The sequence below is a fragment of the Paenibacillus ehimensis NBRC 15659 genome (genome assembly GCF_004000785.1).
GTDB classification, from domain to species: domain Bacteria; phylum Bacillota; class Bacilli; order Paenibacillales; family NBRC-103111; genus Paenibacillus_G; species Paenibacillus_G ehimensis.
Genome location: NZ_BILX01000030.1, coordinates 1 through 81,842 on the forward strand (window position 1 = coordinate 1; position 81,842 = coordinate 81,842).

Sequence of the window (81,842 nt, forward strand, 5' to 3'; positions counted from 1 at the left end):
ATAGTTTGCTGCAAACCGATTGGAATTTTTTAAACTTCTTGGGGGCGCTTATCATGGAACCGGTAGTGAAGCATGCATGGAATTTATCTGAAATGGATGCAGTCAAACTGCAACAAGAGTTATCTTTAAAAATGATAAGGGAAGATCAACTTGCTGAAGTTAATTATATTGCTGGAGTGGACGTAGCGTATAGTGAACACAGCGACAAATTAATCGCTGCGATCGTTATTTTAGAAGCAAGTTCATTACATATCATAGAATCGGTTGTGGTGGAAGACACGGTTCATTTTCCTTATATCCCCGGGTTGTTTTCGTTCAGGGAGATTCCTCCGCTGCTTAAGGCGTTCAAGCAAATAAAGAGCGCTCCACAGCTCATTGTCTGCGATGGACAGGGAATGGCCCACCCCAGACGATTCGGACTAGCGAGTCATTTGGGCGTTCTCTTCGACATTCCTGCCATTGGATGTGGAAAAACGAAGTTATTAGGAGAGTTCCAAGACCCCGGACGAACAAGAGGATCTTCTTCACCATTGGTTGATCATGGCGAGGTGATCGGGGCCGTGTTAAGAACTCAGGATCATATTAAACCTATTTTCGTGTCCATCGGTCATCGTATTTCTTTAGCAACGGCTTGCGAATGGATCTTAAAGCTCTCGCCGAAGTATCGTTTGCCGGAAACAACGCGGCAAGCCGATCAGCTTGTGAATAAAGTTTTAGGCGGTCTTCCAAGAGGTCAAGAATAAAATGAAGGGCGGATTTCCGCCCTATAAAAGAGTTTAGTGCGTTCTGCGGATCTTCAGACCGTTTGAAAGTTTCATATTAGGTGTATGCTTGAACCTTTCTTTATCCTCTCGATGTCTACCCTTTCTCTAATATTTAACGCAATAAGAGGAAAGTTGGCAATTGAAAAAGATATACTGACATCCTTAACCTCAAATTCAAAGCATGTCCCGTCTACATTGCTTACTGCTATTTTTGAACCAGCCAAGTTCTTTAATTTTGTAAGTTGATAAGGATTCGTTTCATCTACACTAATCTTCAGTACCAAACCACGGTCTGGCAGATCAATAACATCTTCTAACCTCATAATTTCCAAAGATCCGCTTCCTCTCAGAACGGCTTCACCAGCATCAAGTACAGTACGATCAGCGGAATGATAATGACCAGCGTGCCAAACACATCCCACGTGCGGGAAGCTTTCCGGTATGCTGCGGTAAGCGCGCCTTCCGCCTCGGCGATGACGCTTTCCTTCATCATTGTCCGTTGGGCGGGAATGAGGAGAGCCCCCCAGATCAAGCCGCTGAGCACAAACAAGGCTTCCGAAGCCGTCATCCAGTTCAGCTCCGCGAGCGAATATCCGTTCAAGGCGGCCATGATGTGGCCTGTTGCGAGCAGCAGAATGACGCCGGGCAGCGTAAACCAGTAATCGGCGTGCATGACATTGCGCGCCACCCGCCGGATGTGGGTCAGATCTTGACCGCGCTCCGCCGACAGCTTCCAGAACGCCGCCGTAATAATGTTGCCGAGAAACAGCACGGCTCCAAGCACATGCAGAAAAATCAACGCTCCCATGTTCACTTCTCCTCCTTGTGGTGATTGTCCAGCATTGCCGCGCATTCCAGCAGGGCATCGATTTTGGCTTGATGATAACGGATGCCGATCGTAAGGGAGAGCAGCTGATGCTTGGGCATCTGCAGATGATACTGGTCATACATCCCTTGGAGGATGCTCAGCTTCGCTTCGTGCTGTTTGCGGCTTTGTTCGATCCAATCCAGCATCTCGCCCTCATCCATTTTTCCGCCAAAAAACAGCCTCATGCACACATCGGAGCGCACGTTATCTTCCTCGACCGGCTGCTCGTAATATTGGGCCAGAACGGCTCGGCCGGCTTCCGTAATGGAATATTCGTTTTTGTTCGGACGGTCCTCCTGTATAATCGTGCGTTTCTCGATGCAGCCTTCCTTCTCCAAATTTTTGAGCGTCGGATAGACGCTGCCGTAGCTCCCCTCGAAGAAAAAGGAGATCGGCCCTTCAAAATTTTTTTTGATTTCGTATCCGGTCATCGGACGCTTGCTTAATAGGGCAAGAGCGACATATTTGGCCTGCAGCTGCATCGGCGCAGCCTCCTTTATCGATATAATCATTATTTATATTAATAATATTAATATAAATCGTCTGTGGGGGTTTTGTCCAGTTTTTTCTTTCTTGCTGCATAACAAAGCATCCCATTTGACTGTGACATTAATGATATGGTTTATAATGCAGATACCGAATGGAAAAAGGGTGAATGAAATGGAACAACGAAGTCTGGTAATCCTGGGGATATCCGGAAGTCTGCGCAAGCAATCGTCTAATACACGGTTGCTCTCGTTCGTCGGAGGAATGATGCCAGCCGGTATGGAGTTTCGCATGTATCAAGGGCTCGCGGATTTGCCGCATTTCAGTCCGGACTTAGACGGTGACGAAGGCCAATTGCATGGGGCGGTGCGCGAATGGCGGGAGGAGCTGCGAGCGGCGAACGCGATCGTGATCTGTACGCCGGAATATGCGCGAGGAGTGCCGGGCTCGCTCAAGAATGCGCTGGACTGGGTCGTATCCTCGAGCGAGTTCATGAACATGCCGACGGCGGTCATAAGCGCGTCTCCGCATCCGGATGGCGGCGCTGCAGTGCTGCAATCGCTGACACTGACTCTAAAGATGATGAGCGCGGTTATCCCGGACGAAGCATCACTGGCCGTTCCGTTCGTTAGTAAGATGATTGGGCCGGATGGTAACGTGACGGACACGAATACCTTGTCATCGCTTCTCAATCTGGTTCAGGCGCTCTCGCAGGCCATAAAGGGCCATTAATCAATATGCAGCTCTGGCCGGTCACTGAGGCAGCACGAAACGCATCGCATGACGTTGATCTCCGCGGTGAAAAGGGCTGGGCGGGCTTGACGCCGGAACGCGGACAGAAAACGGCGCTGACGGCGAAACAATCGAATAGAGGAAGGAACGTAACTCCTTCGACAGGCGGCATCCGTTTGACCTTTGGGTCGGGCGGATGTTTTTTTGACGATAGGGAGCAGGTGGATGCGATGAGCGTTTTAGGCAAAAAGTGATCTCTTTTGTTCAATCCAGGCAAACGGGGATCGGGCTATACTTTGGGTACGGTTCCCGGGAGCTTATCATTTGAGAACTAAAGTTTTGCAGGAAAGGAGCGTATGGCTGTGACGGATACGTACCAAGACCGTATCGAAATTTTCGAATTGTTCAACGTTATTGACGGCGACACGGCCGAAGCGTCCGCGCGAGTGCGCGCTTATCATGTGGGGGCGGGAGACAAAGCGCATTTGTTCGAGGAATCGCTGGCCGCTTTTGAGGCGAAGCTGATACGGACGCGTGAAGGCTGGCGCTTCAGTCACTTTGCCAAGCCGCTCTATGTGATGCTGGGCACGCAGGAAGTATTCGGGCTCGCAAACCCGCACGAAACCGAAAAAATAACCGAGAACTAAAGGAAAAAGAGGAAAAAACGATGAGCGGACAAGAGATGATCAGACATTTTTTTGAATCGGAAGCCAAGCGGGATATCCAGGCTATGGCGGCCGTAATGGCGGACGATATCGTGTACGAGACGCCGTTTGGCCCGGAGGGAGTTACGGACCGCGTTCAGGGAAAAGAAACGTTGGCGCAAATGCTGGATCAGTTTATCGGCAAGGAGAACGGGATGTACGCTTCCTGAGACATTTACAATATCCGGGTATATTCCGCCAGTGAGTCGGACTTGTTTTTCGTCGAGATGGATGGCAAGGGCGTCGTGGCGAAGAGCGGGCATCCCTATGAGCAATCCTATATCAGCTTGCTGCGGGTAGAGGGCGGACGAATTACGCTTTGGCGGGAGTACTTCAATCCCATCCGTCTGCAGGCTGCGCTTGCTTCTCTTCAAGCCTGACCTTTGCAAGGGCGGACGGCTCCGACAAGTCCTCTTTCATCATGGGTGCAACGATCCCGATCGACGGCGGCAACGTAATAGCGTAACGTAAACAAGCTTCATCTAACGATGCCGGACATCGTCAGATGAAGCTTTCTTGCTTGCGGCGCTATTCCTCTTCCTCCGTCACCTCGTCCATCCCGACCGCCGCATCGAAGACAGATTCCCCGGGGACGTTGGTTAGGTCTTCCTTTGCCCGAACCTGCCGCTTGATGTTCTCATAAAAGCTCTGAAACGACTGGTCCAGCAGAGCTTCGCGGTTCGGATCGTCGTTGACGTCGGAATCGACTTCCATGCTTTGGTTATCCTCTGCGCTTCCGTCTGCCGTTTTGTTGTGATCGGGGGTCATGGCGCCATTCCTTTCGTTCCAGCGGTTACTTGTTGTTCAAGTTTCTCAACACTTGGGCCGGCATTTCTTTGCGGTCTTCCTCGGCTTTCTTCCCTTTGGCTTTATCGTCCGGGTTCGCCGAATTGAACCGGGCTGCGTCCATCCCGTCCATAATATTCATGGGAAATCCCTCCTTTACCGATATCATGGCTTTCGCCGGCCGATTTTATTCCGTGGGCTCGCTCGCGGAGCTTCATATAAACTTAACCTCGTTCCAAGCGGATTTATATTATAATGGTTCAACGAGAAGCAGGCATATTCTTCTAAACTACGAGGTGGAGCATGAACAAGACGGTACGTTCGTTAGGCATCGCGCTGCTGGCGGTTGGCTTGGCCATTCCGGCATGGAGCGGCAGCATCTCTAGTGTCCGGGCGGAGGCTTCCGGCGGTCCTTCGGTCTCCTTGCTGTATTTCAACGACGGACACGAAATCAGCCCCGTGACCGACAAGCTCGGCACCCGCGGCGGCGTGGCCCGGGTGAAGACGCTGGTGGACAGCGTAGCGGGAGAGAAAATCGTCGCTTTCGGCGGCGATCTGGGGGGCGGGACGTTATTCGGCGGCGTCTTCAAAGGGCACCCGATGGTGGAAGCCTTGGGCCGAATTCCGGTCGATGTCGCGAATTTCGGACAGCACGATTTCGACGCAGGCGTCCCCAATACGCTGGAGCTGATCAAACATTCGCGCTTTCGGTGGATTTCCACCAATTTGGCCGGGAGCGACGGGAAGCCGTTCGGTCAAGTGCCGGAATATGTTGTCATAGAAAAACAAGGCATCCGCATCGGTATCCTCGGCTTGACAAGCGCCATGGAAACGACAATGCGTGACGAGCGGGTCAAGAGCCTGAATGTGATCGAATCCGCGCAAAAAGCGGTAGACAAGCTCAAACAAGCAAAAGTGGATATGATCGTAGCGCTGACGCAGGAGCCGGTAGCGGACGATAAAGCGCTGCTGGCGGCCGTCCCCGACATCCGGGCGGTCTTTACTGAAGAAGAAGCGGAAGAGAAATCGTTCGTCCATGAGGTCGATGGCGGCAGCCGGCTGATCTTCTCGCCTCAAGGCAACATGGGATCGATCATCCGGCTAATCGTGAACAAAGAAACCGACGGGACGATCCGCTTGTCCCATGAAATTTTGAAAGTCGACGAAACCGTCCAAGAGGACAAGCCGCTTGCCGAGATGGCGGCTGATTACCAGGCCAAGCTGGACGCGGAGCTGGGCAAGAAGGTTACTACTTTGGGAGGCGATTTGCCGTACGGGGATCATCACGAATCCCGTTTCCGGGAAACGGCCATCGGCAATTGGATTGCCGACGCGTACCGCGATTATTACGGGACCGACATCGCTTTTGCGAACGGCGGAGGCATTCGGGCGAGCGCCAAAAAAGGCGATTTCACCTTAAAGGACGCCAAGTCGATCTTGCCGTTCGGCAACAAAATTGTAAAGGCGGAAGCGACCGGAGAGATGGTGCTCAAGGCACTCGAAAACGGAGTTTCCGGAGTGGAGAAGCTGGCGGGCGGCTTTCTGCAGGTTTCCGGCATCGCCTATGAATACGACGCGGACAAGCCGTCCGGTCAGCGGGTGCGGAACGTTCGAATCGGCGGAAAACCGATCAATAATGACGCCGTCTATACGCTGGCCTTGTCCAACTATATGTTCACCGGCGGCGACAATTACACGATGTTTGCCGAAGCGAAGCCTCTCGTAGGCGCGGGAGAGGCGCTGACGGATTTTGAATTGCTGGCGGCGTATGCTTCCAAGCTAAAGCAGGTTCATATCGAGCCGGAGGGGCGGATCGTCGTCAGAGGCTTCGCCGACGTGCCGTCCGGTCATTGGGCGTATGCGGCGGTCAAAGGGTTGACCGATGCGGGCGTCATGAGCGGCGCGGGCGAAGGGCGTTTCGCCCCCAACACGGGCTTGTCCCGCAAGGAGGCAGGCGAGATGGTGTCCAAGGCGTTGGCCGGGGAAGCGCAAGTTCCGGTGTGGAGCGAGCTGGGGCTGGGCGGCGAAGACATGGCAGCCCCGATTGTGCGGCAGGAGCTGGCGCTCATCGCCAAATGGCTGTACGGGAAAAAAACAGGCAAAACGCTCCCCGCCGCAGCGAAGTCGCCGTTTGCGGATGATGCGGCGATGCCGGACGGAATGAAAGAAGCGGCCGCCGGGCTGGCCCAGCTCGGGCTTGTCGAGGGGCGGCAGCCGAACCAATACGCCCCGAAGGAACAGGCGACGCGTGCGGAATTCGCCCACTTGGTCTGGAACATCCTCAGCAAATAAGTACCTCTATTCAAAAACAAGTCAGTGCTCGCCCAGTAAGGCGGCATACGGCTTGTTTTTTCCATTTTCAGCATTTATTCAGCTTTCGCTCAACCAACGCTCAGCCCAAACTAAGGTTCCATTAATGTACGGCTCCTATACTTCAAAGTGTAAGTGAAATCAAAAAAAAATTCGAACTCAAAGGAGACATGAATCATGAAAACATTCGGTAAAAAATTGATGGCAGGAACGATTGCGGCAGGCTTTCTTCTCGGAGGAGCCGGATTGTATTACTCTCAGGCATACGCTGCAACGACGGCTACCACGGAAAGCGGAACAACCGCAGACAGCGCGCAGCCGGGGCAAGGACACGGGAAGTTCGGCAAGGGCGGCTTCGGCCGGGAAGGACACGGCTTCCGCGGCGTCAACATCCTGAAAGAAACGGCCACGCTGCTGAACTTGGATGAGCAGACGCTGATGGACGAGTTGAAGCAGAACAAGACGCTGGCGCAAGTCGCGCAGGAAAAAGCGGGCCTGACGGAAGACGTCCTCATCCAAAAGCTGACCGAAGCCGAGACGAAGGCGATCGACGAAGCGGTGAGCGCGGGCACGATCACGCAGGAGCAGGCAGACAAGCGTAAAGCTGATCTGGCGGACCGCCTGAAGCAAGCCGTGACCGATACGAAGCTGCCAGGGCATCGCGGCGGCAAGGGCGGTTTCGGAATGCTGGGTAACCCGGAGAATCTGACGAAGATTCTGGGTATTACCCAGCAAGAGCTCACCGACGCGATGAAAGCAGGCAAGTCGCTGACCGAAATCGCGCAGGAGAAAGGCATTAGCCGCGACCAGCTGATCAGCCAGATCAAAGCGAACCTGGACGAAGCGATCGGCAACTTCGTAGACCGCAAGCCGGGACAACGTCCGGCTGCGCCTGCCGCGGATTCCGCTAACAGCGAAGGGTAAGAAGAAAAGGATGATATGGAAAAGATCTTGTCTCATTAGTTGAGGCAAGATCTTTTTTTATACCAATACGCAACTCTCTTTGGGATATTGAATCATAAGATGGTAGAATGTGTATTGGATTAATTTTGAAAAATAGGCTTATATTTTAATAGGGAACAGGAGTAGATGAATTGAAAAAGGTTATGCTGCTTGGCATCGTCGCCGGACTTGCGTGCACTGCAACAGGATGCACTTGGGTGTCTGACACGAAAGAACAACCCAAGCTCTCAGGCTCCATCAAAGTCGTATATTGGAACAAAAACAGCTTTATGCAAAATTACGGCAACCTTTTTAGCGTCAAATATCCCGATCTGACGGTTGAGGTTCTTCCTTTGGAAGGACTTTACAAGCCCCAGCAGGATAATAAAAAAGCGTTTGACGACTACGTTCAGCTCCACAATCCGGATGTATTATTGCTGGATTCGGAGCAATTCGAACGATACGCGGGCTCAGGCAAGCTGAAAGCATTGGACGCCGATATGAAAAAGGATGCCTTTGATACGAAAGGCTATTATTCGGGCGTTCTGGAGTATCTGAGACGAGCAGGGGACGGCAAAATTTACGGGTTCGCTCCCTTTTTTAATTGCGAAGCCGTTTTTTACAATAAAAAGCTGTTTGCGGAGCATGGCGTCCCGTTCCCGGGAAATAAAATGAGCTGGAACGAGCTTATATTGTTATCTCAACGATTTTCGACTCAAAACGAAGATCCCCCGGTCTACGGCTTGGAAGGCCGTACGCTGACGAACCCTTTTATATTCGCAACAACAGTTGGCGCGAGCTACGGGCTGAAATATTTAGACCCCGAATCGAAGAAAATGACCTTGAACACTCCCGAATGGGCGAAAGTTTTTAAGCTGGTCGCGGAGGCGTTCCAAAAAGGAAATTTTTATAAGGCTGACCCTGCCTCAGGCCCCAAGCCGTCTCCGGGAAGCAAAAGAGAAGAGGTGCTCAAGCAGCAGTATCCGTTTTTGAACGGACATATCGCAATGACGATTCAAGGTGTTGATTTCGTCGATGTACTAAGTACGACGCCGGGGCTCCCTTTTGAGTGGGATCTGGTCACCGTACCCGTTGATCAGAGCAACCCCAATAGCGGCAATTCCATGTCGGTGAATGAAATTTTTTCGGTCAACGTAAACTCTCAAAATCCTGCGGCCTCTTGGAAGTTCATCGAATACATAAATAGCGATGCCTTCGCACGTATTATGACCAAATCGACCATAAAAGCTTTGCCTGCCCGTGTGAACGCTGCGCCTAAAGAGGAAAGAAACGTGAAAGCCTTCTACGAACTGACTCCGCCGAACGAATCGATGTATAAAAACTTCGACAAGCTGCCCGACAGCTTTTTGATGACCTTCGATTCGATTATCAACCAGGAGATGGAGCCGTTGTTGCAGGGTAAGAGCACGGCGGAAACGGCCTTGCAACGGATCGAGGCCCGCTCGCAAGCCGAGCTGGATAAGCCAAAGGATGAAAATCCGGGTTCCGAAAAGCTAGTTTTGGAAATATCGTGTGAATCGGGAGAGGGGGATTTACATGAAGTATCCGGTTTTCAAAGAAGGGGCAACGCTGGGAGTAACCGCTCCGTCCTCCGGGGTGCCTACGGCATTGCATGATGTGGTCAAGCTTTCGTGCAGCCGCATGCAGAGCAGAGGCTTTAACGTCGTTTGCGGAGAAACGGTGTGGACGCAGGAGAAGGCCAAGTCCTCGGCGGCTCAAGTCCGCGCGAATGAATTCAACGCCATGATGAGGAACGATGCGATCGATATGATCATTCCGCCCTGGGGCGGGGAGCTGCTGATCGAGATCCTCGAATACATTGATTTTGAAGGGGTGCCGGGCAAGTGGATTCTGGGTTATTCGGATGTTAGCGGATTGCTGTTGGCGTTCACTTTAAAAACCGGTCTGGCGACGGCGCACGGAACGAATCTGGTCGATTTGCGAGGCGAGTATTCCGACGAGACGACGGCCATGTGGCAAGCGGTCTTATCGACGAAAACGGGCGAATCCGTCCTCCAGTATTCCTCGCCGAAGTATCAAAAGGAATGGAGACACGCCGATCCTTCGCCGTGCATCTACCATTTAACGGAGCCAACTTATTGGAAAACCGCGTCGGGGACAAAGACGAGCATGCAAGGCCGTTTGCTTGGCGGATGTATTGACATCATCCGGCATTTGATTGGCACCCCGTTCGGCGATGTGCGGCATTTCCGGAAGCATTTTATCCATGAGGACCCTATCGTATGGTATCTGGAAAACTGCGAGCTGTCCACGACGGATTTACGCAGGTCGCTGGTGCAAATGAAGCTGGCCGGCTGGTTTGAGCACTGTTTCGGCATCCTGTTTGGGCGCAGCAGCGCCAATCGTCCGGTTGAAGGCTACACGGCCGAAGAGGTTTATCAAGAGCTGGCCCAGGAGCTGCAGCTTCCGATTGTTTACGATATCGATTGTGGCCATGTCCCGCCGCAGATGACATTCATCAACGGAGCGTACGCCGAAATCGAAGTCGAAGCTGGCAAAGGGACAATTAAGCAATTTTTTAAGCCATAATCCAATAGACGAGAAAAAGGTCAGAAGGACAGCGTGAACGTATCTGGAGCTTGCTGGGAAACCCTCGAAGAGAAATCTCAGCCAAATTGAGGTGGGGTATATCCCGTAACAGTTTACGTCCGCCTTTGAAACCCGTGAAAATACCGCAAATTCTAATCAAAGTTCACGGGTTTCAAGAGCGGCTGAAGGGATATACCCCATCGGCATATGCAGAGAATTTCTAGGCGCAGCGGGTTTCCCAACAAGCTCGGAACAGGGTAAACGCGTCTTTTTAACCTTTTTTCACCTACAACGAAATCAGATCCCGCGACAGCTTGTTCAGCCGCTCGCAGCCGTTGTCCGTCACCAGCACCATGTCCTCGATCATGATCGAGCCGACACCGTAGCCATAGTACGGCGTCTCCAGACAGATGACCATACCCGGGCGGAAGACGGTTTTCTCCGACGGGCTCAGGAACGGGGCTTCCTCAGCCGCGAGGCTCAGCCCCGCGCTGTGCCCCAGATGGCCCCGGTTGTAATTCGGGAGACCCGAGCGGCGGATCAGCGGCATCACTTCATCAAAAGCTTGTTTCATCGGCATGCCGGGCTCGATCAGCTCCAGCAGCCGGTCGTGTCCGGCCCGCAGCGCGCCATAGATGCGCTTCACCGTGTCCGACGGGGCGCCGAGCACGAACGTGCGCGCAATGTCCGAGCCGTAGCCGGCCACGTCGACGCCGACATCGAATTTGATCAGATCGCCCGGCTGTCCCGGACGCGTGTCGAAAATATGCGCAGGTGCAAAATGCGCTCCGACCGAAATCATATGGAAGCGGGAGGACGAGCCGTCGGCATGGGTCAGCAAGGCGAGCCGGAAGGCATCGGCGATCTCGGCGGCCGAGCTGCCGGCCCGGATTCCCTTGATCGTTTCGGCGATCCCGATCTCGGCGTATTCGCAGCTCTTGCGCAGGTGCTCGATTTCCCAAGGCGTCTTAAGCGCGCGCAGCTCGGTCAGGATGGCTCCGGCTTCCGTTAATTCCAAGCCCGGGACGGCTTCACGCAGCGCATTCACGGCAGGATACCGCATGGAGCTCAGCTCCACGGCGATCCTGCCGCTGTGTATTCCATGCCCGGCCAGCACCTGCCCGAGCAGCCCGAACATCTCCTGCACTTGATGGTTCACGGGCCGCCGCCCTTCGTACTTGGCGCCGCGTAGCCCGAGCGGATCGTCTACGTCCACCCAGGTCGGGTATGTGCGCAGCTCGCACTCGGGTAAATCCGCCGGTACACCCGCGGCCTCAAACTCGTTCATGATGATGACCGTACGGCGGCTTGGGTCGCGGAACATCACGGCCAGCGCAACTTCGCTCATGCGCAGCGTATACATGAACGTGCTGGGGTGGCCGGACAGATAGTAGAAATTTTCACAGCTTGACGCCACGAGCGCTTCCACGTTTTCCTTCTCCATGATCGCCCGCGCCCGCTCCGCGACGTTCTTCAAATGCTCTGCTTTGCTGGGAACCACAATGTCCACTCCTTCGAATCTTACTCGTTACTCCGTCTCCGGCGCACCTTCGATCTGCCGCAAAAACTTGCGGGCCCGCTCCGTCTGCGGCTCGACGAAAAATTGCTCCGGCGAGCCTTCTTCCTGAATTTTTCCGTCGCTCATAAAAATAACCCGGTTCGCCGCTTCCCGCGCAAACTTCATCTCGTGGGTGACGACGATCATCGTCATGCCTTCCGCGGCAAGCTGCTTCATGACGGACAGCACCTCTCCCGTCAATTCGGGGTCGAGCGCGGACGTCGGCTCGTCGAACAGCATCATCTGCGGCTGCATGGCAAGAGCCCGGGCAATTGCGACCCGCTGCTGCTGGCCGCCGGACAGCCGGGAAGGGTATTCGTTCTTCTTGCTCGACAGCCCCACCTTGGCGAGCAGCGCTTCTCCGATTTCGACGGCCTGCATTCGGCTCATCTTTTTGACAATCGTAGGAGCCATAATGACATTCTCCAAGGCGGTCATATGGGGGAACAAATTGAACGACTGGAACACCATGCCGGTTAACGTACGGATGTGCCGGATCGCCTGCTTCTTGCTTGCAGCGTCCATGGAAGCGTCCCATGCCGCATCGCCCACCCGGATCGATCCCGCGTCGGGCTCCTCCAGCCCGTTCAGGCAGCGCAACAGCGTGCTTTTGCCGGAGCCGCTCGGACCGACCAGGACCACGATTTCCCGGGAGCGAATATGTAGATTGATGTCGCGGAACACGACCAGATCGCCGAAGCTTTTGCCGAGTTGGTTTACCTCGATCATGCAGATCACACGCCCTTAATAAGCTTTTGACAAACGAGATTCGATGCGGTCGAGAATATAGGAAAAGAACATGCTCATGACCCAATACATGAGAGCAATGGCGATATAAAAAGGCATCGCGACATAATACTGCGCAATGAGCAGTTGGGCGGAGCGCAGCAGCTCGGTCACGGTAACGACGGACACGAGCGACGTCTCCTTCAGCATCCCGACAAACGTATTGCCCATCGGCGGAATCGCCACACGGGCCGCCTGCGGCAGCACGACCCGCCGCATCGTCTGCCAGGGCGTCAAGCCCAGCGACACAGCGGCTTCCGTCTGCCCTTTGGGCACGGACAGAATCGCGCCGCGGAACGTCTCGGACAAGTAGGCGCCGATGTTGATGCTAAGTGAAATAAAGGCCGCTGTGAGCGGCCCGAGCGTAATCCCGTAGTCGGGTAATCCGTAATAGATGATGAAGATCTGTACCAGAATCGGGGTTCCGCGAATGATGGACACGTAACCTTTGGCCAGATTACTTATAAGCCAATTTCCTTTGAGACGGGCGATGGCGACGACCATCCCGATGATGAGTCCGAAGAACATCGAGACGATTGTGATCAGCAGTGTATAATACGCGCCCGTCATTAGAAATTGGAAGTTCTGTAAAACCAGTTCCATGCCGTGCATCCTCCCGGTCCGCGCTGATTAGAAGTTCGGGTCTACGCCAAACCATTTTTGGAAAATCTCTTTGAACGTGCCGTCGGCTTTCATCTCGGCCAGCGCTTTATTGATTGCGTCGAGCAGCTCCGGGTTGTTTTTGCGGATGGCGACGCCGGCAAAATCCTCTTTAATCGGCTCTCCGACCGCTTTGACCTTGAACTGGTTTTTCTCGACCAGCGGCTTGATGGCGAATACGTTATTGATCGTTGCGTCGATGCGGCCGACGTTCAGGTCCTTCAGCGACGTGATGACATCGTTATACGTGGCGATTTCGAACGTGCCGACCTTCGGCATCGCGACGTCGCGCAAATATTTCTCGTCGTTCGTGCCGAGCCCGACGCCGATCTTTTTGCCTTTGAAGTCTTCGAGCTTTTGGATCGTTGTGTTGTCGCTTTTGACGACCACGTTCACGGCGTTTTTCACGTACGGCGTGGAGAAGTCCATCGTTTTTTTGCGGTCCTCGGTGATCGTGACCTGGCTTACGAGCGCGTCATACTTGTCCTTTTGCAGCCCTTCGATCAGCCCGGAAAATTCGCCGGTGATGAATTCGACTTGAACGCCCAGACGCTTCGCTACCGCTTTGGCAACGTCCGCGTCGAAGCCGTCGATCTCGTGCTTCTCGTTCAGGAAGTTGTACGGGGCATAAGTGCCCATAAGCCCGACTCTGATTTTGCCGGCTTTCTTGATTTGCTCCAGCGAATTAGCGGCGGTTGTCGTCTCGGCCGGTTTCTTGCCGGCGTTCGCATCCGGGGCCGGCGCCGGGGCGGGCTTGGTTCCGCATCCCGCGAGCGCGATGGCAAGAACGCTCAGCAGCGAAGCGGATTTGAACAATTTGCTTAGTTTGATAGACATAACAGGTGCCTCCTCATGGGTCTTCGTAGATGTAATATGGGTTATCCGAGCAAGCCCCGGAATTCGAACTTGGCGGTTTCTTCGGCGATCTCCGACGGCGAATACGTGGATTGGAAATCGACATCGTGCATGGGTCCGAACAGCCATTTGGACAGCACGCCGGTAATTAAACAGACGAGAATGTTGGCCCGCAGCGACAAATCGTTCGTTCCGGGCAGCATCCCGAGCTCGATCGCGCGCTGAATGTTGCTTTTGAACGCTTCTTCGAACGCAATCCAGGTCTGCGAGACGGCTTCCCGCACCGGCGGATCGGCGCCTTGGCCTTTCATGAGCAGCAGAGCCATCAGATTCCGGTTCCGGTCGGCAAATGCGAACAGATCCGTAAGCAGCCGAGCGGACGAGCTCACCATGTCATCTACCGTGCCCGCATGCTTGCGGTAGCCTTGCCCGATGACTTGGATCAGCTTCTCTTTGCCGCCTTCGATTAACTCCAGCGCGAGCTGTTCCTTGCTTTGAAAATGCCAGTAGAACGTGCCTTGCGACACCCCTGCGGCCTTGACCACGTCGGAAATTTTGGTGCCGTGATATCCCTTGCGGGCAAATAAGTCCAGAGCAGCGCCCATCAACTGCTGACGGCGGTCCTGATCTTGTTCCGGTAAAGCAGGCAGCTTCCATCGCCCCTCTCCACTTAACTGACGAGTCAGTTAAGGTTAATTCCGATGGGTTTACTATATTTTAAAGACGCCCCCGTGTCAAGTCCCAATATGCGAATCTTGTCGAAAATTGGAGGGAATCCTTTGTAGGATATCCCAAGGAAAGAGAAGTTATCCAGATGTTGGGGATAGATTGTGGACATTTTTTTACAGGATAGAAGGGAACCGGATAATAAATTTTACATTATTTTTGGTAAAAATAGGCGATTCGTAGCATTTGGGATTTCAACACGGATGTTAATATAATACTGACCGCCTATAAATTTCTTATTTATGCAGGTATAGTTTCTAAAGGTTTTTTCGACTAATTTATGATGACGGATGGAAGGCGGTACGCTGGCACGAGGGGGAGAAGGGGCCATGTGTGCACAGACAAGACACGGACCGGGGAATCGTTCTTGGGATTGATTTTAAGGTTCTGATCAGAAGGAGGACTTGGCTGTGAATGGTAAAATATGGGCAGTTTTATAAAATGTAGTCTTTAATGAAATTTATTCAAATAGGCCTACTCGGAGATATTTCAATAGGCCTAGAAAGAAATGTTATAGAAGAAATATTAGGAGAACCTCAAGATATTTCTGTTTCCACAAAACCAAGGATTGCAAAACATGGTTCGATTCAGTTTTCATTTCCCGGAGATAATCCTCATGATACACTTCAATCAATACATCTATACTTTGATGAAGTAATTGAATTCCCACAGGGATTACAATTTGAGGGATGGTTGCCGCATAAGAGATCGGTGTAAAAGAGTTTCTTGATTGTGCCAAGCAATTAAATGTTGTATTGGAAGAAGATTCCCTACACACGTTTTAAAAATCTTCAATTAGGGTTTAAGTCTAAAGCGGAAGTTATAGTGATATTTTATATTGAAGAAGGGGTGGAGAAGCTTTATAGTATACATTTAAGTAAGAAATAGTTTTGCATAAAAAACATAAGTGTATATGGGAATGATTGTTAAGCCTCGGAGGACGTGGTCCATCGAGGCTTTATTTTTATACAGGGTTAATTCATTAAGGTCTGAGAATGGCCATGCCTAGCGTGCATGGCCTTCTATATTTAAGTATATCAACTAAAAGGAGATCTTTATGGAGGATAAAGTTCAAAAAATAAACTCGTTATTTAAATATTTGACTCATGGTAATGAAGGTTCTCCGGAATTTGAAACATTTATGGCTTTCTTACGCGGCTTGAAGGATTATTCAACCTTATTAGACTTTTATGATGTTGAATTTATCAGGCACCTCTTAGAAGATGTGTTGCCGAAAATAAATGAAAAGTATAATAAGGCGTTAGTGATTGAGACCATTGTGGAAGCGACTTACGGTAATGCTGAGAAGAGCATGATAGAAAAGCTTTTTAGTGAGTACATTCCTCTATTGGCACAGTATGCTACTACGCTGGAAAATGCGGCCAGATGTTTGAGAGGATTTATTGAATCGGGGATCAGCAGTAATGAAATCTTCGTCGAGATCGCTATGTTTAAAGACAAACAACACGCTATTTCATTGTTGACGTATATAAACATTCATTCATGGGGAGATTTGCCCCCTCAATCATCCACGCTTCAAGCCCAAGTTAAGGATGCGCAAAAGGTCAGGGAGCGTACTTATATATTTGCGCAATTTTTGGTTATTCTGCATCCTCTCGTAAGTAAATACCAAAGGGTAAGCTCCATTGATTTTGTATTTGATTATGAAGGAGCGCATGTCGATTGGCCGTTTAGTCGAGAGGGCAGTTCTCTTAGGCTGGTTAAACAAAATATCATCGATGAGAGAGAAGGAGCTATATTTGAAGAACTGGGTAAACTCATCCATGATGAAGCCGTAGATCTGCAATCATCAAGAGTCCTAAACCTGTATCAAACACTTTTTAACGGGAGAGATCCGCTGGATGTTATTTTTACACTGCCTGATGGGCGGTAGGAAAGTAGATATATGCCGCGATGGTTACAGTGTGATAGCACCTGGCGATGACCATATACAGGTAAGAGAACGTGAAGGCTACCCACCTTGCCAAATAGCCGCCGCGCGGCGGAATACATTACGAAGGAAGGTAATGCAGATGAAAGACTTTATGGTTGAAAAATAGTCAATACGTACATGGATGAAGCAAGTCGGGCGAATCAATTCACGTTTCACCACAACGGCTATATCAAAGTGCCGATAAAGATTCTACGGTGTATTGGCTTGAGTGCTTGCGAGAAGTTGATTCTGATGGACTTAATCGCTTATATGAGCGACGACAGGACGTTGTGCTAACCCGCCATCGAAATGATTGCCCGTGATGTCGGGTGTAGTTCCAAGTCGATAGAGCGGCATATAAAGGAACTTGCTGACAAGAAGATGGTTCTAGTCGGTCAAGACCGAAAGAACAACACATATCATCTGCCAAACTACCTGCACTACCACCCGTATTTGCTGATGAGCGAGAAGACATATGAGTTTATCAGCGGTGTGCGGAAGCAAGTCAACGAGCGAGAGTTGACGCTGTGGGTGATGGTGCAAGGGATTATAAAGCGTGATGAGTACTAGGCGTTCACCGCTCGGCTTCAAAAGCTACATGAGTTCCGCTTCTCTTGCGGAGAAGGAGATACTGGATACTATGCTCAATTCCTAAGAACGGAATTAGCGAAGCGATTTCCGCCCGATATGAACGGTCAATAGAAGAAGCTTCGGGCGAATACCGGACGTACCATTATGACCGCCGCGGCAGTACGATCGCGTTGACCGACGCCAAGGGACAAGTGACGGATCGTTACACGTATGGGCCGTATGGGGAAACGTTGAAGCACGAAGGGAGCACGGACAACCCGTTCCAATACAACGGACGCGACGGGGTTATGACGGACCCGAATGGCTTGTATTACATGAGGGCCCGATATTACCAGCCGGAGATCAAGCGTTTCGTCAACCGCGACGTATTGACCGGAACGATCTCCGAAGCTTCGACGTTAAACCGGTACGCTTATGTGAACGGTAACCCGGTCTCGTATGTGGCTCCATTCGGCCTGAGCCGGGATGGACATTCGTCGTTCCTGCTGCAGGGAGGCAACTTCCTCGTCGATACGATGCCGTGGGTGGGCACGATCAAAGGCTTCCAGCAAGCATTCTTGGGCACCAACTTCGTAACCGGCGAACGCTTGTCTACAGGGGACCGCTGGGCGGAAGGTATCGGAAGTGCGCTAAGCCTGATCCCGATTCCGGGGTTGAAGCACGCGGGCAAATATGCGACCAAAGGCGTCATCGCCGCGGAGAAGCAGCTTGAGCGCTTGTTTATGGGACCATGGATGAAAAAAGCGGAAAATACCGCTAAGAAGCTGATCAACGAGTGCAACTGCTTTACCGCCGGGACGAAGGTTCTCACAGACGAAGGGGAGAAGAATATCGAAGACATTGAGGTCGGAGATAAGGTTCTCGCTAAATCTGACGAAACTGGAGAAGTGGCGTATAAAGAGGTCGTTGGGCTGTTCCAAAAACAGGCTGACGAAATCTACTATGTTCGCATCGGGGATGAAATCATCGAGGTAACGGGTGAGCATCCGTTTTGGTTGGACGGCAAGGGATGGACGCTTGTTAAAGACCTGAAAGTTGGCGACTTGCTTGTTTCGAGTAACGGCACTAAACTGGCAATAGATAGGATTGAGAAAGAGCCGCGACAAGCAACGGTTTATAACTTTGAGGTTAGAGACTTTAATTCGTATTTTGTATCCAACCTAGGGATCTGGGTGCATAACTGCGCGTTGATTAATCTGCCTAGTGCTCGTTGGATTAATCATGATATCTATAATGAATTAAAGAGGCTGCAACTAGATAAAAAGTTTGTCAAGGCAAAAGATATGGGTTACGCTAAAGCGCGCGAAGGGGCAGACGGGATAATAAGTCTAACGAGCAACGAAATTATTAAGCACAAAGGTTATACCTACACTCACAAAATAAAAGTTGTAGGTGCGCCAAATCATGTAAGAATATATGGAAGAATTGATGAAAATGGTGCTATGGTTTTTGACCATATGACGGATGGAAAACGATGAGAAAAGTGGTGATAGGCCTTGAATTTGAAATCTATTGAGCAGATTTTCAATGATAATTATGATTTCGAGAAATTAAAAAAAAATACAGTGCACCTTCTTGAAAACTTAATACAAAATAGCGACAATAATTTCCTCAAAGATGTGGAGGGAGAATTACCAAAAGGGCTAAAATATTCAGACTTGAAAATAAAATACAACTGCACAAATATTTTTGTGAATAACAATGACAGAGAGTATCCGTATTTTAGAATATCCCTTCATTTGGTTCATCCGAAGACAGGGATTCGACTTTTCTACTATGATGTGGATTATAATATTGACGGCGAGTTCTCTGATGAATACTTTAGTAGAGATTAATAGTTAGTTATATTTCCAAACCTTGAGGTTAGTAGTCCTCAAGGTTTTTCTTTTCCATACCCGGTTCCGAATGAATATTGTACTCAGCGTAGAACGAATAGGGCGGAAAAAAAGATCTTCGTCGCATAGCGAAGGAGTATTCGTGGGTGTCCAAAAGATAATGCAGCGGCAAGAATATCTGTTTCCTTTCCGGCCCTACACTACCCCGAACAACGGAAAAAAAGGTCAAATAATCGGACGCTTTGGCTATTCGGTATTGTCCGCGAACGTTCTAAGATAAAGGGAGAATACCGAATGAAGAAAGGGTGCTCTTATGGCGACGTTCGATGTGCAAAACGGGCAATTTTGTCTGGACGGGGAACCGATCCGTCTTGTTTCCGGGGCGATTCATTATTTCCGGGTGGTCCCCGAGTATTGGCGGGATCGCCTGCTTAAGCTGAAAGCCTGCGGCTTCAATACCGTAGAAACGTATATTCCTTGGAATCTTCACGAGCCGAAGCCGGGCGAGTTCCGTTTTGACGGGCTGGCGGACGTGGTTCGTTTTGTTGAGATCGCTGGTGAGATCGGTCTGCATGTGATCGTACGGCCGAGCCCGTACATTTGCGCGGAGTGGGAGTTCGGCGGGCTGCCGGCTTGGCTGCTTGCCGATCCGGGCATGCGGGTGCGCTGCATGCACCGGCCGTATCTTGACCGCGTCGACGCGTACTATGACGTGCTGCTTCCGCTGCTGAAGCCGCTGCTGTGCACGAACGGCGGGCCGATTATCGCGATGCAGATCGAGAACGAGTACGGCAGCTACGGGAACGACCGGGCATATCTGGTTTATTTGAAGGATGCGATGCTGCAGCGGGGCATGGACGTGCTGCTCTTTACCTCCGACGGTCCGGAGCATTTCATGCTGCAGGGCGGCATGATTCCCGGCGTGCTGGAGACGGTGAACTTCGGGTCCCGGGCGGAGGAAGCGTTCGAGATGCTGCGGAGATACCAGCCGGACGGACCAATCATGTGCATGGAATATTGGAACGGCTGGTTCGACCATTGGGGCGAGCATCACCATACGCGGGACGCGAAGGACGTGGCGGACGTATTCGACGATATGCTCCGTCTCGGCGCATCGGTCAATTTCTACATGTTCCACGGCGGAACGAACTTCGGTTATATGAGCGGGGCGAATTGTCCGCAGCGCGACCATTACGAGCCGACGATCACCAGCTACGATTACGACGTTCCGTTGAACGAATCCGGCGAGCCGACGGACAAGTTTTACGCGGTGCGGGAAACGCTGTCCCGCTACATGGAGCTGCCGCCGCTGGAGCTGCCGCAGCCGATTCCGAAGGCCGCCTACGGCAGCGTACCGGTTCGCGAAGCGGCCTCGCTGTTCGGGCAGCTGGACAGCCTGTCGGAGCCGGTCCGCCGTACGTGCCCGGAGCCGATGGAAGCGGTCGGACAAAACGACGGCTTCATCCTGTACGAAACGTTCATTTCCGGGCCGAGGGAAGAGCGGGAACTCGTGCTGCAGGATTGCCGCGACCGGGCGTTGGTTTATGTGAACGACGAGTTCTTGGGCGTGATCGAGCGATGGGACCCGAGCAAAAAGGTAGCTTTCGCCGTGCCGGAGGGCGGAGCGACGCTGCGCATTTTGGTGGAAAATATGGGCCGGATCAACTACGGGCCGTTCATGCTCGACCGCAAAGGCATCACGGAAGGCATCCGCCACGGCAACCAGTTTCTGTTCGGTTGGAACATCTACCCGCTGCCGCTGGAGGACGTAGCACCGGTCAGCTTCGACGGGAAGGAAGCGGAGCCGGGATACCCGGGCTTTTACCGCGCGGTGCTGCCGATTGAGGGGCAGCCCGCGGATACGTTCCTGCGCTTGGACGGCTGGAACAAGGGCACCGTGTTCGTCAACGGCTTCCATCTGGGCCGCTACTGGAAGCGCGGGCCGCAGCAGACGCTGTATATTCCTGCGCCGCTGCTCCGGCAAGGCGCCAACGAGATCGTCGTGTTCGAGCTGCATGGAACGGAGAAGCGGGAGCTGACGTTCACGGACCAACCGGAGCTCGGGCCGGTGTCACAGGTAACGGTATAATAAACTAGAAAAAATAAGGCCGGTGCCGACCTGTCAAAGGGTTGGCGCCGGCTTTTTAGGGTCTATGGGGATCTTTGGATATCGGCATCCAGATGACACCGGCCTGCGAAACGTGTTACATTGAGGGAAAGCGTGGATTTGGCCAGAAGGGAGCGGTCGCCGGCATGGACCGTTTATTCCATTTTCCTAATATGACACAGACGCTGCAGGTGACCGGCTGTCACTTCGGCATCAAGCCGCCGGGTTGGCGGTACCCGCGGCATCATCATCATTTATATGAATTGATCTGCTGCTTGGAGGGGGAATCGGTGCACGACATTAACCGGACCTCCTTGACGCTTCGTCCGGGGGAATGGCTGCTGATCAAATCGGGCATCCGTCACGAATCCGCCGCAGCCGCAAGCTCGCATTACCGGTTCTTCAACGTGCATTTCGACTTGGACGATGCGGAGGTGCGGAGCGTGCTGGGGGCTGCGCCTTACTCCCATATTCCGTCCGAATCCGCGAGCCGCGGGAAGCTTCCGTTCTATGTCCGGGAATTGGAAGAAATGATGCGGCAGTACGCCGCTCCCGATACGCATGGGGATACGTCTTGGCACGAGGAGCTGAACCCCCGGTTCGAGGACCGGCTCCTGCTGCAATCGTACACGTTGCTCATCGTTCGGGATGTGCTGGCGTTAATCCGGGAGCGGGATGCGTACGTTGGTCAAACTTCGTCCAAGGAGGCCACTTTGTTCGCGATCGATGTGGCTCATGCGATCGAAGAGCGGCTGGCCGGAAGCTTTCATGAAGAGGCGACGATTTCCGCCGTGGCGGAGGAGCTTCACCTGAGCCGCAGCCAATGCTCGAAGCTGTTTTCCAAGGTGTACGGCTTGTCGCCCAAGCAGTACGTCAGCCGAAGACGACTGAGTCTGGCGAAGGAACTGCTGGTTACGACGAACCTGCCGATGACGGAGATCGCCGAACGGCTCGGCTTTCAATCCGCGAGCCACTTTTCCCGGCAATTCCGCCGATGGACCGGTCAAGCCCCTAGCGATTACAAGCCGAAGCACGACGGCTGCTCGTAACTCCGCGGCCGCGGTATGCGTGCTTTTCCGTTGGGCGTCGCCGTGCCGCGGGGGAGTGGTCCGGCGACTTCTTATGAGCCGCGGCTGCCGGACAAGCTCCTTCACAGCCGCATCCGCTCTGTGAGCACAAAGGTCGCTCCAGCCCCGTCCGCTATAGTCCGCCTCCGAATTCCGCTCTATGCTGCTGCCTGAACGAGGCATTCCCAATTTTGCAAGCGCTTCAACTTATTTATGCCCGATAGCAAAAGCAGCTTTTTCTTCAAGATCCCCATCACTTTTTTTCCGAAAGTCACTACTTCCCTATGACTTTTTTTCGCTGCTATGCCATAGACGGAGCAGCTCCGCCTCACGGGCCGGGTCCAGTCCGGCTTTGCGCTTCTCCTCTGGCGGGCGGCTTTGATCCCATGCGAGGGTGTCGCGAACCGTATCGATTAGCGGTCTGATCGTCAGCCCGGAGGCGAAAGCCTTCGCATTGTCGATGGCGAACAACCCGACCAAGCTGTCGCTTTGCACCCAGAGAGGGAGCTCGATCCACTCGCCGACCTGCTGCTCTCTCAAAAACGGCTCGGTGACCCAGGTGAACTCGGCGGGACGGCTGCTGAACCGGGCGCAAACGTCGACAAGCTGCTCCATCGTATAGTCGCTGCCGCTGGCATGAAACGTGCCGACCGTCCGCTTCTCGACCAAGTCGATCATCCACGCGGCGAGGTCCCTGACATCAATCACCTGAACGCGCCCCTCTTTCGGCGGCACGAGCACTTCTCCCCCTTGTGCGATCCGATGGGGCCAGTACGTGAAACGGTCGGAATAATCGTACGGGCCGACGATCAGGCCCGGCCGGATGTGCAGCGCTCTGCCGGGCATGGCAGCTTCGACCGTTTTCTCGCAAAGCGCTTTGAGCGCGCCGTAATGCTGCGTGACGTCCTCGGTGCTCTCGTCGGAGAGCGTTGCGACGGGGGCGTCTTCCTTTACATGTAGCCGCGTTAGATCCTCGTACACGGATACAGACGAGATGAACGTATAATGTCCTACCCGGTCCTTCAGCAGTTCGACCGAGGCGCTTACGACGCGGGGAACAAAGCCGCACGTGTCGATTACCGCATCCCACGTTCTGCCCTGCAGCAGCTCAAGGTCGCTTTCCCGGTCCCCGATAATATGCTCCGCTTCGGGAAACGCGTCTTGACCGTGCCTGCCGCGATGAAAGAGCGTCAACGTATGCCCCCGATCCAACGCCGTCTCCGCCAAAGCCCTCCCCAGAAACCGGGTACCGCCCAAGATTAACAGGTTCATGAAGCCACCGCCTTATAAAATTATATGTTTACGTAAAAATATTTTATTGCGTTGTGTGTTGGTTTGTCAATGAAAGTAAAAATGGCCGCCTCCTCCAGGTTGAAACCAATACAGACTGAATTTTGCAGCAAAGGGCGACTAAAATTCAAAACGATATAAATTTATCGAAAAATCAAGAGTTTTAACGATATGTTCAAATATTTGTTGGCGAAAAAAAGACTCATTACTTCAAAATGAAATAAAGTGTGATATGATTTAAAATACACCGTTGTTTTTATTGATTTTGAGCAAACGTAATGAGGACTTGATCCGTTAGAAAGCGAGGCCATGCATATGACAGATTCGATTAAGCCTTCTTGCTGCTCCGTATCCCGAGGCCAGTCTTCACCGGGTTCCATCCCCGACGGAGGGCACCAGGCAGAGGATGCGAAGCAGGATGCTCCCACGAACCAATCCGCCAGACAGAATATGATTTACTTGCCGGGCGGGGAGTTTCTGATGGGGACTGACGATCGGGAAGGATTCCCTTCGGACGGAGAAGGTCCGGTGCGGGCTGTCACCCTTCATCCGTTCTATATCGATCCGTATCCGGTAACGAATTCGGAATTCAAGAAGTTTGTGGATGCAACCGGGTATGTAACGGAAGCGGAGAAATTCGGATGGTCGTACGTCTTTCATCTGTTCGTGCCCGCAACCGGAGTGAAGATTATAGGATCGCCTGGACAAACGCCTTGGTGGCTTGCTATCGAAGGCGCCAGCTGGCATGCTCCGGAAGGACCCGGTTCAGATATCGGGAAAAGGCTCGACCATCCGGTCATTCACATTTCTTGGTTTGATGCGAACGCTTACTGCAAATGGGCGGGGAAACGGCTGCTGACGGAAGCGGAATGGGAATATGCAGCGCGGGGCGGACTCGTTCAGAAACGTTATCCGTGGGGGGATGAGATTAAGCCTGGCGGAAAACATATGTGCAATATATGGCAGGGAAAATTCCCCGTAAAAAACAACGCCAGCGACGGATATATCGGGACGTCGCCCGTCCATTCCTACGAACCGAACGGATATGGCCTGTATCAAATGGCCGGGAACGTTTGGGAGTGGTGCGCCGATTGGTTTAGCCCGACCTTTCATGTGAATGGACCGCGGGTAAACCCAGCCGGTCCGCCGAAGGGGACGGGCCGTGTCATGCGCGGCGGGTCTTACTTATGCCACAAATCCTACTGCAACCGTTACCGTGTGGCGGCACGCAACCAGAATACACCGGACAGCTCAACGGGGAATATCGGCTTCAGGTGTGCGGCGGATGCAATCTGAATTAAGCGCGGGATCGAGACGGTATTGACTGCTTAGTGATCTAAATGATAGTATTAGGAAAACGGTTGCGCAATCGGTTTCGCGACAATCCGTCTGAAGTAATGAAATATGATCTGGGGAGTTTTAGGTATGGCATCCATTAAAGATGTTGCTGAAAAAGCCGGCGTGTCGAAGTCAACCGTCTCGCATGTCATTAACAAAACACGCTACGTCGCGCCGGAAACGGTTCAAAAAGTATTGCAAACCATGGAGGAATTAAACTATTATCCAAGCCAAGTAGCGAGCAGTATGAGAAGTAAAAAAAGCAAGACCATCGGTTTCGTATTTCCCTTATTGGAGCTGGAACCGTTTTCCATGATTCTCGTTCAAGGGATGGAACGGGTATTGAACGATAACGGATACAATATGGTGCTTTGCAATTCGAGAAGAGATCTAAAAAAAGAAAAAGAAATGATCCAAATGCTGAACTCAAGACTGATCGACGGCTTGATCATTTCCCCCTCCAGCAGTGAAAGAGGGTATTACAAGGGATTAATTAAAGACACATATCCAACCGTGTTTGTAGATGCTAAGGCGCATGGCGATTTTGCCGACACGATTACATCGGACATTTACCGCGGCACGAACGAAGCCGTATCCTATCTGATCGAAAAGGGACATACGAGAATCGGGCTGATTAAGAGCAACTTCGATGTGACTCCCAATTACGAGAAAACCAAGGGTTACCGGGATGCTTTAACTGCTCATCATATGGCGATCGACGAATCCATCATAAAAAGCGCCCAAGCGACTATTGAAAACGGATACCAATTATGCAAGGAATTAGTGGAGCAATCGAATATAACCGCACTTCTAATTGCGAATTATGTCATGATGATCGGCGCCATTAAATACTTGCAGGAAGCAGAGATTTCAATTCCGGATCAAATGGCTGTCGTCGGTGTCGAAGAGTACGAATGGATGCAAATCTTGAAGCCACAGATCTCGGTCATAAAACAATTTCCGTACCAATTGGGAGAAACAGCGGCTAAAGTCATTCTTGAAAGAATTCAGAATCCCGGGATGGAAAGAAAAGATTATCGCCTGCCCACCGAGTTCGTACTTAAGGGTTCCTGCTAAATAATTTTTTTTAGGCTTTACGAAACCGGTTGCGCAATCGGTTTCGTAGGTGATTTGTTGATTTTGGCTGGAGGTGGTTTCATGAATTGATTGTTTAGTACACATGGTCCTCTGATTTGGGAATCTTATTGTAAGCGAATACAGTCAAAATAAACACACCATGGAGGAGCGCAAGATGAACTTTAAAAAAGCGGGGTTAACAGGAATAGCGATCCTGACAGCGGTTGCCGCTGCTGCATGCTCAAACTCGAATCAAAAGCAGGGCGAGCAGCAAGCGGCAGCCGGCAACGGCGCAAATGCTCAAACGGAATCCAATGGGAAGTTGACGTTTTGGGGCGGAGCTAACCTTACAAGCGCCGTACAGGTCGTAATGGAGGACTATTCCAAGAAACATCCGGACCTTCAAATTTCATATCAGAAATTCCCTTATGCCGAATATCCGACAAAAATGAAGCTGCAATTAGCTTCCGAACAAAATGAGCCGGACGTAATGATCATTCATGATTTTCTTGCCCCACAATTTATCAAGTCCGGATGGTTGCTTGATTTAACCGATGCCGTAAAAAAAGAGGATTTTCTTCCAAGCTCGTTGGATGCGGTTTCATTGGGGGGCAAATTATATGGGCTACCGAACCAATCAAACCTGGGGACATTTCTATACCGGAAAGATATCTTTGATCGGCTGGGGCTGCAAGCACCGAAAACGTTGGAAGACTATTTGAAGGCCGCTCAGAAATTAAAAGACAACGGATATTTTATTGGCGCTATGAATCCCAATAATGCCCCGGATAGTTTTATTACGTTTTTGCTGCAGTCGGGCGGAGCGATTTTTGATGACAAGGGAAATGTGATCTTAAACACCCCGGAAGGAAAAGGCGTTGAAACCCTTAATTTGATGAAAAAAATGCAGGATGCGGGTTATTTCTCGCCGGTGACAAACTTATCTCAAGAATTTTGGACTTCCGTCAATGCGGGCAAAATTGTCGCGAACCTTACGGTTAGCTCGGATGCGGCCAACTATAACACGGGTCTGGATCCTCAAGGCAACGGGGGATACGGCAAGTGGAGCTACGCGACGCCTCCTAAACTTGCGGAAAATGGCCCTGTAGCTTTTAACAACAATACGGAATATTACGTCATCAACAAAAACACCAAAAATCCGGAAGCGGCCAAGGCTTTGATCAAATATCTCGCTTCCAGCGAGGAAGCAGGCAAGGCTTTCTCCGAGATCGAGAAGCCGGGTCTTGTTGTACGAATGACAAACAACTATATTCCGAGCTTGCAGAAGCTCAGCGAAGAATCCGCGCCTTGGAAAGCATTCGGGGATCAGAAAATTATTTCCCAAGAAGCGAAAACTCTTCTGGAGACGAAGCCCCGACTTCCTTATACGGACGAAAGAGCCGATGAAACGAAGCGCATCATAGGAAGCGCACTGGCCAAATTCTTTAACGGCGGTATGTCCTCGGAGGATACGATCAAAAATGTGACAGACCAAATAAAAAATATCAAACGATAATTTTTGCCGAAAACGATTCGTTAAACAAACGGGTGAGCGAATGCGACTAGCACGGGCTGAAGCTCACCTGTAGTATTTTACGTGCATAAGGAAGTGACTGCGATGGAATTAAGACAAACGCTTTGGTCTCAGATCTGGAAGAACAAGCATTGTTATTTGTGGATTTCACCCTTCTTTTTGTTCTTTCTTATTTTTGAGTTATATCCCAATCTCTATGGCTTCTACATTAGCTTTACGAAATGGGACGGATTTTCGCCCAAGGTTTTTGTAGGATTGGATAACTATGTGGCTTTATTTCAAGATCAGCTGTTTTGGAATGCGATCGGCAACACCTTTATTCTGTGGCTGCTTGTTGTTCCTTTACACACGTTTCTTGCCTTATTGCTTGCTTCCATCGTTAACTCTCCCAAAATCCGGGGGAAAAACATCTTCTCTTTTTTCTTCTTGCTGCCGAATGTTACGGCCATTGTCGTTGTAGCGATCATTTTCCGGGTGTTGTTCGCGACGGAAGGCGGGTTCATTAACGTTACGCTGCACAATCTCTTCGGGATGAATACTATTCCGTGGTTGGACTCGGAAACCTATTCCAAATTGTCTGTCGCCTTGATGAACATATGGAGGGTAACAGGCTACTTTGCCATCATCATGCTGGCAGGCTTGCAGCAAATACCGAGAACCGTATACGAGGCTGCGCAAATTGACGGCTCGGGTCCGGTTCGTACCTTCTTCAGCATCACCATGCCATTGATGTCCAACGTGATTTTCTTTACTCTCACCATTTCGACGATATGGATTTTTCAAAATATAGGGGATGCCATGGTATTAACCCAAGGGGGCCCGAACTACTCCTCCACCACACTCATGTACTATATGTACTTAAATGGATTCGAGTATTTCAAACTCGGGTATGCGTCGGCGATTTCCACCGTGCTGTTTGTTATTTTGTTATTGATCAGCTTGATTCTGTCCATTGTCAATAAACGGACCATTGGCAGGTAATTTTCAGAGCAAGGAGGGGCAGCATGCGTTTTAACTCCAAGATTCCCATGTATATCTTTGTATGGCTCATGGTATTGATGACCGCTTACCCGTTTTTTTATATGGTGTTGGGAAGCTTTAAGGAAAATTTCGAGATCTTATCGCTGAACTTTTCGATTTTGCCGAGGAACGGATTCCATTTCTCTAAGTACACGATGCTGTTCGAAAATTGGCCGTTTATTCGCAATATGGCAAACAGTATTGTGGTGTCCGTAGGGATTACGGTCTCCGCGGCGTTCTTCTGCTTGCTCTCCGGTTATACCTTCGCCAAGTATAAGTTTCCGGGTAAAAACGTTCTGTTTATTATTATGCTCTCGACGATGATGATTCCGTTCGAAACCCGTCTAATCCCATCCTATCTATTGATTCGATCGCTTGGTTGGCTCAATTCTTATGCGGGATTAATCGTCCCCTTAATGATACCGGCGTTCGGCATTTTCCTCATTCGCCAATATGCCGTCACAAGCGTACCTGACGACTTGATGGAAGCGGCCAGAATCGAAGGGGCTACGGAAACTCAAATCTTCGTGAAAATCGGATTTCCCATCTTAATGCCGGCCGTTGTGTCGTTAGTTGTATTAACGTTTATGAATTCCTGGAACGATTTTTTGTGGCCGCTTATTGTCGTGACGAAAAAAGAGCTGTTTACGGTAAGCGTTGCACTTCGCGCTATAGCGGATCCTACCTCTGTTGTCGATTTGGGGATGGTGTTTGCGGCTGCAACCATTAGTGTCCTGCCGATTCTTTTATTATACGCGTTTATGAATAAGAAAATGGTTGAAGCCATGCTGGAAGGCACAGGAAAAGAAGGCTAAGTGACGATAGGAGTGATTGAACATGGGGAAGCATCTGCACTGGAGCTTTGATTACCAAGCCCATCAATTGCCGGGTGTCGATTTCGCTGCGAAAATATATGAGTGCATTGAACGTGCGCCGTCAAAGTCGGACTCTCGAAAGTATGCCATTTTGCCGAACTACTGGTTTAATCATCAAGGTCCTTCGATTTTGTCGACCGATGATCTGGTGATCGGGGAGCTTGAGATCTCCAGCAAGCGAAGTGCTGAAGGCAACTGGCAGTATGATGTGCGCCAAGAGGATACATCGAGTGGAGAATGCTTGAAGCTGCAGTTTGAATGCAGGGATGACTTGTACCGCAGCCTAAAAGGTGGGTTCGAGATAAACGCGTCCGTTGACGCGAACTCTTCGTATTCTTCTTATCACTGCAAAGGCCAACTGATTCCTAAGACGGACACCACAGAGGTACGGCTGCAGCACAGCAGCGGCTTGTCGTTTTCGGCCGGTCAGGCACCATCGGCAGAACCCATTTTATGCGAATATTCGTTATTCGATACGTTGCCTTCTTTGGCGGCAGGTGCAGGCGGCGGACAATCGGTTGCCATCCTCGAAAGATTGGAGCGGTTATATACCGGACATCGCACCGGCCATTTGCAGAATGATGTGTTGATTCCGAGTCTTCGGGAATTACCCGTTCGGGGTTATTACTTGCGGGGCACCGGTACCGTACCTTCCTATTGGTGGGTGGATGAACACGGGCGTGTGGTGATCATGACGACAACTTTGTTTACCTATGTGTTAAGGAATTAGGAGGCCCATCTCATGAAGAAACCTAATCTATTGTTTATAAGTACGGATCAGCAATCGTTTCATGCGCTTTCCGCTTATGGGAATCCCTACGTGAAAACGCCGAACATGGACCGGTTATGTCGGGAGGGAGTATCGTTTATGCGGTGCTATTCAACCGACCCCGTCTGTACTCCGGCCAGAACCACCTGGATGACCGGCTGCTACAGCAGCGAGACGGGCGTGGCCTTTAACGATGCCGTGCTCCATGAACATATCCCCGATCTTGGTACCATCTTGAATTCGAACGGCTATTATGCCGCCCATTCGGGAAAATGGCATGTGGATGGCAGAGATGTCCGGCAAAGCTTTCATACCGTTTACAATGGCAAACGCGATATCCTTGCGGGCGGGGCAGAATTTTACGACAACACGATCACGCATGGGGCCATCGATTTCTTAACCAGCTATGAAGGGGAGCAACCATTTTACTTACAGGTGAACTACTTAAATCCGCACGACATTTGTGAATATTTGCATTCGCATGAGTTTAAAGACATTCCGGACCTTGTATCCCTCGGCATGCTGCGGGAAGACGAGCTGCCGCCTTTACCGGACAATTTCCATTATGACCAGAATGAGACGGTCCTTCAACGGGTCTGCCGGCGGGAGAAAGGTGCGCTCATTCATGATAAGATCCGGATCGCTACGGAGGAATGGACGGAAGTTCAATGGCGGTACTATATATGGCATTATTACCGTTTTATCGAAAAAGTGGACAGGGAGATCGGGAATCTCTTAAACGTGCTGGAACAAACGCCTTATAAGGAGAACACGCTGATCCTCTTTACTTCCGATCACGGTGAAGCGTGCGCCAGTCACCGGATGTTCCAGAAGTTCACTCTTTATGAAGAGAGCGTACGGGTCCCTTATGTCGCCGCCTGCCTGGGCAATGGGATTCAAGTCGCGAAAGGGACGGTAGATCACAAGCATCTCATTTCCGGCATCGATTATGTAAGAACGATCTGCGATTATGCCGGGCTCGAACCGCCGGCAGGCGTGCATGGCCGAAGCTTGAAGCCTCTCATCGAAGGGCAACAGGTGACGGAGTGGCGCGATTCCGTGTATATCGAGAGCAACTATTACGGCCGTGCTATAGTGACCGACCGCTATAAATATATTATGGAATATACGCCGAATGAACAGAACCGGAACCTTCCTCCGAATTCCAAGCGGAATCAACGGGGCTTGGTACAGTTGTTCGACCTGGCGGAAGATCCGGGCGAAACCAAAAACCTGGCGACCGACCCCGCCTATGAAGGAATCATTTCACAGCTTCAAGCGGAGATTTCATTCATGGAAAGCAGCTTGGTACAAGAACCGATTACTCATCCGCAAGCGGTAGCTATTATTGAACAATGGTCGGATGCGATTGCTTCGTATTGGCGGCGGATGAAATTATCCGATGGTCAAAAAGAAACGGTGGCTCCCTTTAAACCGGATGAGGGGGAGTAGGAGTGAACTACACACGAGAGCTGGCAGATCAATTTATTCGGGAAATAAATCGTCGCTTCGTCAGGATTATCGGCTAGGCTACCATCTCACGGCCGAGTATGGTGGATGAACGACCCGAATGGTTTTGTTTCTATAAAGGGAAATATCATTTTTTTTATCAGCATTATCCCTATAAGCCTTATTGGGGACCGATGCACTGGGACATGCGGTAAGCGATGACTTGATTCGATGGGACTACCTCCCCGTCGCATTGGCTCCGGCTGTTCAAGGTTACGACTATCATAATTTGCATTCAACGGTTTATATGCTGGGCCGTCTGGACATGGAGCAAGAAAAGAAGCACAGGAATTTGGTTTGAAGCTCTGTGGAAGTTTTCATCCAGGGGTGAGAGAAGGTGATGACTGGGAGAATCTATCCCGGACCGAAGTCGACAGGGATCAGCCTGTTTTCTCATGGGGCATCGAAGGTCGTATCATTCCGTAAATGGGATCTTGATCCTCATTTGCATCTGCGACATTGAAAACATGGAGGAAATCCAGCAAGGTCTTAATCTTGCTGGATTTTTGCATTTCAAAACATTATTGTCCTCCGACACTCGACGAAAAAAAGCAGAATGCATATTGACGCTGTCCAACATTATAGGTATAATTTTCCTTGAATTAATAATCGTAATTTTTACTAATAAATCAACTAAGTCAGAAAACTATACATCAAATTATAGCCAGAGGGTAGCTGTGATGAGACAGGAAATCGATTTTATAAAATTTAACCCTACGCAAAACATGACGGTTCTTGTTAAAACGAATCATCCGGTTGAAGAGTATAAGCAGATTGCTTCAAAGCTTATGTCTTACGACAACGTGTATGCCGAACAAGTAGGGTTTATTGAAAAACCGGTTAAACAGGATGCTGCCGCTCATCTGCAAATGGCCGGAGGCGAATTTTGCGGTAATGCTTGCATGGCACTGGCCGCTTTCATCGCAGCTGAAAAGGGACTTCAGCCCAATGATTTGACGGAAATCGTATTAGAAGCTTCGGGAACGGATCATTTCGTCATCTGTCAAGTGAAAAGAAATGCAGACGAATATGTTTGCCAAGTGACGATGCCTCTTCCGAAAAAGATAGAACGGACAGCCATAACGTATGACGGTCACGATTGGGATATCGTTATTGTGAGATATCATGATTTTATTCATATCGTCATCGAAGTGGAAGAGTTTGACAAAACGGTGAGAAAAACGGCGCAAGCTTTAGCCAAGCTGCTTGGAGTCACTTTAGGATCCGGCTTGATCGGCATCTTATTGTATAAGTCCGGTCCGGGTGAAATGGCTCCGCTCATTTATGTTCCGTCTCTGGACAGCATGGTATGGGAAAGGGGGTGCGGTTCGGGCACAGCTTCTTTAGGAGCCTATCTGGCCTGGAAAAATAAAAGGGCCGTTGCGGCGCAAATCAGGCAGCCCGGCGGCACGATTCGTGTGGCTGCCAATTGGGATCAAGAAGAAGTGACCGGTCTCGCAATTGAAGGCTCTGTCGGAATCGTAGCGCAGGGCAAAGCTTTTATAGAGGTTTAGCCATTTACATAGGGGTGAGAAACGAATGAATGCGACGGAAAACTTACAGCTATATTTGGCGGAATATTTAGAGAAATTCACGGAATTGGCGGGGAACTATGACCGGACCGTCCACTATAGCCCGGAGTTGGAAAGGCTCATCAATGATTATTCCAATTTCATCACCAACGAGAGGAATAAAGAGGCCTGGGAACAATTGGAACAACAAGAGTCCGGCGAATTTAACCAACTGGTGGAGGCTCTAAGAAAAAAATCGGCCTTATGCGTCGCGATTATGGAGAAATACCGCGCATTGAAGCTGCTGGGCGGGCATACCGGGATAACCGATTATTTTAAAAATATCGAATCCTGCATTGAACAAGAATTCGGCAGCTTTCAAGTAACTTCCGAGTCCAAAGTATTGTTGGTAGGCTCGGGTTCATTTCCGATGACGCCGTTGTTCATTGCCAAGCGGACGGGAGCGGAGGTGGTTGGCATCGATATTGACGAGGAGGCCATCGAACTCGGTACACGGGTGGTCGGTAAATTGGGAGAAGGATTGAAGATCCGATTAGAGAACGCGTTCGTGGAAAATCTTGATTTTACGCAAGAGGCGACCCATATCATTTTTAGTTCGACGGTTGAACATAAATACGACCTCTTGGATCAATTGCATCCGTTAACCAATGAACATGTGGTTGTGGCGATGCGCTATGGCGATCGGCTGAAGTCTTTGTTCAATTATCCGAGGAGAGAAGTGGACGGGCGCAAATGGAAGGCGGTTGAAACCATCTTGCGTCCGGATCATGTGTTCGATATTGCATTGTATGCCAAAGTCTAGACGACTTTTGCACGGAAAAGGAGGCTTCGATAAGCGATGAGCAATTTTAGGCGGGTCTTAGTATTGGGAACGGGTCCAGTATCGATTCAGCTTGCCGTCACTTTAAAAAACCGGTTGAATTGCTGTGTAGGAATCGCCGGGAGAGAATCCGTTCGTTCGGAACCGTTTTTTACGGCGCTTAAGCAAAATAACCGTTTCATTCGCGCGGATATTCAAAATGAAAAGCACCGGGCGATGAAGGGCGAATGCATCGTCGATCACGTTTTTCGCGGGTACGGGACCATTGCAGGGGAATGGGATACGGCGATTTTGTCCGTAACAACGGATGCGTATATCGAGGTTTTAAAGCAAATCGACAAGCAGCTCTTAAAACAAATCAAGTGTATCGTCTTAGTCTCTCCGACTTTCGGTTCCAACAGCTTAGTCAGCCATTACATGAACGGCCTTGATTCGGACGCGGAAATCATCAGCTTTTCGACGTACTTGGGCGATACGCGATGGATGCATGACAGACCGTCCAATCACGTCATCACCACGGGGGTCAAGAAAAAAGTATTTATCGGCTCGACGCGCCGGCCGTCCCTAAACGTCGAAAGACTTTGCGGGCTATACGAACAATTGGGCATCGCCGTGGAAGTCATGCAGACTCCCATAGAAGCGGAAACAAGAAATATATCGCTCTATGTTCACCCGCCGTTGTTTATGAACGATTTTTCGCTCCGTGTCCTATTTGGAGAGATCGAGACCAAGAAATATGTATATAAAATGTATCCCGAAGGGCCGATCACCCAATATGTGATTCGCGATATGCTGTCCCAATGGAAAGAGATTACCCATATGATCGAAAAGATGAATATGACAGGCATTAATTTGCTCAAATTTATGACGGATGATAATTATCCGGTAAGCTTGGAAAGCTTATCGCGTCATGATATTGAAAATTTCAACCATTTGGAAACGATACATCAAGAATATTTATTGTATATCCGCTATACCTCGCTGTTGATCGACCCTTTCTCCGAGCCGGATCAGGAGGGCAAATATTTCGACTTTTCCGCGGTTCCCATTCGAACCCTATTTGTCAACAGGGAAGGGGATTGGGATATCCCAAGAATGCCGAAGGAGGACTATTACCGGATCAAGATCATCCAAGGCATCGCAAGATATGTAAACTCGAATTGCCCCACCATAGACAAATTCATTAGGACCTACGAAAGCAAAATTACACATGCCGCGCAGGCCCGTCAAGGCGAACGATTGTCCGATGCCTTTGCCGTCCAAAGCTTTAAAGAAGATTTGAAGATGATATGCAGCGAAATCGGAAAAAGTAGCGGATTCCAATCGTTGAAATAGCAGGTATTGTAGGGGGAAACCAGGTGAAAATCAGAAAGCTGTTTTTTTTAATCGTCGTTATGTATGCCATGGCGCTCCTTGCCGGCTGCGCTGGCGGAAACGAAGCGAAAACGGGTTCGGCCAAAAGCGGCAACGAGTTAGTGTATGCAACCGCCAAAGATATTAACGACATGAATCCTCATTTGTACGCAGGCTCTATGCCGGCCCAAGGGATGGTATACGAATCGTTGGTTGAGAATACGAAAGATGGGATAAAACCGTTACTTGCCGAATCGTGGGAAATTTCGGAGGACGGTAAAGTATACACCTTTCATCTGAGAAAAGGTGTGAAATTCCATGACGGGGAGCCGTTTAACGCCGAAGCGGTGAAGAGAAATATCGATGCCGTGCAGCATAATGCCAAAAAGCATTCCTGGATCAAGCTGTCGACAAAGATAGCGAGCTGCAATGTAAAAGACGAATATACGGTTGAATTGGTCTTATCCGAGCCCTATTACCCGACTTTGGTCGAATTGTCGATGACCCGGCCTTATGTATTCATCTCGCCCAAAAATTTTATCGACGGGGAAACCAAAGACGGCGTCAATGGCTACAAAGGAACGGGACCCTATAGGCTCACGGAGCATAAAGTCGACCAGTATGCCGCTTTCGAAGCAAACGAGAATTATTGGGGCGGTCCGCCGAAAGTGAAGAAAATGATTGCCAAAGTTCTTCCGGCGGGGGAGACGACCTTTTTGGCTTTGCAAAAGGGAGAAGTGAATTTTGTATTTACGGATGATCGGGGGGCCGACAGTCTCGATGTAGAAGCCATGAATAAATTAGCCAATTCGGGCGAGTATCAGATTGTAAGAAGCGAAGCGATGAATACGAAAATGATCGTTGCCAATAGCAGCAAGACCGATCATCCGGTCCATGAAACCGCCGTTCGCGAAGCGATCTGGTACTCGGTCGATAGGGAAACCATTAGCAAGCAAATGTTGAATGGCACGGAAACGCCGGCCCATACGTTATTTTCGCCCAACGTCAATTATGCGAACGTCGAATTGAAGAAACGGGGCTATGATGTAGACAAGGCCAAAAAGCTTCTGGAAGAAGCGGGCTGGACCTTGGAGAACGGCAGCGCAGTCCGAACGAAAAACGGAAGCAAATTGGCCATGAAGCTTTATTACGATGTCAATTCCTCCTCCCAAAAATCACAGGCGGAATTTATTCAAAATTCGTTAAAAAAGATCGGGATCCAACTGGAGCTTGTCGGCGAAGAGTCAACGTCCATCGCCAAGAGAAGATCAACCGGCGACTATGATCTGTTATTTAATCAAACCTGGGGACTTGCGTACGATCCGCAAAATACAATCTCCGCGTTCACCTCCGAGTCTTCTTATTTGCATACGACCAAAGGCATGGCGAAAGCGGATGAGCTTTACAAGAAAATCGAAGAAGTGATGGTGTCGACGAACGAGGAAGCAAGAAAATCGTTGTATGCGGATATTTTAACCATGGTTCATAACGAAGCCGTCTTTATTCCAATTACCAATGGAAGTGTCACTGTAGTGGCTCCAAAGCGCTTAAAGGGCATCTCGTTTAAGCAAACGCAATATGAGCTGCCGTTCGAGCAAATGTACTTTGAATAGGTGATCAAAAGGGGATGCTCTCCCGAGTTTGTTGAGAAAGTGGTCAATTGAGGTAATAGAGGTGTACGAGGGGGTGGGGTATCTACTTCCGGTCGCTGTTGTCTGCAGGAAATTCTTAATTGAAAGCCGCTTGGCAGCGGATATTTCCCGCAGACAAAGGCGAACGCTATCGCTCCTCCAGTAGATACCCCACCTCCGTATTTTTCTCTATAATGGTTCAAAACCACTTTCTCAACACTCTGAGGGGAGAGCATCCCCTTTATGAGCAGGCGATGAAGCTGAAGCGATAGTAGGGGAGATTTTCTATGGGAAGTTACATCGTTAAAAGGTTGTTCCTGTCCGTTCCTTTGCTGGTCATCATTTCGTTTATGACGTTTGTTTTGGTAAATTTGTCTCCCTTGGACCCGGCCGAAGTGGTGCTCCAAGCGCAAGGCGTTCCCGCGATAACGGATGAGTTAATTGCGCAGACGAAAGAAAAGCTGGGGCTGGACAGACCCTTCCTGATCCGCTATCTCGATTGGATCATGGCATGCTTGCGGCTGGATTTCGGGAACTCCTACGTCACGGGAAAACCGGTATGGTCGTTGCTGGGTCCGGCTTTTGCGAATACATTAAAGCTGACGTTCGTTTCCGTTGTTGTCATTATTGCGCTTTCCATTGCGCTGGGCGTGATCTGCGCGATGAAAGAAGGAAAAATGACGGATAAGTCGGTCAGAGGCGTCTCCTTTTTCCTCACAGCGATGCCGTCCTATTGGCTTGCGGCGGTGCTGATTTGGTATTTTTCCGTGAAGCTGGATTGGCTGCCCACCAGCGGGATGGATTCGTACAAAAGCTATGTTTTACCGGTGATTGTGATCGCCGTCGGTTATGCAGGCATTTATTTTAGAATCGTCAGAAGCTCGATGCTAAGTCAATTAAATGAAGACTATGTCCTGTACGGCAGAGCATGCGGTTTGCCGGAGAAGAAAATGACGATGCATATTTTAAGAAATTCGTTGCAGGTCGCCATTTCCGTCTTTTGTATGGCGATCCCCATTATATTGGGAAGTACGGTAGTGGTAGAAAATGTTTTTGCCTGGCCGGGGCTGGGAAGTCTGAGCGTTAAATCGATTCTTAGCCGGGATTTTCCGATGATCCAGGCGTATGTTCTTGTGTTGGCGGCGGCCTTTGTCTTGTTTAACACCATTTCGGATATTATGAATGCGGCGATGAACCCCAGATTAAGAAAGGATCTCTAAATGAAACTGTTAAAAAGTTTACTTAAAGATAAGCTGGCCGCGTTATCTTTATTCATCATGGTTGTGACCGTTGTTGTGGGGATAGGGGCCCCTTTCTTTGCGCCGCATGACCCGGAGGAGGTCAACATGGACCTTCGGTATGCAGCTTCATCGTGGGAATACCTGCTAGGCAACGATCACTTGGGGAGATGCATTTTATCCAGATTAATTTATGGAATTCGCCCCAGCGTGTTATGGGTGTTCGTAGCGTTAGCCATATCTATTGGGATTGGGGCTGTTCCGGGCTTTATAGCGGGCTACTTCCGGGGAAAAGCGGATGCCGTTTTGATGAGAGTCTGCGATATGATGCTTTCTTTTCCGGGATACGTGATGACCTTGGCAGTTGTCGGTATTTTAGGCGTAGGACTTGAAAATATATTGATTGCCTTTGTTTTGATGAAATGGGCGTGGTTTGCCCGGGTCATCCGAACGTCCGTTATGCAGTATGCCGAAGCGGAATATGTCAAGTTCGCCAAAGCATCGGGTGTCCGCGATATTCAAATTATTTATAAGCACCTTATTCCCGTTACATTCGCCGATATCGTCGTCATTGCAAGCAGCTCTTTTGGTTCGATGATTTTGCAGGTATCGGGATTTTCGTTCCTCGGGTTAGGCATTCAAGCTCCTGCTGCCGAGTGGGGCATGATGTTAAACGAGGCAAGGGAGGTCATGTTTTCCAGACCGGAGCTCATGCTAGCCCCGGGGTTAGCCATCATTGTTGTCGTATCGGCAATTAATTTTTTGTCCGATGCGCTCCGGGCTGCTGTGGATCCTAAATTAAGAACCTCCCATCGTAAGCTTCAAGAAAAGGCCGCAGCCGTTAACGCGGCGCTTCAAGGAAAAGAGGTGGCTTAACCGGTTTATGAATCTATTGGAAATCGCAAATTTGAAATTATGGGATAGCGCCACCGGGAAAGTGATCGTTTCCAATCAATCCTTTCAGCTAAAGCAAGGAAGCTGTCTGGCCATCGTGGGAGAAAGCGGAAGCGGAAAGTCCGTCACTTGCAGAGCGATCATGAGATTGAATAAACCTTGGATTCGCCAATCCGGGGACATTGTGTTCAAAGGTGAAAACTTAACCCTGCTTCCCGAAAAAGAAATGAGGAAGAAGCGGGGAAAACAGCTGTGTATGATTGTGCAGAACGGCATGACCGCATTTGATCCCTCGTGTGTCATCGGCGTTCATCTGAGAGAGACGCTTGCCGAACATTTCGGCTGGGGCAGGAATGAAATCGAAGCCAAAATGAAACATGCGATGGAAAGCGTGATGCTGAAAAACCCGATTGAGGTGATGAATAAGTATCCGCACCAGCTATCGGGCGGAATGCTGCAGCGGGTGATGATTGCGCTGGCCCTCGTATTAGAGCCGGACGTGATCATCGCGGACGAACCGACCACGGCGCTGGATACGATCTCACAATTTGAGGTCGTGGAACAATTGATTCGATTGCGGGAGCGAATGGGGTGCTCGATGATCTTTGTTTCTCACGATTTAGGGGTCGTCCACAAAATGGCCGACGATGTTCTGGTCATGAAGGATGGGGAAATTGTGGAAAGAGGGGCTGCCCGAACCATTTTCTCGGAAGCGCAGCATGAATATACCCGATATTTGGTATCCGCCAAGCGGGGGCTGAGCCAGCATTTTAAGAGAATCATGGGGAGGAGTTAACATTGCTGCGCATTGAGGGCGTGGAGAAATCCTATAGAAAAGGCGGTTTGTTTTCCCGAGAAAGGCAAACCGTGTTAAAGAATGTCAGTTTTGAATGCAAGCCGGGGGAATGTCTTGGAATTATCGGAGAAAGCGGAAGCGGAAAATCAACCTTGGGACGTTTGATCCTGGGGATTGAAAAGCCTGACCGCGGCGCCGTTCTGTTTGAAGGAAAGAGCGTGCAGGATCGAAGGGTGCGCGTAGGGAAGATCAGCGCTGTCTTTCAAGATTATACTTCCTCCATTAATCCGTTTTTTACGGTGGAAGAAGCCATTATGGAGCCTTTAACCCTGCAAGGAAAGGTTCAAACCGGTGATCCAAGCAAGGTTGACCGTCTGCTGCATCAAGTCGGCTTGAGTCCGTCCTATCGGACAAAATATCCTCATGAGCTATCCGGAGGAGAGGCTCAGAGGGTGTGCATTGCAAGAGCTATCGCCGCTGAACCGAAATGTATTTTATTCGATGAAGCCATCAGCTCTCTGGACGGGTCGGTACAAATCCAAGTGCTTGAGTTATTAAAGGAATTCAGAAAAATTTACAATATGAGCTACCTCTTTATCACTCACGACATTCAGGCCGCCGCCTATATTTGCGACAGAGTCGTCATTTTTAGAAACGGTCAAATCGAAGAGACGGCCCATATCGAACAATTAAAAGACGTTCGGTCGGAATATGCCCAAAAATTATTGCAGATGATCATCGCTTAGCTGATATTAGGAGGAAAGAACATTGTGAGCGGAGCTTTATCTTGGCCTTTTTTGCGTTTATATGTGTTAACCCTGCTTTATTTTAGCGCCAATTCCATCCTGAATGTGATTATCCCGTTGCGGGGGGAATCGCTCGGAGCCAGCAATACAACGGTCGGTTTAATTATGGGAGCGTATTTGTTTACGACCATGTTCTTTCGGCCGTGGGCGGGCCATATGATTCAGAAGCACGGGCCGATCCGCGTGCTGCGCATTATTCTGATGATCAACGGCTTTGCCTTAATCCTGTATACGATCAGCGGGTTAGGCGGCTTTTTGGTTGCCCGTATTTTACAGGGCGTGTCGACCGCTTTTTTTTCGATGGCGCTGCAGATCGGCATTATTGATGCGCTGCCGGAGAAGGATCGCTCCCAAGGGATTTCGTTATACTCTTTATTCTCTTATATCCCGGGCATGATTGGCCCTCTGCTGGCGTTAGGCATTTGGCAAGCAGGGAATATGAATTATTTTACCGCAGCGATGGTAGCCATTGCTCTCATTACAGGGGCGTTTGGCTACAGCGCCAAAATGGAAAAAGAAGAGGCTTCGTCTGTTCCAACCGCTACGGCGCAGGGAGCAAGTATGTTTAAGTCGTTTGCCCAGTTGGTGAAAAACCCGCATTTATTTAAATGCAGCGTCCTGATGCTGGCCGCTTCCATTGTATTTGGGGCGGTTACCGCCTTTATTCCGTTGTACGCTGCGCAATTAAAAAGCGGCAATGCCGGAATTTATCTCATGCTTCAGGCGGGCACCGTGGTGTTGGCGCGTTTTGCTTTGAGAAAAAAAATTCCTTCGGACGGCAAATGGCATTCGTCCTTTATCATGGGGACGATGCTTCTGCTGGCGGCAGCGGCGGAATGTGTAAGCTTTGCGGTGACAGGGGGCGCTGTCTTTTTCTATACGGGCGCCGTTTTAATGGGAACGGCTCAGGCACTCCTCTATCCGACACTAACAACATACTTGACCTTTGTTCTGCCGCAGGCGAATCGCAATGTGTTCATTGGTCTATTTATTGCCACGGCTGATTTAGGCGTTTCGCTGGGAGGCGTCGTGATGGGACCGGTCGCGGATATTTCCTCCTATTCCTTGATGTATACGCTTTGCGCGATCTTGGGCGCGTCGATGATCGTATTTGCCTATGATCGGGGAAAACGGTTGTCTGGTCCGAATGAAGAAGCGAGCTTGCCGAAGTGACGGATTTCCCCAAAACTACGCGGCGGTGCGATGCGTCATTTTGCGGAAAACCGAGTAAAATAACGAATATAGCCGAATCCGACAGCGATAGCGAGGTCGGATGTTTTTTTTGCCCGGCTGCCGCAGCAAGAAAAAAATTTTGCCAAAGGTATTGAAAGCGCTTTAATAATGAGTTAAGATAAATACAAACGTTACCGGAAACGTTACCGGAAACGTTTGCAAAAAAAGATGACGGAGGTACATAGTGGCTAATATCAAAGATATTGCCAAACATTTGGGCGTTTCGGTTTCCACGGTGTCCAGGGCGATGAACAATCACCCCGATGTTCGCGAGGAAACGAAGCAGCAGGTGATGGAAGCCATTCGACTATATAATTACCGTCCCAATGCGCTGGCCAAAGGATTAATTCAGAAGAAAACATTTACAATCGGTTTGCTCGTTCCGGATATCTCCGATCCGTTTCCTTCAAGCTTGTCCAATGCCGTTGAAGAAACGCTGTTTGAGCACGGCTATCAGGTTGTATTCGGAAACGGAAACCGGAATTCGGATAAAGAAAAGCAGTTTTTATTAAATGCAGTCGAACGGCAATTCGATGGGTTGATCCTGACGCCGGATTATATGGATGAGGAGTTTAGCGAGCTGCTGTCCAATCTGGAAATCCCGATTGTATTTTTAAGAAGGAGGCCCCCGGCAGGCTTGTCTTTTCCTTTTGTCGACGTGGACCATTATCAAGCGGCGAAGACAGCGATGCAATACTTGCTGGAGCTGGGCCACCGGCAAATTGGATTTATCGGGATGCCCCAAACTTCCTTTATTGGGAACGAGAGACTAAGGGGCTACACGGATGTGATGCGTATGCACGGAATCGATCCGGGTCCCGGGCACATGATCTTGGGAGGGCGCACCATTGACAACGGGCGCGAGGCGATGGGCCGGCTGCTTGATCACAATCCGGATTTGACCGCCGTGTTTGCGGCGAACGATCTGCTCGGGATCGGCGCGCTGGAATGGCTGGCGATGCATCAGATTGCGGTTCCCGACAAGCTGTCCGTGATGGGCTTTGACAATCTGGAATACGCCGGTCTGTATTGGATCCAATTGACGACTATGGAACAGCCTCGCAGAGAGATGGGCGTAAGGGCTGCGCAGATGCTGCTCCAAATGATTGCGAACAAGGAGCAAACGCCCGAATCCGACTTGATGGAAGCAAAGCTCGTTATTCGAAAAACCTGTAAAGCGAGGCTAACACATTGAACAAATTGCTGATCGTGACGGATATGGACGGTACTCTGCTTGATCGGTGGCAAAACATAAGCAAAGAAAACGAAATGGCGATCAAACAATTTAAGGCGAGGGGAGGTTTATTTACATTGGCGACCGGGCGGATGGAAGCCGCCGTCCTTCCCTATGCCCGGCAATTGGAAATTGACGTGCCAATCATTTTATATAACGGTGCCAAAATTTATTCGCCGGTTACGGGAGAGGTCCTTCGGGAGAAGAGGCTTCTCGTTCCTAAAGAACTTTGGAAGCGCTTTATCGAGGGGGCTTGCGATCAAACGGCCATTTTGGTTTACCGTGACGGCGATGTGTATACCCCGGCGCGCAATGAAATATTGCGGCTTCATGAGCGTAAAGACGGCGTTCGCTGCAAGGAAATGCGGGAGGAATGGATCGACGAGCCGATCACGAAGATCTTGTTCATTGCGCCCCTTGCCAAGCTGGAGCAGCTTGAGACGATGATCAGAGCGAGCGGAGTCCGCTGTGAAACCGTCTATTCGGAAGCGAATTACTTGGAGCTGTTGCCGGAAGGCGCGACCAAGGGGGATGCACTTCGGGAGCTGGTGGATATGCTGGGGGTGGAAGGCTTATACACGATCGCGGTGGGTGACAATTTGAACGATCTCACGATGCTGAAGCAGGCCGACTGCGGCATTGCCGTAGAGAACGCCTGCCTGCCGCTCAAGGGAGTGGCGGACAGATTGACGGTGCATCACGAAGATCACGCCCTACGGGCAGTCATTAACGAGTGGATTCCGATGGAAAAGGAAGCATGAATTTATATGAAATAGACAAGGGAGATGATGTTTCGTATGAGAAAAAGTTTACATGCGATTGGTGCAAGCGTTCTGTTACTTTCCACAATCGGAATGACAGCCTGCAGTCCGGCAGACAATAAGGCCGGCGCCGACGGGAAGAAGACGGAAGCACCGGCAGCCGTTAAGTCGTCGAAGCAGCTGACCATGTATACCGCCTATCCCGAAGATGAGGTTATCCATTATGCGAATGAATTTGAGGAAGTAAGCGGGATCAAGGTCAAATTCGTTCGTTTGTCTGCCGGCGAGACGCTTGCCCGCTTGCAGGCGGAAAAGAACAATCCGCAGGCCAGCGTGTGGTACGGCGGCCCGTCGGATACGTTCGTTGCGGCGGCAAAGGAAGGGCTGCTGGAAGCTTACACGCCGAAGGACATCGATAAGCTGCCGAAGGAATATTTGGACAAGGACGGCTTATGGACACCGCTGTATGTCGGCCCGCTCGGTTTTGCCGTCAATACGGATTGGCTCAAGAAAAACAATATCCAGACTCCCGAGACGTGGGAGGACTTGCTGAAGCCGGAATTCAAAAAGAACATCTCCATATCCCATCCCGGCTCTTCGGGTACTGCCTATACCGTACTCGCTTCGCTGGTTCAGATGATGGGCGAGGAGAAAGCATTTGATTACATGAAAAAGCTGGACGCCAACGTGCTGCAGTATACCAAATCGGGCGCGGCGCCGGCGAAGCAGGTAGGATTGGGCGAAGCGGCCGTGGGCATTTCGTTTTCACATGACATTTTAAAGCCGAAGATGGAGGGATATCCGGTCGCCCTTGTGTTTCCGAAGGATGGCACCGGCTATGAAGTCGGAGCTGCCGCTCTGATTAAGAACGCGCCGGCTGCCGAATTGGACAATGCGAAAAAGTTCATCGATTGGGCGATCAGCAAGGAAGCGCAAAATTTGTACGACAAATATAAGTCCTACCGGCTCCCGGTGAATACGGAGGCGAATGTATCCGCGGGGCTGACGAAAATAAGCGATTTGAAGGTTGGCAAATACGACGCCGTTTGGGCCGGTCAGAAAAGGAAGGAGCTTGTAGCCAAATTTAATGACAAAATCAAGGGCAACGATGCCGCAAAATAGCGCTAAGTCACGCAAAGCGTCCCGACCAGAAAGGAGTGTATTCATTGGCCAGCTATGAAACAGCCGCTAATCTGAACCGCATATCGCCGGCTTCCAAATTGTCCTTAAGGATCAAGCAGATGCGGAAGGAGCCTTGGCTGCTCGCTCTCATCGTTCTTATTTTTGTATCGCTCTTTCTGTTTGCCGTATATCCCATTTACCAAGTATTCAAGATCACGCTTGCCGGAGATGAAGGGCTTGATTTGGCTGCCGTGGCGGCAACGTTCAGCAGCAGTTCTTTCCTCAAAGCGTTCTGGAACAGCATGCAGCTTGGTGTGATTGCGGCGTTAACGAGCAGCGTCATCGGTTTTGTATTCGCTTACGCGAATACCCGGACCAGCATGAAGGGCAAAGCTTTTTTCCATCTGATCGCGATGCTTCCCATCATCTCCCCGCCTTTTGTCATTGCATTATCGGTGATTCTGTTATTCGGACGCAACGGCGTCGTGACCTATGGCTTATTCGGATGGCAGGGGACGAACGTGTACGGTTTGACCAGTTTAATTGTGATTCAGACGCTCTCCTTTTTTCCGATTGCCTATTTGAATTTGAAGGGGGTGCTGGAGTCCATTGACACGGCCGTGGAGAATGCGGCCTTGAATTTGGGGGCTTCCCGCTGGAAGGTGTTTCGAACCGTTACGCTCCCTTTGGCCATCCCGGGCGTGTTCAGTTCGCTGCTGCTCGTATTCATCAAGTCGATCGAGGATTTTGGCAACCCGATGGTCATTGCCGGGGACTATTCCACCCTGGCTGTGGAAGCGTACATGCAAATTACCGGCATGTACGATCTGCGCGGTGGCGCGATGATGGCGATCGCTATATTGTTCCCGTCGATGACGACGTATTTTATTCAAAAATATTGGATTAGCAAAAAGTCTTACGTCACCGTCACCGGCAAGCCCTCCCATACGGAGATGCCAATTCGCGAGCGCTATATTGTATGGCCGTTATTCGCATTCTGCGGGTTGATCACCGGCGCGATTCTCGTTTTTTACGGGACCGTCTTCTGGGGCGCCTTCGTCAAAATCTGGGGCGTGAATAACACGCTCACGCTGGACAATTTCAAGTATGTGTTCTCGCGCGGATTTGATTCGATTACGAATTCTTTGCTGCTTTCCGTCATTTCAACGCCGATTACCGCCATGCTGGGCATGGTAATCGCCTTCCTGATCATCCGCAAAAAGTTTATCGGGAAAAAGTGGATGGAAATCAGCTCCATGCTGACCTTTGCCGTTCCCGGCACCGTTGTGGGGATTGGATATATTCTTGCTTTCAACGAAAAGCCGCTGCTGCTCACCGGCACGGCTGCGATCATTATCATCTGCCTGACATTCCGCAACATGCCGGTCGGCATCGAAGGGGGCACGAACAGTCTGCGTCAGGTGGACCCGGCGATTGAAGAAGCGTCGGCCGTACTCGGCGCAAACAGCTACACGACGTTTCGGAAAATATCGCTTCCGCTTATGCGTCCAGCCTTGTTTTCCGCCCTCGTCTACTCTTTTGTGAAGTCGATGACTTCGATCAGCGCCATCATTTTCCTTGTCTCCGTGAACTGGAATTTGATGACGGTCACCGTTCTTTCTCAGGTCGAGGGAAGCCGTTTGGGGGTAGCGGCGGCCTATTGCGTCATCCTTATTGTCATTGTTATGGCGGCATTGGGCTTTTTGCAGCTCATGGTCAATCAACTTGGAGCGAAGAAGAGGAGGGCTTCTTAAGATGAGTATCGCCTTGCAAACCGTTCAATCCTCAAAAGTGTCGTTTTCAGGTATCGTTAAGCAGTTTCCCGGCCAACCGGGGGAAGAGCCGGTATATGCAGTCAATCGGGTATCGCTCGACATCGAGCCGGGCGAGCTGGTGACACTGTTGGGCCCGTCGGGCTGCGGCAAGACGACGACGCTGCGGATGCTGGCCGGCTTCGAAACGCCCACGTCCGGCGCGATATCCATCAACGGGCAAAACATTACCCATTTGCCGCCCAATAAGCGGGACGTCGGCATGGTGTTTCAAAGTTATGCGCTGTTTCCTCATATGACGGTGTATGACAATGTGGCCTACGGACTCAGCATTAAGCAAATCCCTAAGGCTGAAATGAAGCAGCGTGTGGACAGCGTGCTTTCGCTGATGCACCTGGACCAAATGAAAGACCGGCTGCCGTCGCTGCTCTCCGGGGGACAGCAGCAGCGGGTGGCTTTGGCGCGGGCCGTTGTGACCGAGCCGAAGGTTCTGCTGTTCGATGAGCCCTTATCCAACCTGGATGCCAAGCTCCGGGAGTATATGCGCGACGAGCTTCGGAAAATTCAACAGCGGCTCGGTATAACGAGTCTGTACGTTACGCATGATCAGTCGGAGGCGATGGCGATCTCGGACAAGGTCGTCATCATGAACAAAGGAGAAATCCAACAAATCGGTTCTCCCCGGGACATCTACATGAAGCCGGTCAACAAATTCGTAGCCAACTTCATGGGCAAGGCGAATTTTCTCGAAGCGGTCGTCGAACAAACGGATAGCCGCATGATCGGACTTCAGGTACTGGGCCAGCGTCTGACCGTGCCGAAAGATCCGCAGCTTGAGGTGAACGCGCACGATCGGGTGGATTGCGTGATCCGGCCGGAATTATGGAAGATTGATCCTCAGGGAATATTTGAAGGAACAGTGGAAAGGGCGATTTATCTTGGACCCTATGTCGAATACGAGATCGCGCTTGGCGGACAGACCGTATTCGTCATAGATTATGACCGGCACCGGTACGACCCGAAAAAAGAAGGCGACGCGATCCGGTTGGGACTGTCCGGCGATTCGGTTACGCTGCTTCCTGCCGGTAGTGCATAAAAAGCACCGCACATGACAACTACTTACCGAAGATTGCTGGAGAAAGTGGGGATCCATATGAATCATCTGGACTTCGCGAAGCGGATTGCCCTGGATGCGGGAGCCTTGATTAAATCGAAATTGGATGCGCCCTATGTGACCAACGAGAAGAGCTCGAGCTTTGATTTGGTTACGGAAGTGGACCGGGCAGCCGAACAACTCATCCGGCAGAGGATTACGGAACAATATCCCGGGCATGCCTTTTTGGGGGAAGAGGAATCGTTTGAAGAGGCCGGGGGGATCGGCGGCGAGTTGGATAAAGTATATCGGGTGCCTTTTCTATGGATTGTCGACCCGATCGACGGCACAAGCAATTTTGTTCATCAGATTCCCGGCTTCACCGTATCGATCGCGCTGGCCTGTCGGGGCGAGCTTGTGCTTGGCGTCATTTATGATCCGTCATCGGGGGATCTGTATTGGGCGGAAAAAGGCACAGGGGCGTATGTCAACGGTTCCCCAATAACGGTCTCGGACGCGAACCGGCTGGAGCAGCTCATGATCGGCACCGGCTTTCCGACGGATGAAGGCGCCCGTGCCGCCGTGGTAGAGTGTCTCGGCAAGCTGAGCCCCAAATGCAGATCGATCCGGTCTATGGGATCGGCAGCCTTGCAGCTTGCTTATGTCGCATCCGGAAAGCTCGGCGCCTACTGGGAATACGGGCTTAGCGTATGGGATACGGCGGCAGGGATTGTGCTAATCCAGGAAGCGGGAGGAACCGTTACCGATGCGGCCGGCCAGCCTTTCCGGTTGTTTATGAAAAATATCGTGGCCAGCAACGGCCGGGTGCAGGAGCAGATGCTGGACCATATGAAGCTCGTTGAAGCTTAAGCATATCCGAAGGGAAAGGAAAATAAAGAAGCTTCCCGTACCTCTAAGGCGGGATGGGAAGCTTCAGCCTCACATCAACATCATGGAATGAATCAACGGAACTCCGCTGTCCGGGTCCGGATGAATCTTGGCGCGTACGCCGAATACAGCGCCTATAGAACCTTCATTCATAACTTCATTTGGCGCGCCGTACGCAAAAATGCTCCCTTTGTTCATCATGATGATTTGATCTGAATAAGACGAGGCGTGGTTTAAGTCATGCAAAACCATGACGATCGTAAGGCCGTATGTACGGTTCAGTAGTTTAACCAATTCCATGATTTCAAGCTGATGGCAAATATCGAGATAGGTTGTCGGTTCGTCAAGCAGGAGGATACCCGGTTGTTGAGCAAGGGCCATGGCGATCCACGCCCGCTGCCGTTCCCCTCCCGACAGCGTTGAAACGGTTCTTTCCTCGAGATGCTTTATCCCCGTTAAGCTTAAGGCCCGCTCCACAATCTGCAGGTCATCCTCATTCATCCTCTTCATGAGGTTTTTGTGGGGAAAGCGTCCGAAGGACACGAGATGCTTGACGCTTATATCCCCGAGCTGTTCATGACTCTGCATTAAGAAAGCCAGTTGTCGTGCAAATGGCTTTGCCTGCCACTGTTTGACATCTTTGCCGTCTAAATAAACGGTTCCTTCGTATCTCGGCATTTGACGTGCTAACGCCTTAAGCAAAGTACTCTTCCCGCAGCCGTTTGGTCCGATAATACTGGTCACTTGGCTCTGTTTCAATTCAAGATCAAGAGATTTAATGATCGTTGAGTCTCCATATCGGATCGCGAGATTTTCAGCCTTCAGCATTCCTAAGCACCTCTCCTTCTCAGCAGCCATAAGAACATGGGGGCACCGAGGACCCCCATCAAGATTCCGGATGGAAGCTCTACAGGAGCGAACATGATGCGGGACAACGTATCCGTAATGGTCAAAACCGTCACTCCAAGCAAGGCGGAGGCTGGAAGCAAGAACCGATAGTCGCTTCCAATTAACAGTCGTGCCGCATGGGGAACGATAAGCCCGACAAATCCCAGCATTCCCACGACACTGACGGAGCTGGCAGCAAGCAACGTGGCAACAGCGAGCAGATAAAGGCGCATTCCTTCGACACGGAGCCCCAATGACCTCGCTTCGGCATCGCCTAATAGCAAGACGTTCATTCTTTGGACCCCTATGAGTGCAAGCGTTCCACCTAGCAACGTGTAAGGGATCAGCAGAGATACATGGGGCCAACTCCGGGTCGCCAGCCCCCCGACCATGAACAGAAGCGCTCCATTCACCCGATCGCTGTAAAACGTGAGCAAAGCGGAGATTCCGGAGTTTAAGAAGGCCGACACCGCTACCCCCGCCAAAACAACCCGCACGGGGCTAATCCCTCCCTGCCAGGCCAAGAGGTAAATCACCAACGCTGCGCCGATTCCGCCAAGGAAAGCGGCGGGCGTCAACAAATAGGCGTAAGAAGGAAATAAGATCAGCACCGCTATGCCGACAAGTCCCGCCCCGGAAGAAACACCGATGATGTGCGGGTCTGCCATCGGATTTCTCATCACGCCTTGCAATATGGCACCGGAGAGAGACAAGTTGATTCCGATCAATGCGGCGACCAGTGTTCTGGGAAAGCGAATATTCCAGATCACATCCCGGTGAGACGCCGCAGGATCTTGGAGCGCATCCCAGATGTCTGCCAAGCTTACATTTACAGCGCCGGCCGACAAGCTGAAGGCTGTGCCGCCGATGGCACTCAAGGCAAACAGAGCAATGATCGTGAGTTTCCAGGAGCTGGTTGTTATCATTCTTTTGCAGGGAACGTATCCGGGTAGACGAGCTTGGCCATCGTCTCCAAAGATTGATCGATATGCAATCCCGGATTCGTTACAAACAGAGGTGAGGGCAGGAAAAACATCTTCTTTTCTTTTACTGCCCGAAGCGAGCTCCACGCCGGGCTATTTTCCAAATCCGATTTGAGCTTCTGATTGCCGAACTCCTGCGTGCCATGAACAAGAAGAAAAATATAGTCCGGATCCAGAGCGACCAGCTTCTCCAAGCTATACGGGGCCGAACTTGGCATATTCCCCGAAGGCAAGCCGTCGGCGACGTTCTTCATCTTCAGCATAGTCGCCATATCGATGGCTATGGAGGAAGATTTCTGCACGAAGACTCCCATAGGCATGATTGTAATCACAGCGTAGTTGGGACCGTGGCCCGTGAGTTTCGCAACGATATTCTGCAACTTCTTATCCGTCTCTTGAAGAGCCGCGAGAGACTGGGCTTCGTTTCCGGTCATGTTGCCGACCCACTTGGCTGCGGTTTGAATATCGCTGTAACTCTCGATTTTGATTAGCGCCAGCGGAATATGGGCGGATGCCATGGATGATTTGAGATTCGTATGGAACATGGGGTGCCCGATGACCAAATCCGGCTTCAAGCTCATGATTTGTTCCAGGCTCACGTTATTGATGTCGCCGACTTCCTTCGCATCTTTTGCGGCTTCGGGAACCACAATCCCAGGTGCGGTTGCGCGCCCCACGGCTCGACCTCCCAGTTGGTAAAACAATTCAAGCACTTCCGTATTGAGAACCACGATTCGCTCCGGTTTCTTAGGCAGCGCGACTTGCTCTCCTGTGCTGTCCTGGAAACTGTAAAAGTTGGCTTGTGCGGCAGAGGCTGGGTCTTTAGCGGTTGCGGCAGCCTGCCCCATATTTGCAGCCGGTTCCGGTGTCTTGCTGCAGGAAGCAAGACAAGCTGCGAAGATAGCAGCCAAGAACAACCATGCGATTTTATTCATTGAAACGAGTCCTCCAACAAATTTAATTGTCCTTCGGCTCAATTAGATGCCGGTCAAATCATATTCCAATCGCTTTGCGGTGTTTAAAGCCGCTTCTTCGCTTATCCAACGGCGTATAATATGCAAAGACATCTGGATTCCTGACGATATACCGCCGGAAGTGATGATATGACCTGCATCGACGTATTTCGTATTCCTTACAACAGTAACGTCCGGAAATTCAGTTTCAAGCCGGTCTATATCCATCCAGTGAGTTGTTGCCGGCAGACCATCCAAAAGTCCGGCTTTTGCGAGAAGAAACGCTCCTGTACAGACGGATGCAAGAAGTTCTACTTTTGTGGACTGTTCTTGAAGCCATTGAATGAGATCCGAATTGTGGATTTCGATCTCCTCTGCTCCATAACCGCCAGGAACAATAAGGATGTCAAATAAGGGGGCTGTTTCGAAGCTGTAATACGATTTAACGATGAGCCCATTCCGGGCTTTAATCAAACCTCCATAGTGCGATACCGTTTTTACACGAAAAGCCTTCTCTTTTCGTTCCGCTAACTCGGTAATGGAGAATACCTCAAAGGGACCCGCAAAGTCTAAGACTTCTGCTTCATGAAATAAGAGTATCCCTACATCCCGTGGATAACACACGCAGACCGCCCCCTCACGTATTGGTGCACCAGAGTGTCATACAAAATCAATATCGTACTCCATATGCTTAGCCGTAGCCTTAGCGACATCAACTCCCAGCAATCTGCGCACGATATGAAACGCCATATCGATCCCGGCCGAAATCCCGGCAGAGCTGATCACGTTTCCTTCGTCTACAAACTTCACATGGTCCAGTACGGTCACCGCAGGGAAGTTCTCCTTCATCCATGGAATGCTGGCTGCGTGGGTCGTTGCTTGCTTTCCATCGAGCAGACCTGCTTTCGCGAGCAAGAATGCTCCCGTGCAGACAGAAGTCATGAGCTCGACTTGATGAATCCTGCCGCGAATCCAAGAGATGACGTTATCGTTATGCAGCTCGCGACGGGTTCCAACTCCACCGGGTATGACAATAATGTCATAATCCGGTACGGATTCAAGGCTGTAATCCGGGACTCCCCTGAACCCGTTTCGTGCCGTGACGATTTGCCCGGACTCGGAAAAAGTAGTAACCAAGAAAGGTTTCAATTCATCCGGTTTCCCCCGGTTTATGGAGGTGACGGCAAACACCTCGAACGGTCCGGCAATTTCCAGTACTTCTGCATCGTCGAACAAAAAAATGCCCACTTTACGCTGTTTCATAAGTCCCTCCACATTGAAAATAAAATTAGTTTCCCACTCAACTCAACTTGCTTCGTATCAGCCGGTTTTTCAACCAACGATGCCAAGACTTTCCGCCAGCCCTTACCGGTCTAAGGCAGGAAGACCGTTCGGAAGCAGCTTGACCGGGGCTTTGAAGACGAACCGGTTGACTATTTCCGCTGCAGTCAGGTTGATAACGATACTCCCGTATACGCCAAACGTATAGCTTGCCTCGTAATTGAACCCGAGCCAATCGTGACTTATAAACAACAGGATGTGGGTCAGCATGTTCGTAAAGCAAAATACGTAGCTGCGCACCATCCATTTGCGGTGCGATGTGATGTTTCTTCGTTTGATGGCGATATATGCGGTAATCGAAAAAACGAGCCAGACGATATTCAACAGATTAAAGGCGATGCTGTTCACTTTCCCTCCGGTTGAATGCGGAGCCAAATAACCGGATGTGAAGATGACTGCGATAACGGCAAGCAGGTAGACAATCCCGTTTACTCTGTGAAGCAGCCGGTTTCGTTTCAACAGCCGCATGGAGAAATTGGCGACTCCCGAAAGCATCGCGATACAGCCGAAAATAATATGTACCCGCACGACACTTAACCAGGCCGGCATGACGAATGAGGAGGAAAGCTTCGTCTTATGGCTTAAAAATTCAGTGAATTGCGGGTCGAGCACCAGATTTTTGCCTAACACATAAACGATGAAGACGACGGTTACAAGGATTAATGTGAAATACAACTTCTTACTCACGGTCTGCTTCATTGAGATCCTCCATCCCGAGTGATCCGTACAGTAGACATTTGATTCCGAACGGTCTCTTTAAAGAGTAACATAGGAAAAAAATACATCAATAGCTACAAGGGGCTATTTATTGGCGTGATTTCAAAGTTGTGTGAACGGTCGTTCTAGGCTGTTGACGGAGGGAAAACAGTTTGCTATGATTTTTGATACCGAACGGTATCTTTTTATTTTTTGTGGAGGTGCAGGCCATGAGAAAAGAAATTGCGGGAATCGTTATACCAGATACGAAGCTTGCGAAAGAAGCAACCGAGCTTGTCCGCGAAGTGTCCCCCGTTTCCATATTCAATCATGCTCTACGAAGCTATATCTTTGGAGCGGCGCTCGGGAATAAGCTCAACAAAAAATACGACGCGGAAATGCTGTATCTCTCCGCCATCATGCATGATCTCGGCGTGGTCGAACGCTTTATCGGGCCGGCGAGATTTGAGATCGACGGCGCCGATGCCGCCGCCGATTTTTTAACCAAGCATCAGTACCCCGCCGAGAAAATAGCGCTTGTTTGGGATGCCATCGCCCTCCACACCAGTGTAGAAATTGCCATACGCAAAGCGCCGGAAGTGGCGTTGGTTCAAATGGGCACGTTCACGGATGTCGGATTTCTTGACGATGGCATGCTGCCGGCTTCTTTTCTGGAGGAAATCTTCGAAGCGGTCCCTCTGCTTGGCTTTCATCAAGCTTTCACGGAAGCGGTCACGGAGGTGCTCCGCCGTAAGCCGCATACCGCGTATGTGAGCTTCTTGGCGGATATCGTCAGAAACGAAATTCATGGAGAGGCTTCTCCGAAGGTATGCAGCCATATTCCTCGGCCGCCATTCGACAACCAGGCTTAAACCGTAAAATCCGCCCCTTGATAGCCAAGGCGGCGGATTTTTTTCGCGCATTTCGATTTAATTTTTCAAGCCAATCAGCTCCAAGTATTGGGCCATGTTCTCCATGCTGTACCGAACATGCCTGCTGTTCTCTTCCAGCTTGCTAAGAACGATGCTGCCCTCTAAAGCCGATATCAGAAAGGAGGCCGTCGAGTCGATGTTCAGATCGGATCGGAACTCCCCGTTTTGGATCCCTTGCTCCAATATTTCTTGGATTGCCCCGTAAAAATGGCGAAAGGTGGTTTGAGCTTTCTCGCGCAGCAAGCGATGTCCGTCATCGCACTCCACCGCCGTATTAAGCATCGGACAACCGCCTGTAAAGGGCGGATTATGGACGACGTCGGCGTATACCTCAAAAAAGGAGAGCAGCTTGTCTTTCGCCGTTTGCTTGCCGGCCTGCGCTTGCAGAAATTTGTCCCTGACCACTTCCGATGCATAATCGTACGCCAGCAGCGCGATTTCATCCTTGCTTGCAAAATGACGGTACAGTCCTCCCCGCTTAATTCCGGTCATTTCGGTGATATCATTAAGGGACACGCCATTGTATCCTTGTTGGTTAAACAGTGCCGCCGACTTTTGAATGATTTGCTCCTTTGTCAGTTCACCTTTTCTCATAACTCCATACCGCCTCCATATCTGAATTGATACCAATCTTTCTATGGATTGTCAACCCGTGAAATTTCGGTATTCTAGCCGGCATCCGTCCACGATTCTCCCCACTCGTACGAATCCAAGCTGGAAAAGCTGCAGTCGTTCGGAATCTACAAGCAGAAGGCATGGGGAGCAGGCCCGCAAACGGCTATTTAACAGGCCGATTATGAAAATATTTACAAAGTTTTAATATAGACTTATAATTAGGCATATAACTCAAATAAGTAATATTATGTAAAAATTAAAATATATTTCTATAGTCAAAGGGGGTGAATTACATACGAGTCAAGGATTACGTCGTCAATTGGGAGGACACGATGCGGCTGCCGGACAGTGATATGGATGAGAAAATAAAAGGCTTGTCCGTCGCAACGCAGCTCGGTGCCCGCGTTCCTACAGGTCTGATCATTCTTCCGGAAGCTTACCGCGCTTTTGTAGAGGAGGGGGCCGTTCCAAAGGGGCTTGGCGCTGCGCTGGCCTCGCATCTGTCGGACGTGGAGCGCCGAATCGGGCAAAACATCGGCATTTTCGAAGCGGACAAACCTCCTTTGCTGTTTTCTTTGCGATGCGGGGACAAGAACGGCGGCGTACGACTGCCGGAGTCCCTTGTCAATATCGGACTGGCTCAAGCCGAGGGACAAGCGAAGCGGCCGGATGCGTTTGCCGGCCTTCTTCAAGAAGAATACGCCATGCAAGCGCGGCAATTTCAAGGCAGTCTTCTTCCCGGCGCAGCAGCCCGGAACCCGTCGCACGGTCCGTTCGGGAGCGCGGTTGACGAGCTGCTTTACTACATCGAACGGATCTATGCGCATTTTCAAGAGCTGGAGCAAGCGGGACAGGAGCATTTCCACCGCTGGCTGATCGTTCAGCAAATGGTGTATGCGAATTGGAATGCGCATTCTTGCAGCGGAAGGGCCTACACCCGGAACCCGCGCACGGGACAAGCGGACGATTTCGGGAAATACTTGATGCGTCAGTCGGGAGCGTATTTGAATCTGACCCCGCTGGAGCGGAAAAAAGATTTACGTGAATTACGGAACGATATCCCCGAAGCGTACGATCAGCTCAAGGCATTTTTCGTCGAACTGGAAAGCTATTACCGGACGCCGAGATATGTGGAGTTTGTCGTTGAGGATCGCAGGCTGTACATTCTGCAAAATACGAGGGGGAGCTATGCGGCGAGATAAATCGGCCCTATGGGAAGTTCATTGCGGTCACGGGAAAGGAGGTGATACGTCATGAGCTACCTCGGTTTTGGGTTCAGTCTCATCTTTTATTTCATGCTCTGGACTTTATGCTCGTATTGGATTCACCGGATCGCCCACATTCCGCATAAAAAAAACATTTTGTTTAAAATTCATCAAGCGCATCATATGGTGCAGTACGGCGAGTCTTATATGCCTTCCTGGGGCAGCTTCTTCTTCTGGTTCGGAAGCTGGAAGGCCTCGCTGGACGTGTGGATTTCGTTAACGCTTCCGGTCGTCATTATCGCGATCATCGATCCGGTGCCCGGCATTACGCTGCTGATTTTTCACTATGTGTACGAGGTGTTTTTTTCGAGCAACGTGCTGGATCACAACCCCAAAATAAAAGGGATGGTTACGCGGATTTTTGCCATCGGCCAATATCATCTTCAGCATCACCGGGTGCAGCGCTGGAATTATTCTTTTTTCATCACCTTATGGGATCATGTGTTCCGCACGGTGAAAAAAAGCGGCAAAAATACGGAGAATCGTGCGGTAGGAGGGAGTTTATGATCAACCATTTTTTAAATATCAATGCTTTTTTCGATTATGGCATGTACCGCCAACAGAGCAAGGAAGCTTTAACCGAAAAGGATTTGCTGGGGGTGTTTCCGCCTTCGCTGGCCCGTCTGGAAATGTCCCGAGACAAGCTGATTCCGATTCCTGAAGAAGTGAAGGAGGTTTATTCGCGTTATCGTCCGACCCCGTTGTTCCGGGCGGAAAAATTCGAGCAGGCGATCGAAACGGACTGCGAAATTTACATCAAAGACGAAGGGGCGACCCATTCCGGAAACCATAAGGCCAACAGCGCGTATCTGATTTCCTACATGTGCCATAAGGACGGCGTAAAAACGATCACGACCGAAACGACCGGGAACTGGGGAATCGCTTTGGCTCAAGCGGCGAAGCATTTTGGCATCCGCCTCCTTTGTTTCATTGACGAAGAAAGCAACAACGTCCGGCCGGACCGGAAGCTGCAGATGGAGAAGGCCGGCGCGGAGGTCATCGTCGTCAAATTGGACCAGTACCATCAGGACCTGCTGACGTTGTCAGCCGATTCGGCAATCGAATATACGAAGAAGATGGAAGACTCGATCTATATTTTCGGCAGCGTGTACGGCTATTTTGTCATCCCGCAAACCGTGATCGGGCTGGAAGCGAAGGAGCAGCTCGCCGCCTTGGGGAAATATCCCGATATTGTGGTGGGAAGCTGCGGAGGCGGCGCCAATATTCTCGGGACGGCATCGGCTTTTCTGGCAGACCGTCTGGAGCACGGCAACAAAGTGGAGGTCTTCTCCTCGGAGGCGGAGCCGTGCCCGATATTGACCAAGGGTGAAATGGGGTATTATTCGATCGACAGCCAGGATTATTATCCGTTGGTCAAGACTTACGGGCTCAAGGGGCTGAACGACAGCACCTACATCGGAGGTCTGGGCTCGACCATCGTAGCTCCGGCCGTCGCCCATTTTCATTCCAAGGGCATCATCGAGGCCAAAACCTTCACACCGGCGGAGGCGAAAGAAGCGGCGGAACGCTTCTATCAATCTCAGGGCGTATCCGTAGCTTTGGAAACGGGGTACCAGCTGGCGGGCGTTATTCATAAAGCCAAAAGCAGCAAGGGGAAAGTCATTCTGGTCAATATCAGCTCCGGTGTCAACGATAAGCAGTTTTTCGATTACAACTAAGCCGGCAGGCGCCAAGCTTGATCTTCGGAGGTGTGGAAATGAAATGTTTTCTGGGCAGATGGGTGAAAGCGCACGGCGAACCGCAGCTTACGATTTATGCGCTGGACGACCGCCAAGTTCAAGGCGCGCGTTCCGTTTCTACCGAAACGCCCGAGGATGAAGCTTTCGTCATGTTTGCCGGGGAGCTCTACAATGCCGGCTCGTTAGCCGATGCCGCCGGCGTCCGTTCCGCTTCTACGGAAGAGCTGTTGAAAGAGCTTTACCGGCGTGAAGGAACCGGGATCCTTACCCGCTTGGACGGGACGTTTGCGCTGGTGATTTACGACCGGCGGAAACGGGAGCTGCTGCTGGCGACGGACAAGCTGGGCGAGCAACCGCTGTTCGTCAGAGAAGATCAGCCGGGCGAGCTTTGGTTTTCCAACCGGTTGAAACCGCTGCTGAAGCATGGCGGAATACCGGCATTCGATATGTACGCCATCGACCAATACATGATCTACGGGACGCCCTTGGGCGGACGGACGCCTTTTCAAGGCATTTCCGTGCTGGAGTACGGGCAGGCCTACCGCGCCAATGCCATGGAACAGCGCGCGTGGAGATACTGGACGCCGAGCTACGATAAAGCCTACGAGAAGCGGCATCTGCCGGAGCTCTACGAAACCTTTAAAAGCATCCTGAGGGATTCGGTGCTGCGCTTGCGCGATGCCGGTCAAGTCACCGGCATCGCCTTTTCGGGAGGGGTCGACTCCAGCGGCATTTTGTTGACCTGCGTGCAGAACGACGTTCCGGTGCAGCCGGTTTGCCTGACCTACGCCTCCAAGGGCGGCGAGGATTTGAATCTTTACCGCGCACGGCTGGTGGCGGACTACTTGAAGGTTCCGATGCTTACCGTGCACTACCAGCCCCCGACCGATGCGGAGATCAGCGAAATTGCGGCAAGCTACGACTTGCCCTGCGGCAAGCTGATTACGCTGCACAACGATTATTTGTGCAAAAGCTTTCCCGACCCGTCGTCCGTTATCCTTGCCGGTCACGGGGGAGATGAGCTGTTTGCGGGATATTTGAGGTACCAACGGCCGCAAGACGGAGCGCAGACCTTGGTGCCCCGGTTCGCGCGCAGCAGGGGGAGCCACGGCTTGAAGGAAAACGAACGGAAGAGCATCGGCTTGTATGCGGAGCATTTCAGGCATTGGGCGGCGGCGCATGACCCGGAGGCGCTCTATTTGGTTGAGCGGCTCGATCCGTACCGGGACTGTGAGCCGATCGACCGGGTCTCCTTCCTGGAGCTGTTCTACGAAGGCCACTGCGACAACGTTTCCGTGGCCCACGGGTCGGGAAGGAAATACGGCAAACGGGTCCGCAGTCCGTTTTTGAGCCCGGATATGATTCAATTCGCCAATGCGATTCCGTTCGAGCTGAAAATCGCGGAGGGACAGCCGAAGGCGATTCCCAAATTCGGCTTGGCCGGAGAGCTGCCCCACGAAGCGCTCTTCGACCAAAAGTTCGGCTTCGACACCTTCTTTTCGCATGAAGCCTGGCTGCTCGAAATCCGCCATTCCTTCCGCGAGGAAATGATGGAAGGCGTGCTGGCGGGCGAGTGGCTGGACCGGGAGGCCGTGGGGCGGTTGTTCGACCGGGAGCAGGAAGCTTCGGCCGCCGCCAGCCTGTGGAAGCTGCTTTCGTTCGAGCGCTGGTATAAGCAGATCGTCGCCTAGCAGTCCGGGTAAAAAAAGAAAGGTATTCAACGGATCGAAAGGACGGTGTTCCATGGATCGAAGGGAATTAGCGTCGCTTCTCGAACAATGCGGGAGCTTGGAGCATCCGGCGCATTCGGCGGATTACCGGCTCGCAGCTTGCACCGTGCGGCTGCATTGCTCAGCCCCTGAGCTTTTTCAGGAGATACACGATGTGCTGTCGCCGACTTTCGGCGGGGAGCGGGCGGCCGAGCTTCCGGCCGGCGGCTGGCGCTTCGCGGTCATGGTCAGCGACGCCTGGGACTTCGAGCGGTTTGCGCAGGCAGCCGAAGGAGAGACGGTCATCGCGCAGAGCACCGGCTACCGGACGTTGAGGGGAAAGGTGCTGGAGGACGCAACCGTCCGTTACGTGGCCAATACGGAAAGCGGCAATCTGATCGCCGTCGACAACGTCCGGAAGCTGGCGGCAGCGATAGGCAGGAAGCCGGACAGCTCGCTCATTCTGGACGCAAGCGCGACGATCCGCAATATTTTACGATCGGAATTGGAGCGGCGCGGGGGCTTCGTCCTTCATTCCTCCTCGCTGCGGGTCAAGGATAAGGGGGTGGCGATTATAGGGGAGAAGGGGGCCGGCAAATCGACGCTTCTGATGGAATGGCTCATGAACGCGGGAGCGGCGTGCGTCGGTCCGGACCGGACTTTTTTCTGGAAGGACAGGCAGGGAATCCGGTTTAGCGGGTGGCCTTCGGAGATTCGCCTCAAGGCGGAAACTGTCGCAGAGTACCCCGGCTTGCAAGCGTTCGTCCATCAAGACCCCGCCTTATGGAACGGGGAAAAGTATGAAATTCCGCTTCAGCGTCTGTCATCATGGCATGTGCCGGTAGCAAGGGAAGTTCCGCTGCATGTGGTCATTTTTAAACAGTACGTTCCCGACATGCCGGATTTTCAGGTTGAACCTCTGCACCGGCGGGAGGATATGATCCGCGAACTGAAATCTTCCCTGTATACGCCGGAGGACCCGAATTATCCGAATTGGATCGGCGTCCCTAATCAGAGTGAGGAGAAAGCGGAGGATACGCTGCTCCACACCCCCGGTTTGCGGTTTATTAAATTGACGGGAGGAGGCAGCCGGGAAAGGCTGCTGAATCTGGCGCAGGAGCTGGTTTTCGATGAGGCTTACGAGCAAAGAACGTATTATCCATAATCTGGACGGCATTAAGCGGATTGTTTTTGACATTGACGGCACGCTGAAGCTGCCGGGGATTCCTATGAAGCCGGCTATGATCGAGCTGTTTAACCGGTTAACGGAGCTCGTTCCCGTCAGTTTGGCGACGGCGCGAACCGTTTTGTCGGTCAGGCGCTTCCTGCGGAAAAACGGGCTTCGGATGAACTGCCCCGTCATTTGCTTCAACGGAAGAACCGTTTACGATTACGGACAAGGGCGCAGCTTATACGAAGCTTCCATCGACATGAAGGATGTCCGGCTCATTCAAGAGGCTTGCAGCAGGTCCGGAGATATCATCTTCGAACAGGGGGAGTCCGCCTACGCCACTTCGGAAGCGGGAGCGTGCTTGTACGCCGAGGACTGGAAGATCGGCCGGGAGGCCGTCCGGGTCATTGGCGGCGAATTGCCCCCGGCCCCGCCGGTCACGATCGTGCTCATGCCCGGACAGACGGATATGCTCGAACGTTTGGAGAAGATCATGCCCGAGGTGTCGTCTTCCCTGATCGTCGCGAAGCAGAGAACGACCGATTGGTATGAAGTGAAGCGCGGGGGCATCACCAAGGCGGTCGGGCTGCAGGCTTTATGCCGTGCGGCCGGGGAGAGCCCCGGCCAATGCCTCGTATTCGGCGATGAGGAAAACGACTGCGAGATGTTCGAGATTGCTGGTTTAAGCGTAGCGGTGAATCAGGCCAATGAAAAGCTGATTGCCCTTGCGGATGCGTATTGCGAGCATGATATGGAAGAGCTGTTGGACAGGATTGCAAGCCAAATGACGATGACCATAGGGAGGCCACACAATGGATTGGATATCGGCAATCGGGGATAGCGCGCCTCCGCACGTGACGGAACGCATGGATTTTCAGCAGGTGAAAGAACTGAAGATCGGGCATTCCGCTTCCAAGGTTTTCTTTATCAAGGACAAGCGGACGGACGGGGGCGTGTATCTTAAATGCAACGCGCTCACGCCGGCAATTTCGCTGGAAGCCGAGAAAGACCGCCTTGTCTGGCTGCAGGGCAAGCTGCCCGTACCGCAAGTCGTTCATTATGCGAAGGAACGGTCGTTTGAATATTTAATCACCGCAGCGCTCGAAGGCGATAATCCGATCGGCGCCGGAGACCCCAACTCGCCGGAGAATACGGAGCGGGTGATCGGCCTGTATGCGGCGGGACTGCGCCAAATTCACAGCGTTCCCGCCGGAGCTTGCCCATTCGACAACCGGCTGCCCCGGCAGATGGAAAAAGCGCGCCGGAATATGGCGGACCATTTGATCGTCGCAGACATTCTTGAGCGGTACGAGGTCGATAACGTCGGTGTTTTATACGAAACCTTGGTGAAAACGAGTGCCGCCATTCAAGAAGAGCTTGTATTTACCCATGGAGATTACAGTCTCACCAACATCATCGTGCAGGACGGCGAGCTTCGCGGGTTCGTCGACTGGGGCAACGGCGGCGTTTCCGACAAGTATCAGGATTTGGCGATTGCCGCCAAGAGCATCGTCTATAACTACGGCGAAGCGTGGGTGCCCGTATTTTTCGAGCGCTACGGTATAAACCGGCCGGATCCGGAGAAGATCCAATTTTATCAGCTTCTGGATTGGTTTATCTGAGGCATGGTGCAATTTGCATGAGGAGGCCTGACGCATGGATGCGCTGATCGAAAAGGTTTACCGGTTGACTGCGGAGCAGTTCAGGCAGCGCTACGGATTGACGGCGGATAGGCAGGGCTGGCCGCCGGAGCCGGCATCTTGCGATGTATGGAAGGGCACGTTCGGCGTATCGGAGACGCTGCTTCGCGAAGGAGTGCAGCCTCATTCGGTGGTGCTCGGGGGGCCGTGCCTTGTCTTTACGCACGGGCAGGCGCGCAACGTCACGGTTAAGGATTGCATCGATCTCATTGCGCCGATCCGTGCGGCCAAGTGCCTGAATCTCCCCTGCGTGCTCCTGATCGAGATCGAGCAGCTGTCCATCCTGGCCGGAGACGGCAAGTCGCCGCTGGATGACGAGCATTGGTCGGTTATGGTGGGCGTGCTCCATAATTTTGTCCGCTATTACGCGCTGTCCATCGGGTTTCCGCTCGAACGCCTGCATTTCACCTGTACGTCGGAGCCGGAGGTTGAAGCGGTGGTGGACGATCTGGCGGACCGGTACGGAGCCCTGATCGGTACGGAAGACATTTGCGGGTTATACGCCCCGGACGGCTCGTCTTCCTTCCCCCGGGAACACCCGCTTTACGAAAGGTATGTTACGGCTTTCAAGCGGTCCTTGATGCTTTACCTGCCTGCCTTCTCGGAGCATGTCACAGGGCTGGCCGAACCGTCCGTCATTAGCGCGGAAAATGTGAACCAGGCGCGCGCCGTCGCGGTGGCGGGGAAATTGGCCGGGCGGTTGAACATGAAGGCGCCGGCGATGATTTCTCATGCGGAATGCCCGAACATCGCCGGGACAAGAATGGACCATGGAGAGGAAAAGGATAAGCTGTACGTTTCCGAGCCTCTGCCTGTATTGCTCGGCAAGCTCGGCCTTTGCGACGGCCTTGTCGTTTCCTATTTGTCCAAGTGGTACACGGAACGGGAGCCCGCGACGCCTGCGGACGCCTACGCCCAAGCGTCCGGCTTCTTAACGGCGGTCAACGGCATGTTTGCAAGAGCTTACAAGCAACACACTTATCAGGATGTAAAGGAGGTATGGTTATCATGAACACCTGTGTCTCGACCGTTCCCAGAAGCCCCAAAATCGCTTATATCCGTATCCTGGAAGCGTGCAATGCCAAGTGCAAGATGTGCCGGTTCGCCGGATCGACGGACAGTTACCGGCTGCCTTTGGAGAAGCTTAAGCAGCTGGCGGCGGAGCTGGCCGAGCTGGATACGGAAGAAATCCGCTTTACCGGCGGCGAGCCGACGCTGTACGACGATTTGATGGAGGCGATTCGCTTCATCCGCTCGCTCGGGCTGCGGGTCAGCACGATTACGAACGGCTCCCGGCTGAAGCATTATGCGGCCGATCTGGTGGACGCCGGCATTACCGGCATCGTTTGTTCGCTGGATTCGCCCCGGGCGGAAATCCACAATACGCTCCGGGGCACGCCCCGTCTGTTCGAGGACGCCGTGGAGGGCTTGGCGGAAATCAACCGGCTGCGGGACCGGAAGAAGGGCGATCTCAAGCTGGTTGTGAACAGCATCGTCTCGAACCGGACGTACGATCATCTCGACGAATTCATTCCGCTGCTCGACGAGATCGGAGTCGATCTTTGGCGGCTGAATCCGATCAAGGATGTCAAAGGCATGTATTTAACGCCGCACGAAATCAAGCAGTATAACGTGGTGGCGGTCCGTATCCAGCACAGGCTTCAAAGCAGCCGTGTCCGGTTGAATGCGGTTAATCCGTTTATTTTCGGCACGTCGGAGGAAGAGATCGAAGGCTGCTCCAAGGGCAAGGCGTTAACGTACAGCAAATGCTTCGTACCGCTTTACGTCTCCTATATCGACGCCAAGAACGGCAGCATGACCGCTTGTCAATGTCTTCCCCACCGGAGAGGGAAGCCGCTCAGCGTAGAAGGCGTGTTCGAAAGGCCGTTCAAGGAAATCTGGAACGAGTCGCAGTTCGTGAACAACCGGCAAAGCTTCTCGCAGGTGGCTCCGCAAGTGTGCACCGGCTGCGAGCCGGCCAACGTGAAGTGGAATAAGGACTATCACGAACACCAACTGGAGGCGGCCGACTATTCGTTCAGCTGGGACTCCTAAACCATGAAAACAAAAGGTGAAACGATGAAAGAAGTGACTCCGACGCTTCCCGGCCACTTTTTGGGCGCGCATTTGATGGATGAAGAAGAAATCAACGAAGTGCTGGAGGTGATGCGCTCCAAATCCATCTTCCGGTACTACGGTCCGCAGCTGCTCGGCAAGACGGATCAATTCGAGGCGGAGCTGGCCCGCTTTCTCGAGGCGGAGCACGTCCTGGCGGTAAGCTCCGGCACGGCGGCGCTCAAAACCGCGCTGCAGGCGCTCGGCATCGGTCCCGGCGACGAGGTGATCGTCCCGGCTTACGGCTTCATCGCGACGGCCAATGCGGTCGTTGCCTGTCATGCCGTTCCCGTCTTTGCCGATATCGACGAGTCCATGAACATAGACCCCGGCGATGTCCGGACGAAAATAACGGCCAATACGAAAGCGATCATTTGCGTGCATGTGCAGGGAGTGGCCGCCGAGCTCGAATCGCTGCTCGACCTCGCGAACGGGCACGGGATTCCGTTGATCGAAGATGCGGCTCAGGCTTTTGGCGGGACCTACAAGGGCAGGAAGCTCGGCACGTTAGGCGCAGCGGGCTGCTTCAGCTTTCAGACGAATAAGATCGTCTCGCTCGGCGAAGGCGGGGCCGTGGCTATGCGGAGCAGCGATATGTATCAACGGGCAGCGATCTATCACGATCAAGGCTGCGTTCGCCACGACGGGTTCCCGACCTGGAACAACGACGCTTGCTTTTTCGGGGAAAATTACCGGATGAGCGAATTGTCGGCGGCGATCGGGAGGGTACAGCTCCGGAAATCGCGCATTCTGCTCAAGCAGCTGAGGGAGCTCAAAGCGCAATTGAGGCATAATCTGGGGGCGATGGGGCTGCATTTGCGGCGGATGCCGGACACAGAGGGCGACTGCGGTGTAGCGGAATGCTTTTATGTCCAGGATGAGCAGATCCGAAACGAAATCATCGCCCGGTTGAAAAGCGACAACGTACTGGCCACGCCGTCCTACAATTCGGCCGTGTACGAAAACCGGATGTTCTATAACCGGCGCGTGGCGCATTCGTCCGGTTCCCCCTTCGCCCATTCGCAAATCACCTACGAGCCCGGCATGTGCCCGGCGGCGGAACGGTTAGCCCGTCTTTCCGTTTGGATTCCGGTCATTCCTTTATACGATATGGACAAAATCGAAACCATATCCGAGGCGGTACAACACATTATGGCGTCCTATTAAGGAGGAAAATCACATGAGAATTTTTTTGGCCTATCCCTTTACGAAATTGCTGGATGCAGACGGAAATTTCCACGAGTCGTCCAAACAATTTATTACGAACGCGGTGAAGCGGTTGGAAGAGCGGGGACACAGCGTGTTTTCCGCTCAAGTGAGAGAACTGTTTGGCGAAGAGCTGATGGAACCGGATCTGGCGACCCGGCTTGATTATCAAGAAATGGGCAATGCGGATCTTGTCGTGGCTTTCCCCGGATGGGCGCCGATTTCCGGAGGCGTGCATGTGGAGCTGGGCTGGGCTTCCGCGAAGGGCAAACCGATTCTCTTGTTTCTGCATGAGGACGAATCGTATACGCCGATGGTTACCGGGCTCGGGATGGTCACGCAGGTGAAGCCCATCCTGTTCGGGGATGCCGATATGGACCGCTTGGTCGACCAGATTTTGGAGGAAGTGGATCAATACACGCTGCACTATACCTGACGGGAGGGTACGGGATGAAGATCCTTTTGAACGCCGTGCCCTTCGGGTACGGTCCGGTTTCCAAAATCTTGACCGTCGCCAAAAAATTAAAGGCCGGGGGCGCCGAGCTGACGTTTTGCGGCAGCGGCATCGCCTATGATTTTATGCGGCGCGAGCAAGTGTGCGACACCGTACACCTCAACTTGTACGAGGAGGATGGCGCCCGGCAGCTTGCCGGGCTGTCGGCTTCCTTCGATTATGCGCTGACGGCGATGGAGCCGTTGTTTATCAAGCCTCTCCCCGCCCGCGTCCGCCGGGGCTATATCGATTCCTTGTTCTGGATGTGGGATACGGGGCATTTCGGCGAGTTTCCCGAGCTGTTTCAAGCGGATCATTATTTTGTGCAAAACACGTTCGGCGCCGAGCGAAGGTCGCACGAGCTGCCGATCCGAAATCCTGTCGTCGTGGGCGGAATTATCGATATTCCGGCCCGGAAGCCCGAGGTCAAGCGAAGGGCGGTCGTCCATTTCGGAGGCATCGAAAATATTTTCAACGATTCCGGTCAAATCCGCTACCCGTACCGGATGATGGAGCTGCTGGAGCAAGCAAGCTGGGATACGTTCGACGAAGTGGTCGTCGTGTGCGGCGAACGGTTTGCCGGCGAGCTGCGGCAGCGCGGGTACCGTTTTGCGGACCGGATCGTATCTCTGCCGCATGACGAGTTCATGCGCCTGCTGTCGGATTCGGCCTTGCTGATTACGACGCCGGGCCTGACCACGCTGCTGGAGGCGTACGCCATGGGCATCGGGACCCTGTTCTTGCCTCCGCAAAATTACAGCCAGCATTTGATTCTGAACTATTTGTCCGGGCTGTCGTACCCGGTTGAATTGTTCAATTGGAGCTTGTTCGATTCAAGCTTCCACATCGGCCCGGATATGCCGGAGAAAGAAGCGGTCATGGCGGTTCAGTCCGGCATGGAGGCGTTCTTTGACGATCGCGTCCAGACGCAGATGTTCCTGCGGCTATTGGATTCGCAGATTTGCGATGCGGGCATTCACCGCCACATTGGGCAATTTCAGCGCGATTTCATCCGTCAGGCAGGGACCGACGGCGCCGACCGGATCGCTGCCACGGTGTTGGGGGTCAGGGATGAAGCTGCACATTATTGAACTGAAAAAAATGAGCGATTTTTTGAGGATACGCCCGGTTTGGGACCGCATGCTTGAACAGGCGGTAACGAGGAATGTGGCGCTGACGTACGAATGGGCCTATGCAAGCTGGAAAAGGTACGCCGGCTTTTTCGATGTCAGAGTCGCGACGCTATGGGAAGCCGACACGCTGGTGTCGGCGATTCCCTTTGTCGCGAAGCCCGCCCGTGGGGAAGGCTGCCGGGGGACGGCGGTCCAGGTGTTAACCGAAATCGTGCCGTACAGCACGGTAAGCGAGGACGCCCCGGTTCTGGAATGCTTCTTTGCTTATTTGCGCCGCAAATACGCCGATTTGCTGAAGGTTTCGTTTCAGGAGGTCGACGCCTCCTGCTATGGCTTTGCGGCGTTGACGGATTGGGCGCAGAGCGAGGGGATGCCGTTTTTTATCTATAAGAGCCACGAGTCCCCCTATGTCGAGATTCGAACCGACTTTTCAAGCTATTATCTGACGCGGAAAAAGAAAATTAAGAACGCCTTGCGAAACAAGCCGGATAAACTGCAGGCGCTCTCGCCGTTCCGCATTGTGTCGTACGCCAAGGAACCGGACATCAGGCGCGGGTTTCAGCAGCTGCTGGAAATCGATTGCGAAAGCTGGAAGTACGAGGAGAGAAGCGACATGGCCTCGCGGGAAGGCCAGCACATTTTCTACGAAACGTTGGCCGAAGAGGGCGCCAAACGCGGCATGGCGGAGCTGTGGCTGCTGGTCAACGAGCGGGAGCCGGTCGCTTTTGAATATAATTTATTATTCGAGGGCAAGGTGATGGCGATCAAATGGGGCTACAAGGCGAAGTACGCTCCGTTTTCGCCCGGCGTCATCTTGCGCTTGGAAACGACGAAGCAGTTTTTTGAACGAGGCTTCCGGATGATCGACCTGTGGGGGAGCAAGGATCAGTTCAAAACGATTTGGAGCGATGATCATTTCGACCGGTACGCCGTTCATCTTTATGCCAACTCGGCCCAAGGGTTGTCGCTCAAGAGGCAGGACGAGGCCGCCCGAAATTCGGCTGCCGCCCCTTCCGCGGTGGAGCTATGCTGAATCGCGAAGCCGTGTTGGAAATTATCGAGCATTACGGGAGGAATACGCCGTTATCCCGGGATTACATCGGCGAGCTGTGCCGGCTGTTTCAGCAATATTACGGCTTCCGCTACGTGCTCCCCGTCGATTCGGGAACGGCCGCATTGCATACGGCGCTGGCGGCCGCCGGAATCGGCTCCGGGGATACGGTGCTCCTTCCCGTGAACGTCTGCGCATCCGTGCCGATGGCCGTTCTGAGCGTCAGGGCGCTGCCCGTGCTGGTGGACACCGATGCTTCGCTCAATATGGATGCCGAGGCGCTGGAAAGCATGCTGGACGCCCATCCCCGTACCCGGGCGGTAATCGTCGTGCATCAGCACGGCATTCCGGCCAATATGGAGCGGCTGACCCGAATCGTCCGGGCTAAAAAAACGGACGTATGCGTCATCGAGGACTGCGCTCAGGCCCACAGCACGACGATTCGAGGCAAGCCGGTAGGACGGTATGGAGACATGGCCGTCTTCTCTTTCAATAAAGGAAAGATCCTTTCGGCGGGCAGCGGAGGGCTGCTCGCTACCGCGAATGAGGAATGGTACGAGCGGGCGTTCCGCTTCGCTCAGCTGGGCGCCCGCCAAACGCCGTATCACGAAACGTTCGGATACAATTATCAGATGTCCGAGCTGCAAGCCTGCATCATCGCCGGGCAGCTGCGGAACATCGCGGAGCTGTCGGGCTTGAGAAGGCGCAACGCCGGGCTGTATCGCGAGCAGCTGGATTCCGATGCCGTTCGTCCCGTGCTTCCCTTGGTCGAAGGGGAATCCTCGTGGCACCGGTTCGTCGTGCATTTGTCCGTCACGCCCGAGGCTTACCGGCAGCTGGCGGACGAATTAAGACGACAGGGGCTACCGTTCCAGGAAGCGCATCCTTGCCCGCTTTACCGGGCCAAATTTCTCCAGGATTATTACCGCGCCAACCGGCTCTCGCAGCTTGCGGACGAGTCGGGAAGCGCCTTTCCGAATTTCGCCGAGGTCGGGCGGAATCTGATGTTTTTGTATACCCATGCGCAAATGACAGAAGACTGCATCCGGCGCATCTGCGCTCTGCTCAACAAGTCGATTCGAGCGCATGAAGTTGCGGGGAGGGACTTTCGTTGCCGGGAAACAAATTAACGTTAATCGAAGAGCAGGTGCAAGAAACTTTTCCCTTAACGCCGATCCAAGAAGGGCTGTTGTTCAACCGGATCAAGCAATCCGAAACGGGGCGGCAAACGAATCAGATCACGGTCGGTCTGACCGGCGAACTGAACCGGGAGGCCTTCGCCCGCGCTTGGGAGACGGTTGCTCTTCGGAATGAGATGCTGAGGGCCGTGATGCGGTGGGAAGAGGAGGAGACGCCCGCGCTTCGGATCGTGAAGTCATGGAAGCCGCCCGTGAAGAATCACGATCTGTCCGGTTTGCCCGAAGAAGAACAAGACGGCGCTATCGGCCGCCTCCGGGCTGCCGACAGGAACGATGCGGATGTAAGCCGCTCGCTGTTCATCGTATCGCTCTGTACGCTGGGCCGGGGACAGTACCGAATGATTTTGACCTCTCACCGCATCGTATCTGACGAAGACAGCGACGGATTGATCTTGAACGAATTTTTTCAGGCATACGAGTCGGTCGTTCAGGGAGATGAAGCGGCGTTGGCGGCGAAGCCGTCGTACCGCCAATACGTTGCCTTTCTCCGGGCGCAGCGGACCAACCGAAGCAAGGAGTTTTGGAAAAGGGTTCTGGCCGGCTTTGAGCCACGGGATCATTTTCCTGTCGAGCGCAAAGGCGCGGCTGGGGCGGAATTGCAGGGAGCAGCCCCATGGAGTGACACGGCCTCATCGGACGGAACGGAACCATGGAAGCGCAGCTTCCGGCCCGTTCCCCCTTCGCTGCAGCAAGCGCTGACCCGTTTCACGGCGAAGCACGGTCTGGACCCCGCCGCCGTACTTTATGCGGCATGGGCGGTGCTGCTGCGGTTTTACAGCGATAGCGCCGACGTGATGTTCGGCGTACGCATGCCGGGGAGGCCGCATCCGTTCGAGGAGATCGTCGCCTGCGCGGCCAATACGCTGCCGCTTCGCGCGATGGTGGACGATGCGGAAACGGCTTTTGATTTGATGCAGGACATCGCGTTGAAAGTGCACGATTTATCCGGCCATGCCTTCGACTCGCCCGCCGACATCAAAGCCTGCTGTCCATCGCCTTCGGGCGAATCGATCATCGATTCGGTCTTTCGGATCGAAGCGCCGATGGGCGCGTTTCCGGCCGGAGGCACGATGTCGGTAACGGGATATGAGGCGGAGGAAGGCTATGAGCATCCCGTCAACGTGACGTACCGCAACGGCTCCGAGCCGGCGGTGAAGCTGACGTACGACGCCGCAAAGTTAAAGGCTTCGACCATGAACCGGGTGCTCGACCACTACCTTCGGATCTTGGAGGACATGATCGTCTGTGCGGACAAGCCGCTGTCGGAAGTGAACATGCTTTCGAACGGGGAAAGGAACGCGCTGCTCTGCGAATTCAATCGTACGGATGCGGCCGTTCACGGCGAATGGACGATTCCCGGGCGCTTTGAGCGGCAAGCCGCCTTGACGCCGCAGCGCACCGCCGTAATTTACCGGGATACCCGGATGACCTACCGCGAATTGAACGAAAGGTCGAACCGTCTGGCGCGGCGGTTAAGAAGGGAGCGTGTCGCTCCCAACACGGTTGTCGGCATTTATATGGAGCGCTCCATCGACATGATGGTGGCGATCATGGCCGTCCTGAAGGCGGGGGGCGCTTATTTGCCTTTGGACCCGGACTATCCCGAGGAACGGATCCGGTTCATTCTCGAAGACAGCGGCGCCCGCGTGCTGCTGGTTCAGTCCGGTTCGGACGGGCAGATTCCGTTTCCGGGGCTGACGCTGGCGGTGGACGATGCTTCCGTTGCGGCCGAAGACCCTTCCGATTTCATGCCCCTGCATACGGGCGAGGATATCGCCTACATTATCTATACCTCCGGCTCGACGGGCAAGCCGAAAGGGGTCATGATCCAGCACAAGGCGATTATGAACACGTTATGCTGGAACTTCGACTATTACCGCTATGATGGCTCGGAAGTCGTGCTGATCATGGATTCGTTCGCGTTCGACAACTCGGTGCAGGACACGTTCTCGCCGCTGCTGGCCGGCGCAAGCATCGTCATTCTGGAGCAGGCGAAGCGGCTGGACGCGGGCTATATCGGCGACGTGATCGAAAGCTGCCAGGTAACGCGGCTTTCTACGGTTCCGACGCTGTATTCGATCCTGCTGGAGCACGCCTTTCCGAAGATGGGCAGCCTGAAGCTCGTCATCGTGGCCGGGGAGAACGTGTCGCTAAAGTTGGTCGCCAACCATTTTGCCGTGCTGCCGCACTGCCGGTTGTTTAACGAGTACGGTCCGACGGAGAACAGTGTCAATACGACGGTGTACGAGCTGACCCCCGAATGCGACGAAATATTGATCGGCAGACCGATTTCCAATACGAAGTGCTATGTGGTCGGCAAGGATAACCGGCTCATGCCGATCGGCGTGCCGGGCGAATTGTGCATCGCCGGGCGCGGCTTGTCGCAAGGATACGTCAACCGGGCCGATTTGACCCGTGCGAAATTCGTGGACAATCCGTTCGAGCCGGGAACGAGCATGTACAAGACCGGGGACCTGGCCCGCTGGAACGAGGAAGGCAATCTGGAGTTTCTGGGCCGGGTGGACCGGCAAATCAAGCTCAAGGGCTATCGGATCGAGCTTGACGAGATCGAGCAGGCGCTTCTTCGCTACGGGCCCGTAAAACAAGCGGCGGTCGTCGATCTGACATCGCCTGACGGATTGAAGTACCTTTGCGCTTATTTTACGGCCGACGGCAAGGTGGACGCCGGGCACGTGAAAGCCTTTCTGGCGCTGGAGCTGCCGGCCTATATGATTCCGGCCCATCTGGTGCAGCTCGAGCGCATTCCGATGCTGACCAGCGGCAAAATCAACCGCAGCGCCTTGCCCGAGCCGGATACGCACCCGGCCGCAGGACAGGGCGGAAGCGGGCTCCCCCCGACCGCCATCGAACGCGACCTGCTGGTCCTGTGGGAGGAGACCGGCGGACGGCCCGGAACGGAAGCGCACGAGCCGGTGCTAAGCGGCGATGCCGATTCCATCATGCTGATGCGCTTTTACGCCAAAATCAATAAAAAATATCCGAACGCTTTGTCCATTACGGACTTGTTTAAGCATGTCAGCATTCATGATATATCGAAGCGGATCGAGACCCATTTCGTTGGACAGGGGGGAATTGCGGATGAGCAGCATCGATCAATTCATCGCGACGAATAAAGAAAAGTGGAACCGTTTATACAGCCGCCGGACGGACGACAGCGTGGCCAAAACGGAATCCGAGCTGCGCTCGGTGCCGGGCACGGAGGAAACGATCGCTCCGTTTCTTCGGGACTATTTCGCCAAGCTGCCGGAAGGTCTCGAGGTGCTGGAAATCGGTTGCGGCCCGGGGATCAATCTGGTGGAGCTGGCCAAGACGCACCGCTGCACCGGGCTGGATATTTCCAAGGTTGCGCTGGAAAGCGCCCGGCAGCTCGCCTCGGAACGGGGCGTCGAGGTTCGGCTCGTGGAAGGCGGGTTTTACCAGCTGCCTTTCGAGGCGGACCGCTTCGACTGCCTTGTCGCCAGCTTCTGTCTGCAGTTCAATACGTGGTCGTCTGCGCAGACGGTATGGAGCGAGATCGCCAGGGTGCTGCGCTCCGGCGGATACTTTGTTTTTAAGGTACGCTCGACGTCCCGGGACATTCCTTTGTCGGCCGAAAGGATCGAGGACCGGGGAATCACGTTTGTTTCTTATGAACATCACGAGCACGGGATGACCTATCATCATTTTTCGGAAAGCGAAATCGGGGAGCTCATGGAGCGCAACGGCCTGGAAAAGATCGATTTGTACGAGCACAAGGACGAGCGCGCCGACGAGGAGCAGGGCAAACGCGGCTGGTGGACGGGCCTGTACCGGAAAGCCTGACCCCGTGGCGGCAAAGCAAGAGGAGGCGAAACCAAAATGAATATCCGGACGCGCGTGAACGGCCATGACGTGGAAATCAGGGAAGCCGGCATGGCGGATAAAACGGTGATCCGTAATCTGATGCAGCTCTACCAATACGAATCGACGGATTATACCGGGGAGGACCCGGACGAGCACGGATTCTTCGATTATCCGTTTATGGATCATTACTGGACGGAGGAAGGCCGCAAGCAGGAAAAGCGGCTGCCGCTGCTGCTGACTGTGAACGGCAGCTTGGCGGGCTTTATCTTCATCAACAATTACACCGTTTATTTGAAGCCGGGGGACGATACTTACAGTATCGCGGAGTTTTTCGTACTGAAAAAATGGAGAAAGCAAGGGATCGGACGGGAGGCGGCTTGCCAAATTTTCCGTCAGTTCAAGGGAACGTGGGAAATCAGGCAGGAGGGTGACAACAAGCCGGCCCACGACTTTTGGCGCAATGCGATTCACGAGTTTACCCAAGGGAATTATGAGGAAGTGCGCGCTGCCGATTGGGACGGCCCGATTCAAATTTTTCAGGTGAACGAGCAGGTTCAGACGACGGATTAAAGGAGACGGGCCGCATGGGGACAAACCTGACAAAAGGCGTGGGTACGGACCAGCCCCGATCTCCAGCGAACCGCATGTACCGGGTCTACTTCTGGATCGTATCTTTTATGCTGCCTTACCGCGCCGCTTGCTCGCTATTGATTGCGGCCATCGCGGTCATTTCGGTATCCGAGCTGCTGGTCGCCAAGCTGATCCAGTATTTCATCGACGGTGTCGATGCCATGTCCGACCCGGTTTATTTTTACGGCTATTTAGGCGCGATCGCTCTGCTGGTAACGTTTCTGTTTGCCGGGAGGGTGCTTCAAAACGTGACGCAAAATTCGCTGCAGGAGCGGGCCGCCCGGGATATGCAGTATGCGGTGATCGACCATATGCGCAAGCTTGGCTTTGCGTATTTCGAGCATCATCCGGCAGGCGAAACGCTATCGCTGTTGAACACGGAAGTGGCGGCGGTGCAGAACATGTACCGGCAGGCGATTCCCTGGCTGCTGCACGAAATTATTTTTTCGGCCGTTTCGGTTGCCCTTATGCTGCATACGAGCTGGGAGCTTACGCTGCTCGCGATTCCTTGCCTGCTGCTGTATTACGTATTCGGCCCTTATCTGGAAACGAAAGCGTCCTTGGCCGGACAGCAAATGGCTGCCGACCGGATTCACTTGAACCAAACCGTTTACGACGCGCTTTCGGCCCTGCCGGAGCTGAGAGCGTCTTCCACCGTCCGCTGGGGACAGTCCCTCGTCCTCGACCGGTTGAACGGGTTCAGCCGCATCGCGCTGAAGCATCTCTGGTACGCGAATTTACGGGGGGCTAACCGCAAGATGACGTTATATGCGGGCGGCATCGCCATTTTTGCCTGCGGCTTCGTGCTGCATCGGTCCGGCAGCCTGACGGTCGGCGAGTTTACCGTGTTCATGATGTACTTTTTCTCCGGCATGCAGACGCTGACCGCGCTGATTTCGAACTTTACGGAGCAGCGCATCCTGGTACATCAAGCGGCCCGGCTGTACGCGTTTATGGAGCGGGAGCCCGCCGTCAAGGAAGACGCGCAGCCTGTTTTCCTTCCGGACGTGAAAGGCGAAATCCGGCTGGAGGACGTGGAGTTCGGGTACGACTCGGGAAGCGCGCTGCTTCAGGGACTGAACCTGACGATCAAGCCGGGGCAGCGGGTGGCTCTGGTCGGGGCGAGCGGCTGCGGCAAATCGACGATCCTGAAGCTGATCGGGAGATTTTACGATCCGCAGCGGGGAACGGTCACTCTGGACGGGGTTCCCCTCTCCCGGCTATCCTTTGCCCAACTGAGGCGGACGATGGGGTTCGTGTTCCAAGAGCCCTATTTGTTCGGGACAACGGTGAGGGAAAATATCCGCTTCGGCCGGCCGGAGGCAACGGACGGGGAAATGATCGACGCAGCCAAGGCCGCCAACGCCCATGAGTTTATTATGGAGCTCCCGCAGGGCTATGATACGGTCGTGGGCGAGCGGGCCGTCCTCTTGTCGGGCGGACAGAAGCAGCGCATCGCGCTTGCCCGGCTGTTTCTGAAAAATCCGGCGGTCCTGATCCTGGATGAAGCGACCTCCGCGCTCGATACGATCAACGATATCAAGGTGCAGCAAGCCATAAGCAAGCTGATGAAGGGCAGAACGATCATTACGGTGGCCCACAAATTGTCGACGATCAAGGAGTATGACGTCATCTGCGTGATCCAAAACGGAGCGGTGGCGGAGGCGGGCAGCTTCGAGCAATTGCTGCGGCTGGGCGGGATCTTTTACCGGATGGCTGCCGGCGGAACTTGGAATGCGGCGGAGGATGTTCATGGCCAATTTGAAATGGATACTGGGACATATCGCTCTTAGAAAATGGAAAATCATAGGCTGCATTCTCCTCATGATGGCGGAGGGGGCGGCGCTCCTTGCGACGGTCGCCATGCAGAAGGTTATGATCGACGACGTGTTTCTTGGGCAAAAGTATCATCTGTTCGGATCGCTGATCGCAGCGGTCATTGGGGCGTATGCCGTCTATTCGCTGTTGTTTACGCTTGTGCCTTATCTCGTGCACAGGAACATCACCGCCATACGCTCCGGCATGTACCGCGAATTTTTGGGGTTTATGGAACGAATTCCGATGCTGCGGTGGCAGAAGGAAAGGACGGCCGATTACGTCTACCGGTTAACGACGGATATTTTTCAGGCCGCCCACACGGCGGGGAGCGATATCCCGAAGCTGATCCAGCAGCTGACCACCGTCGTGATTCTTGCCGTCATCATCGGCTTGGCCAGTCCGTTCCTGCTGCTTGCGATCGGCGGACTGAGCTGTCTTTATTTGGCGCTCGGACGGCGGTTTGCCCGTTTGCGCAAGCGGGCTGCCGACGAAGTCAACGCCGGGAAAGCCGAGCTGCTGGTGCATATCGAAGAATCCGTATCCTCGACCCGGGAAGTTATTGCGAACGACCGGCAATCGTGGGAACACGACCGGTTCAACGACCGGTTTAACCGCTATTTCTCCAGCGTCCTGCGGCAAACCAAGCTGCTGAATCGACAGCTTCTCTCCTGCGATCCGGTCAAATGGGCAGCCAATTTGCTGGTGCTCGGGTACGGGGGCATGCTGGTCCTGCAGGGAAAGCTTTCGCTCGGCATGTTTGTCGTGACCTATCAGTATGCCCGTCACTTTATGGATACCGTGCAGCAAATGTACGATTTGTCCATGAATGTGTCCGGGTATTTGTCGTCGGTGGACCGGATCCGTCACGTCACGGAGGCGGAAGGGGAGGCGGACGGAACGCTGCCGTTTCAAGACGAAGTCCGCCGCATCGGTTTCCATCACGTTTCGTTCGATTACGGAGACGCGGGCAAACGGATTTTGCACCAGATCAGCCTGGAGCTGCCGGCAGGCCGGAAAATTGCCTTTGTCGGGGAAAGCGGCAGCGGCAAATCGACGATCGCCAAATTGTTAATCCGCTTCTACGATCCGTGCGAAGGAGCGGTGACCGTCAACGGCCGGCAGCTTGCGGCGGTCTCCAGAAAGGATTGGCTGGATAAAGTCGGGATCGTCTTTCAGGAGCCTTATTTTTTTCCGGGCAGCATCCGGCACAATTTGCAATTAGGGATGGAGCATGTATCGGAAAGCCAACTGGTGCGCGCTTGTCAAGTCGCCTGCATTCACGAATTTGTGACCAGCCTGCCGAACGGCTACGACACGACGATCGGAGAAAGAGGGATCAGCCTGTCGGGCGGCCAGCGTCAGCGCTTGGCTCTGGCCCGCATTTTACTCAAAGAGCCGGAAATTTTAATTCTCGACGAAGCGACCTCCGCCTTGGATGTGGAGACGGAATACGAGGTGCAGCAAAATTTAGATGAGGCAAGGCGGGGCAAGACGACGATCGTGATCGCCCACCGGCTGTCGACTGTCAAAAATGCGGACGTTATCTTCGTGCTGGACAAAGGGCATATTGCCGGACAAGGGAAGCACGAGGAATTGCTGCGGTGTCACGAGGGTTACCAAAGGCTGGTTGCCGCTCAGCACCGTGCGTCGGCAAGGCTTTCCATCTAGCTGCCGCATAAGGGGAGGGATACACGAACGATGGATTTACAGGACCGTTTGACTGCCGCCCGGCATCGCATTCAAGAAGCCTGCCGGCGCTCCGGAAGAAATCCGGAGGAATTGCGGATCATTGCCATTACGAAATATACGACGCTGGAAGTGACGGAGCAGATTTTGCAGCTTGGCGTCTCCGATATCGGCGAAAGCCGCTGGCAGGACGCCCGGACGAAATGGCAGACCCTTGGCGCGCTGGGAACGTGGCATTTTATCGGACATTTGCAAACGAATAAGGTGAAGGATGTCGTCGGCAAATTCGATTATATCCATTCCTTGGATCGTTTGTCGTTGGCGGAAGAAATCGAGAAAAAAGCGGCGGCTCTCCAAACCGCCGTCAACTGCTTTATTCAAGTCAACGTTTCCGGGGAGCAGACCAAGCAGGGGGTGTCGCCGGAAGGCTTGTTTACGTTTGCGGAGCAAATTGCCGGCATGGAGCATCTTCGGATCGCCGGCCTGATGACGATGGCCCCGCACGAAGCGGACCCGGAAGCGACACGCCCTGTCTTCAAAAGGCTGAGGGAACTGCGCGGCGAGCTGAATGCGCGAAGCGTTCTGAAGTACGAGGTGACCGGTCTTTCGATGGGGATGTCCAACGATTTCGAAGTGGCGGTTGAAGAAGGGGCGACCTGGCTTCGATTAGGCTCGGTGCTTTTCGGAAGCTGAGTGGGTGGAAAATAATGGACAATGGACACCCCATGATGGGGATTATCAGGCGGAGCGGCTAACGCCGTTCTGCGCCGATTCGACGGCGAATCATGAGAATGCGGCACAAGGGACGAACGTCCGGTGCCGCATTCGGCATGGGTGCAGAAGCTCGTCGTCGGATTTCCTCGGCCGTTTTTGCTTTCTCAAGTAGGAGAGAGTTGACCTTTTCTTTTGTTGTAAGTATAATAATTACAACGAAAGGGTGGAACCATGAGAATAAGCAGCCGCTTTACGATTGCCGTCCATATGCTGTCCCTGATCCATGTCCGCACAGACCAGCTTACTTCCGAGCAGATCGCCGACAGCGTGAATACGAATCCCGTGTTTATCCGTCAAATCAGCAGATTATTGAAAAAATCCGGGTTGATTGACGTGAAGCGGGGATCGGGTGGAGCTTACTTGCTGAAAGAGGCCGGAGCGATTTCTTTGTACGATGTGTATAAAGCCGTCGAGGTCGTTGAGGAAGGCGAGCTTTTCCATACTCACGAGAATCCGAACCCGGATTGCTGGGTCGGAGCGAACATTAACCAAGTTCTTGAGATCATTCTATTTAAAGCTCAAACGGCTATGGAGAGCATACTGAAGGAAGTTTCTATAGAAGAATTAACCGGGCTCCTGGTGCAAAAAAAGAATGCTATTCATGCTTCTCAGGAAGCATAATTTTTTTGGTTTAGTTGTAAGTGAATCACTTACAACTAATGATGAGCTGCAGGAGGAGGTTCGCGAGCGGCGCTTCTTGTCTTTTTGTTGTAAGTATTTCATTTACAACGTGGTCTCCAGAAAGGATAACGCTGTCTGGAGGCTGCATTCCTTGTTCCGCTTTTGGAAAGGAGGTGAGGAAAATGAAGTGAATCAGCGGAAAACGATAGTTTCTTAACGGTTGCCATTTTCAAACAAATTCATATTACATACGAGGAGGAGTAAGTCGCATGACCGAAATAAAAGAGCTGCAGTGGGAGCAAAACGTCAATTCCTATGTTCAATTGATACCGAATATCGAGTTTTCCAATGTCGAAGGCAGGTCGTTGACCTTGAATTTGCTGGTGTACCGGGACCCTATGGACGCGTTGTTTCACCGGGAAGGGAACCAAGAGACGTATCCCTTGATCATTTATTTGCAGGGCTGCGGATGGGGATGGTCCGAGCAGGATACGTTCGCTTTTGTGCCGCAGCTGGCCGAATTTGCGAAGCAGGGATATGTCGTTGCAAGCGTGCAGTACAGAGGGAGCGGGGAAGCGGTCTTCCCGGCGCAAATTCAGGATGTGAAAACCGCGGTGCGGTTCCTGAAAGCCAATGCCTCCCAATACAACATCGATCCGCGGCGGGTAGGCGTGTGGGGCGATTCGTCGGGAGCGCATCTGGCTCTTTTGCTGGGGCTGGCCGAAGGGGTGGAAGAGTTTGAAGGAGACAGGGAATATCCCCGCGAATCCAGCAGCGTTCAGGCGGTTGTGGATTGGTTCGGCCCTACGAATTTGCTTTCAATGAGCCGGTATCCGTCCGTCTTCGATCACGATTCTCCCCACTCGCCCGAATCGAAGCTGGTTGGCGGGGCGATTCAGGAGAACAAAGAGAAATCGAGAAAAGCAAGCCCTATCGAATATGTGCGCGCCGATGCGCCGCCGATCTTAATCATGCACGGAGACCAGGACGACGTCGTTCCCTATGAGCAAAGCGTCGAGCTGTTTCAGGCGCTGAAGCAAGCAGGCCATGACACGACCCTGTATAAAGTAAAAGGGGTCGGGCATATCGCTTTTACCCAACCTCATACGCTGGACGTGGTGAAATCCTTCTTTCATACCCATTTGAAAACGGACCCGGTTTAATGGCGCGGTGCGGACAAAGGGCTCTCTCGGACGGGAGAGGCCCTTTGCTTTTTTTTCTACAGCGGAATAACCATGCAACGAAGGTATTTAACCCGTGCTCGTCGAAGTAATGGAGTACCATTTCTTTTGATGAACAGGGGTTTCCTTATGCGTCCAAAAAATCGAATCGTTCCTGAAAAAACCATATACTTTCGTCCTGAAATATCGAACTGTCCACATTGTGAGTCAAAACTTGTTCGAGCGCATGCGGCGTGGAAAAAGAAGATTTCAACTTTACAAGGAGTCATCTATGCCTGGAGCATGGCTTACCGTTGTCCAAATCAGCATTGTTCTCATTCCGGCGCGCTTTACAGGTCTGCAGAAGCAGAAAAACTGTGTATGAAATTTACGACCTACGGATTCGATGTTCTTTGTCTTGTAGGTGAATTGCGGTTCAAACACCATATGACCCGCCGAGAAATTGCAGACGAATTGAACAATCGCGGCGTAAAAACTACCGACCGCAACGCGCAAATGCTTTACGAGCGCTATCTCGCTCTTCTTGGTGCGAGTATCGATCAACATGTCAGCGCGGTTTTGAAAGACGTTTCCGAGCAAAACGGAGGTCTTCTTCTTTCCATGGACGGTGTACAACCGGAAAAAGGGAACGAGACGCTGTACGTTATACGCGAACTATTCAGCGGGACCGTTCTGGCCGCGAAGAACTTGAAAAGCGGATCGTCCGAAGAACTCCAAAACCTTATCCGCCCTATTGTAGAGCTCGGCTATCCCATCGTTGGAATTGTTAGCGATGGCCAGCATTCGATTCGTCTTGCCTTTGAAAAGTTGTTACCGGAGGTCCCCTACCAATACTGCCAGTATCATTACCTCAAAGACATCGCCAAACCGGTTGTGGACTTGGACCGGAAGCTCAAAACTGGGTTGAAGAAAAGCCTCCGCGGCATTCGGGAGATCGAGCGTAAGGTGGAAGCTAACCCTTCGGAAGAGAATGAAGTAGCCAAGGGCTACATCGCGGCAGTTAGATCTTTATTATTAGAAGATGGTAACCCGCCGCTTGACTTGCCCGGAATGCGTATTTACCAGAATGCGAAAGCCATTCAGGCATCACTCGAACAATGCCTGAGTAAAAAAGGGGCCTTCAATTCTCAGAATGATCGTCAGAATATTTAGCAAATTAGAATCATTTGAATCCCACTATCAAGAAGTATGCCGATGGATGGAGCCTATTCGTCGAATCGTCACAGCCCTTGAGCCTTCCGTGCATAGAACCAGCCACTCAGTCCGTGAGGAA

81 protein-coding genes are annotated in these 81,842 nt (G+C 52.3%); 63 read left to right on the forward strand and 18 right to left on the reverse strand.

Features of this window, described 5'->3' with window-relative positions; all coding sequences use genetic code 11:
* The first annotated feature begins 53 nt into the window (after positions 1-53).
* The gene (gene nfi / locus PEH01S_RS17895; protein WP_127487146.1) at positions 54-743 is read left to right on the forward strand and encodes a deoxyribonuclease V; all 690 of its coding nucleotides are present in this window, start codon (positions 54-56) and stop codon (positions 741-743) included.
* Positions 744-814: 71 nt separating this feature from the next.
* Here the strand turns inward: nfi and PEH01S_RS17900 are convergent, their stop codons facing one another.
* The 3 genes from PEH01S_RS17900 to PEH01S_RS17910 are packed head-to-tail and all read right to left on the reverse strand — an operon-like array spanning position 815 to position 2,114.
* Positions 815-1,087, reverse strand: coding sequence for a hypothetical protein (locus tag PEH01S_RS17900; RefSeq protein ID WP_246062977.1), 273 nt, complete (start codon positions 1,085-1,087; stop codon positions 815-817).
* Positions 1,088-1,110: 23 nt separating this feature from the next.
* Positions 1,111-1,572: a DUF2269 family protein gene (locus tag PEH01S_RS17905; protein WP_025848501.1), complete on the reverse strand. Its 462-nt coding sequence runs from the start codon at positions 1,570-1,572 to the stop codon at positions 1,111-1,113.
* Between the two features lie 2 nt (positions 1,573-1,574).
* Positions 1,575-2,114 carry a PadR family transcriptional regulator gene (locus PEH01S_RS17910; RefSeq protein ID WP_164827907.1) on the reverse strand — a complete coding sequence of 180 codons (540 nt, stop codon included), beginning with the start codon at positions 2,112-2,114 and terminating at the stop codon, positions 1,575-1,577.
* A gap of 178 nt (positions 2,115-2,292) precedes the next feature.
* Here PEH01S_RS17910 and PEH01S_RS17915 point away from each other — a divergent pair, with 178 nt between their 5' ends.
* The 4 genes from PEH01S_RS17915 (at position 2,293) to PEH01S_RS17930 (ending at position 3,934) form a co-directional block, all read left to right on the forward strand.
* Entirely contained in the window at positions 2,293-2,850 is a 558-nt protein-coding gene (locus PEH01S_RS17915) for an NADPH-dependent FMN reductase (protein ID WP_127487152.1), read from the forward strand.
* A gap of 362 nt (positions 2,851-3,212) precedes the next feature.
* Entirely contained in the window at positions 3,213-3,497 is a 285-nt protein-coding gene (locus PEH01S_RS17920) for a nuclear transport factor 2 family protein (protein ID WP_164827909.1), read from the forward strand.
* Between the two features lie 20 nt (positions 3,498-3,517).
* Positions 3,518-3,724 (forward strand): nuclear transport factor 2 family protein, encoded by a 207-nt coding sequence (locus PEH01S_RS17925; protein WP_025848493.1) that lies wholly within the window; start codon positions 3,518-3,520, stop codon positions 3,722-3,724.
* A gap of 12 nt (positions 3,725-3,736) precedes the next feature.
* A complete protein-coding gene (locus PEH01S_RS17930) occupies positions 3,737-3,934 on the forward strand; it encodes a nuclear transport factor 2 family protein (protein WP_281281490.1) in 198 nt (65 codons plus the stop codon).
* A 148-nt stretch (positions 3,935-4,082) separates the two neighbouring features.
* Here PEH01S_RS17930 and PEH01S_RS17935 read toward each other — a convergent pair whose 3' ends face one another.
* On the reverse strand, positions 4,083-4,322 hold the full coding sequence (locus PEH01S_RS17935) for a hypothetical protein (protein WP_127487158.1): 240 nt from the start codon (positions 4,320-4,322) through the stop codon (positions 4,083-4,085).
* 25 nt (positions 4,323-4,347) lie between these two features.
* Positions 4,348-4,482, reverse strand: coding sequence for a hypothetical protein (locus PEH01S_RS35830; protein ID WP_281281488.1), 135 nt, complete (start codon positions 4,480-4,482; stop codon positions 4,348-4,350).
* Positions 4,483-4,643: 161 nt separating this feature from the next.
* Between PEH01S_RS35830 and PEH01S_RS17940 the strand changes: the two genes are divergently transcribed.
* The 4 genes from PEH01S_RS17940 (at position 4,644) to PEH01S_RS17955 (ending at position 10,163) form a co-directional block, all read left to right on the forward strand.
* The gene (locus tag PEH01S_RS17940) at positions 4,644-6,632 is read left to right on the forward strand and encodes a 5'-nucleotidase C-terminal domain-containing protein (protein ID WP_127487160.1); all 1,989 of its coding nucleotides are present in this window, start codon (positions 4,644-4,646) and stop codon (positions 6,630-6,632) included.
* 195 nt (positions 6,633-6,827) lie between these two features.
* On the forward strand, positions 6,828-7,574 hold the full coding sequence (locus PEH01S_RS17945; RefSeq protein WP_025848489.1) for a hypothetical protein: 747 nt from the start codon (positions 6,828-6,830) through the stop codon (positions 7,572-7,574).
* 182 nt (positions 7,575-7,756) lie between these two features.
* Complete coding sequence (locus tag PEH01S_RS17950; protein WP_127487162.1) at positions 7,757-9,229, forward strand: ABC transporter substrate-binding protein; 1,473 nt, start codon at positions 7,757-7,759, stop codon at positions 9,227-9,229.
* On the forward strand, positions 9,150-10,163 hold the full coding sequence (locus tag PEH01S_RS17955) for a S66 family peptidase (RefSeq protein WP_127487164.1): 1,014 nt from the start codon (positions 9,150-9,152) through the stop codon (positions 10,161-10,163). Before PEH01S_RS17950 ends, PEH01S_RS17955 begins: the two co-directional genes overlap by 80 nt.
* A gap of 286 nt (positions 10,164-10,449) precedes the next feature.
* Here the strand turns inward: PEH01S_RS17955 and PEH01S_RS17960 are convergent, their stop codons facing one another.
* From PEH01S_RS17960 to PEH01S_RS17980, 5 genes are read right to left on the reverse strand one after another with little or no spacing between them, the layout of a single operon-like run.
* On the reverse strand, positions 10,450-11,664 hold the full coding sequence (locus tag PEH01S_RS17960) for a M24 family metallopeptidase (protein WP_127487166.1): 1,215 nt from the start codon (positions 11,662-11,664) through the stop codon (positions 10,450-10,452).
* Between the two features lie 27 nt (positions 11,665-11,691).
* Positions 11,692-12,450 carry an amino acid ABC transporter ATP-binding protein gene (locus tag PEH01S_RS17965; protein ID WP_127487168.1) on the reverse strand — a complete coding sequence of 253 codons (759 nt, stop codon included), beginning with the start codon at positions 12,448-12,450 and terminating at the stop codon, positions 11,692-11,694.
* Positions 12,451-12,465: 15 nt separating this feature from the next.
* Positions 12,466-13,110: an amino acid ABC transporter permease gene (locus PEH01S_RS17970; protein WP_127487170.1), complete on the reverse strand. Its 645-nt coding sequence runs from the start codon at positions 13,108-13,110 to the stop codon at positions 12,466-12,468.
* 27 nt (positions 13,111-13,137) lie between these two features.
* Positions 13,138-14,004, reverse strand: coding sequence for a transporter substrate-binding domain-containing protein (locus PEH01S_RS17975; RefSeq protein WP_025848482.1), 867 nt, complete (start codon positions 14,002-14,004; stop codon positions 13,138-13,140).
* Positions 14,005-14,045: 41 nt separating this feature from the next.
* Positions 14,046-14,627 (reverse strand): TetR/AcrR family transcriptional regulator, encoded by a 582-nt coding sequence (locus tag PEH01S_RS17980; protein WP_127487256.1) that lies wholly within the window; start codon positions 14,625-14,627, stop codon positions 14,046-14,048.
* A 574-nt stretch (positions 14,628-15,201) separates the two neighbouring features.
* Here PEH01S_RS17980 and PEH01S_RS17985 point away from each other — a divergent pair.
* From PEH01S_RS17985 to PEH01S_RS18025, 5 genes are all read left to right on the forward strand, one after another.
* Positions 15,202-15,465, forward strand: coding sequence for a hypothetical protein (locus tag PEH01S_RS17985; RefSeq protein WP_127487172.1), 264 nt, complete (start codon positions 15,202-15,204; stop codon positions 15,463-15,465).
* A gap of 340 nt (positions 15,466-15,805) precedes the next feature.
* A complete protein-coding gene (locus PEH01S_RS17990; RefSeq protein WP_127487174.1) occupies positions 15,806-16,642 on the forward strand; it encodes a hypothetical protein in 837 nt (278 codons plus the stop codon).
* Positions 16,643-17,442: 800 nt separating this feature from the next.
* Entirely contained in the window at positions 17,443-18,750 is a 1,308-nt protein-coding gene (locus PEH01S_RS35475; protein ID WP_246062974.1) for a polymorphic toxin-type HINT domain-containing protein, read from the forward strand.
* Positions 18,751-19,420: 670 nt separating this feature from the next.
* Positions 19,421-21,196, forward strand: a complete 1,776-nt coding sequence (locus PEH01S_RS18020) for a glycoside hydrolase family 35 protein (protein ID WP_127487176.1) — start codon at positions 19,421-19,423, stop codon at positions 21,194-21,196.
* 164 nt (positions 21,197-21,360) lie between these two features.
* The gene (locus PEH01S_RS18025) at positions 21,361-22,263 is read left to right on the forward strand and encodes an AraC family transcriptional regulator (protein ID WP_127487179.1); all 903 of its coding nucleotides are present in this window, start codon (positions 21,361-21,363) and stop codon (positions 22,261-22,263) included.
* Positions 22,264-22,563: 300 nt separating this feature from the next.
* Here the strand turns inward: PEH01S_RS18025 and PEH01S_RS18030 are convergent, their stop codons facing one another.
* Positions 22,564-23,553 (reverse strand): NAD-dependent epimerase/dehydratase family protein, encoded by a 990-nt coding sequence (locus PEH01S_RS18030; RefSeq protein ID WP_127487181.1) that lies wholly within the window; start codon positions 23,551-23,553, stop codon positions 22,564-22,566.
* Positions 23,554-23,880: 327 nt separating this feature from the next.
* On the opposite strand from PEH01S_RS18030, the gene PEH01S_RS18035 reads away from it, so the two are divergent.
* From PEH01S_RS18035 to PEH01S_RS18145, 24 genes are all read left to right on the forward strand, one after another.
* Entirely contained in the window at positions 23,881-24,867 is a 987-nt protein-coding gene (locus tag PEH01S_RS18035; RefSeq protein WP_127487182.1) for a formylglycine-generating enzyme family protein, read from the forward strand.
* Between the two features lie 129 nt (positions 24,868-24,996).
* Positions 24,997-25,986 carry a LacI family DNA-binding transcriptional regulator gene (locus PEH01S_RS18040; protein ID WP_164827913.1) on the forward strand — a complete coding sequence of 330 codons (990 nt, stop codon included), beginning with the start codon at positions 24,997-24,999 and terminating at the stop codon, positions 25,984-25,986.
* A gap of 175 nt (positions 25,987-26,161) precedes the next feature.
* Positions 26,162-27,502, forward strand: a complete 1,341-nt coding sequence (locus PEH01S_RS18045) for an ABC transporter substrate-binding protein (protein ID WP_164827916.1) — start codon at positions 26,162-26,164, stop codon at positions 27,500-27,502.
* An 81-nt stretch (positions 27,503-27,583) separates the two neighbouring features.
* On the forward strand, positions 27,584-28,501 hold the full coding sequence (locus PEH01S_RS18050; RefSeq protein WP_127487188.1) for a carbohydrate ABC transporter permease: 918 nt from the start codon (positions 27,584-27,586) through the stop codon (positions 28,499-28,501).
* 23 nt (positions 28,502-28,524) lie between these two features.
* Positions 28,525-29,355 (forward strand): carbohydrate ABC transporter permease, encoded by an 831-nt coding sequence (locus tag PEH01S_RS18055; protein WP_127487190.1) that lies wholly within the window; start codon positions 28,525-28,527, stop codon positions 29,353-29,355.
* Positions 29,356-29,377: 22 nt separating this feature from the next.
* Positions 29,378-30,145, forward strand: a complete 768-nt coding sequence (locus PEH01S_RS18060; RefSeq protein WP_127487193.1) for a hypothetical protein — start codon at positions 29,378-29,380, stop codon at positions 30,143-30,145.
* Positions 30,146-30,157: 12 nt separating this feature from the next.
* Positions 30,158-31,636, forward strand: a complete 1,479-nt coding sequence (locus PEH01S_RS18065; protein ID WP_127487195.1) for a sulfatase family protein — start codon at positions 30,158-30,160, stop codon at positions 31,634-31,636.
* 98 nt (positions 31,637-31,734) lie between these two features.
* The gene (locus PEH01S_RS35480) at positions 31,735-31,848 is read left to right on the forward strand and encodes a hypothetical protein (RefSeq protein WP_281281489.1); all 114 of its coding nucleotides are present in this window, start codon (positions 31,735-31,737) and stop codon (positions 31,846-31,848) included.
* A gap of 185 nt (positions 31,849-32,033) precedes the next feature.
* The gene (locus PEH01S_RS36160) at positions 32,034-32,156 is read left to right on the forward strand and encodes a hypothetical protein (RefSeq protein WP_164827918.1); all 123 of its coding nucleotides are present in this window, start codon (positions 32,034-32,036) and stop codon (positions 32,154-32,156) included.
* 217 nt (positions 32,157-32,373) lie between these two features.
* Positions 32,374-33,207 carry a diaminopimelate epimerase gene (locus PEH01S_RS18075; RefSeq protein WP_127487258.1) on the forward strand — a complete coding sequence of 278 codons (834 nt, stop codon included), beginning with the start codon at positions 32,374-32,376 and terminating at the stop codon, positions 33,205-33,207.
* A gap of 25 nt (positions 33,208-33,232) precedes the next feature.
* A complete protein-coding gene (locus tag PEH01S_RS18080) occupies positions 33,233-34,027 on the forward strand; it encodes a class I SAM-dependent methyltransferase (protein ID WP_127487197.1) in 795 nt (264 codons plus the stop codon).
* Positions 34,028-34,063: 36 nt separating this feature from the next.
* Entirely contained in the window at positions 34,064-35,380 is a 1,317-nt protein-coding gene (locus PEH01S_RS18085; protein ID WP_127487199.1) for an opine metallophore biosynthesis dehydrogenase, read from the forward strand.
* 23 nt (positions 35,381-35,403) lie between these two features.
* Positions 35,404-37,011, forward strand: coding sequence for a staphylopine-dependent metal ABC transporter substrate-binding lipoprotein (gene cntA / locus PEH01S_RS18090; RefSeq protein ID WP_407669444.1), 1,608 nt, complete (start codon positions 35,404-35,406; stop codon positions 37,009-37,011).
* Positions 37,012-37,316: 305 nt separating this feature from the next.
* A complete protein-coding gene (gene opp1B, locus PEH01S_RS18095) occupies positions 37,317-38,249 on the forward strand; it encodes a nickel/cobalt ABC transporter permease (RefSeq protein ID WP_127487201.1) in 933 nt (310 codons plus the stop codon).
* Positions 38,250-39,143 (forward strand): staphylopine uptake ABC transporter permease subunit CntC, encoded by an 894-nt coding sequence (cntC, locus tag PEH01S_RS18100; RefSeq protein ID WP_127487203.1) that lies wholly within the window; start codon positions 38,250-38,252, stop codon positions 39,141-39,143.
* A 7-nt stretch (positions 39,144-39,150) separates the two neighbouring features.
* On the forward strand, positions 39,151-39,957 hold the full coding sequence (cntD, locus tag PEH01S_RS18105) for a staphylopine uptake ABC transporter ATP-binding protein CntD (RefSeq protein ID WP_127487205.1): 807 nt from the start codon (positions 39,151-39,153) through the stop codon (positions 39,955-39,957).
* Between the two features lie 2 nt (positions 39,958-39,959).
* On the forward strand, positions 39,960-40,703 hold the full coding sequence (locus tag PEH01S_RS18110; protein ID WP_127487207.1) for an ABC transporter ATP-binding protein: 744 nt from the start codon (positions 39,960-39,962) through the stop codon (positions 40,701-40,703).
* 24 nt (positions 40,704-40,727) lie between these two features.
* Positions 40,728-41,936, forward strand: coding sequence for a staphylopine family metallophore export MFS transporter CntE (cntE, locus tag PEH01S_RS18115; RefSeq protein WP_127487209.1), 1,209 nt, complete (start codon positions 40,728-40,730; stop codon positions 41,934-41,936).
* A 244-nt stretch (positions 41,937-42,180) separates the two neighbouring features.
* Positions 42,181-43,191 carry a LacI family DNA-binding transcriptional regulator gene (locus PEH01S_RS18120; RefSeq protein WP_025848442.1) on the forward strand — a complete coding sequence of 337 codons (1,011 nt, stop codon included), beginning with the start codon at positions 42,181-42,183 and terminating at the stop codon, positions 43,189-43,191.
* A complete protein-coding gene (locus PEH01S_RS18125; RefSeq protein ID WP_127487211.1) occupies positions 43,188-43,991 on the forward strand; it encodes a Cof-type HAD-IIB family hydrolase in 804 nt (267 codons plus the stop codon). Before PEH01S_RS18120 ends, PEH01S_RS18125 begins: the two co-directional genes overlap by 4 nt.
* A 36-nt stretch (positions 43,992-44,027) precedes the next feature.
* The gene (locus tag PEH01S_RS18130; protein ID WP_164827920.1) at positions 44,028-45,113 is read left to right on the forward strand and encodes an ABC transporter substrate-binding protein; all 1,086 of its coding nucleotides are present in this window, start codon (positions 44,028-44,030) and stop codon (positions 45,111-45,113) included.
* A gap of 44 nt (positions 45,114-45,157) precedes the next feature.
* Entirely contained in the window at positions 45,158-46,867 is a 1,710-nt protein-coding gene (locus PEH01S_RS18135; RefSeq protein WP_218032710.1) for an ABC transporter permease, read from the forward strand.
* 1 nt (position 46,868) lies between these two features.
* Positions 46,869-47,981 (forward strand): ABC transporter ATP-binding protein, encoded by a 1,113-nt coding sequence (locus tag PEH01S_RS18140; protein ID WP_127487215.1) that lies wholly within the window; start codon positions 46,869-46,871, stop codon positions 47,979-47,981.
* Positions 47,982-48,038: 57 nt separating this feature from the next.
* Positions 48,039-48,848 carry an inositol monophosphatase family protein gene (locus tag PEH01S_RS18145; RefSeq protein WP_025848432.1) on the forward strand — a complete coding sequence of 270 codons (810 nt, stop codon included), beginning with the start codon at positions 48,039-48,041 and terminating at the stop codon, positions 48,846-48,848.
* A 69-nt stretch (positions 48,849-48,917) separates the two neighbouring features.
* Here PEH01S_RS18145 and PEH01S_RS18150 read toward each other — a convergent pair whose 3' ends face one another.
* From PEH01S_RS18150 to PEH01S_RS18175, 6 genes are all read right to left on the reverse strand, one after another.
* A complete protein-coding gene (locus PEH01S_RS18150; RefSeq protein ID WP_127487218.1) occupies positions 48,918-49,694 on the reverse strand; it encodes an ABC transporter ATP-binding protein in 777 nt (258 codons plus the stop codon).
* 2 nt (positions 49,695-49,696) lie between these two features.
* Complete coding sequence (locus PEH01S_RS18155; protein ID WP_025848426.1) at positions 49,697-50,680, reverse strand: FecCD family ABC transporter permease; 984 nt, start codon at positions 50,678-50,680, stop codon at positions 49,697-49,699.
* Positions 50,677-51,672 carry an ABC transporter substrate-binding protein gene (locus tag PEH01S_RS18160; RefSeq protein ID WP_025848424.1) on the reverse strand — a complete coding sequence of 332 codons (996 nt, stop codon included), beginning with the start codon at positions 51,670-51,672 and terminating at the stop codon, positions 50,677-50,679. Before PEH01S_RS18160 ends, PEH01S_RS18155 begins: the two co-directional genes overlap by 4 nt.
* 42 nt (positions 51,673-51,714) lie before the next feature.
* The gene (locus PEH01S_RS18165) at positions 51,715-52,314 is read right to left on the reverse strand and encodes a DJ-1/PfpI family protein (RefSeq protein ID WP_127487220.1); all 600 of its coding nucleotides are present in this window, start codon (positions 52,312-52,314) and stop codon (positions 51,715-51,717) included.
* 36 nt (positions 52,315-52,350) lie between these two features.
* Complete coding sequence (locus PEH01S_RS18170) at positions 52,351-52,953, reverse strand: DJ-1/PfpI family protein (protein WP_127487222.1); 603 nt, start codon at positions 52,951-52,953, stop codon at positions 52,351-52,353.
* Between the two features lie 102 nt (positions 52,954-53,055).
* Positions 53,056-53,730 (reverse strand): DUF2306 domain-containing protein, encoded by a 675-nt coding sequence (locus PEH01S_RS18175; RefSeq protein WP_127487224.1) that lies wholly within the window; start codon positions 53,728-53,730, stop codon positions 53,056-53,058.
* Positions 53,731-53,957: 227 nt separating this feature from the next.
* Between PEH01S_RS18175 and PEH01S_RS18180 the strand changes: the two genes are divergently transcribed.
* Positions 53,958-54,599, forward strand: coding sequence for an HD domain-containing protein (locus tag PEH01S_RS18180; RefSeq protein WP_127487227.1), 642 nt, complete (start codon positions 53,958-53,960; stop codon positions 54,597-54,599).
* Positions 54,600-54,656: 57 nt separating this feature from the next.
* Here PEH01S_RS18180 and PEH01S_RS18185 read toward each other — a convergent pair whose 3' ends face one another.
* Positions 54,657-55,253, reverse strand: coding sequence for a TetR/AcrR family transcriptional regulator (locus tag PEH01S_RS18185; protein WP_127487229.1), 597 nt, complete (start codon positions 55,251-55,253; stop codon positions 54,657-54,659).
* 305 nt (positions 55,254-55,558) lie between these two features.
* Here PEH01S_RS18185 and PEH01S_RS18190 point away from each other — a divergent pair, with 305 nt between their 5' ends.
* From PEH01S_RS18190 to PEH01S_RS18300, 24 genes are all read left to right on the forward strand, one after another.
* The gene (locus tag PEH01S_RS18190) at positions 55,559-56,476 is read left to right on the forward strand and encodes a hypothetical protein (RefSeq protein ID WP_127487231.1); all 918 of its coding nucleotides are present in this window, start codon (positions 55,559-55,561) and stop codon (positions 56,474-56,476) included.
* 51 nt (positions 56,477-56,527) lie between these two features.
* Entirely contained in the window at positions 56,528-57,046 is a 519-nt protein-coding gene (locus tag PEH01S_RS18195) for a sterol desaturase family protein (RefSeq protein ID WP_025848417.1), read from the forward strand.
* The gene (locus tag PEH01S_RS18200; protein WP_025848416.1) at positions 57,043-58,218 is read left to right on the forward strand and encodes a pyridoxal-phosphate dependent enzyme; all 1,176 of its coding nucleotides are present in this window, start codon (positions 57,043-57,045) and stop codon (positions 58,216-58,218) included. Before PEH01S_RS18195 ends, PEH01S_RS18200 begins: the two co-directional genes overlap by 4 nt.
* Positions 58,219-58,256: 38 nt before the next feature.
* A complete protein-coding gene (locus PEH01S_RS18205) occupies positions 58,257-59,930 on the forward strand; it encodes an asparagine synthetase B family protein (protein WP_127487233.1) in 1,674 nt (557 codons plus the stop codon).
* Positions 59,931-59,982: 52 nt separating this feature from the next.
* Positions 59,983-61,113, forward strand: coding sequence for a hypothetical protein (locus PEH01S_RS18210; protein WP_025848412.1), 1,131 nt, complete (start codon positions 59,983-59,985; stop codon positions 61,111-61,113).
* Positions 61,079-61,960: an HAD hydrolase family protein gene (locus PEH01S_RS18215; protein ID WP_127487235.1), complete on the forward strand. Its 882-nt coding sequence runs from the start codon at positions 61,079-61,081 to the stop codon at positions 61,958-61,960. Before PEH01S_RS18210 ends, PEH01S_RS18215 begins: the two co-directional genes overlap by 35 nt.
* Positions 61,932-62,741, forward strand: a complete 810-nt coding sequence (locus tag PEH01S_RS18220; protein WP_127487237.1) for an APH(3') family aminoglycoside O-phosphotransferase — start codon at positions 61,932-61,934, stop codon at positions 62,739-62,741. The genes PEH01S_RS18215 and PEH01S_RS18220 overlap by 29 nt, the downstream gene beginning before the upstream one ends.
* 34 nt (positions 62,742-62,775) lie before the next feature.
* Positions 62,776-63,831: a hypothetical protein gene (locus PEH01S_RS18225; protein WP_127487239.1), complete on the forward strand. Its 1,056-nt coding sequence runs from the start codon at positions 62,776-62,778 to the stop codon at positions 63,829-63,831.
* Entirely contained in the window at positions 63,828-64,874 is a 1,047-nt protein-coding gene (locus PEH01S_RS18230) for a radical SAM protein (RefSeq protein WP_025848404.1), read from the forward strand. Before PEH01S_RS18225 ends, PEH01S_RS18230 begins: the two co-directional genes overlap by 4 nt.
* Before the next feature lie 3 nt (positions 64,875-64,877).
* A complete protein-coding gene (locus PEH01S_RS18235) occupies positions 64,878-66,101 on the forward strand; it encodes a DegT/DnrJ/EryC1/StrS family aminotransferase (RefSeq protein ID WP_127487241.1) in 1,224 nt (407 codons plus the stop codon).
* A 13-nt stretch (positions 66,102-66,114) separates the two neighbouring features.
* The gene (locus PEH01S_RS18240; protein ID WP_025848400.1) at positions 66,115-66,576 is read left to right on the forward strand and encodes a nucleoside 2-deoxyribosyltransferase; all 462 of its coding nucleotides are present in this window, start codon (positions 66,115-66,117) and stop codon (positions 66,574-66,576) included.
* A 14-nt stretch (positions 66,577-66,590) separates the two neighbouring features.
* A complete protein-coding gene (locus tag PEH01S_RS34660) occupies positions 66,591-67,724 on the forward strand; it encodes a hypothetical protein (RefSeq protein WP_164827922.1) in 1,134 nt (377 codons plus the stop codon).
* Positions 67,705-68,799, forward strand: coding sequence for a GNAT family N-acetyltransferase (locus PEH01S_RS18245; RefSeq protein WP_164827924.1), 1,095 nt, complete (start codon positions 67,705-67,707; stop codon positions 68,797-68,799). The genes PEH01S_RS34660 and PEH01S_RS18245 overlap by 20 nt, the downstream gene beginning before the upstream one ends.
* Positions 68,793-69,947 (forward strand): DegT/DnrJ/EryC1/StrS family aminotransferase, encoded by a 1,155-nt coding sequence (locus PEH01S_RS18250; protein WP_025848396.1) that lies wholly within the window; start codon positions 68,793-68,795, stop codon positions 69,945-69,947. The genes PEH01S_RS18245 and PEH01S_RS18250 overlap by 7 nt, the downstream gene beginning before the upstream one ends.
* Complete coding sequence (locus tag PEH01S_RS18255) at positions 69,929-73,150, forward strand: non-ribosomal peptide synthetase (protein ID WP_127487245.1); 3,222 nt, start codon at positions 69,929-69,931, stop codon at positions 73,148-73,150. The genes PEH01S_RS18250 and PEH01S_RS18255 overlap by 19 nt, the downstream gene beginning before the upstream one ends.
* Positions 73,116-73,838 carry a class I SAM-dependent methyltransferase gene (locus PEH01S_RS18260; protein ID WP_164827925.1) on the forward strand — a complete coding sequence of 241 codons (723 nt, stop codon included), beginning with the start codon at positions 73,116-73,118 and terminating at the stop codon, positions 73,836-73,838. The genes PEH01S_RS18255 and PEH01S_RS18260 overlap by 35 nt, the downstream gene beginning before the upstream one ends.
* Positions 73,839-73,874: 36 nt before the next feature.
* Positions 73,875-74,429 (forward strand): GNAT family N-acetyltransferase, encoded by a 555-nt coding sequence (locus PEH01S_RS18265; protein WP_246062975.1) that lies wholly within the window; start codon positions 73,875-73,877, stop codon positions 74,427-74,429.
* A gap of 14 nt (positions 74,430-74,443) precedes the next feature.
* A complete protein-coding gene (locus PEH01S_RS18270) occupies positions 74,444-76,282 on the forward strand; it encodes an ABC transporter ATP-binding protein (protein ID WP_127487249.1) in 1,839 nt (612 codons plus the stop codon).
* Positions 76,242-77,975: an ABC transporter ATP-binding protein gene (locus PEH01S_RS18275; RefSeq protein ID WP_025848390.1), complete on the forward strand. Its 1,734-nt coding sequence runs from the start codon at positions 76,242-76,244 to the stop codon at positions 77,973-77,975. Before PEH01S_RS18270 ends, PEH01S_RS18275 begins: the two co-directional genes overlap by 41 nt.
* Positions 77,976-78,005: 30 nt before the next feature.
* Positions 78,006-78,686 (forward strand): YggS family pyridoxal phosphate-dependent enzyme, encoded by a 681-nt coding sequence (locus tag PEH01S_RS18280; RefSeq protein WP_025848387.1) that lies wholly within the window; start codon positions 78,006-78,008, stop codon positions 78,684-78,686.
* A 4-nt stretch (positions 78,687-78,690) separates the two neighbouring features.
* Positions 78,691-78,879, forward strand: coding sequence for a hypothetical protein (locus tag PEH01S_RS18285; RefSeq protein ID WP_127487252.1), 189 nt, complete (start codon positions 78,691-78,693; stop codon positions 78,877-78,879).
* Between the two features lie 59 nt (positions 78,880-78,938).
* A complete protein-coding gene (locus PEH01S_RS18290) occupies positions 78,939-79,388 on the forward strand; it encodes an Rrf2 family transcriptional regulator (protein ID WP_025848384.1) in 450 nt (149 codons plus the stop codon).
* Between the two features lie 269 nt (positions 79,389-79,657).
* The gene (locus tag PEH01S_RS18295; protein WP_127487254.1) at positions 79,658-80,551 is read left to right on the forward strand and encodes an alpha/beta hydrolase; all 894 of its coding nucleotides are present in this window, start codon (positions 79,658-79,660) and stop codon (positions 80,549-80,551) included.
* Positions 80,552-80,698: 147 nt separating this feature from the next.
* Positions 80,699-81,721 (forward strand): transposase, encoded by a 1,023-nt coding sequence (locus PEH01S_RS18300; RefSeq protein WP_246062976.1) that lies wholly within the window; start codon positions 80,699-80,701, stop codon positions 81,719-81,721.
* Positions 81,722-81,842 lie beyond the last annotated feature (121 nt).

Excerpts from the sequence above, each read along its gene's own strand:
- nfi (WP_127487146.1), top strand. The coding sequence starts at position 54 with ATGGAACCGGTAGTGAAGCATGCATGGAATTTATCTGAAATGGATGCA.
- PEH01S_RS17900 (WP_246062977.1), bottom strand. The coding sequence starts at position 1,087 with ATGAGGTTAGAAGATGTTATTGATCTGCCAGACCGTGGTTTGGTACTG.
- PEH01S_RS17905 (WP_025848501.1), bottom strand. The coding sequence starts at position 1,572 with ATGGGAGCGTTGATTTTTCTGCATGTGCTTGGAGCCGTGCTGTTTCTC.
- PEH01S_RS17910 (WP_164827907.1), bottom strand. The coding sequence starts at position 2,114 with ATGCAGCTGCAGGCCAAATATGTCGCTCTTGCCCTATTAAGCAAGCGT.
- PEH01S_RS17915 (WP_127487152.1), top strand. The coding sequence starts at position 2,293 with ATGGAACAACGAAGTCTGGTAATCCTGGGGATATCCGGAAGTCTGCGC.
- PEH01S_RS17925 (WP_025848493.1), top strand. The coding sequence starts at position 3,518 with ATGAGCGGACAAGAGATGATCAGACATTTTTTTGAATCGGAAGCCAAG.
- PEH01S_RS17935 (WP_127487158.1), bottom strand. The coding sequence starts at position 4,322 with ATGACCCCCGATCACAACAAAACGGCAGACGGAAGCGCAGAGGATAAC.
- PEH01S_RS35830 (WP_281281488.1), bottom strand. The coding sequence starts at position 4,482 with ATGAATATTATGGACGGGATGGACGCAGCCCGGTTCAATTCGGCGAAC.
- PEH01S_RS17940 (WP_127487160.1), top strand. The coding sequence starts at position 4,644 with ATGAACAAGACGGTACGTTCGTTAGGCATCGCGCTGCTGGCGGTTGGC.
- PEH01S_RS17945 (WP_025848489.1), top strand. The coding sequence starts at position 6,828 with ATGAAAACATTCGGTAAAAAATTGATGGCAGGAACGATTGCGGCAGGC.
- PEH01S_RS17950 (WP_127487162.1), top strand. The coding sequence starts at position 7,757 with ATGCTGCTTGGCATCGTCGCCGGACTTGCGTGCACTGCAACAGGATGC.
- PEH01S_RS17955 (WP_127487164.1), top strand. The coding sequence starts at position 9,150 with ATGAAGTATCCGGTTTTCAAAGAAGGGGCAACGCTGGGAGTAACCGCT.
- PEH01S_RS17965 (WP_127487168.1), bottom strand. The coding sequence starts at position 12,450 with ATGATCGAGGTAAACCAACTCGGCAAAAGCTTCGGCGATCTGGTCGTG.
- PEH01S_RS17970 (WP_127487170.1), bottom strand. The coding sequence starts at position 13,110 with ATGGAACTGGTTTTACAGAACTTCCAATTTCTAATGACGGGCGCGTAT.
- PEH01S_RS17975 (WP_025848482.1), bottom strand. The coding sequence starts at position 14,004 with ATGTCTATCAAACTAAGCAAATTGTTCAAATCCGCTTCGCTGCTGAGC.
- PEH01S_RS17980 (WP_127487256.1), bottom strand. The coding sequence starts at position 14,627 with ATGGGCGCTGCTCTGGACTTATTTGCCCGCAAGGGATATCACGGCACC.
- PEH01S_RS17985 (WP_127487172.1), top strand. The coding sequence starts at position 15,202 with ATGAAATTTATTCAAATAGGCCTACTCGGAGATATTTCAATAGGCCTA.
- PEH01S_RS17990 (WP_127487174.1), top strand. The coding sequence starts at position 15,806 with ATGGAGGATAAAGTTCAAAAAATAAACTCGTTATTTAAATATTTGACT.
- PEH01S_RS18020 (WP_127487176.1), top strand. The coding sequence starts at position 19,421 with ATGGCGACGTTCGATGTGCAAAACGGGCAATTTTGTCTGGACGGGGAA.
- PEH01S_RS18025 (WP_127487179.1), top strand. The coding sequence starts at position 21,361 with ATGGACCGTTTATTCCATTTTCCTAATATGACACAGACGCTGCAGGTG.
- PEH01S_RS18030 (WP_127487181.1), bottom strand. The coding sequence starts at position 23,553 with ATGAACCTGTTAATCTTGGGCGGTACCCGGTTTCTGGGGAGGGCTTTG.
- PEH01S_RS18035 (WP_127487182.1), top strand. The coding sequence starts at position 23,881 with ATGCATATGACAGATTCGATTAAGCCTTCTTGCTGCTCCGTATCCCGA.
- PEH01S_RS18040 (WP_164827913.1), top strand. The coding sequence starts at position 24,997 with ATGGCATCCATTAAAGATGTTGCTGAAAAAGCCGGCGTGTCGAAGTCA.
- PEH01S_RS18045 (WP_164827916.1), top strand. The coding sequence starts at position 26,162 with ATGAACTTTAAAAAAGCGGGGTTAACAGGAATAGCGATCCTGACAGCG.
- PEH01S_RS18055 (WP_127487190.1), top strand. The coding sequence starts at position 28,525 with ATGCGTTTTAACTCCAAGATTCCCATGTATATCTTTGTATGGCTCATG.
- PEH01S_RS18060 (WP_127487193.1), top strand. The coding sequence starts at position 29,378 with ATGGGGAAGCATCTGCACTGGAGCTTTGATTACCAAGCCCATCAATTG.
- PEH01S_RS18065 (WP_127487195.1), top strand. The coding sequence starts at position 30,158 with ATGAAGAAACCTAATCTATTGTTTATAAGTACGGATCAGCAATCGTTT.
- PEH01S_RS35480 (WP_281281489.1), top strand. The coding sequence starts at position 31,735 with ATGGTGGATGAACGACCCGAATGGTTTTGTTTCTATAAAGGGAAATAT.
- PEH01S_RS36160 (WP_164827918.1), top strand. The coding sequence starts at position 32,034 with ATGACTGGGAGAATCTATCCCGGACCGAAGTCGACAGGGATCAGCCTG.
- PEH01S_RS18075 (WP_127487258.1), top strand. The coding sequence starts at position 32,374 with ATGAGACAGGAAATCGATTTTATAAAATTTAACCCTACGCAAAACATG.
- PEH01S_RS18080 (WP_127487197.1), top strand. The coding sequence starts at position 33,233 with ATGAATGCGACGGAAAACTTACAGCTATATTTGGCGGAATATTTAGAG.
- PEH01S_RS18085 (WP_127487199.1), top strand. The coding sequence starts at position 34,064 with ATGAGCAATTTTAGGCGGGTCTTAGTATTGGGAACGGGTCCAGTATCG.
- opp1B (WP_127487201.1), top strand. The coding sequence starts at position 37,317 with ATGGGAAGTTACATCGTTAAAAGGTTGTTCCTGTCCGTTCCTTTGCTG.
- cntC (WP_127487203.1), top strand. The coding sequence starts at position 38,250 with ATGAAACTGTTAAAAAGTTTACTTAAAGATAAGCTGGCCGCGTTATCT.
- cntD (WP_127487205.1), top strand. The coding sequence starts at position 39,151 with ATGAATCTATTGGAAATCGCAAATTTGAAATTATGGGATAGCGCCACC.
- PEH01S_RS18130 (WP_164827920.1), top strand. The coding sequence starts at position 44,028 with ATGAGAAAAAGTTTACATGCGATTGGTGCAAGCGTTCTGTTACTTTCC.
- PEH01S_RS18140 (WP_127487215.1), top strand. The coding sequence starts at position 46,869 with ATGAGTATCGCCTTGCAAACCGTTCAATCCTCAAAAGTGTCGTTTTCA.
- PEH01S_RS18145 (WP_025848432.1), top strand. The coding sequence starts at position 48,039 with ATGAATCATCTGGACTTCGCGAAGCGGATTGCCCTGGATGCGGGAGCC.
- PEH01S_RS18150 (WP_127487218.1), bottom strand. The coding sequence starts at position 49,694 with ATGCTGAAGGCTGAAAATCTCGCGATCCGATATGGAGACTCAACGATC.
- PEH01S_RS18155 (WP_025848426.1), bottom strand. The coding sequence starts at position 50,680 with ATGATAACAACCAGCTCCTGGAAACTCACGATCATTGCTCTGTTTGCC.
- PEH01S_RS18160 (WP_025848424.1), bottom strand. The coding sequence starts at position 51,672 with ATGAATAAAATCGCATGGTTGTTCTTGGCTGCTATCTTCGCAGCTTGT.
- PEH01S_RS18170 (WP_127487222.1), bottom strand. The coding sequence starts at position 52,953 with ATGAAACAGCGTAAAGTGGGCATTTTTTTGTTCGACGATGCAGAAGTA.
- PEH01S_RS18175 (WP_127487224.1), bottom strand. The coding sequence starts at position 53,730 with ATGAAGCAGACCGTGAGTAAGAAGTTGTATTTCACATTAATCCTTGTA.
- PEH01S_RS18180 (WP_127487227.1), top strand. The coding sequence starts at position 53,958 with ATGAGAAAAGAAATTGCGGGAATCGTTATACCAGATACGAAGCTTGCG.
- PEH01S_RS18185 (WP_127487229.1), bottom strand. The coding sequence starts at position 55,253 with ATGAGAAAAGGTGAACTGACAAAGGAGCAAATCATTCAAAAGTCGGCG.
- PEH01S_RS18195 (WP_025848417.1), top strand. The coding sequence starts at position 56,528 with ATGAGCTACCTCGGTTTTGGGTTCAGTCTCATCTTTTATTTCATGCTC.
- PEH01S_RS18200 (WP_025848416.1), top strand. The coding sequence starts at position 57,043 with ATGATCAACCATTTTTTAAATATCAATGCTTTTTTCGATTATGGCATG.
- PEH01S_RS18205 (WP_127487233.1), top strand. The coding sequence starts at position 58,257 with ATGAAATGTTTTCTGGGCAGATGGGTGAAAGCGCACGGCGAACCGCAG.
- PEH01S_RS18210 (WP_025848412.1), top strand. The coding sequence starts at position 59,983 with ATGGATCGAAGGGAATTAGCGTCGCTTCTCGAACAATGCGGGAGCTTG.
- PEH01S_RS18215 (WP_127487235.1), top strand. The coding sequence starts at position 61,079 with ATGAGGCTTACGAGCAAAGAACGTATTATCCATAATCTGGACGGCATT.
- PEH01S_RS18220 (WP_127487237.1), top strand. The coding sequence starts at position 61,932 with ATGGATTGGATATCGGCAATCGGGGATAGCGCGCCTCCGCACGTGACG.
- PEH01S_RS18225 (WP_127487239.1), top strand. The coding sequence starts at position 62,776 with ATGGATGCGCTGATCGAAAAGGTTTACCGGTTGACTGCGGAGCAGTTC.
- PEH01S_RS18230 (WP_025848404.1), top strand. The coding sequence starts at position 63,828 with ATGAACACCTGTGTCTCGACCGTTCCCAGAAGCCCCAAAATCGCTTAT.
- PEH01S_RS18235 (WP_127487241.1), top strand. The coding sequence starts at position 64,878 with ATGAAAACAAAAGGTGAAACGATGAAAGAAGTGACTCCGACGCTTCCC.
- PEH01S_RS18240 (WP_025848400.1), top strand. The coding sequence starts at position 66,115 with ATGAGAATTTTTTTGGCCTATCCCTTTACGAAATTGCTGGATGCAGAC.
- PEH01S_RS34660 (WP_164827922.1), top strand. The coding sequence starts at position 66,591 with ATGAAGATCCTTTTGAACGCCGTGCCCTTCGGGTACGGTCCGGTTTCC.
- PEH01S_RS18245 (WP_164827924.1), top strand. The coding sequence starts at position 67,705 with ATGAAGCTGCACATTATTGAACTGAAAAAAATGAGCGATTTTTTGAGG.
- PEH01S_RS18250 (WP_025848396.1), top strand. The coding sequence starts at position 68,793 with ATGCTGAATCGCGAAGCCGTGTTGGAAATTATCGAGCATTACGGGAGG.
- PEH01S_RS18260 (WP_164827925.1), top strand. The coding sequence starts at position 73,116 with ATGAGCAGCATCGATCAATTCATCGCGACGAATAAAGAAAAGTGGAAC.
- PEH01S_RS18265 (WP_246062975.1), top strand. The coding sequence starts at position 73,875 with ATGAATATCCGGACGCGCGTGAACGGCCATGACGTGGAAATCAGGGAA.
- PEH01S_RS18270 (WP_127487249.1), top strand. The coding sequence starts at position 74,444 with ATGGGGACAAACCTGACAAAAGGCGTGGGTACGGACCAGCCCCGATCT.
- PEH01S_RS18275 (WP_025848390.1), top strand. The coding sequence starts at position 76,242 with ATGGCCAATTTGAAATGGATACTGGGACATATCGCTCTTAGAAAATGG.
- PEH01S_RS18280 (WP_025848387.1), top strand. The coding sequence starts at position 78,006 with ATGGATTTACAGGACCGTTTGACTGCCGCCCGGCATCGCATTCAAGAA.
- PEH01S_RS18290 (WP_025848384.1), top strand. The coding sequence starts at position 78,939 with ATGAGAATAAGCAGCCGCTTTACGATTGCCGTCCATATGCTGTCCCTG.
- PEH01S_RS18295 (WP_127487254.1), top strand. The coding sequence starts at position 79,658 with ATGACCGAAATAAAAGAGCTGCAGTGGGAGCAAAACGTCAATTCCTAT.
- PEH01S_RS18300 (WP_246062976.1), top strand. The coding sequence starts at position 80,699 with ATGCGTCCAAAAAATCGAATCGTTCCTGAAAAAACCATATACTTTCGT.